97 protein-coding genes, 1 other RNA gene, 3 riboswitches and 1 other annotated feature (1 of these 102 running past the window's edge) are annotated in these 108,784 nt (G+C 35.8%); of the genes, 6 read left to right on the forward strand and 92 right to left on the reverse strand.

Features of this window, described 5'->3' with window-relative positions:
* The 39 genes from EZV73_RS08965 to EZV73_RS09155 all read right to left on the reverse strand — a co-directional run.
* Positions 1-857 carry the 5' end (the start) of a hypothetical protein gene (locus tag EZV73_RS08965; protein WP_240839955.1) on the reverse strand. The gene continues 1,168 nt to the left of window position 1, outside the view, so the window shows 857 of its 2,025 coding nt (coding positions 1-857); the start codon lies at positions 855-857; the stop codon falls past the left edge of the window.
* 14 nt (positions 858-871) lie between these two features.
* Positions 872-1,960 carry a glycoside hydrolase family 172 protein gene (locus EZV73_RS08970; RefSeq protein ID WP_240839956.1) on the reverse strand — a complete coding sequence of 363 codons (1,089 nt, stop codon included), beginning with the start codon at positions 1,958-1,960 and terminating at the stop codon, positions 872-874.
* Between the two features lies 1 nt (position 1,961).
* The gene (locus tag EZV73_RS08975; protein WP_240839957.1) at positions 1,962-3,173 is read right to left on the reverse strand and encodes a response regulator; all 1,212 of its coding nucleotides are present in this window, start codon (positions 3,171-3,173) and stop codon (positions 1,962-1,964) included.
* The gene (locus EZV73_RS08980) at positions 3,174-4,916 is read right to left on the reverse strand and encodes a sensor histidine kinase (RefSeq protein ID WP_240839958.1); all 1,743 of its coding nucleotides are present in this window, start codon (positions 4,914-4,916) and stop codon (positions 3,174-3,176) included.
* 103 nt (positions 4,917-5,019) lie between these two features.
* Complete coding sequence (locus EZV73_RS08985) at positions 5,020-5,844, reverse strand: carbohydrate ABC transporter permease (RefSeq protein ID WP_240839959.1); 825 nt, start codon at positions 5,842-5,844, stop codon at positions 5,020-5,022.
* 8 nt (positions 5,845-5,852) lie between these two features.
* A complete protein-coding gene (locus EZV73_RS08990) occupies positions 5,853-6,797 on the reverse strand; it encodes a carbohydrate ABC transporter permease (protein ID WP_240839960.1) in 945 nt (314 codons plus the stop codon).
* A gap of 126 nt (positions 6,798-6,923) precedes the next feature.
* On the reverse strand, positions 6,924-8,207 hold the full coding sequence (locus EZV73_RS08995) for an ABC transporter substrate-binding protein (RefSeq protein ID WP_240839961.1): 1,284 nt from the start codon (positions 8,205-8,207) through the stop codon (positions 6,924-6,926).
* A gap of 314 nt (positions 8,208-8,521) precedes the next feature.
* An RNA gene (rnpB, locus tag EZV73_RS09000) (RNase P RNA component class A) lies at positions 8,522-8,862 on the reverse strand.
* A 26-nt stretch (positions 8,863-8,888) separates the two neighbouring features.
* The gene (locus EZV73_RS09005; RefSeq protein ID WP_240839962.1) at positions 8,889-9,998 is read right to left on the reverse strand and encodes a Nif3-like dinuclear metal center hexameric protein; all 1,110 of its coding nucleotides are present in this window, start codon (positions 9,996-9,998) and stop codon (positions 8,889-8,891) included.
* Positions 9,983-10,696: a class I SAM-dependent methyltransferase gene (locus tag EZV73_RS09010; RefSeq protein WP_240839963.1), complete on the reverse strand. Its 714-nt coding sequence runs from the start codon at positions 10,694-10,696 to the stop codon at positions 9,983-9,985. Before EZV73_RS09010 ends, EZV73_RS09005 begins: the two co-directional genes overlap by 16 nt.
* A 43-nt stretch (positions 10,697-10,739) precedes the next feature.
* Entirely contained in the window at positions 10,740-11,825 is a 1,086-nt protein-coding gene (rpoD, locus tag EZV73_RS09015) for an RNA polymerase sigma factor RpoD (RefSeq protein ID WP_255813082.1), read from the reverse strand.
* Positions 11,826-11,838: 13 nt separating this feature from the next.
* Entirely contained in the window at positions 11,839-13,653 is a 1,815-nt protein-coding gene (dnaG, locus tag EZV73_RS09020; RefSeq protein ID WP_240839964.1) for a DNA primase, read from the reverse strand.
* 211 nt (positions 13,654-13,864) lie between these two features.
* Positions 13,865-14,869, reverse strand: coding sequence for a deoxyguanosinetriphosphate triphosphohydrolase (locus EZV73_RS09025; protein WP_240839965.1), 1,005 nt, complete (start codon positions 14,867-14,869; stop codon positions 13,865-13,867).
* A gap of 93 nt (positions 14,870-14,962) precedes the next feature.
* A complete protein-coding gene (locus EZV73_RS09030) occupies positions 14,963-15,778 on the reverse strand; it encodes a GNAT family N-acetyltransferase (protein WP_240839966.1) in 816 nt (271 codons plus the stop codon).
* 117 nt (positions 15,779-15,895) lie between these two features.
* Positions 15,896-18,475: a pyruvate, phosphate dikinase gene (gene ppdK, locus EZV73_RS09035; protein WP_240839967.1), complete on the reverse strand. Its 2,580-nt coding sequence runs from the start codon at positions 18,473-18,475 to the stop codon at positions 15,896-15,898.
* A gap of 36 nt (positions 18,476-18,511) precedes the next feature.
* Complete coding sequence (locus tag EZV73_RS09040; RefSeq protein ID WP_240839968.1) at positions 18,512-19,321, reverse strand: pyruvate, water dikinase regulatory protein; 810 nt, start codon at positions 19,319-19,321, stop codon at positions 18,512-18,514.
* A gap of 8 nt (positions 19,322-19,329) precedes the next feature.
* Positions 19,330-19,950: a helix-turn-helix transcriptional regulator gene (locus EZV73_RS09045; protein WP_240839969.1), complete on the reverse strand. Its 621-nt coding sequence runs from the start codon at positions 19,948-19,950 to the stop codon at positions 19,330-19,332.
* A gap of 314 nt (positions 19,951-20,264) precedes the next feature.
* Positions 20,265-21,647, reverse strand: a complete 1,383-nt coding sequence (locus EZV73_RS09050) for a glycine--tRNA ligase (RefSeq protein ID WP_240839970.1) — start codon at positions 21,645-21,647, stop codon at positions 20,265-20,267.
* 61 nt (positions 21,648-21,708) lie between these two features.
* Positions 21,709-21,875: a binding site (T-box leader), on the reverse strand.
* An 86-nt stretch (positions 21,876-21,961) separates the two neighbouring features.
* On the reverse strand, positions 21,962-22,579 hold the full coding sequence (locus tag EZV73_RS09055) for a DUF4342 domain-containing protein (protein WP_240839971.1): 618 nt from the start codon (positions 22,577-22,579) through the stop codon (positions 21,962-21,964).
* 56 nt (positions 22,580-22,635) lie between these two features.
* Positions 22,636-23,391, reverse strand: a complete 756-nt coding sequence (recO, locus tag EZV73_RS09060) for a DNA repair protein RecO (protein ID WP_240839972.1) — start codon at positions 23,389-23,391, stop codon at positions 22,636-22,638.
* 7 nt (positions 23,392-23,398) lie between these two features.
* Entirely contained in the window at positions 23,399-24,784 is a 1,386-nt protein-coding gene (mgtE, locus tag EZV73_RS09065; protein ID WP_240839973.1) for a magnesium transporter, read from the reverse strand.
* A gap of 44 nt (positions 24,785-24,828) precedes the next feature.
* Positions 24,829-25,728 (reverse strand): GTPase Era, encoded by a 900-nt coding sequence (gene era, locus EZV73_RS09070; RefSeq protein WP_240839974.1) that lies wholly within the window; start codon positions 25,726-25,728, stop codon positions 24,829-24,831.
* Between the two features lie 12 nt (positions 25,729-25,740).
* Entirely contained in the window at positions 25,741-26,130 is a 390-nt protein-coding gene (locus EZV73_RS09075) for a cytidine deaminase (protein WP_240839975.1), read from the reverse strand.
* A gap of 9 nt (positions 26,131-26,139) precedes the next feature.
* The gene (locus EZV73_RS09080; protein ID WP_240839976.1) at positions 26,140-27,300 is read right to left on the reverse strand and encodes a DUF3048 domain-containing protein; all 1,161 of its coding nucleotides are present in this window, start codon (positions 27,298-27,300) and stop codon (positions 26,140-26,142) included.
* 4 nt (positions 27,301-27,304) lie between these two features.
* Positions 27,305-27,766 (reverse strand): rRNA maturation RNase YbeY, encoded by a 462-nt coding sequence (gene ybeY / locus EZV73_RS09085; RefSeq protein ID WP_240839977.1) that lies wholly within the window; start codon positions 27,764-27,766, stop codon positions 27,305-27,307.
* A gap of 9 nt (positions 27,767-27,775) precedes the next feature.
* Positions 27,776-29,860 carry an HD family phosphohydrolase gene (locus EZV73_RS09090; protein WP_240839978.1) on the reverse strand — a complete coding sequence of 695 codons (2,085 nt, stop codon included), beginning with the start codon at positions 29,858-29,860 and terminating at the stop codon, positions 27,776-27,778.
* Positions 29,861-29,868: 8 nt separating this feature from the next.
* The gene (locus EZV73_RS09095) at positions 29,869-30,810 is read right to left on the reverse strand and encodes a PhoH family protein (RefSeq protein ID WP_240839979.1); all 942 of its coding nucleotides are present in this window, start codon (positions 30,808-30,810) and stop codon (positions 29,869-29,871) included.
* 125 nt (positions 30,811-30,935) lie between these two features.
* Positions 30,936-31,379, reverse strand: a complete 444-nt coding sequence (locus EZV73_RS09100; protein WP_240839980.1) for a GatB/YqeY domain-containing protein — start codon at positions 31,377-31,379, stop codon at positions 30,936-30,938.
* 11 nt (positions 31,380-31,390) lie between these two features.
* Positions 31,391-31,573: a 30S ribosomal protein S21 gene (gene rpsU, locus EZV73_RS09105; protein ID WP_240839981.1), complete on the reverse strand. Its 183-nt coding sequence runs from the start codon at positions 31,571-31,573 to the stop codon at positions 31,391-31,393.
* A gap of 140 nt (positions 31,574-31,713) precedes the next feature.
* A complete protein-coding gene (locus tag EZV73_RS09110) occupies positions 31,714-32,055 on the reverse strand; it encodes a histidine triad nucleotide-binding protein (RefSeq protein ID WP_240839982.1) in 342 nt (113 codons plus the stop codon).
* A gap of 66 nt (positions 32,056-32,121) precedes the next feature.
* On the reverse strand, positions 32,122-33,414 hold the full coding sequence (mtaB, locus tag EZV73_RS09115; protein ID WP_240839983.1) for a tRNA (N(6)-L-threonylcarbamoyladenosine(37)-C(2))-methylthiotransferase MtaB: 1,293 nt from the start codon (positions 33,412-33,414) through the stop codon (positions 32,122-32,124).
* 104 nt (positions 33,415-33,518) lie between these two features.
* Positions 33,519-34,331 carry a nitroreductase family protein gene (locus EZV73_RS09120; RefSeq protein WP_240839984.1) on the reverse strand — a complete coding sequence of 271 codons (813 nt, stop codon included), beginning with the start codon at positions 34,329-34,331 and terminating at the stop codon, positions 33,519-33,521.
* 10 nt (positions 34,332-34,341) lie between these two features.
* Complete coding sequence (locus tag EZV73_RS09125) at positions 34,342-34,971, reverse strand: TetR/AcrR family transcriptional regulator (protein ID WP_240839985.1); 630 nt, start codon at positions 34,969-34,971, stop codon at positions 34,342-34,344.
* A gap of 8 nt (positions 34,972-34,979) precedes the next feature.
* A complete protein-coding gene (locus tag EZV73_RS09130) occupies positions 34,980-35,777 on the reverse strand; it encodes an ABC transporter permease subunit (RefSeq protein WP_240839986.1) in 798 nt (265 codons plus the stop codon).
* A 10-nt stretch (positions 35,778-35,787) separates the two neighbouring features.
* Positions 35,788-36,660 (reverse strand): ABC transporter ATP-binding protein, encoded by an 873-nt coding sequence (locus EZV73_RS09135; RefSeq protein ID WP_240839987.1) that lies wholly within the window; start codon positions 36,658-36,660, stop codon positions 35,788-35,790.
* Between the two features lie 99 nt (positions 36,661-36,759).
* Entirely contained in the window at positions 36,760-37,542 is a 783-nt protein-coding gene (locus EZV73_RS09140) for a hypothetical protein (protein WP_240839988.1), read from the reverse strand.
* A gap of 21 nt (positions 37,543-37,563) precedes the next feature.
* Positions 37,564-38,298 carry a 16S rRNA (uracil(1498)-N(3))-methyltransferase gene (locus EZV73_RS09145; protein WP_240839989.1) on the reverse strand — a complete coding sequence of 245 codons (735 nt, stop codon included), beginning with the start codon at positions 38,296-38,298 and terminating at the stop codon, positions 37,564-37,566.
* Positions 38,299-38,300: 2 nt separating this feature from the next.
* Entirely contained in the window at positions 38,301-39,233 is a 933-nt protein-coding gene (gene prmA / locus EZV73_RS09150) for a 50S ribosomal protein L11 methyltransferase (protein ID WP_240839990.1), read from the reverse strand.
* Positions 39,234-39,334: 101 nt separating this feature from the next.
* Positions 39,335-40,093 (reverse strand): transglutaminase family protein, encoded by a 759-nt coding sequence (locus tag EZV73_RS09155; protein WP_240839991.1) that lies wholly within the window; start codon positions 40,091-40,093, stop codon positions 39,335-39,337.
* Between the two features lie 35 nt (positions 40,094-40,128).
* A riboswitch (cyclic di-GMP riboswitch) is annotated at positions 40,129-40,206 on the reverse strand.
* Between the two features lie 27 nt (positions 40,207-40,233).
* Positions 40,234-40,318: riboswitch (cyclic di-GMP riboswitch) on the reverse strand.
* Between the two features lie 31 nt (positions 40,319-40,349).
* A riboswitch (cyclic di-GMP riboswitch) is annotated at positions 40,350-40,432 on the reverse strand.
* 194 nt (positions 40,433-40,626) lie between these two features.
* Between EZV73_RS09155 and EZV73_RS09160 the strand changes: the two genes are divergently transcribed.
* Positions 40,627-41,277: a TetR/AcrR family transcriptional regulator gene (locus EZV73_RS09160; RefSeq protein ID WP_240839992.1), complete on the forward strand. Its 651-nt coding sequence runs from the start codon at positions 40,627-40,629 to the stop codon at positions 41,275-41,277.
* A gap of 16 nt (positions 41,278-41,293) precedes the next feature.
* Here the strand turns inward: EZV73_RS09160 and EZV73_RS09165 are convergent, their stop codons facing one another.
* The 10 genes from EZV73_RS09165 to lepA form a co-directional block, all read right to left on the reverse strand.
* A complete protein-coding gene (locus EZV73_RS09165) occupies positions 41,294-46,498 on the reverse strand; it encodes an S-layer homology domain-containing protein (RefSeq protein WP_240840050.1) in 5,205 nt (1,734 codons plus the stop codon).
* 455 nt (positions 46,499-46,953) lie between these two features.
* Positions 46,954-51,882, reverse strand: coding sequence for an S-layer homology domain-containing protein (locus EZV73_RS09170; protein WP_240839993.1), 4,929 nt, complete (start codon positions 51,880-51,882; stop codon positions 46,954-46,956).
* A 400-nt stretch (positions 51,883-52,282) separates the two neighbouring features.
* The gene (locus tag EZV73_RS09175) at positions 52,283-55,075 is read right to left on the reverse strand and encodes an S-layer homology domain-containing protein (RefSeq protein WP_240839994.1); all 2,793 of its coding nucleotides are present in this window, start codon (positions 55,073-55,075) and stop codon (positions 52,283-52,285) included.
* Positions 55,076-55,385: 310 nt separating this feature from the next.
* Positions 55,386-56,525 carry a molecular chaperone DnaJ gene (gene dnaJ / locus EZV73_RS09180; protein ID WP_240839995.1) on the reverse strand — a complete coding sequence of 380 codons (1,140 nt, stop codon included), beginning with the start codon at positions 56,523-56,525 and terminating at the stop codon, positions 55,386-55,388.
* Positions 56,526-56,590: 65 nt separating this feature from the next.
* Entirely contained in the window at positions 56,591-58,417 is a 1,827-nt protein-coding gene (dnaK, locus tag EZV73_RS09185) for a molecular chaperone DnaK (protein WP_240839996.1), read from the reverse strand.
* Positions 58,418-58,430: 13 nt separating this feature from the next.
* Positions 58,431-58,970: a nucleotide exchange factor GrpE gene (gene grpE / locus EZV73_RS09190; protein WP_240839997.1), complete on the reverse strand. Its 540-nt coding sequence runs from the start codon at positions 58,968-58,970 to the stop codon at positions 58,431-58,433.
* Between the two features lie 13 nt (positions 58,971-58,983).
* On the reverse strand, positions 58,984-60,009 hold the full coding sequence (hrcA, locus tag EZV73_RS09195) for a heat-inducible transcriptional repressor HrcA (protein ID WP_240839998.1): 1,026 nt from the start codon (positions 60,007-60,009) through the stop codon (positions 58,984-58,986).
* 141 nt (positions 60,010-60,150) lie between these two features.
* Positions 60,151-60,516, reverse strand: a complete 366-nt coding sequence (locus EZV73_RS09200; protein WP_240839999.1) for a zinc-ribbon domain-containing protein — start codon at positions 60,514-60,516, stop codon at positions 60,151-60,153.
* 50 nt (positions 60,517-60,566) lie between these two features.
* On the reverse strand, positions 60,567-61,685 hold the full coding sequence (gene hemW / locus EZV73_RS09205) for a radical SAM family heme chaperone HemW (RefSeq protein ID WP_240840000.1): 1,119 nt from the start codon (positions 61,683-61,685) through the stop codon (positions 60,567-60,569).
* A 33-nt stretch (positions 61,686-61,718) separates the two neighbouring features.
* On the reverse strand, positions 61,719-63,530 hold the full coding sequence (gene lepA, locus EZV73_RS09210) for a translation elongation factor 4 (protein ID WP_240840001.1): 1,812 nt from the start codon (positions 63,528-63,530) through the stop codon (positions 61,719-61,721).
* A 175-nt stretch (positions 63,531-63,705) separates the two neighbouring features.
* Here lepA and rpsT point away from each other — a divergent pair, with 175 nt between their 5' ends.
* Positions 63,706-63,963, forward strand: a complete 258-nt coding sequence (rpsT, locus tag EZV73_RS09215) for a 30S ribosomal protein S20 (RefSeq protein WP_240840002.1) — start codon at positions 63,706-63,708, stop codon at positions 63,961-63,963.
* 97 nt (positions 63,964-64,060) lie between these two features.
* On the opposite strand, the gene holA is transcribed toward rpsT, so the two are convergent.
* The 8 genes from holA to EZV73_RS09255 all read right to left on the reverse strand — a co-directional run bounded on the left by holA (position 64,061) and on the right by EZV73_RS09255 (position 73,725).
* Entirely contained in the window at positions 64,061-65,098 is a 1,038-nt protein-coding gene (gene holA / locus EZV73_RS09220; RefSeq protein ID WP_240840003.1) for a DNA polymerase III subunit delta, read from the reverse strand.
* A gap of 42 nt (positions 65,099-65,140) precedes the next feature.
* Entirely contained in the window at positions 65,141-67,180 is a 2,040-nt protein-coding gene (locus EZV73_RS09225; RefSeq protein ID WP_240840004.1) for a DNA internalization-related competence protein ComEC/Rec2, read from the reverse strand.
* A 63-nt stretch (positions 67,181-67,243) separates the two neighbouring features.
* A complete protein-coding gene (locus tag EZV73_RS09230; RefSeq protein ID WP_240840005.1) occupies positions 67,244-68,335 on the reverse strand; it encodes a YibE/F family protein in 1,092 nt (363 codons plus the stop codon).
* 67 nt (positions 68,336-68,402) lie between these two features.
* Positions 68,403-68,945 carry an ECF transporter S component gene (locus tag EZV73_RS09235; protein ID WP_240840006.1) on the reverse strand — a complete coding sequence of 181 codons (543 nt, stop codon included), beginning with the start codon at positions 68,943-68,945 and terminating at the stop codon, positions 68,403-68,405.
* Between the two features lie 112 nt (positions 68,946-69,057).
* A complete protein-coding gene (locus EZV73_RS09240) occupies positions 69,058-70,455 on the reverse strand; it encodes a hypothetical protein (RefSeq protein ID WP_240840007.1) in 1,398 nt (465 codons plus the stop codon).
* Positions 70,456-72,315 (reverse strand): N-6 DNA methylase, encoded by a 1,860-nt coding sequence (locus EZV73_RS09245; RefSeq protein ID WP_240840008.1) that lies wholly within the window; start codon positions 72,313-72,315, stop codon positions 70,456-70,458.
* Positions 72,316-72,348: 33 nt separating this feature from the next.
* Complete coding sequence (locus EZV73_RS09250; protein ID WP_240840009.1) at positions 72,349-72,777, reverse strand: hypothetical protein; 429 nt, start codon at positions 72,775-72,777, stop codon at positions 72,349-72,351.
* Positions 72,778-72,840: 63 nt separating this feature from the next.
* A complete protein-coding gene (locus EZV73_RS09255) occupies positions 72,841-73,725 on the reverse strand; it encodes a hypothetical protein (protein WP_240840010.1) in 885 nt (294 codons plus the stop codon).
* A gap of 192 nt (positions 73,726-73,917) precedes the next feature.
* On the opposite strand from EZV73_RS09255, the gene EZV73_RS09260 reads away from it, so the two are divergent.
* Both EZV73_RS09260 and EZV73_RS09265 read left to right on the forward strand, forming a co-directional pair.
* Complete coding sequence (locus EZV73_RS09260) at positions 73,918-75,906, forward strand: M3 family oligoendopeptidase (RefSeq protein ID WP_240840011.1); 1,989 nt, start codon at positions 73,918-73,920, stop codon at positions 75,904-75,906.
* 76 nt (positions 75,907-75,982) lie between these two features.
* On the forward strand, positions 75,983-76,468 hold the full coding sequence (locus EZV73_RS09265) for a flavodoxin domain-containing protein (RefSeq protein WP_240840012.1): 486 nt from the start codon (positions 75,983-75,985) through the stop codon (positions 76,466-76,468).
* Between the two features lie 69 nt (positions 76,469-76,537).
* Here EZV73_RS09265 and gdhA read toward each other — a convergent pair whose 3' ends face one another.
* Positions 76,538-77,872: an NADP-specific glutamate dehydrogenase gene (gene gdhA / locus EZV73_RS09270; protein ID WP_240840013.1), complete on the reverse strand. Its 1,335-nt coding sequence runs from the start codon at positions 77,870-77,872 to the stop codon at positions 76,538-76,540.
* Positions 77,873-78,227: 355 nt separating this feature from the next.
* Here gdhA and EZV73_RS28985 point away from each other — a divergent pair, with 355 nt between their 5' ends.
* Positions 78,228-78,512 carry a DUF1294 domain-containing protein gene (locus EZV73_RS28985; protein WP_240840014.1) on the forward strand — a complete coding sequence of 95 codons (285 nt, stop codon included), beginning with the start codon at positions 78,228-78,230 and terminating at the stop codon, positions 78,510-78,512.
* Between the two features lie 37 nt (positions 78,513-78,549).
* Positions 78,550-79,011: a hypothetical protein gene (locus tag EZV73_RS09280; RefSeq protein WP_240840015.1), complete on the forward strand. Its 462-nt coding sequence runs from the start codon at positions 78,550-78,552 to the stop codon at positions 79,009-79,011.
* 21 nt (positions 79,012-79,032) lie between these two features.
* Here EZV73_RS09280 and EZV73_RS09285 read toward each other — a convergent pair whose 3' ends face one another.
* The 34 genes from EZV73_RS09285 to EZV73_RS09445 all read right to left on the reverse strand — a co-directional run bounded on the left by EZV73_RS09285 (position 79,033) and on the right by EZV73_RS09445 (position 108,636).
* Positions 79,033-80,244, reverse strand: coding sequence for a DUF2812 domain-containing protein (locus EZV73_RS09285; RefSeq protein WP_240840016.1), 1,212 nt, complete (start codon positions 80,242-80,244; stop codon positions 79,033-79,035).
* Positions 80,245-80,313: 69 nt separating this feature from the next.
* A complete protein-coding gene (locus EZV73_RS09290) occupies positions 80,314-80,535 on the reverse strand; it encodes a hypothetical protein (protein ID WP_240840017.1) in 222 nt (73 codons plus the stop codon).
* Positions 80,523-81,338 carry a PHP domain-containing protein gene (locus tag EZV73_RS09295; RefSeq protein WP_240840018.1) on the reverse strand — a complete coding sequence of 272 codons (816 nt, stop codon included), beginning with the start codon at positions 81,336-81,338 and terminating at the stop codon, positions 80,523-80,525. The genes EZV73_RS09290 and EZV73_RS09295 overlap by 13 nt, the downstream gene beginning before the upstream one ends.
* Positions 81,338-81,619 (reverse strand): hypothetical protein, encoded by a 282-nt coding sequence (locus EZV73_RS09300; RefSeq protein WP_240840019.1) that lies wholly within the window; start codon positions 81,617-81,619, stop codon positions 81,338-81,340. Before EZV73_RS09300 ends, EZV73_RS09295 begins: the two co-directional genes overlap by 1 nt.
* Before the next feature lies 1 nt (position 81,620).
* On the reverse strand, positions 81,621-81,875 hold the full coding sequence (locus EZV73_RS09305) for a glutaredoxin domain-containing protein (RefSeq protein ID WP_240840020.1): 255 nt from the start codon (positions 81,873-81,875) through the stop codon (positions 81,621-81,623).
* The gene (locus tag EZV73_RS09310; protein WP_240840021.1) at positions 81,875-82,204 is read right to left on the reverse strand and encodes a hypothetical protein; all 330 of its coding nucleotides are present in this window, start codon (positions 82,202-82,204) and stop codon (positions 81,875-81,877) included. The genes EZV73_RS09305 and EZV73_RS09310 overlap by 1 nt, the downstream gene beginning before the upstream one ends.
* A gap of 257 nt (positions 82,205-82,461) precedes the next feature.
* Positions 82,462-83,673: an acyl-CoA thioester hydrolase/BAAT C-terminal domain-containing protein gene (locus EZV73_RS09315; RefSeq protein WP_240840022.1), complete on the reverse strand. Its 1,212-nt coding sequence runs from the start codon at positions 83,671-83,673 to the stop codon at positions 82,462-82,464.
* A 3-nt stretch (positions 83,674-83,676) separates the two neighbouring features.
* On the reverse strand, positions 83,677-84,684 hold the full coding sequence (locus EZV73_RS09320) for an adenylyltransferase/cytidyltransferase family protein (protein WP_240840023.1): 1,008 nt from the start codon (positions 84,682-84,684) through the stop codon (positions 83,677-83,679).
* An 82-nt stretch (positions 84,685-84,766) separates the two neighbouring features.
* On the reverse strand, positions 84,767-85,003 hold the full coding sequence (locus EZV73_RS09325) for a DUF3795 domain-containing protein (protein WP_240840024.1): 237 nt from the start codon (positions 85,001-85,003) through the stop codon (positions 84,767-84,769).
* Between the two features lie 63 nt (positions 85,004-85,066).
* Positions 85,067-85,984, reverse strand: coding sequence for an FHA domain-containing protein (locus tag EZV73_RS09330; protein WP_240840025.1), 918 nt, complete (start codon positions 85,982-85,984; stop codon positions 85,067-85,069).
* Positions 85,971-86,138 carry a Flp1 family type IVb pilin gene (locus EZV73_RS09335; protein WP_240840026.1) on the reverse strand — a complete coding sequence of 56 codons (168 nt, stop codon included), beginning with the start codon at positions 86,136-86,138 and terminating at the stop codon, positions 85,971-85,973. The genes EZV73_RS09330 and EZV73_RS09335 overlap by 14 nt, the downstream gene beginning before the upstream one ends.
* Positions 86,139-86,146: 8 nt before the next feature.
* The gene (locus tag EZV73_RS09340; RefSeq protein WP_240840027.1) at positions 86,147-86,872 is read right to left on the reverse strand and encodes a type II secretion system F family protein; all 726 of its coding nucleotides are present in this window, start codon (positions 86,870-86,872) and stop codon (positions 86,147-86,149) included.
* A complete protein-coding gene (locus EZV73_RS09345) occupies positions 86,869-87,543 on the reverse strand; it encodes a type II secretion system F family protein (RefSeq protein ID WP_240840028.1) in 675 nt (224 codons plus the stop codon). Before EZV73_RS09345 ends, EZV73_RS09340 begins: the two co-directional genes overlap by 4 nt.
* On the reverse strand, positions 87,533-88,651 hold the full coding sequence (locus EZV73_RS09350; protein WP_240840029.1) for a CpaF family protein: 1,119 nt from the start codon (positions 88,649-88,651) through the stop codon (positions 87,533-87,535). Before EZV73_RS09350 ends, EZV73_RS09345 begins: the two co-directional genes overlap by 11 nt.
* Complete coding sequence (locus tag EZV73_RS09355; protein ID WP_240840030.1) at positions 88,597-89,532, reverse strand: hypothetical protein; 936 nt, start codon at positions 89,530-89,532, stop codon at positions 88,597-88,599. The genes EZV73_RS09350 and EZV73_RS09355 overlap by 55 nt, the downstream gene beginning before the upstream one ends.
* 90 nt (positions 89,533-89,622) lie before the next feature.
* The gene (locus EZV73_RS09360) at positions 89,623-90,552 is read right to left on the reverse strand and encodes an ROK family protein (RefSeq protein ID WP_240840031.1); all 930 of its coding nucleotides are present in this window, start codon (positions 90,550-90,552) and stop codon (positions 89,623-89,625) included.
* Between the two features lie 8 nt (positions 90,553-90,560).
* On the reverse strand, positions 90,561-91,895 hold the full coding sequence (locus EZV73_RS09365) for a glucose-6-phosphate isomerase (protein WP_330637018.1): 1,335 nt from the start codon (positions 91,893-91,895) through the stop codon (positions 90,561-90,563).
* A 194-nt stretch (positions 91,896-92,089) separates the two neighbouring features.
* A complete protein-coding gene (locus EZV73_RS09370; protein ID WP_240840033.1) occupies positions 92,090-93,886 on the reverse strand; it encodes an MBL fold metallo-hydrolase in 1,797 nt (598 codons plus the stop codon).
* Positions 93,887-93,935: 49 nt separating this feature from the next.
* The gene (locus EZV73_RS09375; RefSeq protein WP_240840034.1) at positions 93,936-94,490 is read right to left on the reverse strand and encodes a PadR family transcriptional regulator; all 555 of its coding nucleotides are present in this window, start codon (positions 94,488-94,490) and stop codon (positions 93,936-93,938) included.
* Between the two features lie 86 nt (positions 94,491-94,576).
* Positions 94,577-95,572, reverse strand: a complete 996-nt coding sequence (locus EZV73_RS09380; RefSeq protein WP_240840035.1) for a zinc-ribbon domain-containing protein — start codon at positions 95,570-95,572, stop codon at positions 94,577-94,579.
* Positions 95,573-95,614: 42 nt separating this feature from the next.
* Positions 95,615-96,349, reverse strand: coding sequence for an AraC family transcriptional regulator (locus EZV73_RS09385; RefSeq protein ID WP_240840036.1), 735 nt, complete (start codon positions 96,347-96,349; stop codon positions 95,615-95,617).
* An 11-nt stretch (positions 96,350-96,360) separates the two neighbouring features.
* On the reverse strand, positions 96,361-96,822 hold the full coding sequence (locus EZV73_RS09390) for a pyridoxamine 5'-phosphate oxidase family protein (protein ID WP_240840037.1): 462 nt from the start codon (positions 96,820-96,822) through the stop codon (positions 96,361-96,363).
* 1 nt (position 96,823) lies between these two features.
* The gene (locus tag EZV73_RS09395) at positions 96,824-97,165 is read right to left on the reverse strand and encodes a tRNA-binding protein (RefSeq protein ID WP_240840038.1); all 342 of its coding nucleotides are present in this window, start codon (positions 97,163-97,165) and stop codon (positions 96,824-96,826) included.
* Between the two features lies 1 nt (position 97,166).
* Positions 97,167-97,757: a TetR/AcrR family transcriptional regulator gene (locus EZV73_RS09400; RefSeq protein ID WP_240840039.1), complete on the reverse strand. Its 591-nt coding sequence runs from the start codon at positions 97,755-97,757 to the stop codon at positions 97,167-97,169.
* 104 nt (positions 97,758-97,861) lie between these two features.
* The gene (locus tag EZV73_RS09405) at positions 97,862-98,869 is read right to left on the reverse strand and encodes a fatty acid desaturase (RefSeq protein WP_240840040.1); all 1,008 of its coding nucleotides are present in this window, start codon (positions 98,867-98,869) and stop codon (positions 97,862-97,864) included.
* A 304-nt stretch (positions 98,870-99,173) separates the two neighbouring features.
* Complete coding sequence (locus EZV73_RS09410) at positions 99,174-99,638, reverse strand: hypothetical protein (protein WP_240840041.1); 465 nt, start codon at positions 99,636-99,638, stop codon at positions 99,174-99,176.
* Between the two features lie 99 nt (positions 99,639-99,737).
* The gene (locus tag EZV73_RS09415; protein WP_240840042.1) at positions 99,738-100,199 is read right to left on the reverse strand and encodes an HD domain-containing protein; all 462 of its coding nucleotides are present in this window, start codon (positions 100,197-100,199) and stop codon (positions 99,738-99,740) included.
* A gap of 17 nt (positions 100,200-100,216) precedes the next feature.
* Entirely contained in the window at positions 100,217-101,596 is a 1,380-nt protein-coding gene (locus EZV73_RS09420; protein WP_240840043.1) for a radical SAM protein, read from the reverse strand.
* Between the two features lie 77 nt (positions 101,597-101,673).
* The gene (locus tag EZV73_RS09425; protein ID WP_255813108.1) at positions 101,674-102,810 is read right to left on the reverse strand and encodes an AarF/ABC1/UbiB kinase family protein; all 1,137 of its coding nucleotides are present in this window, start codon (positions 102,808-102,810) and stop codon (positions 101,674-101,676) included.
* A complete protein-coding gene (locus tag EZV73_RS28640; RefSeq protein WP_255813110.1) occupies positions 102,788-103,261 on the reverse strand; it encodes an AarF/UbiB family protein in 474 nt (157 codons plus the stop codon). The genes EZV73_RS09425 and EZV73_RS28640 overlap by 23 nt, the downstream gene beginning before the upstream one ends.
* Positions 103,248-103,559, reverse strand: a complete 312-nt coding sequence (locus EZV73_RS09430; protein ID WP_240840044.1) for a phasin family protein — start codon at positions 103,557-103,559, stop codon at positions 103,248-103,250. The genes EZV73_RS28640 and EZV73_RS09430 overlap by 14 nt, the downstream gene beginning before the upstream one ends.
* Before the next feature lie 316 nt (positions 103,560-103,875).
* Positions 103,876-104,049 (reverse strand): hypothetical protein, encoded by a 174-nt coding sequence (locus tag EZV73_RS09435; protein ID WP_240840045.1) that lies wholly within the window; start codon positions 104,047-104,049, stop codon positions 103,876-103,878.
* A 66-nt stretch (positions 104,050-104,115) separates the two neighbouring features.
* The gene (locus EZV73_RS09440) at positions 104,116-105,864 is read right to left on the reverse strand and encodes a cache domain-containing protein (protein WP_240840046.1); all 1,749 of its coding nucleotides are present in this window, start codon (positions 105,862-105,864) and stop codon (positions 104,116-104,118) included.
* A gap of 117 nt (positions 105,865-105,981) precedes the next feature.
* Positions 105,982-108,636, reverse strand: coding sequence for a cation-transporting P-type ATPase (locus tag EZV73_RS09445; RefSeq protein WP_240840047.1), 2,655 nt, complete (start codon positions 108,634-108,636; stop codon positions 105,982-105,984).
* Positions 108,637-108,784 lie beyond the last annotated feature (148 nt).

A 108,784-nucleotide genomic window follows, 5' to 3' on the forward strand; every position in this document is an offset into this window, starting at 1 on the left:
AGAAGTTCCTCATCATCAGTTTTAACGGCATACTTGTACATGCCTATAGCCGATCTCAAAGAACTGAACCAGGCTTGATTCCATATGGATTTATCTTCACGTTCAAAATAAACCCCATCATAATTAGGGCTCTGTGAGTAATTAACGATAAATGTAGGCGCTCCAACAGAAACATTATTCAAAGTAAACTCCTGCCATACTGCATCCTTCCATTTATCAAAAGCCCAATCATAGGTGTAACGAATAAAGTGGTCCATTTCACCCTTTATAGGCTGCTCAGCTGCATATAACTTACTACCATGATTTTCCCAAAGAAAAGCCAAAATAAGCCTAAAAGGGTTTTTAATCTTTTCAGGATCATCCGTAACTATTAAATAACATCCAAACTGATGATTACCTTTTTCATATTTAGTGTCTAATTTTTTCTCAAAAAAAACATGCCCCTTGACTTGAGTTTCTGCAGTTCCAAGTATCAGCTGATTATTTTCTGCATCAGAGTCCATATACCATCTGTAGGCTTTACTTGGATCTATTAACTCAATCTTCGGTATCATGATTAGCATTTTATTATCATCACTGGCAATAAGTCCAGGTGATTTAAAACTGTGCTGGTCAGCTACCATACCTTCTTTAGGTGTTAAATGGGGTGCCCAGTTAAAACTGGGCTTAAATGAAGGATGGATTATTAACTGCCACTCATCTTGAAAGATGGTTTTATCAAGATTGAAGGCTACATGAAGCTCATATATTTCCGAACTTATCTTTGTAAGCTCTAGCTCTGCTTTATTACCACCAATATTTGATATGTTAATTTTATCTAGATAATGACTCAATTCCTGTAGTTTAAGTTCTTCCATCATCTCTCCTATACTTAATCTGCTTGTATATCATCATGCGATGGTAATGGCACAATTAACTTATTAACAGTATCCTGATAATAATAGGCCACCGTGATATAATCATCTTCTCGGTATAAGAAATCCTTGTTGTTCTTACCATCATCACTTATTTTCCATCCAAGACATTGTACACTTACTTTTAAATTTTCATGATAACGAATCGGATCCATTACATGCCATCTGTACAAACAGAACCTTTGTTGAATCTGATATAAGCCATCAGGTTTATAAACATAAGGCATGCCCATATAAGGTGTTTGATAACATTTATATTCACCTTGTATATCCCAGTTAAAAGCGCCACCAAAATAATCTTCCAAACCTGTGGTGCAAATGGTAGGATAGGTTTCATCATTGTCCATGAAAAACTTAAACTCGCCTTCTCCCCACCAGTTTCTATTACGGTTAAGTCCTACGTACATTGCACAACCAATGTACTGACCATTACCATCTGTCTCAAGTAGAACATGGTCTTGACCTTTTATTACAGGCTTAGAACTTCTATACTGTGCGTGAAAATAACCAATCTTTTCTTTGTGTTCTTTAAGATGATAATTGATCTGATAATAGATGCCTTTTTTCATACTGCTTCTATTTTCCAGTGTAATCTTTGCATGTTTATAAAAGGGCATTGGAATGAAACAGTTTAAGCCTCTATTGGGATTAACACACATTAGAGATGAGTTAACGGTATAATCAGGTCCTGCATTCCAATTATCCTCTTGTATATTATGTGCAGGGTGAAAACCATACAAGAAGAAATCTGTTAATGGTACTTCTACACTCGGAATTTCTTCATTATCCCAGTTCATTCGAAGTATCAAACCTCTATCCACTTCTCCTGTTATCCAGATACTCGTAATGACACCTGAGTCTGATATTTCACCTAATGTAACCCTTGAATGCGCTTCTATTTCAATAAAGGGTGCACACTTAGATCCTACGCCTAAATTTCTTGCAGGCCACTTAGGATTGGGTTCTGCTTGAGCTGCCATACCTTTGCCACCCGTTGGATTTTCAGGGCAAATGCTCCTACTATGATATTCTTCAATTTTATACATTTTATTCTCCATTATTAATTTTTTTTCGCATGCCTTTTGGCGTCATACCAAAGTATTTTTTAAACACTTTAGAAAAATATCCCGGATCAGAATAGCCACACTTTAGTGCTAATTCAGTGGTTTTAATTTCTTCTTTTATCAAAAGCTTATGAGCTTCTTCCATACGCACTTTTAAAATATAATCACCTAGACTGATACCGATATTCTTTTTAAAAATCCGACATGTATAGTCGTAACTGAAATTAAAATTTTCTGCGATGTCTGTAATGGCAAAGTCCGGATTAGACAGGTTCTCAATAACATATATCCTAATAAGATCCGATAAGTCTATTTTACCCAGTTCACCATGTCTAGATAATTTAACGCCCTCACCTTCTAAGTTGTTTAGTTTTGCAACTTGGAATTCTTTTGCAGTCAGTTCAATGCCTGTGTACATATCACTGATACCAATAGAGCAACTTCTAACTTGTGCCATAGTCATTATATCTTCATATGTCGATAAAAACATATGCTCAATTTTATCCTCAGCAAGACTTTCAGATTTCGAACTAGAAAGAACTAGGCCTATTAGATCATCCAAAAAACAATGTACCATATTTAAATCGCTCGATGCATTATCAATCCTTTCAGATACCATCTGCAGGAGATGTGGTTCGTTTACTGTATCTGATTTCAATGAAACACACACAACACGCATATACTTATCAAAAGCTTTTCTCAAGTTAGGCAGCATTGATTTTTCAATAGGTTCTTTTAATCTACCTGCAAGTAACTTCCTAAGACAATCTTTTTCCGCTATCTCCAGATACTTTGCATCCAACTCAAGGATCTTTCGTTCATCGTCTATGGCTTTGCCAATGCGTATCAACTCTTCTTGAAGCTCCTCTTCTACCAAAGGTTTTAGCAGATAAGCTTCTACACCATACTTGATAGCCTCTTTGGCATATTCAAACTCTGAATGACCAGACAAAAGAATATATCTGGTATGAAGTTTCTTTTCAGATACCTTTTTTAGAAGCTCTAAGCCATTTACAAAAGGCATATTGATGTCTAGAATCACGAGTTCTGGTGCTTCTTCCAAAATAACTTGATAAGCATCTTTCCCATTTTCTGCTTCAGCAACTACTTTGAAACCATATGATGCCCAATCAACTGACTTTATTAAAGCTAATCGCGCAAAATATTCATCATCAACGATTATCACTTTTTTCATTTAGCTCAACTCCTTAGCAGATATTCTCAGGGTCACTCTTGTAAACTGATTTTCTTGAGACTCAATTGTCAGTCCATATGGCTCACCATAACAAAGTTTAATCCTAGTATGTACGCTGTAAATACCAAAACTTTTATTTTTTTCAGACGATAATCTATCTCGTACATCTTTTAACTTTTCTGGACTCATGCCAACACCATTGTCATATATGACAATCACCACATCTTGATCTTCTACAGAAACACATATCTTAACAAAAGATTTCTTAGAGAGTTTAGGCTTGATACCATGATAAATGGCATTTTCTACAATTGGTTGTATCAGAAGTTTTGGTAATATAAAAGCTTTTGCGTTTTCATCAACTTCTATGACATAATCTAAGACATCTATATATCGATACTTCTGTATTATCAAATAATTTTTTGTCAACTGTATTTCTCGTTCAACAGTGATATACTCATTGCCTTCACTAAGAGATATTCTAAAGAAAGCTGCCAATGAGTTAATAGAACTGATGGCCTCTTCTTTCATATCGAGTTTGACAAAATTACTGATCATAGACAAAACGTTGTATAGAAAGTGAGGTTTGATTTGTGCTTGTATCAGCATGATTTCAAGTTCCCTGAGTTCTTCTTGCTTCTGATAGTTTTCTTCCATCAATCTGTCGTTGGTATCCATAAACTGATTAAAAGTATCATTTAAGACAGACATTTCATAAGAATTAGAATTGACAGCACGTAACTCTCTTTCACCTTTGTCTATACGTTTCATAACTTGAACCAATGACCTGATATTTTTGGTAATACTGTTGGATAAAATTCTGTTTGTTATCATAACAGTTATAAGCACAATCGCCATTAGAAGCATGGTCAATCTAAAAAATTCTCTGTAAGCTTTTTGAAGGTTATGCATTGGAATATCACTTACAATATGCCACTCTAAAAAAGATATTTCCTTTAAGCTTATATAGTGTAAAACATTGTCATCTCGGATCTCATAGTTCTTATCATTTGACGAGTTGATTGTCTCTACAGGAATATCAATTATCTCATCTATCGAATATTCCAAAATGCTCTCATCAGAGCTTAAAACCACTTTCCCATGATTGTTGATTAGAAATACCCTTGCATCAGAGTATTCCAAGGAATCTCTATAGATACCGGAAAAATTTTCCATATCAACATAAAGATAGATTCTTCCAAGAAGCTTTGTTGAATCCAAATCATAAACATTCTTGGTAATAACCATGACTGATGAGGTTAAGCCGTTATAGTGCTCAACACTGTAAGGACCATGCCATTTAAGTGAAAAGTTTTCATCATTTGGTATAACTTCATTTATTAATTCATGAACGTCGTCATCATCATAAGGACTGACATCAATAATTGTTCCATCTATAGAAACAACATCACATCCAGCAACTTTTTTTGTGATGCCCAAATTTTCTATGATGATATCTGACAGTTCTGATTTTGCTGTAGCGTAATCAATATTTCTATTATTGTAGTCTGATAGTGTTTTTCGAGTTCGATTGTCAATGATGATATCAATTGTCTTCTCATTGACACTTTCAACAAGTAAATCAATACTGTTTGTAATCAGTGTTAATTCTGAGTTGGCTAAATTTTGAGCATTTTCAATGCTGTAGTTCTTGTAAGAAAGTCCTGAAAACCACATAATAATGCTGCCACTTATGACTGCTATAATTGTACTGTATAGAAATATCTTGCTACTTAGTTTCATACTTACATCTCCGTTTAAGTTATTGAAAATCGTATTTAATCCTTAAGACTATTATAATTCAATATGAGTTCAACTAAAACATTAAAGAGCTTGTGGCTTGTATTTATTTCATGGCAGAACCTGCCGTAAGTGCTTCTTCGATTTTCTCACTACCCATCAAATAGATAATGACTGCTGGAATACTTGTAATAACAAGTGCTGCACACAGCATGCCCCATTCAGTACCACGTGATGTCGAGAAGTAGCCAATGGCAACAGCTATAGGCCGCATTTTGACATCATCTATGGTAATAAAGGCTGTAAAGTATTCATTCCAACTGTATTGCATAAATACGATGATAACAACTGTACTAATCGCCGATCTTACCATAGGTAATATAATTCTATAAAAGGCACCGAAAATGCCACAGCCATCTATATAAGCTGCTTCCTCTAATTCTCTTGGTAGCCCCCTCATAAAGGCATATAGAATCAACGAACTCATTGGCAAAGCACTGGCTGTGTAAACTAAAATTGTGCCAATGTAGGTATTCTTTAATCCCAAATCACCTAACAATACATACAGTGCCAATACAATGATCGACATAGGTACTACCAAACCTAACTGTATGAATCGGTAAAGAAAACCACTGCCTTTAAACTCTATACGTGAAGTCGCATAGGCAAACCAAGTAGAACAAATTAAAGTTAAAATAATGGTTCCCGCTGTATAGATGATACTGTTACCAAAGTATCTAACAAAATCAAATGCTTTTATGGCATTAATGTAATTGTCAAAATTCCAACTTGAAGGCAATCCAATTGGATTTGCAATGACTTCTTGAGCTGATTTGAAGGAGTTTAGTGCCATCCAAATAATTGGATACAGTGTTGACAGTCCAAATATCACAAGAAGTATTGTAACTATTTTTGAATTCTTATTTTTCATCTTCTCACCTACTTTAACTCAATTCTTTCTCTTGCTACAAAACGGTTCACAAGTAATACCATCAAGAATGTTTCAATTGCAAATATAACAGATATGGCACCTGCTAAACCAAAATCTTGAAGCTTAAATGCTGTATAGTACATTTGATAAACCAAGGATCTTGTTAAATCACCAGGTCCACCATTAGTCATTAATTGAATCTGGGTAAATATCTGCATGGTACCTGTTATTGAAATAATCAATACAAACTTGATCATTTCTTGAGTCAATGGAATTGATATCGACTTTGTTTTCTGCCAGAAGGATGCACCTGCAACTTCTGCGGCCTCATAATAAGAGTTTGGTATCGCTCTTAAACCAGCATAGAAATACAACATGTTAAAGCCGATATACTGCCACAAAACAACAAATCCAATAATCCATATTGCAAAATGTTTGTGTGTTAGCCAAGGGATAATAAAACGTTCTAATCCTATGCTTCTCAAAATAACATCTAATGTTCCCCATTCAGGTTGAAACATCATTTTCCACATCAATGCTATTACTGCAACATTCAAAACAGCTGGTAAGAAAACAGCTATTTTAAAGTATTTTCTAAATCGCTCTGGACGATTGTTGATTAAGACTGCAAGCATGTAAGATAACGGTCCACAAACCAGCAACTGAACTGCCAGCATTTTTAATGTATTGAAGTTTGTTCTCCAAAACACTTCATCAGTCAATGCTTTTACATAGTTGTCTATACCAATAAAGTTTCCTAATTGATAGCCATTAAATTCAAACCCACTTCGGATTACAGTCACAACCAGTGGATAGATGATGAATAATGAAAAGACTATCAACGAAGGTGAAATCATCAACAATATTGTAAGATTCTTTTTTAATTTTGTGGCTGATATTTTAGAGTTTCTTCTTTCTTGAAACTTTAAAGTTGATGCCTCTTGTATTGCCATAAGTTCCTCTTTCATTCTATTTTTATAAGATAGTTTGCATAAAAGTGAAATTGATTTCAAAATCTAAGCAATGACTGATTTGTCATTGCTTAGAATAAAGTTACAAACTATTTAATTTATCTTTTTCTAGTTGTACAAATCCTTCATAATCTCAACAAATTCTTCAGGTGTAATTTGATCCGTCACTAGTTTTTCTACACTTGTTTCATATTCAGCGATTGTAGCTGAGTCAAAGTAGTTTGTAGGGAAGTTCGCTAAAACATTAGACTCTTCACTTCTGATCTTGTCATAAAAGTATTGATTAACTTCTGGCGCACCTTCTGGCAATGCATCAAATCCTTTAATTGCAGTCGCATTACCTGCAACGTTAGTCCAATAATCAGCATCTTGCATAGATAACCATTCAGCTACTTCAACAGCTGCTTGCTGGTGTTTAGAATTTTTTGCAACCATGAAGCCACCTGCTGTAGCAGACCCCCACGCATTGACAGTTTTGTTACCAAATACTTCCGGTAAGTAACCGAAACCTATTTCAAAATCTGCAGCTTCAATTGCTGGGTATACCCAGATCGGATGATAAATCATAGCAGCCTTACCATCAATGAATAACTGCTCATGAACTTGTTGCTCGATCGATGTTAAATCAACCGGGAAAGCACCAAGAGCTGATAGTTCCTGTAATTTTCTTGCACCTTCTAAAACTGCTTCACTTTCAAAACTGATTTCTTTTGATTGTAATCTTGCCATAGTTAAACCATCATCTTCACTTGCTGATAATAAATCTGCAAACAAGAAGTTTTTAACAGCCCAACCTGTAGCTGAAATCGGTACATAACCTTTATCTTTTAGAGTTGTTACCAAAGTCTTTAACTCTTCATAAGATTCTGGCATTTCTAAACCTTCTTTTTCAAAGATTTCTTTGTTATAAAATATTGGTCCAGCAAAAAATGAATCTGTACCACTACTTAGACAGTATATTTCACCATCTGGTGCAGGAATTAATGCAGCTGGATTACTGTAGTTCGAAAGAAAACCATCTTCTTCAATGATTTTTGTCAAAGGTAAAGCATTGCCTGATTGATAAACAACATCGCCACCCCAGAATACATCTGGTAAAGTGCCTGAAGCATTATATACAGTCAACTTTGATGTATAGTTCTCTGCTGATCCTGGTAGTTCAAATTCCACTTCATAATCTGGAAACGCTTTCCCAATCTTCGCAGAATAATAGTCTTGATAAATTGCCTGACGGTTTGAATCCTCACTTAGAATCATAACCTTTAACTTAATTTTTTCTGTTCCGCCAGCTTCACTGACATTACTCTCAACACTCGCCTCTTGCGAATTGCTGCAACCTATTACTGAAAAACAAAGTACAAGTGCTAACAGTAATGAAATAAATTTCTTCATGTTCCCCTCCTATAATATGTTTGCTAGGACCTTTCATTAACGAAATGATAAATCCGTAGTTAAATAATACTATTTATAGTAATCAAAATATAGGAAATATCCATACTGAAAAATGGTAATATTCCTATCTCACTGTTTCGACAATTGCCCTTGTCCAGTTAACACCTCTCCAGTTTTTTACTTTGACCATCAACATTTCAATCACTCAAATCAATGAAACTTTGCTAGAAACTTATACAAAAATACAAAAAAAGTTTGTTAACTTCTATTTTTAGCAACAAAAAACACCTGCTGTGACCGCAAGTGTTCTTAAAGGTTCGAGTTTAACGATAAGCCGGGTTCTGTCGCGATTGATCATCTTTCTAGGCCCATCGTTACCGTATGGGCTCAAGCAACCTACCATACCGGACGGGAAACGAGCAGCCTCCCTCCAACTCCTATTTTGGTCTTGCTCCAGGTGGGGTTTACATAGCCACATAGTCGCCTATATGCTGGTGAGCTCTTACCTCACCGTTCCATCCTTACCTACAAAAGTAGGCGGTTTATTTCTGTTGCACTTTCCTTAAAGTCGCCTTCACTGGTAGTTAGCCAGCACCCTGCTCTATGGAGCCCGGACTTTCCTCATGCTTTCGCATGCGATCAACTGTTAAACTCGAACTCTATCATACAATAATTTTCACATTAAATCAACTGAAATGGGTTGATATTTGTTTCAGACACCATGACATTGATATCATAAGACTTCTTTTCAAAATTTATATCTAGCAAAGTTTTAAGTCTTGGCATATACACATTTTCAGTTTCGAAATGACCTGCATCAATGACATTTAGCTTCACTTGCTTAGCATAGTGAGCTTCATGGTACTTCATATCGCCTGTAATTAGGACATCTACCTTCTTAGATGCAGCTTTAATGTAATCACTTCCTGCACCTGTAACAATGGCTACAGAGGCTATTTTCTTGTTTACATCACCAATCACTTTTAGATGATCACATTCTAAAATATCTTTTAACTCTTTGCAAAGTTCTTTTATAGTTGTACTTGTGTAGCCATAGACACCAATACCCTTTTGATTGATCTTCTTTTCAGTTTTTATCACATCATAAGCAGGCTCTTCGTATGGATGGGCCTTTATCATGGCACTTAGGGCATTTGATAAATCATTTCGGTTGATAATAACTTCAAGTCGAACTTCTTCAGTTGTTTCAACTTGCCCTACTTCACCTACAAAAGGACTGGCACCTTCTAGTGGTCTAAATTGTCCTTGTCCCTTAACTTCATAAGCGCATGAATCATAGTTTTCATACTGACCAGCACCTGATTTAAACAAGGCTTCTTTTACAATGTATAAATGACTTTCCGGTACATAGCAGTTGATCTTATATAAGTTATCTTCATGACTCGTAGTTAGATAATCTACCCTATCTAACTCTAATAAATCAGCCAGGTAATGACAGGTACCTACTTCGGATATATCCAAATTGGTATGAGCAGAAAATAAGTTGATGTTATTTTGAATCATCTTCAAAACCATCTTAGAGATTGGATCATTCGTATTGATCTGTTTCAGTGGTTTGAAAATCAAAGGGTGATGGGTAATGATTAGATCAATGTTCTTATTTATAGCTTCTTCAACAACTTCATCCGTTACTTCTAAAGCCACTAAGATGTTTTCTACCATCTTATTTTCATCACCAACAAGTAGACCAACATTGTCCCATGACTCAGCTAAGTGTCTGGGTGCAATCTGGTCCATGATCTTTATAACCTTTTTTATATTTGTATGCATTTTTTCACCTCATACAATTTATCTAAGTTATGTTTCACTTGATCTAGTTTATCAGAAACCTTGCTATGTTTTTCAATGTTTGATTTGATGACTTCATACTTCTTGATTTTCTTGTCAATAAAACCTTTATAGTCATCTGACATCATCATTTTAAAGCCAATCTCATATATTAAATCATCATCCATATCAATATCAATCATCCAGTCTGACATGGTCTTATCTTGCTTGCCATGCTTGACCACTAATATCTCATAGTATCTGTCTTGTTCATTTGCAATGACTTCTTTTATGATGTTGTAGTTGTTTTCAACCAACCATCTTCTAAGAACATCCTGGCCTGTCATTGGCTGTAAGATAAAAGTATCCACAGTCTTTGCAACTTTAGATTCAAGAATGATATCTCTTATAAGTTGACCACCCATACCTGCTATAACAGCCGTATGGATTTCGTTTTTCTTGTATGGTAAAAGACCACCACCTAAACGGACATCAATTTGATCTGTAAAACCATGACTTTTGACAGTTTCCTCACAGTTTCTTACTGGTCCTTCATTGATATCAGAGGCAATCCCCTTTTTAATGATATTTTTTTCTATTAAGTAGGCCATTAAATAGCCGTGATCCGAACCGATGTCACCTACAACAACATCCTTATCAATCAGTTCTGCAATCGCCTGTAATCTATTGGTTAATTTCATAATACTCCTTAAAAAGAAAGGCAGACTATGTCTGCCGTAATGATTACTCTAAGAAATCCTTTAACTTTTTACTTCTACTAGGGTGCTTAAGCTTTCTTAATGCTTTAGCTTCAATCTGACGAATTCTCTCACGAGTTACTTCAAATCTTCTACCAACTTCCTCAAGCGTTCTAGCCTTACCATCTTCAAGACCAAATCTTAATTTAAGAACCTTTTGCTCTCTAGGTGTTAAAGTATCAAGTACTTCTATTAACTGCTCTTTTAACATTGAGAATGCCGCTGCATCAGCAGGTGCTGGTGCATCACTATCTGGAATGAAATCACCAAGATGTGAATCTTCCTCTTCACCAATAGGTGTTTCTAACGAAACCGGCTCTTGAGCAATCTTTAAGATCTCTCTTACCTTCTCTACAGGCATATCCATTTCCTGAGCAATTTCCTCTGGCGCTGGATCTCTACCTAACTCCTGAATCAATTGTCTCTTTACTCTGATTAACTTGTTAATTGTTTCAACCATATGTACTGGGATACGAATGGTTCTAGCTTGGTCAGCAATAGCTCTAGTAATAGCCTGTCTGATCCACCAAGTTGCATAAGTCGAGAACTTGTAACCTTTTCTCCAGTCAAACTTCTCAACAGCCTTGATAAGACCTAAGTTACCTTCTTGGATAAGGTCTAGAAACAACATACCTCTACCAACATATCTTTTGGCAATACTTACTACCAGTCTTAAGTTTGCTTCACAGAGCTTTTGTCTAGCATACTCAGAGCCATTTTCCATCTCTTGAGCAAGCTTGATTTCTTCATCACCAGAAAGAAGTGGTACTTTACCAATTTCTTTAAGGTACATCCTTACAGGGTCATCTAAGCTAACACCTTTAGGAACAGAAAGGTCTTCTGCAACTTCTTTGCTATCTTCTTCAGTATTTTCTCTCTTAGCCTTCTCCTTGTCAGAGATGACTTCAATCCCCTTTTCTTCTAACGCTTCATACACCACGTCAATACTCGTTAGGTTTACTTTCACGTTTTCTAATAGGTCATTGATTTCAGTGTAAGAGATATAGTTCTTTACTGCACCAACTTTCGCAATACGTTCTATCATTTCCTCTTGCGATACAGCCTTACTCATGAAACCCTCCTTTCTATCTTCCCAAAGCCTTCATAAGCTTCTTTTGTTCTTCCTTTAAATTTACTAAAAGTACATTTAAACGTTTCAACTGTTTGTCCTTTTCATCTTTAGAAATTTCATCGGACTCTTTGATCTTCATCATCTTATTCATGACCATGATGATCTTGTGATTGATAACTTCGCTTTCGAAGTTCTTTGCATTGACCTGAATTTCTCTTTCAATATCAACAGGCTCCACGGATTTTTCTAATACCAATTGTATGTACTTTATATCATCTATACCCAGATGATCGATACATGATTCAATTTCAAACTTATCCATGACCTGATAATAACCTTTTAGGAAATTCAGCACTTTTTTTGCAATCGGATCTTGCAAATTTTCAAATTGCACTAACTTAAAAATTTTATCAAAATTTTTCTTACTTAGCAAGGATAAATACATGAGTCTTGTCTCAATTGTCTTTATTTTTGTTCTTTTTCCAGATACTTTAGGTTTCGGAGCAAAGTTTTGCTCTTGAGGAGCAGTTTGTGGTCTCTTCATCAAACTAGATTTCATATAGTCTAAGTCCGTATGTGTCCACTTGGCTACTTCTTCAATAAGCCTTAGCTTCTTTTGCGATTCAGGCATAGGCCCAATAAGCTTTGAAGCATCCTCATAAAAACGCCTTCTGTCATCTTCGTAATCTAAATTGTACTTATCTCTTAAAAGCTTTATTTGATAATCCACATATGAAAGCGCCTTGTTGATTTTGCTCTTTAATGCCTCTACACCATAAGTTTTGATGTATTCGTCTGGATCAAGACCATCTGTTAACATTAAAACCCTAACCTTTAAATCAGCTTGTTCTAAAATGTCTACACTTCGCTGAGTCGCCTTTTGACCTGCTTCATCAGAATCATAAGCGATAACAATCTCATCAGCATATCTTTTTAGAAGTCTACCATGATTAGACGTCAAGGCCGTTCCTAATGTTGCTACTACATTTCTTATACCATTTTGGTAAAGAGCAATAACATCCATGTAGCCTTCTACAACAATTAGGATTTTTTCATTTGATAACTCATTTTTTGCTAAGTTTAAGTTGTATAATGTATTAGATTTATTGAAAATTGGTGTTTCTGGTGAGTTTAAGTATTTGGGTTGTCCATCCCCCATAATACGACCACCAAAACCAACAACTTTACCTTGCACATCGATAATAGGAAACATAACGCGATCTCTAAAACGATCGTAATAATCATTCTTCTTATCTTTTTTTATAACAAGTCCAACCTTTTCAAGCTCTTCTGCCTTATAGGGTGGTCTTGCCAGATAATCTAAGATGTCACGCCATTCGTCCCTGGCATAGCCCAGTCCAAACTTCTTCTGGATGTCTTCTGAAATACCTCTATTCTTAAAATAAGTAAGTGCCTTTTCATCCTTACGTAAGTTAGAATAAAAAAACCTAGCGGCATGTCCTGTAATCTCAAAATATTTTTTCTTCAAATCTTTATTTTGAGGTTTATAATTGCTTTGTCCTTTTTCTCTGTATTGGTCTAAATCCAGGTGGGCTTTTTCTGCTAAAAATTCAATGGCATCTAGAAAGTCCATGTTTTCTATGGCCATGACAAAGCCTATGGCATTGCCTGAAGCACCACAACCAAAACAGTGATAATACTGCTTGTCCTTTGACACAACAAAAGAAGGTGTTTTCTCATTATGGAAAGGACATAAACCTTTTACATTCGATCCTGCACGTTTTAAAGTAACATATTCTGATATCAATGCCTCTAGATCAATGGCATCTAGAATGATTTCAGATATGTTATTAACATAACGTCCCATTTAACCACCTTTTTCTCTAAATATTATGTGCGTCTTTTATTTTATATTCTGCACAAAGTCCAAAAACCCTTTTTTCTTTTCGAAAAAATATCGAATTATCCACTATATATTGTATGACTGCTGGAAAATACTACAATATATATTAACATCTAGATAACCCGATTGAGCTTTGAATTTATTAAATTCGCCATAAAAACTAAAAACCCTTTTTTTATCTCCAAAATTTCGGAATAAATATTTCAGAGTATTTATTGATGATGTATCTGTCTGACATACCAGCAATATAATCCTTAACGCAGACAATAAACTCATCTCCTGAGCTGCATCTGTCGTACTCCTCTTTAAGGTACTGTGGATTGTCAATCAAATATTGATACAAAGTTTTTACAATGACTTTAGCCTTCTTTTCTTCACCCTTGGCAATTTCATTTAAATAAACATTGTCAAACATAAAGTTTCTCAGTCTTAACATGAGTTCATAAACGTCTGGTGACATTTGAATTTCATGTTTATCTGTTGAGTTTTCTATAACGTTCATAATCATGCTGTTGATTCTCTTAGAAGAAGTATCACCAAAGGCCTCGATGTAAGCCGAGGGAATTTGATCCAAGGTCATGACACCAGCCCTAATAGCATCATCAATATCATGATTGATATAGGCAATTCTGTCACTTAATCTAACGATTTGTCCCTCAAGTGTATAAGGCACATTAGGTCCGCTGTGATTTAAAATCCCATCACGCACTTCATCTGTTAAGTTAAGGCCCTCTCTTTGCCCTCTTTTTTCTATAATATCTACAACCCTTAAGGATTGTACATTGTGTCTAAAACCATACTTATGAATGTCGTTTAAAGCCATTTCACCACAGTGACCAAAAGGTGTATGACCAAGATCATGTCCAAGCGCGATGGCCTCAGTTAAGTCTTCATTTAAACTGAGTGCTCTAGCAATGGTTCTTGAAATTTGAGATACCTCTAGTGTATGGGTTAGACGTGTTCTGTAATGATCACCTTCTGGTGATAAAAAAACTTGTGTCTTATGCATCAAACGTCTAAAAGCCTTTGAATGTGTGATACGGTCTCTGTCCCTTTGAAAGACAGTTCTAACGTCACATTGTTCTTCTTCAATACTACGACCTTTACTTTGAGTAGATAAACATGCATGTTCTGATAAATGTACGAGCTCAAATGCTTCTGCGCGTTCTCTTAAATTCATTGGTCACCTCCTTATAGTATTTATACCACAAATGTAGACAAATACCCTTTTTTCTTATATTAAAATTCCATAAAGTAAAGAGCAGTCAAAGGACTACTCTAGTGTATATAGTGCAGAATCAACAATCGGTCTGTAACCAATTTTCTGATAGATGCTGTTTGAAGTTGGATTTGAAAGGTCTGTGTATAAAGAACAGTACTTATGACTTTTTAGAGCATAGAGACTGACTTCTGCAACTAAAGCAGTGGCATAGCCCTTTCTTCTCTCGTGATCTGGTGTATAAACCATGCTTACAGTGACACCATCACCTACTGAACGTCTAAGAGCAGTCATGGAAACCGCACCATTATCATCCCAAATAAACATGGTCTTGTTTTCTATATCAGCTTTTCTATTTTTTCTAATTACCTCTCGATCGATTGTGCCTTCAAAGGCAAACTCAATCGTCCAGTCAATTAATAAGTCTAAATCTTCCATTCTAGCAAATCTCATATAACCACTAGGCTTATTAATCTCATCTACCTTATCTAGTCTGTAAATTCTCTGTGACATCATCAGAGATAAGCTTTTAGAGTCCACTTGATTAAGCGCTTCTACAAACTGATCTACAAAAGGTCTCGGTCCAATAACACCTGGATATTTCAAATCAGCCTTAGCCACAAAATCAGCAGCCGATTTTAAAGAGGAAGCATCCTCTGTTGCAATTATAATATGCAGTCCACTAATAACCATGACTATCTTAATTTCCTTGTCATGACCTAAACAGTAAAAGTCTTGACTGTAATCTCTTTCTTTATTGGCATTCTTTAAAATGCCAATCATCAAAGAATTGGTCACTTCATTTTTGTATAAGAACGATTGAACTTCTGGATAGAAGTCAAATGGTGTTTTGTAAACTTCAAATTTCATAATTGCCTCCTTTGTATTTCTAAATAGTTTAACAGATATTGAAAGCAGAAGTTATGTATAAAACTAATTGAAACAATCTCCACCTAAAAGTAAGGTAGCACGGCTACCTTACTGATATTATTTTAACGCCGCTTGTGCAGCTGCTAATTTAGCAATTGGAATCCTGTATGGTGAACAAGAAACATAATTAAGACCAATCTTATGACAGAAATGGATAGAGTTTGGCTCACCACCGTGCTCACCACAGATACCCATCTTCATATCAGCCTTAAAAGAACGACCAGAGTTGACAGCAATCTCCATCAATCTACCGACACCTGTTTGATCCACACTTTCAAATGGATCCACATCAAATACCTTATGGTTGACATACTCATGGATAAACTTAGAAGAGTCATCTCTAGAGAAACCTAAAGTCATCTGAGTTAAGTCATTGGTACCAAATGAGAAGAATTCTGCTTCTTTTGCAATTTCATCTGCTGTTAAAGCTGCTCTTGGCACTTCAATCATAGTGCCCACTGTAAATGTACAAGTGTGATTTCTTTCTTCAAGTACCTTATGAGCTGTTTCGATAACAAGGGTCTTCATAAGAGACAATTCTTTTGTAAAACCTACTAGAGGAATCATGATTTCAGGCTCAATGGTCATACCTTCATCCTGTAAGTCACATACCGCATTAAAGATAGCCTTAACTTGCATCTCATAGATTTCAGGATAAGTTATGCCAAGTCTACAACCTCTATGGCCAAGCATAGGATTGACTTCTTCTAAATTCTTGATACGCTCTTTAATGGCTCCCATAGGCTTTTTCACCATGTCTGCAAGAACTGATATTTCCTCATCTGTATGTGGTAAAAACTCATGTAACGGTGGATCTAGAAGCCTGATGGTAATCGGTAGATTTTTCATCAGCTTAAATAAACCATAGAAGTCTTTTTGCTGATAAGGCATCAACTTATCTAAAGCCTTGAGTCTATCTTCTTTATACTCAGCCAAGATCATACGTCTCATGTCCATGATTCTACTTGGGTCAAAGAACATATGCTCAGTTCTACACAAACCAATACCTTCAGCACCAAACTTAAGTGCAATGGATGCATCATGTACAGTATCTGCATTGGCACGTACTCTTAATATTCTCTTTTCATCTGCCCAAGCCATTAAGGTATTAAACTCTTCTGAAAGTGACGCGTCAGCAGTTTCAATGATACCGTCATAAACAATACCAGCTGTACCGTCTAATGAGATTTCATCGCCTTCTACAAAAGTTCTGTCATCGATGATCATTTGAGTATGGTCACTTGATACAACCACATCATGACAACCTGCTATACAGCATTTACCCATACCTCTTGCAACAACGGCCGCATGTGAAGTCATACCACCACGTGACGTTAAAATACCTTCTGCATGAATCATACCTTCAATATCTTCTGGTGATGTTTCTGTTCTGACTAAGATGGCCTTTTCACCACTTAAAACCGCTTCTTTTACCCTGTTGGCGTCAAAGTAGATTTTACCTGATGCAGCACCTGGAGATGCTGGTAGACCTTCAGCCAATGCTTTTGCTTTTCCTTTAGACTCTTCTGAAAATGTTGGGTGTAAGAGTTGGTGAATCTGATTAGGTTCAACACGCATAATAGCTGTTGTTTTATCAATAACACCCTCTTTTACCATATCTACAGCAATTCTTATTGCAGCCTGAGCTGTACGTTTACCCGTTCTAGTTTGTAATAAGAAGAGCTTGCCATTTTCAATTGTAAACTCAATATCTTGCATGTCTTTGTAGTGTGCTTCTAAGACATCTGTTACATCTATAAACTGCTTGAATACTTCCGGCAAAGATTCTTCTAGTGTAGAAATATGTTTTGGTGTTCGTATACCCGCCACAACATCTTCACCTTGGGCGTTTAATAGGTATTCACCGTAAACACCATTTTCACCTGTCGATGGGTTTCTTGTAAATGCAACACCTGTACCTGAACGTTCCCCCGTATTACCAAAGACCATCTCTTGAATGTTGACAGCAGTACCTAAGTCATCAGGGATCTGATTGATCTTTCTGTAAACTATGGCTCTATGATTGTTCCATGATTCAAATACAGCATTGATAGCTTGGTACATCTGCTCTTTTGCATCTTGCGGGAATGGGGATCTTGTTTCTTTTAATACAACCCCCTTAAACTCTTCTACAATCTTTCTAAGATTGACAACATTCTTTTCTTTAAATCTTTGGTAGATTTTATCAAACTTGTACTTTTCAATGCCTAGTACAACATCTGCAAACATCTGTATCAAACGTCTGTATGCATCAAATGCAAAAACAGGGTCACTATTTTCAGCAAGAATCTCCACGGTTTCGTCATTTAAACCTAAATTAAGTATGGTATCCATCATACCAGGCATAGAAATAACCGCACCTGATCTAACAGAAACCAACAAGGGATTCTTACCACCCAATGTTTTGCCTGTTTTCGTTTCAAGATCACTTAGATAGGATTCGATTTGCTCTTTCATATCCTCTGAGATCTTCTTATTATTCTCGTAGTAATTCATACACGCTTTGGTCGAGATTGTAAATCCATCCGGTACAGGTAGGCCGATTTTTTTCATTTCAGCCAAACCAGCGCCCTTACCGCCTAATTCAGATTTCATCTCTTTGTTACCTTCTTCAAAAGCATAAACAAACTTAACCATTTCTACCTCCCTAATGAAGTCCAAAGCGCCCTTATTTTACTCGCTATGGTTTTCCTTCATTATTTCAATAATAATATTGGCTGTTTCTTCAACTGCTTTTGTCGCAACATCAATGATCGGACAGTCTATTTCCTTCATTATTCTATCTGCATAATCGAGTTCTTCCAATATACGATCAAGATTTGCGTACGTGGCAGTATCACTTAAGCCAAGTGCCTTTAAACGTTCTTGTCTTATCTCGTTAAGTTTAATAGGATTTGTTGTCAGTCCAATGATTCTCTCTTTAGGTATTTGATACACTTCTTTTGGGACCGGCACTTCAGGTACCAACGGTACATTCGCGCATTTTAGGTTTTTATTAGCGAGATACATACTAAGTGGCGTCTTTGACGTTCTTGATACACCTAGTAAAACAACATCTGCTTTCTTTATACCCCGAGGATCCTTACCATCATCATATTTTACTGCAAATTCTATTGCTTCTACTTTTTTAAAGTACTTTTCGTCTAATCTACGAATAATGCCTGGTTCATGTTTAGGTTCTAATCCTAAAAAGCTTTGGAATGCATGCATGGCTGTACTCATCACATCGATACAAGGAATATCTAATGCCTTACAACGCGTCGTTAATAATTCTCTAAACTCATCTATAACTGTAGTATAAAGAATAATTGACTTGTGAGCCTCTGCTTCTTCTACGACTTCTTCGATTTGAGACTTTTCTCTTACAAAAGGAAACTTAACAATTTCATACTCTCTGTCAAACTGAGCCGCAGTCGCGCGAGCAACATACTCTGCAGTTTCACCAATAGAGTCTGATACAATATAAATCACATACTTACCCATATTACCTCCTACTGATTAAATATATCAACAAAAAATTCTGTTATGTTGGTCTTTGATATCCTGCCAATCACTTCACATGCTTGATCATCTGTCTTTTTTACAACTGGCATACAGTCAATTTCATGGTCCATAAGTCTTTTGGCTACATGAACAACAGATTCATCTTCAAGTGCGACATGGATATTAGGCATCCTCGTCATGATTATACCCACTGGCATGGACTTCATATCAGCTCCGCCAATAGATGACTTAATAAAATCCTTTCTAGAAATAACGCCTGCAAGACATTTGTCTGATAAAACAAATATGGTACCGACATCTTCTAAAAACATGGTTACTATAGCATCATAAATCGAGACCTTTTCATCAACTGCAACAGATCTAGACATAATGTCTTGGACCTTCGTTTTTGTGACTTCATTCACCACTTGACTCTCAAGGGTATCACCAACAAAGCAATAACCCACCTTAGGTCTTGCCTCTAGAATATTCATCTTTGTTAATATCGATAAATCAGTTCTTAGCGTTGAACGTGTCACATTTAAAAGCGTTGCAATCTTCTCACTGGTTATTGGTTCATATTTCTGAACAATATCAATGATATGCCTTTGCCTTTCATTAAACTCCATACTCCCTCCTTAAAAGCTGATGTGTGTCCAACGAATAAGTATATGTGATGCACTATTCGAAGTATATCATCATACATACTGTATATAGTGCATCATATTTGTTGATTAATTCATTATGTCACATCATTTATAATTTGTACAGACTTTTTTTGATAAAAATATCACGATTTTTTCAATATACCATATTATATCATAGCTTTTAAGGAAATGGTGCATCATATTTCAGAATAATTTAAGGTATCTAGCCTTTCCTTATTCACGAAAACAAGTTTTCTAACCAAAGAAAAACTCTGTGAAAAACACAGAGTTTAAACTTAAAATGCTACTTTATCACCTATATACTTCACAAGGTCTTCAATCTTTACTCTTGTTTGTTCCATAGTATCTCGATCTCTAATTGTAACAGACTTATCTTCTAAAGATTCAAAGTCAAAAGTGATACAGAATGGCGTACCAATCTCATCATGTCTTCTATAACGCTTACCAATAGAACCAGACTCATCGTATTCTACATTAAAGTGCGCTGCCAACATTTCATAAACCTCTAAAGATTCATCTTTTAGCTTCTTAGATAATGGGAATACAGCAGCCTTAAATGGTGCAAGTGCTGGATGGAACTTAAGTACAGATCTTGTAGACTCATCTTCTAATACTTCTTCTTCATAAGCATTGATTAAGAATGCTAAAGCAATTCTGTCAGCACCTACAGATGGTTCAATACAGTAAGGGATGTACTTTTCATTTGTTACTGGATCTACATAGTTGAGTTCAGTACCTGAATGCTCAGAATGACGCTTTAAGTCGAAGTCCGTTCTGTCAGCAATACCCCAAACTTCACCCCAACCAAATGGGAACAAGAACTCAATATCACTTGTTGCATTAGAGTAGTGAGATAGTTCATCTTCACCATGGTCTCTAAATCTTAAAGCTTCTGGCTTCATACCTAAATCTGTTAACCAGTTCATACAGAAATCTTTCCAGTATGCAAACCACTCTAAGTCATCACCTGGCTTACAGAAGAATTCAAGCTCCATTTGTTCGAACTCTCTCGTTCTGAAAGTAAAATTACCTGGTGTGATTTCATTTCTAAAAGATTTACCAATTTGACCAATACCGAATGGTACTTTCTTTCTAGACGTTCTTTGGATAGCCTTGAAGTTGACAAAGATACCTTGTGCAGTCTCTGGTCTTAAATATATTTCAGTTGAGCTGTCATCTGTTACACCTTGATGTGTTTTAAACATTAAGTTGAACTGACGAATGCCAGTGTAGTCTCTTTTACCACAGTTTGGACAGTTGATTTCATTTTCTTCAATATAATCAACCATCTGCTCATTTGTCCAACCTTCTACAACCTGAACACAGTCTTTTCTTACCATGTACTCTTCGATTAATTGGTCGGCTCTGTAACGTGTTTTACAAGCTTTACAATCCATTAATGGATCATTGAAACCACCAACGTGACCTGAAGCCACCCATGTTTGTGTGTTCATTAAAATCGCTGCATCCATACCAACGTTATATGGCGACTGTTGGATAAACTTCTTCCACCATAACTGCTTAACATTGTTTTTAAGCTCAACGCCTAATGGACCATAATCCCACGCATTTGCCAGACCACCGTAAATGTCTGAACCTGGGAATACAAAACCTCTAGATTTTGCTAATGATACGATTTTCTCCATAGTTACACTCATATTTTTCCTCCTTCTTTTTCCTGAGGCAAAAAATATAAAAATCTCCCGCCTCTACTATAAAAGTAGGGACGAAAGATATCTTCCGCGGTTCCACCCTAATTGATGCTAAGCACCCTCTCAGTTGAATATGCTCAAAAGCGCCCTTCACTCTCCCTCGATATCTGTTTACACCAACCACAGACTCTCTACCATCTCAGAATCGCTACTCCTCTTTCTCATAGCATTATTAATATATAAGCATTTTAGCACACTGGGCTAAATACTGCAATGCTTATTTAAAAAAAAGAAAACCTGTGATAAATCACAGGCAAGTTTTATTCTTCATCGTTTTCTTTTAATTCTTCTTCGAATGCTTCATCGTACTCTTCAGTCACTTCTTCTGTTACCTCAATAGTTACTTCACCATTCTCTTCAGTCACATCTACGTTGACATTTCTTTCACGCTTAACATGAGGATCTTGAACATGTTGTTTTGTCGTCTCATAAACTTCTTTAGCTTTGTCTTTTGTCTGCTTCATCACCTCTGAAGCTTTTTCATTGACATTGATGATTTCACCATCTTCTTTATGGATCTTAATCACACAACCTGTTGCTAATGATGCAATTAAACCAACAACTGTTGCTGAAGTTAAGAATACTGCACCTAAAGCACCAACTGTTACAGGAATGTTCATGATTTTTTCATCATCTTTTTCTACAACAATTCTGTTCACATTGCCTTGCTTTAAAATGTCTTTCATCGTCTTAATAACTTCATTACCAAAATCAGAAGCGTTTTGCGTAAATTTATCCATCTGTGGTTTTTCATTATCTAAAAGAATGATAGCTTCTAAGACATCACCATCTGTCTTTTCTAGTGCTTCTTTAGCCTTTTGGTACGATACGTGTGTTCTCTCTCTAACTTGATCTACTTGTTCTAATGTAATTGACATAGTAACCTTCCTTTCTTCTACCATCTTTATTTTACAACATACATTATAATAATACATTAGGAATGGCTTGTAATTTCATTAAAATGTTTTAATGTTCTAAAACCTTTCCTCTCTAAATGGTATAAAAGAAACTCATTTAGAATGAAATCTATCTTCTTTACCAGCACAGGATCTATATCTGTTTCAAGGATTCTTTCTAAATCAGATGCAAGTATAAACTTCATCAGCTTTGGAATCACATGACCAATACGGTAGTTGTCCGGGTAAAGATGATAACACTCTTTACATATTACCCCGCCTTCTTCAACTGTAAACTTTGGATCATCAGTTTCCTTACCACAGTTAACACATGAGTTCAGTTCAGGGCGCAAGCCAATAACATCTAAGAGTTTTAGCTCAAAGGCTATCTTAATCAGATGTTGAACCTTTAAATCATTCGACCCTTCTAAGACCTGTAAAAAAACAAGGAGTAAGTCAAACAAGCTATTATTGATAATATTTTCTACTGTTACTATATGTGCAAGCTCTAAAAAATATGATGCAATGGTTAATTTGTCAAGATCTTCTCTGAGATGATAAAAAGCATTTTTTACATCTATGGAAGTCACACTAGAAAGTCTGCCTGACTTTGAAATGGAAAACTCACCATAAACAAAGGGATGAGCACCAGAAGCCAATTTTGATTTGGGATTTTGAGACCCCTTGACAGCAGCACTCACCTTACCTGCTTTTCTTGTAAAAATGGTTAAGATCTTATCGTAATCAGATACCTTTACACGTTTAAGTACAATACCATCCGTTACTATATACATAAGCCCTCTATAACATATTGTTTAAAAGTGTGATAACAAGTGAAAAGTAAATCGTTAATCCTGTTATATCCACGGTCATAGTGATAAATGGTGCAGAAGCCACCGCCGGGTCGACACCAACTTTTTTAAATATAAGAGGTACAACCGTACCGATTGTAGAAGCTGCAAGCATATTTGCCCACATAGAAAGCCCCACAACAACCGCTAATAGTGGTGACACATCATAAATAAGATAAGATGCTACTAAGGCAATACCAGAGCAAAAGAGTCCTACCAAAAGACCAACAGACATCTCATGGAAAATAGTCTTCCAAACTTCTATACCTGAAATATTACCAATGGCAATGTTTCTTACAGTAATGGTAGATGACTGAGTCCCAATATTACCACCCATACCAGCAAGAATTGGTATAAAGATAGCAAGTACAGCATTAGAATCCAATGTGCTTTGATAGTTCTTAATGATCGATGCAGATAACATACCTCCGAAAAGGGTTACAATTAACCAAGGCAGTCTAGACCTTAATGAGTTTAAGATTCTTATATGCATCTTTTCTTCGTAGTTTTCTACTTCCAGTTCACTGGCACCGGCGATCTTTAAGATATCTTCTGTTGCCTCTTCTTCTAAGACATCGACGATATCATCGACTGTGATGATACCCTTCATATGGTCAAAATCATCAATAACAGGCACTGCTAAGAAGTCATATTTCGATACGACTCTAGCAACTTCTTCCTGGTCATCAGATACATTTACACTGATAACACGTGTATTCATGATATCTTTAACCTTATCTTTAGGATCCGCAACAATCAGGTCCCTAAGCGAAACTACCCCTGATAACTTTTCGTACTCATCGATGACAAACAGGTAGTAAATGGTCTCTGCATCCGGTGCATGATCTCTTAGATATTCTATGGCGTATTCTATACTATACTCTTCTTCTAATGAGATAAACTCGGTAGTCATTCTACCACCGGCTGTATCCTCATCATAAATCATCAGTTCACGAATATCGTCCTGATCTTCATCGTCAAGAAATCCAATAATTTCTTCACTTCTTTTATCATCTAACTCACCAAGGTGATCGGCAATATCATCTAGGGACATTTCATCAAGAATTTCTCTCTTGTCTCTTAATGTTAAGGCCTTTAAGATTTCAGAGAAAAGTTCTGAATCAATGTCTTCTAATACCTCGGCTGCTTCTTCTGTATCTAAAGCCTTGATCAGGATATTTCTTTGTGTCTCGTCTAGTTCTTCGATGATCTCCGTTAAGTCGGCGGAGTGAATGTTATCTACAATGGACTGAAGGGCGGGTATATCGCCTTGATCTATATAGTGCGATACACGTTCTAGTAATACTTTTAATTCTTCTTCAAATAAGCCTTGCATGTTTTCACTCCTTTCTTGACGGACAAAAACTAGCAAATTACTTGCTAGTATTTATTATGTCGATATCCAAGATTCTTTAATTGCATATCATTGTCTCTCCAGCCTGGTCTAACCTTCACCCATAGCTGTAAAAACACCTTCATGTCTAAAAATCTTTCTATATCTTCTCTGGCAGACTTGCCTATGCCTTTGAGTTTTCTACCACCTTTACCAATCAGGATACCCTTATGAGAGTTCTTCTCACAGATAATAGTGGCTTCTATGTCATAAATCTCACTGTTTTCACGTTTTCTCATCTTTTCAACTTCTACAGCTACACCATGAGGAATTTCATCTCTGATGTAATGTAAAATCTTCTCACGAATGATTTCACCAACAATGACTTTTTCAGGTTGATCTGTAATCATATCATCAGGATAATACATTGGGCCTTCTGGTAAGGCATCGATGATCTTATCCATTAAGACATCTACATTCTTATTGTTGATAGCAGATAAGCCGATGATTTCTTCAATAAAGTCATACGCCTTGTAGTTTTCTACTATTTGAGCATAGTCTTCAATGGCAAGTAAATCCATCTTGTTAATGATCAAGTAAACTTTAACCTTAGCCTCTTTAAGGGTATCTAAGATCCATTGATCACCAGGACCAATCTTTTTAGAATCGTCTACCATAAATAAAACTAAATCCACTTCTTTCAAAGTTTCAGTTGCAGCCTTCATCATGTACTCACCCAGCTTATGCTTAGGCTTGTGCATGCCTGGTGTATCCATAAAGATAACCTGCGACTCTTCCCTTTGATGAATAGCCATAATCTTATTTCTAGTTGTCTGAGGCTTGTCAGACATAATAGCTATTTTTTCCCCTAAAATATGATTCAACAAAGTAGACTTACCTACGTTAGGTCTACCGACAATGGTTACAAAACCTGATTTAAAACTCAAAATTTTTCCTCCCTACCTTAAATCACTCGGACCGAATGAATAAGGCAACATTTCCTTTAAGTTGATGACTTTCACATCTCCGTGATCGTCAAGTACAATATCTATATCTGGTGCAAATTCATTTAACACCTGTCTACAAATGCCACATGGGTAAGTGAAGATTTCACCTGCACTTACAACAGCAATTTTAACGAACTTGTTATAACCTTCTGAAATAGCCTTAAAAATAGCTGTTCTTTCTGCACAGTTTGTACCACCAAATGAAGCACATTCGATATTACAACCTGTAAATACTTTGCCCTCTTCTGTTAAGAGTGCTGCACCTACTTTAAACTTCGAATATGGTGCATATGATCTTTCAGTTGCTTCATAAGCCATTTTTAATAGTGTTTCATTGTTCATAGTTAACTCCTATTCAATAGATGGTTCCATACTTGTGGTGATCACTTGTACCCAAGTAACACCTGGGTTTAGAATCAACTCAGAACCATCTTCATAATAGTACTTCGTCTGATCATAGATCCCCGTCTTTTTCCAAGTAATTTTAATGTATGTGCCCTTGTTGATGTAGTAGCCATCGCCACTACCTACCATAGACACTTGTCTTCTGCCTGCACTATCAATCGTCTTATGGAATACTTTTTGAACAATGATATTATCTGCACTTAAATGGATGTCCGTCTCTTCATCCTTATGAGGACTTGAGTTGACATAACGCAGGTAGTTTTCATTTGCTTCATCGTATTCAAAACTCACTGAATAGCCAGTAGAGTCACTGCCAGAAGGTTTTTTATACCAAATTGTTACTTCATTTGCCTGATTGCCATCTAAATCATACTTTTCATATGAAATAGGCATACCTGCAAACTCGACTTCTGTAAAGTAGTTTTTACGGTTTGCTTCTTTTCTGATACCATCATGTGATGAATAAGCATTATGGGGCATTTTCTTGTGAGATGTTCTATAAAACACACCTGCGCCAACACTTAAACCATCTACATCTGCCATCTTATAGTTTATTATATCCGTTAAAGCTTGAGTTGAACCACCAACATGTACATAGAGCGGATTAAATTCTAAAGCCCTTTCTATATAATATGGTCTTGATGAACGGACTGGTCCAATCACTTCTGGCTCGTTTTTTTGGAACACAGCCATGTATCTTGTGATTAGGCCTTCAGCCAAAACTTCATAAACGACTTCTGCATCGGATAAACCAGCTTGTGGTCTTGCCTTGTAATGGTTATCAAGCATAACCACATAAGGTCTCTTTAAGCTTTCTTCTTCAGTAAGCTCTAAACCTGTTAACTGAGAAAAAATCTTACCTGTCGGGTCAATAACTGCTTCATCTGATGTTTCTTCCTCAGGTGCTTGTTCTTCCCCACCAGCTGCTTCTTCTGTCTCTGTAACAACTTCTTCAGTTTCTTCTACAACACCATTATCTACATCTGGTATGTTTGTTTCAATGTTTTCTATTGCATTTATTGTTGTATTTGTAGAGTTTTTATCATTGCCGCAGCCTACAAGTATAAGTGTAAGGATTAAAAGCAATGCTATTAGTGTCTTTTTCATATATTTACCTCGTCAAATTGTATGAAGAGAGGACTTTTTCTTCTTTCTCTCTCATCTCTTTAGTATTTTCTTCTGTGTCATGATCATAACCAAATAAGTGGAACATGCTGTGTACTACTAGAAAGCCAATCTCTCTCATCAAAGAATGGCCAAATGAGTCAGCCTGTCTCATAGCTGTTTCTGTCGATATGACCACATCCCCCAGTATGATATAAGGATCTACTTCCTCAGCATCCTTTATAGATTCATATTGAGGAAATGATAAAACATCTGTAGGTGAATCCTTGTCTCTATGCATCTTGTTGAGCTGATGAATCTCTTCATCATCTACAAACATAATAGATACTTCACCTTCATAGTCTAAATCTTCTTCAACAATCGCCATTTGAATCAAATCTTCTAAGACTTTTTCAAGTTTATCATCAATGTCTAGTACAGATTGATGATTTAAAATAGATATATCCATTTGCCCTCCTTATTTGATGACATTAATATGTGTCTTCTCTTGTGGGTATTCAATTCTTTCGTGAAAAGCACTAGAAAGATTGGAATAAAATGATTGTTTGATGACTTCTACATCACCAAAAGTTAAACCACTATTATCAAGTTGATGGCTCTTTATCTTATCATCTATTATTTTAGAAATCAACGCTTTTACATCACCTTGTTTGAGACTTCTTACAGCAGCTTCCACACTATCAGCTAGCATAACTACAGCCGTTTCCTTAGAAGTCGGTGAAGGGCCATCATAAGTATAAGCACCCGGATCAATTTCTACACCCTCTTCTAGGTTTTCACTGGCCTTATGATAGAAGTATTTAATCATGGTGGTGCCATGGTGTTCTTCTATAAAAGCAAGTATTTCATTTGGCAGTTTGTACTTTCTTCCAAGCTCCAAACCCTTCTCCACATGCTCCTTAATAATTTTAGCGCTTACCATGGGTACCAGTTGATCATGAGGATTGTTGTCAAACTGATTTTCCACGTAGAAAAATGGTCTTTCAATCTTACCAACGTCATGGAAATAAGCACCCACTCTTGCCATAATGGCATTACCGCCGATGTCATGTACAGCAGCTTCACTAAGGTTAGCTACCATAATAGAATGGTGGTAAGTCCCCGGCGCTTCTAATAAAAGCTTCTTCATCAAAGGATGATTAGGATTTGATAGCTCTAAAAGTCTCAGTGGTGTTAGAACCCTAAATACCGTTTCCCAAATCGGAAGTGATCCAATGGTTAAGACCGAACATAAAACACCTGACAACATACCTAGAAGCATAGATTCAATGATATAACCACTTTGCGATCCGCTTATTAAAAGATAAGTTACAATCATAATGGCATTTATCACAGACACCGTAAGTCCCGCCAAAAAGATGCGGCCCCTTTGATGAACACCACTTACCATAATGGCGGATATCATACAACCTAAAATCACCATTGCTGCCAAGCTTACTGGCACAGAAAAGATGACTGAAAAAATGACTGTAGCAAAGAAGGAATAAATGATACCACTTGAAAAGTCATCCACGATTGCTATAAGCATGCCAATGCTAGCAAGGGGCATGATGTATACGGACAAACTTTTTAATCCAAAGGATAGCAGGTAGACCAATATTAAAATGGAAAAGTTCAAATAAACCTGCATGATGGATTTCTTGTACCTGTGAGAATAAAAACGTACAACAAAATACATCAAGAAAAGCATAAGTATGACTAAAACATCCATACTTAAAAGTGGAATGTTTTGTTCAAATGTATGCAGGTCATTGAGACCGAGCTCGTTGATAATCCTATAGTTCTTTTCATCTAAGGCCTGTCCACTGGAAACCAAAATCGTACCAGCTGGAATAACCACACCTTCAACTAAATTTTGAGCATTTTCTATGGCAGCCTGCGTTGCTGCTTCATCTAAGTGGCTGTTATGTACGACATGAAATTGTACAATCTTTTCGATGATGGGTTTAACGGCTTCATCAATCTGTTCTATAGCATTAAAATAATCCGTCACTTCCTGCTTTTTCGAGATAATATTTTCATCTGTTACTTCAGATCTTAAGATGTTCTTTAAAATGTCATAGGAATAATTTTCAGTCAGTCTTAGATCCACATCCTCCATAGAAGATAGCGCCTTAAGTTCTTCCTCATTAAGACCAAAAGAGCCTCTTAGCAAGTAAGAAAAAACACGTTCTCTAATTTCTACTTCCTCAGTGTATTCTGCTCTTATATCATAAGCCTTATTATAAAATTCGCCGATGCTTGTTTTCGCATCCGAGTAAACCTTTGGATCAATTGTAAAAATCTCATCCACTTCATACTTAACATTTTCCTTTAAAGCACTTGTGGCCTCAAGATCATGATAATCTTCAGAAAGCACAATATCCTCACTTACAATATCGCCTACCTTATAATCATAAGGATAAGAAAATATGGTCAGGGCATATGTCGTATGTAAGATGATAAATAATAAAAGACATCCAATCAAAATATGTACATTGATTTCTTTAAACTTTACTGCAAACGCTGAATCTTTAAAAAACTTACTTAAAATAGCTTTCATCGTAACTCCTAATCGTTTTCGAACAGTTCATATTGTTTAATTATCTTCTTTACCAAACCATGACGCATGACATCTCTATCTGTAAATGTCATGACGCCAATTTCATCTAAATCTCTTAACACATGTAAAGCATGACTAAGCCCTGATGTCTTTCTTTCTAAATCTACCTGAGTCACATCACCGTTTATAACCACTTTGGAACCAAAACCAAACCTGGTTAAAAACATCTTCATTTGGGCTGTTGTTGTATTTTGCGCCTCATCTAAAATGATAAAGGCATGATCAAGGGTACGACCTCTCATATAAGCAAGCGGTGCAATTTCTACAAGGCCTCTTTCTCTGTATGCATTAAAAGACTCGTATCCTAATATTTCTTCCATGGCATCATAGATAGGTCTTAAATATGGGTCAACCTTTGACTGTAAATCACCTGGCAAGAAACCTAAGTTTTCTCCAGCTTCTATGGCAGGTCTTGTGACAATAATCCTTTTGACTTTTCCACTCTTAAAGGCCTTGATAGCCATAGCAACTGCCACATAAGTCTTACCTGTACCAGCAGGTCCAATACCAAATATCAAGTCTTTGTTGTCAATAATATCTAAATACTGTTTCTGACCAAGTGTTCTTGGATAAACAGGCTTGCCTTCTTTCGTGACACAGATGGTCGTCTTATAAAAATCTGTTATATCCGCTTCGGCATCATCTTCAATGAGCTCAAGGGCATACTCTATCTTTTGAAGGTCTAAATCATCACCTACTTCTATAATGGCAATGAGTTTTTCCAGTAGCTTTTTAGCCTTTGATGCCTGATGGCCTTCTATAACAATCTCATCTCTGACAAGGCTTAAGCTGATGTCTAATATCTTTTCTATATAATTAAAATGTTCATCTAAGTTACCAGCCAATTGCATGATAACATCTACATGATGAATCTGAATTGTTTCTCTCATGTTTCCTCCAATACTCCTGTTAATTTTACCATATTTCACTCTAACATCCTAGTTGAGACAATTGTAAAACAAAATAACTGCTTCAACATAGAGTTGAAACAGTTATAAACGTTTAAACAGTCATATTAATTTAAGAAACCTTTAACGATTTGAGACACAGTCTTACCATCAGCACGGCCTTTTACTTGAGGATTAACAATCCCCATAACCTTGCCCATGTCTTTCATAGAAGTAGCGTTCACTTCCGAAATTACACCAGATATAAGAGTTTTCAATTCATCTTCAGATAATTGTTCCGGCAAATATTTTTCAAGTACAGAAATCTCTGCTCTTGCTTCATCTGCCAAGTCTTCTCGACCGCCCTTAAGGAACTCATCAATAACACTTCGTTTTTGCTTAACTTGAGTTGCGACAATATCAATAACTTCGTCATCAGAAAGTTCAACTCTCTTATCTACTTCTACTTGCTTAATAGCAGCTCGAAGCATCGTAATTACTGATTTCTCCAACTTTTGTTTTTGCTTCATGGCTTCTTTTAAATCCGCCATCAATTGATCTTTAATGCTCATAAGTCATCTCCTTAGAAAGATTTTCTCTTCTTTCTACGAGCAGCTTCTGATTTCTTTTTTCTCTTAACACTTGGCTTTTCGTAGTGTCTTCTTTTTCTTAGCTCTGCTAATGTACCTGCTTTAGCAGTTTCTCTCTTAAATCTCTTAAGAGCGCTATCTATGTTCTCGTTTTTTCTTACTTCAACGCCAGCCATTTAACTTACACCCCCTTATTTCAAATATCATATTCTGATAAACAGGTTGTACTGTGCCAACCTATAAGGGAACACAGAATACTAAAGTATTATACCCTATTTTAAAAGACATTTCAATACATATTTCGTATTTTTTTAGTCTAACCCGGTGGCCACTTCATAAAACGTCCACCAAGCAGGTGATAATGTAAGTGATGTACCGTTTGGCCACCTTCATCACCTGTATTTGCAACAAGCCTAAAACCAGACTCTGCTATACCTAGACTCCCAGCAATCTCAGCTATCTTAAGCTGAATGTAACCTAAAAGCTCTAGATGAGATTCATTTGCCTCTTTTAAAGAAGCAATGTGTTCTTTAGGAATTACAAGTATATGTTCTGGTGCTTCAGGGTTTAGATCTCTGAAGGCAAGTATTTTATCGTCTTCATAAACTTTATTACTCGGTATATCACCAGATACAATTTTGCAAAAAATGCAGTCCATTAATTTCGCCTCCCTTCAGATTTATTTTCATTATAATTATATAATGAAATCTAAAGGATTGCTACATTATTGTAACAAGTCACCAATCAATTTACCATCAATGACCTCTTTAATCTTAACAGTCCTAATGGTATTCACAAGGTTATCGAGGCTTCTAACAGAAACTCTTAAGTAACCTTCTGTTAAACCTTCAAAGGCACCCTCTACAACTTCTTCAAACAAGACTTTCATTTCTCTTTTTAAAAATTGATTTAAGTAATCCTCTTCTACCTGTTTACAGCGATCTTGAAGCTTGTGAGACCTGTCGCTCTTAACTTCACCGTGTACTTGATTTTTCATGACTGCAGCCTTTGTACCTTCTCTAGGTGAATACTTGAATATATGCACCTTAGAAAAACCTACTTTTTTGACAAAGTCACACGTCTCTTCAAATTCCTGGTCACTTTCTCCTGGAAAACCAACAATAATATCGGTTGTAAAAGAAGCATCCTTTAAATGAGCATTAATTAGACTGACAGCCTCATAGTATTCATTTGTATCATACTTCCTGTTCATTCTTTCTAAAACGGTGTCAGAACCACTTTGTAAAGATAAGTGGAAGTGATTACAGAACTTATCAAGTTTGCTTAATCTTTTCACAAAATCCTCAGTGATGATCTTAGGTTCTAAAGATCCTAATCGGATACGCTCTAAACCCGTAATGTCATTGAGGGATTCAATGACTTCTATTAAAGAAGTATTTTCTATATCTTTACCATAAGAGGATAAGTGAATCCCAGTCAATACAACTTCCTTAAAACCCTTTGAAGATAAGATCTTTGCTTCTGAAACCACATTTTTAGGATCTCTAGACCTAATAGGCCCTCTGGCATAAGGAATGATGCAGTAGGAACAGAACTGATTACACCCGTCTTGTATTTTCATAAATACACGTGTCTTATCAACAGTATCCTCTATAGACATTTCATCATAAGTCTTGGTTTTCATGATTTCGCCAACTTGTACAATTTTACTTGTAGGTGTTGCTGACTCTAAATATTTAAGTATATCTTTTTTTTCATTGGTACCCAGTACAACATTGACTTCACTGATGGCTTCTACTTGCTCAGGTGATACCTGTGAGTAGCAACCGACTACAGCAATAACTGCATCTGGATTGGCTTTTCGAGCACGTCTCATAAACTGACGAGACTTTCTATCACTGATAGATGTTACTGTACATGTATTGATAACATAGTAATCAGCATAGTCACCATCCACCAAATTGTAGCCAGCTGATTGGAACTGCTCTATCATTGCTTCAGATTCATATTGATTAACTTTGCAGCCTAGTGTTAAGACTGCTACAGATTTCTTCATATTGCCTCCACTCTTTTCATTAAAGCATTATATCAGCATATTTAGTGTGATGCAAATTAAATTTTCACCATTATAGTCTAAATTAAAAGCACCTCTAGGAGATGCTATAGTCTAAAGTACCATACGGCACATCCTTCTTCTTCTTTTATATCTACTGAAAAATCTATACCTCTTTCCTTTAAACCTAAAAAAATGTGACTGGCGGCAATACCAATGTCTACATTGGGGTGCTCCCATTTAGGATGTTTATAACCTACTGGCATGGCAACTCTTACAAGCTTTTCATCTTCCGAAACATCAAAGCGCCAGAACTGTAGATTACCAGCAGATGGAGCCAATCTAGCAAGATCCAAGGCAAAATAGATGTCCTCTGAAAGGTCTTTTTTACCAACAAGAAGTTCATCCAAAGCTTTTCTCTTATGACTCATCATTGAAGACTGTAACCTATCAATAATCCTAAGTCCCTTTTCCTTATGATAAGCCAGTGGGCTAATGGCAATTACCCGCGTCCCATCTACTGGTCCTTTACCATATGACCATCTTGGATCATTTTCAGATGGCGTCATATGAGGCATTAAATCGTTGAGTGTTCTTAAATGATAATGGCCAAACCAACAAGTTGATATACCAAGATCCGTTGCATATAGGAGGACTAGTTCTCCTATAAAACCAGCCTTTGAAATCGAAACCATATCGGTCTCAGACATAATAGCAAAGTTATCTTTAGGTGCAGTAAACATGGTGTATAGTTTTTTTCCACCAGAAGCTTCAAATAGCTTAACTTGGACACTATGCTCAAAGGGTACTTCCAGGTTGTTTATAAAGTTCAGAAGTTGACTTTTCTTTTCAGATTGAATAGGATCTGTTAAAAAACTTCTGACCGACCTTCTATTAAATACCGCATCTATTAAACTCATATTTGACTCCTTATTTAAAAAACTGTTTTCTTAAGAGACAGAAGTAGCCATTCAGTTCTTCTGTCATATGCTCTAAAACATCAGCTAATTCACCCTCTGTCAGTTTACTTCTCTTACTCAGAAAATTAGCGGAGTATCCGGCAATCAGATGATGGACAAGTTCTACCAGCTTGTCTCTATCTTCTGGATCCTTGAGAACTTTCTCATCCAGCCTATCTTTACCACTCTGCATAGACAAGGCTGCAAAGGCCTGATACTTTTCAGCCATAAAAGCTTTCACTTCAGGTGCCTCTTCCATATAGGCATCGAACATCAATTTATACTCAAGAGGATACTCTAAACTCATCCTAATCTTCATATTTGATCTAAACAAAAGTTTATCAAAATAATCTTCTGGTACTTGAGCACTTTCCATATAAGTCTGTAATCGATCTTTAAAAAAATCTAATATATATGAAATCAAATAGAAATACTGAGCTTCTTTGTTACCGATATAGTTGAACAAAGAGCCCTTAGAAATTCCAGCTTCTTTTACAATCGTATTGGTTGATGCACCTGCATAACCTTTTTGAGCATACTCTTTAATTAAGGCATCTCTAATTTTTTTTCTTTTTTCCTCAGCTAATTCTTCTATTTTCATGCTATCTCCTAGTTTGTAAAGTCCTTTTTATTATACATGAATAAAGATAAAGTAGACAATACAATCAGTAGAAAGAGACTACCACCGAGCGCTAGAAAATCATATTGAGATGCATTCAGAACCGCTCTTACATTAAAAATACCAAATGGCGTTAAATACTTAAGCCATTCAAAGTCAGTAAAGATACCTTGAATCATGGCTATAAAGTACATGATAAATACCAGTCCTAAAGCAACAGGCATAGCCACTCTTGATTTAACAATAACAGTTGAAAGACACAAACCGATTCCAGAAAAAATAACTTGCGTTAATAAAGTAGATGAAAATACTGTTATAAAAAAGTCAGTACTAATTTCTGCACCTGCAATAAAATAAAGAAGTACAATGGATATAAGGGACATAAACAACGAAAAGCATATAATTGAAAGTAGTATATGAAGTCCCTTTTGAACAAGCATATCAGATCTTGAAATTGGCTTGGCTGCAAGAAATTCAATTGTTTTATCATTCTCTTCTTTTCCCAAACTGTGAATCCCCAACAAGATAGCCATAGCGCCTGCACCTAAGAGGACATACTGATAAATATAGGAAAAGTAATCTATCGGATTCGAGAAATCTATGTTATTGGCGTTAATAGCTTGAAGCATCTCCTGCGGAAAACTTGCCATAACTTCAGATAAGTAATCACTCTGTTCTGCAAATGATGGAAACATAGATATGGACATGGTCATAATCAGACCACATGCAAGTAACCATATGACTAGTGATTTAAGACCAGACTGCCATTCTCTTTTTAACAAATACATACGCGCCTCCTTATTGATAGTGGTGTAAAAATATTTCTTCTAGGGATGGATCTTCAATCCATATGTTTTCAATCTGATTTTTTAAAAGTTCAACTAAAAAATTCTCTAGTCCTCCTATACACAAACATGTCACCATCTTATCCTTGATGATTAGGTCTTTTATATTTTCTTTTGGTGATACAAATGTAGAAGGCTCTTTTAAAAGAACTTTGATTTTCTTGTACTTAACCCTACTCAGTTCTTCAAGGGTTTCTACTTTGATTAACCGCCCTTCCTTTATAATGCCTACACGGTCACAAAGCTTTTGTACTTCTCCCAAGATATGTGAAGAAAAAAATATAGTCGTCCCTTTTTCTTTTTCTTTGATTAATAGATCAAAAAACTTATTTTGCATAATGGGATCAAGCCCTCCAGTTGGCTCGTCAAGTATTAGAAGTTTCGGTTCATGAGCCAGAGCTTGAATAATGCCAATCTTTTTCTTGTTGCCATAAGATAGATCTTCAATTTTTTTACTGGTGTCCAGTTCAAAGTAATCACATAGATATTTTAGTCTTTCTGTAAAATCGCCCCTATAATACTTGATTGAGTAATTTAACAGTTGTCCTCCCGTCATATCATCATAGTATGAAACTTCTGAAGGTAGATAGCCAATCATATGTTTTATCTCATGCAGTTTTCCTGAAACAGGTTCGCCGAATAAAGAACACATACCTCCACTTGACTTAATAAAGCCCATCATGGTCCTAATCGTTGTAGATTTTCCAGCACCGTTAGGTCCAATAAAACCAAATACTTCTCCAGATTCGATTTCAAGATTAAGATTTTCAACGCCAAGAGTCTTTCCATAATACTTCGTCATATTCTCTAATTTAATAATCGTCATATTTGCCTCCTTTGACCATGTGGTCAATTATAATATAACACACCTTGACCAAGTGGTCAAGGAAAGAAATAAGAAAAGCCACCTTATAGGTGACTTGCATTAGTAATAACTATATGTTCTAGTAAGTTTATAAGTAAGATCATCAATGGTTACTGTCGCTTCAGTCCAATTGCCTTTTTCATCAAATGCCACATACTCAAAATTAGCTTTTGATTCAAAGTTGGCATTTAAATGAGTATAAGAAAGCAATTGATTGTCTTCATTGTAGGTCATGGTCATTTGATCTAAAACACCTACTTCTTCACTAGCAACCGTTTCTAAAATATAACCTGCATCTGTGTAGGCGTATGTTACACCATATACCATATAGGCTTCTAAGTTAAAATCTTTTGTTTCAATGAGTTTATCTTTGTCATAAATTCTATCATGAACCGTAAGCGGTGTTCTCTCTTCACCAGCAACACCATACATAACACCTTTGACTGTGTTATTTTCCATTTCTTCTGTTTTAAAGATCTGTTCATAATCCATTTTAGAGATATTCTCATCAAAATCAATGGCAAACACATTCATCATATTCTTGTTGTCATAAGAATACATCCAGGTTACAATGGTATCACCTTCAGTACTTCTATCTGTTTGAGCAGTCAAATTGCCTTTTTTATCATATTCAAAGCTTGCAAGGCTATTCATATAATAACCCATATCAATAAAATCAAAGCTTGTGATTTCACCTGCATCATTGTAGCCAGTTTGTACAAAAGACTCAACTTGACCTTTCAGATTCATCATGTCCAAACTCATTTCATTGTAGTTTCTAGATGAATCACCGCTACAGCCTACCAGTAAAAAAATCATTACAACTATAAGTATTTTCTTCATAATATCCTCTTTCATTAGTGTCTACTTTGATATGTCTCCTATAGCATATTGTATAATAGAAAGCATGGTAATACCAGCAGTCTCTGTTCTTAAAATTCTCGGTCCCAAACTGACAGAGTGTCCTCCAGCATCTACAAGTGCATCCACTTCCTCAGCTTCAAAACCACCTTCAGGTCCTATGACTATGGCAACCTTCTTTTTATCATCAGTCAGATGATTTTTTAAAGAACGACTAGATTCAAGCTCATAGGCAATTAAAACCAAGTCGTAGTCTGATACCAATCCTGCCAAGTCCTTTATGGCAAGCATAGGTTTGACTTCAGGTATATGTGAACGTTTAGACTGTTTAGCAGCTTCATCAGCAATTTTTTGCCATCTCTCAATTTTCTTTTTTTGACCTTTAGCATCTAGTTTGACAATAACACGCTTTGTACTTAGAGGATAAATATTGTGTACCCCCAGTTCAACGGATTTTTGTACAATTGTCTCCATTTTACTACCTTTGGCCAATCCTTGATAAAGATCTACCAAGACATGACTTTCTCTAGAGACTTCTCTTTTTTCAAGCACCTTACATACAATCTGGTCATCCATGGCTTCAACGGTTACAACATATTCCTGGCTTGCAGCATCACAAATCTCTAGTTTTTCATTAATTTGGACTCTTAATGCCCTTTTGATATGATTGACATCATTGATATTATCAATAATGACTTGGTCAGACTCTATAACATAACCAACAAAAAATCTATGCATAATTATCCTCTATACTTGGCAAGAATGGCATGCCATTCACCTTCATTTATATGTTCTATTACTTCAAACTTACTTGAAATAACTTCTAAGACATCTTTTTCTCTACCGTTGACTATACCAGATGTGATGTAGTAACCATCTTTTTTTACAAAGTTCTCAATAGTCTCTGTCATCATGATGATGATATCAGCCATAATATTAGCCACTACAATGTCTGCTTTGTCTTCTAAGACATCCGTCAAATTACCGAGTCTTGCATCTACAACATGATTCAGTCCATTATGGGCCGCATTTTCCTTTGTAGCTATAATAGCATCTTCTGCTATGTCTACACCTACAACTGATTTAGCACCTAGCTTAGCTGCAGCAAGGCCAATGATGCCAGTCCCGCAACCGATATCATAAACTGTATCGGAATCTTTTAAGACCTTTTCAACAAGCTTGACACACATACTGGTGGTTTCGTGTGTACCAGATCCAAATGCAGAACCTGGATCCATCTCTATGACAATATCGCCTTCTTCAGACTGATAGTCTTCCCATGTCGGTTTTATGACGATATGACTTCCTATTTTAAAGGGTTTGAAGTACTCTTTCCACTTGTCCTTCCAATCCTCATCATCAACAATCTCATATTTGATTTGACCTGTACCGATGTTCAAGCCATTAGACTCAATGTTTTTTAAAGTCTCTTCAATAAAAGCTACTGTCTTTTCAATTTCTTCACTGACAAAGATTTTAACGACTACATCTTCATGATTAAACTGTCTAGCAGTTTCTTCACTGTAATCCCAGTCCCCCTTGTAGCTGTCACTAAACATTTCATCATTAGGATCTTCAATAACAGCACCTTCAATGCCATTTTCTTCAAGCAAGTAGGTTAAGACATCTACCGCTTCCGTCTCTGTATGTATTTCTATCTTATACCACTTCATATTTCCTCTTTTCTATAATCAATGCATTATAACATATTCCTGCAAAAAAATAAAAATCTAGCGAACTAGATAAAAGATTGAGAGGATAAACTTTTCTAATTTTAATATACTTTACTACCAACATAGGCTGAATCTGCTTTTACTAATGTATAAGCAACATTGTAGTCTACGTAAATAGAGTCAGTACTAGCATCAACAACAACCCATTCGCCATCGATAAGAACTTCATTCCACGCATGATAGACTGGTGTATAAGAACTATAACCTTTCACAAGTTTAGCAGGTACATCAACCGATCTTAACATCGATGCCATCATTGCTGCGAAATCGTAGCAAATTCCAGTCCCTTCAGCCAATGTATCATCAGCTAGAGGAATGTATCCTTTTGGAAGGCTAGCAGCTTTTTGATAATCATATCTTACATTAGTAATAACGTATTCATGAATGATCTCAAGCTTTTCCTGATCTGTCACAGCGTCTTTAGTCAATTCTTTGGCTAGGATCGCTACTTGCGATTCTTCGTTCCAGTTTACTGTTTGAGTAGCATTTAAAAATACAACTTCCTCATCAATAGTAACATTGATTGTCTTATCAGATAACAGTTTATATCTACGACCATCATTACTACCTAATACTGAGATTTTATATTTTCCACTACCCATTTGTAAAGGAAGTGTCTCGTTCGCTGATACTAAATTGTAGATATATTCTACATCATCTTTCTCAACGATTGCCTTAAAACTAGAATAACCAGCTGAAGATACTTTGATCTCAACTGTTGCATCAGCAGTGTTAACCTTTACTGTATTTGTATCTGCATAAACAGATGTTGCGCTAGAAACTAGCAGCAGCATAACCATAAAAATTAACATTATTCTTTTCATAAGATCTCTCCCTTGGCACCTGGCTATCTTCTTTCGAAGACCCTATAGTTTTGCGTCCCCACCTCACAGTAGGTTTGCCGTTTACATTTTGGGAAAGAAAAGTAATAAACTTTCCTTTCGATAACTGGCTGTCATATCATTTCTGACTTAGACCCTATAGTTTTGCGTCCCTAACTTTCATTAGGTTTGCCATGTCGTGAAAAGCTTTTGATTACATGGTAATCAAAGTCTTCTCGGTAGCTGGCGATCTTAGGTTTCCCCTTAGACCCTTGAGCTTTGCGTCCCTGACTTTCATCAGGTTTGCCTTTTCTCGGCTAACTCTGCCGACTTGATTACCCTCTCACCTATATTATACCACATATTGAGAAATATGAAACCAACTTAGGTGATAATCACATTACCAGAAGTTTACGATTCCATAACAGTTGATTGGTCATAAAAGTCATTTAGTAACACGGTGTTATTTATAAATACACTAAATTATGTTAGAATAAAAATGAGGTGAAAGTATGACATTCGAAAGAGCAAGAAGCGATCAAAACAAGGAAATTCGCTTAAATGAAATAAAAACTGCTGCCATAAAACTCTTTTACGAAAAATCATTTTCTGAAATTTCTATGGCAGGTATTGCAAAAGAACTGAACTTTACAAGAGGCAATCTCTATAAATATTATCAAACTAAAGAAGCCATCTATCTAGATATCATCTTAGACGACATCAAAAAATGGGTTTTCGACTTAAAAGAAAGAAGTCACAATAACCCCGCTAAGTCTATTGAGGAATTCGTAGATTTATGGACAGATGTCACCATTAAAAACAAACAACTTATCCAGCTGCTTTCTATCATGTTTACAATTTTAGAAAGAAACGCACCACTTGAAAACCTGATATCATTTAAGAAGTCTATGATGTTAGAATCTGCTCAATTGATAGAAATCATTCAAAGTCAAATAAACTTAAGTCCTGAAGATACATTTAAGTTTGTTAACTACCATGTTTCAACTTCTATTGGCTTGTATCCAGTTTGTCATCCGTCAGAGGTACAAAGAGAAGCTGCTAAACTTTCAGGTACCAACTATGAGTTTATGGATTTCAGAACACAGTTCTCTGATTATTTAACTATTTATTTAAAACACCTAACAAAAAACCCCTCAAATTGAATTGAGGGGATTTCTTTTACTCTGGTAATGGGATATTTGTTTGGAAAATGAAGTTCTGCGATGCAGCTTCAATGTTACCATATGCCCAATGTTTATTTGTTATGTCTGTAAACTTAGTTACAGGTGCAAAATATTCCGGTCTAGCGATTAGGGTATTGATCATACCAACAACCTGCTCACGAAGTGTTGGGTCGTTTGGTCTGAACGTACCATCTTCAAAACCAGTTACAATACCAGCATTGTACATCATATTGATGTATTGATTAGCCCAGTGACCTTCAACATCAGAGATACCAGCAGAAGTGCTGTTTACATAGATGTTTTGGAATTGCCAGAACTTCGCAAACACTGCAGACATTTCTGCTCTTGTAATTGGTTCATTCGGGTTAAACTTACCATCTGGTGTACCAACAAATATATTCGTTCTAGCTATTGCCTGAACATAAGTGTAATACCACTGGTCAGCATTAACATCACTAAACTTTTGATCACCTGGGAAATCCAAGTTAAGCTTAAGAATCTTAGCAAACATCGTTGCAACTTCAGCTCTTGTTACTGAGTTTTGAGGTCTAAACGATTGATCTGGATAACCAAAGATGTATGGCTCATAAAACTCAATAGCACCTAATGGTGTTTTCTCTTCAATGATCACTCTAGCAGTAGCTGTTTTACCACCATCTTCAGTAGTAACAGTAACTGTAGCAGAGAAATCTTCTACACCTGTAGGTGGTTCTTCTTTAAATGAAACCACACCATTTTGATCGATTTCTAAATAATCATTATTGGAGATTGACCAGGTAACATCTTTATTATCTGTACCTGTTACAGTCTCATCAAAATCAAATGTTGTAAAGTCAGGATCAGCACTTGCTCCATACTCTAAAGGCACTAAGTCTGCATTTAATCTAACTCTTATTGTTGGTGTTGAACTAGTAGAAACACTACTACCTGAACTTGGTGGATTTCCTCCAGAATTTGAACCTGATCCAGAATCATTACCAGAACCAGAATCGTCTCCAGACTCATTGTCGTCACCTTCATCTTCAGGTGTTGGAACAAAGTCAACAATCACTTTAACATCTACAGATTTTTTCTTGCTATCAAGACCATCTTGATAAGTCATCTCTAATGTAATATAACCTTCAGCATCGGTCTCAACATTCTTATATGTTACCGTATTATTCATAAGTGATATATATTCATCACCCGATTTTACTTTCCAGTCAAAATCAGCACCAGCTAAGTTATTTTCAGCGCTTGGCTTTGGATTTGTCATAAATCCGAGCTGTTTAGTTCCTTCTGAAGAAGAAACATTATAACCGTATCTTAAAGTTACAGTTTCAACAACTACTTCGCTACCAACTGCTTCAGTCACTTTTAATTCTGGTGTGAAGTTAAAGGTCTTTTCAATGATGCTTGATTCATTGCCAGCTGCATTTATCGCAATAGCCTTTACTAGCTTTGTAGTATGAATCAACTCAACATCATCAGCATTATATACTGGTGACTCTGCATCAGGTTCTGCATCACTACCTAAATCTACAATAATGTAATGAATTGTGTCACCTGTTGAAGATTCAATATCAACTTTGAATGCTTCTTTAAACTCAGTTGGTTGATCACCGAAGTTAACATTTGGAATCGTTGGATCATGTGTATAAACTTTCGATGTAGTTGATACATTACCAGCTGAATCAGCGACTTCCACATATAGCGTAGTATCAGTTATGACTGCTGAATCAACAAGTGTTGAGAAGTCAGCACTCTTTAAAGCATCATCCTCTACATCTACTAACGTCCATGTCCCATTATCAAACTTGTATCTTATAGAAATAACATCGCTATCAGGACTCGAAATTGTACCCGTTAGGTTTCTGTTGAACATACGCTCTTCAGGATTAATAACGATTGCTGGGCCTACATTATCATAAATAAAATCCTTCGTCACCACTTCTGATTCATTACCATAAACATCAGTAGCCTTAGCATAAACAGTTACATTAGGCGACTCTAGGCTAGCAGTAAATTCAGCTGCAGTCGATAATACATTCGACATATTTGATGTATCAGCATCTACCTTTGTGAAGTTTTCACCGTCTAAAGAATATTCTACAAATGCTATATTACTATCTTCATCAGTAGCTGTAACTGTAGCAGCATGACTCGTTGTATTAAATCTTTCTTTTCCAGTTATCTCGACACTTGGTGCTTTATATTCAGCTTCTACACCAATAACCATGATACCAACTTGTTCGTCCATTAAAACATCATCATGTTGAGCGAACAACTCAACAGTATTGTATAAAGCGTTCTGTTGTCTCATCCAAACCTGCTTATCGCTAAATGTTTGAACTTGACTCATCACAATAGGCTTCTCTACAAACTTCGTTTCAGTCTTACCAGTTTCAAACGAAGGATATTCAGTCTTTTCAAACACGAACTCTTCTTCTTTCGCAGTTTTATCAGAAAAACCATTATCTTCATAAACAATAATCGTTCTCTTGACTTTTTCACTACCATCCATGATATAAACTTCATGTTTACCTGGTTTGATTGCTAAATAAGAAACGAGCTCATGATTATGATGATTAGTCGGTCTATCATCTTTCCACTCTTCAAGGAATATCTTGAAACCATTTGCAGATACATCACTAATTCTAGCATGTGTTTTATTGCTACCTGTGTATGATGCAATTTGTGCAAAAACAACTGGTTTACCAATACTAGAAGTCAAACTAACATCTTTCCATTCGGGATCAGCATCCTTTAACTCTCTATCTTCAGGATTATTGTATGAACCATCTTCATTGGTTAAGTCATCGTTATAGTCAACAACCACTGTATCAGCTTCACCAATAATTTCACCTTCTGTATTCAATAACACACCAGATTCTAGTGCCAAATAGCCAATATCTTCTTTTAAGACATCTCCAGATGCAACTTCAACAAAAGTTTTAAACTTATCATCAAAGATATCATAGTCACCATTTCTAACTGATGTTAAGTTCGTCTTAAGAATGTTATTTCTCAAGTTAGCAGTAACATCAATATTATTAGCGGTTTGCATTTGAGCTAGAAGTACCAATCTCTTATAGTCATCTAAGTCAATCTTATAATTCTTATTATCAGTCGCTTCATTTTTTCCAATCTCAATAACATCACTCGAATGCTTTGTAATAACGACATCAAACTCATCTGAACTACTTTGGTTATTTGAATCCGTTACAATTACTTTCAATTTACCACTCGCAAACTGATTTGTATTCAATTCATCACCATCTAACAATAAATCACCCGAAACAACTTCAAACATAATATCTAAATTGTCATCTAAATCATCATTAGCTGTAATATAATCTAACAAATCAACATCAGCATGCTGCACCACTTCTACATCATCCGCACTTACTGTAGGTGGATTATCTACATTAAGTACATTTCTAAAGTATACTGGCGAAGTGAATCTTGTGATTGGGTCACCTTCTACTTCATTTTGATTTACCTTGTAAATAGGTGACCAAATCCAATTAGAATCGTTCGTAAACTTATTGGAAGTATTTGTCCAACCATTTGCAAACTGATCAATTAGAGTCGCTTTATCCCAAGAAGCTCTGTAGTCGTCTTCAAACCACTCTACAGAATCCTTGTACTTAGGCGGAACAACACCAGTGTTTAAATCATTTTTATTGATATCTTTTTCAGCATGGTATTCATACCAGTCTGAGTTATTTGACATTAAATCGCCGTCAACACCATAGTATTCAAATCTAAAACCAGAAATTGTTGCAGTACCATCATCTTTATCCCAAGCCTTAATTGCAAAACTTGGCGTTTCTTGATAGTCATCACCCGGAAGAAAATATGCATCTACTGTTTGCCAGTATTGATCTACAACCCCTATGGGTTCTTCATTGATGTAAAATTCGTGTTTGTCATCTACAGTAATATATAAGTTATTTACTCGAACAAATGGAGAAGTTTCAGTAGCCATTGTAACACCATTGTATTTCACATTGGCTCTAACAAAAATCATACCACCCTTAACTTGTGGAATTACTTCTTCTGAGTCATCAAGTGATAACTCATTTTCAATCCATTCGTCATTTTCTAAATCATATACTTTTTCAAACCACTTGTAGTCTATAGACCATTTATCATCAGATATTGAAGCATGCTCTACTGACAACTTGTCTCCTGCATTAGCAAAGTATTCACCACTATCAGAAAGAGATGTAATCGCTTCTACAGGTTGAGCAGTTTCACTTAGTCTATATGTCTTTAGTTTAAAAGTAATATCAAAATCAGGCATCTCAATCGTTACAGGAACCTTATTACTGACTTCCTTAGATTCAGGTACTTCAGTGTCATTATAGCTAAGCACTGATTCAACGTAAATCTCGCTACCTAGATCATCATCTTCAGCTACGTACTCATCCCCAGAGACAGTAAGCTCTTCAATAGTATCACCTGTTTTTTTGAACCATTTAAAAGATTTTGTCCATCTATTATTTGGTAAATCATCACTTGAAAGTTCAATTGTCTCTCCGACTTTAACCTCACTCGGATCAAGCGTTGGATCAATTTCCGGTATCGTTCTAGTTAAATAGAAAATACCTGAATCAACCGGTGTCCAAGAAGTAGTATCAGTAGAGATATTAAAAATAAGTTTACCATCTCCACCCCAGTTAAAGTAATCTAATATAAACTCATAGTCTCCAGCAGTAATTTTATCAGTAACAACTTCATTATTTGCACTAACATACCATCCTGAACCATTGTATGGCTTTGAATAACTACTTTCACCAACTTCACGAATAAACAGCTCTACACCATCATCACTTAGTAACTGGAAATGTGAATCAGTGTCTAAAGAAAATTTACCTGTCATTCTCTGAGCATTTTTAGTAGTTGGCTGACCAGAAGTTTTCCTTAAGAAAGCTTTTTTATCATCACCTTCTTGCCAATTGTCATCACCTAAAGTAGGTGTCCTTTCAAAATCCCAACCAGTAAGTTTATCTTCTGTCTCTAGATTTAACCCTACCCACTTTTCTCCTTCTTTCATTTCCTTAATATCTGTTACATCGTAAAATTGAACATCTATTTTGGAAGGAATTATTATTTCGTTGTCATCATTTACAACATAGTCTGCAAATGCAGCATATGGCAAGCTCATTGTCGCAACCATAAAACTCAATGTTATTGCCAAGATTCTTTTCATCATTTTTTTCAAAGTATACCTCCGTTCTATTTCTACTGCGGGTAGTTATAGAATTTTTCAACCTCCTTTTTCTACTTCATTTTGAACCACGAAAAGATGATGCTCACTACTTCATCATTGAATCCTCTCATTGCACAAAAGATATAGTATTAATATACCACTAAATTAGTGAATAAAACAGCAATTTTAAATGATTTTACATACAATCACGATTAAATAAACATATGTATTTCGTTGTTCATTTATTTTCACATTATATTTTATTACACTTGAATCTACAAAGCTGTTTAGCAACTTGTAAAAAACACTTCAATAAGTGCAAATATCCGGAATTACTTAGCCTGCATCATAATTGTAGTTCTCAGATTTCATTCTAAAATAACATGACTATTCTCTTCCTTAAAAGCTTATTTAATATTATACACAATAAAAGACCCAGTTTTCACTGGGTCTAAACATTATTGGTCAGTTGGACCATCTGCTTGTCTTATAAAAGGTTGTGCAGCTGCTTCAATGTTTCCATAATTATGAGTTTCTTTCTCAACATCTAGGAATTTAGAAGCAATAGCTTGATTCTCTGGTCTTTCAATAAGCTTGTTGATCATAGCAACTACATCTCTTCTGAGAGTGTCCATTTCTGGAGCATATGATCCGTTATCTAATGTAGACACGATACCGGCATTATACATCATATAAATGTATTGACTTGCCCAGTGATTTTCAGCTACATCACTTAACATAACCTTTTGTTTATTTACATCAACATTCTTATACTGCCAGAACTTAGCAAACACTGTAGAAAGCTCCGCTCTCGTAATTGGAGCATCAGGATTAAAGTTTCCTAAATCATCTCCAACGAAGATATTTGTTCTTGCAATAGCTTGGATGTAATTGTAGTACCATTCACCCTCCACTACATCATTAAACTTAGGAGTTCCTGGATAATCTAAGTTCATCTCTAAAATAGTTGCAAACATAGTAGCCACTTCAGCTCTAGTTACAGCATTTTCAGGTCTGAAAGTATTGTCAGGATATCCATAAACGTATGGATTGAAGAATGATATTGCAGCTTCCGGTACTAATTCATTAAGAAGTACTCTAGCAGTTGCAGATACATTACCAGCCAAAGATGTTGCTGTTACTGTTGCAGAAAAATCTTCTATTCCTTCTGGCGGAGTTGATTTGAATGTGATTGTACCATCACCATCAATCTCTAAATAAGGATTATTTGAAATCTCCCAACGAGTTCTCTTATCTCTTGTGTTTCTAATGATTGCATTTAAGTCTACAGACTCATCACTATCTTCACCAGGAGTAAAGTCTAAAGTAACAACATCTGCATCTAATTCAATCGTAATTTCTGGTTGCGGAGAAGATGGTTCCACATCGTCATCGTCATCATCACTAGGATCATAATAAGATGAATACGAAACATTGACATCAACATCATCACTAAGGACAACATATTCAGGCATGCTTACTGATGTAAGTTTAACTTCTTCATCTGGTACAGTTACAGACATCCCATCCTTATGCAGTAAGAATACATCTACATAAACTTTTGAATCTCCTACCTCCATACCGTAAACCATACTTCCATCAAGGCTTACTGTATCATTGCTAGTATAATATCTATAGCCCTCAAACTCAATATAGTCATTTTCATCCGTTACGGCTTGATTTATTTGGTCGTAATTTGGTTCTTCGTATTCAATCATTTCTTTATGAGTGTACCATATCACTCTATTAACTGAATATGGCAAAGAAATCCTTGTAGCTGCCGTTTCAACTAGCTCTGTTAATCTTAATTGATAGTCTAAGTCCATTTCTCTCAAGTCAGCGTCTAGTGGAGTTGTTCCGCTATAGCCATATCTCAAGTCGACTTTTTCTAACTCAACATCCCTAACTTCCGGATCAATAATCATAACATCATTGATTTCAGTATAAGTTGCTTTCACTACTGGACTTTGATATGGTCTACCAGTTTCATCAGTAACTGGTCTAATCGCTTTAGCCCATAATGTAGTCGTTTTCGTTAGCGACAAGGTACTTCCATCCAACACTTGCCATGCTTCTTCATTTTCTTCAGGATCTATATAACTTATCAAGATGGAAGCATCTTCATACGTTGATGTTAAGGTAACAAGTAGTTCGCTAATAAAATATGACGTACCTGGTGTTACTGTTAAATCAGGCACTTCCCTATCTAACTCATACATTTGCTCCTCTGTAATATTATTACCTAATTCATCTTCAGCATATGCATAAACTGTAGTAGTTGCTATTAAATCTATTTCAGTCGCATCAGTATAATCTTCCCATTCCTCATCAAGGCTTGTTCTATATTTCTTAACCTCTGCATCTTCTCCAAAAAGGATATCCACTGATTGAGTCCCACTAAATTTAACTGGCATACCTTCTACACCTTTAGGATCAAACTCAATAGATGGCGCTTCATTGTCTGCTGTATAAACTTTACTTAAACTTGATTCATTACCGTATCTATCTACTGCAGTAATAGTAACTGTACGTGAATCAGTAAATTTCACCGATTTCGGAGCATCATCGTTATTCGGATCCTCATCATTCATAGGATCTTCAAAAGATTTGATATCCATTTTCAAATCACCTTCAACAGGTTCTCCTTCATCAATTCTAAAGCTTCTTATTCCAGAATCGTCAGAAATCTCAAAGTTTAAAGTGAACTCGCCTCTAAACGATGTTGATTCAGGCATCGTAATTTCAGGGCCTTGCATTTCAGACAACTTACCAATGACCACCATGCCAATATCACTTAGAACATGACTTCCATCAAACTCCTCTTGTGCAAATAAGTCAACACTCTCAAAAGTTTTATTTGATTGCCTAACCCAAACTTGGTCTTGATCATTATAGTTTTGAACTTGACTAAAAACTACATAGTCATCATACGTAAATTCCAAATCTCTTGAACTACCTTCACCAAGATCAATTGTGCCATTATATATCTGAGTACCGTTATCTAAACCTTTCTTTGCATAAATAGCTTGATTATCATCTAATATGTGTAAGCCTTCTTCAAACACTACATACGAAATTAACTCTGGATAATGTGAGTTCGTGTCTCGATGTTGGTCCCATTCCTCTAGCCATACATAATAGTCGCCATTCTCTTCTTTCAGTCTAGCATGTGTATACTGACCACCATTGACAGAAGCAAGATGTGCTATCACAACAGGATTATTAAAAGATTTCTGAATATCAATCTCATACCATTCCGGATCTGAAGTCCCAGGATCAACACCTTGATTATAGTCAATAATAAATGTGCCTGATTCAGCAATTAACTTTGGTCCATTATATAAATAACCTGATTCCATTGCAAAGAATCCTACGCTCTCATCGCTGTTTTTTGTACCGTCCGCCTCTTCTACATAGGTCGTAAAGTGTGTTTTTTCTATTTGGTAGTTTTGATTTCTTAAGTCGTCAACTTGATCTCTTCCGTTTCTATCAACTTGAATACTATTTCTTAGATTAGCAGCAGAATTATTTTTAGTAGTTTGCATTTGCGCTAGCAAAACTAAATAATCATATGACTCACCAATTTTGTGTCTTCCTACTGAGTTCGTAACACTGTCTATCAAACCATAATCAAAATCATCAGTACCCGACTTAATTACTTCGATTGTCCTAGTATCAGTAAAAGGTCTTCCCTTATACTCAGTAGAATAAACTACTACATATTCACCTGGCAGTCTGATATCCAAATAATTTGTCTTCAGTTCATCTCCGATTTGAATTGCAACAGAAAACTCCTGATTAACATTCGCATTTAAAACAGTTACATCTGATTTTAGATTAAAACCCTTGTAAGTATGTTCTTTAGCTAACTCACCAGTATAATCTGTATATTCAAAAGTTGGAGCGACAATCGCATCGAAACTCTTAGTTACAGTTGCACTATCTTTACCACTGTCTGTTACTGTATATCTAACTTGATAAACACCTGCTTTTAGAACTTTATAGGCATCAGGAGTCACTATTTTTTCTTCATCTTCATCCGGAGCTGTAACATAAACTTCAATATTTCCTATAATATTTCCATCTTCTTCGTCCATCGCTGATGCACCATCTAATAAGTTAATGATGTCATATTGAACTACTTCTAAAAAATCAGTTTTACTAATCTCAGGCGGAACATTTTTGTTCATAATATTTCTGAAGTATACTGTTTCAGTGAAGGGCTCCTCATAATAATCAGAATGCCAGATCCATTTAATTTCATCGCTGAGCGATTCGACCCAGTTGTTATCAGGACTGGTAATCTCATGTGCATTTGACCAAGAACCTTTATAATAAGGATCAGTCCAAGCTCGACCTTCACTGTCAGGACTTGGTTCTTGACCAATAAAGATATACCAATCACCATCAGTACCTGTCATATTCCCAGAAAACGAATCCGGATATTGCATATACATACCTGCAATCGTCGCATTTCCGTTATCTCTATCCCAAGCTTTCACAGCAAATACAGAATTACTGTTCACATCAGTGGGAAGGTCTTTGGGATACCCATAAACATTACCTGTCAACACACTCAGATTAGGTTTAATCTCATCATCATCTATCAATCCGCCATCGATGTACAATTCAAAAAAGTCATCTACAGCAATTTGTGCTTTAGAAGGATCTACTTCACCTTTAGTAGCTGCACTTTCAATAGGTAAGTCCATTGACTGCAACGCAAAATCTGGTGTTTCAGAAATAAAAGGTAAATTTAGAGTATCTTCATCCTGTTCACTTACAGGTGGTACTCCTTCTGGTACTTCACCACTTAGTGGAACCTCTTCTGGTTTTTCTTCTATTGGTGGAACCACTTCTAGTTTTTCTTCCACAGGTGGAACCTCTTCTGGTTTTTTTTCTACTGGTGGAACCTCTTCTGGTTTTTCTTCTACTGGTGGAACCACTTCTGGTTTTTCTTCTACTGGTGGAACCACTTCTGGTTTTTCTTCTACTGGTGGAACCACTGCTGGTTTTTCTTCCACTGGCGGAACCACTTCTGGTTTTTCTTCTAMTGGTGGAACCACTTCTGGTTTTTCTTCTAATGGTGGAACCACTTCTGGTTTTTCTTCTAATGGTGGAACCACTTCTGGTTTTTCTTCTAATGGTGGAACCACTTCTGGTTTTTCTTCCACTGGCGGAACCACTTCTGGTTTTTCTTCTAATGGTGGAACCACTTCTGTTACTTTTAAATCTCTTGTAAGATTTTCAAGGTTCTCTTGAGTTTGCAAATTAACACTTATTGTAGGCACACTCTCAATGGCCATCGCATTAATAGGCATTCCAACGAACGCAACTAGGAATGCTAGTGTTAAAGCCAGAACTCTCTTCAACATTTCTTTTTTCATTTTACCTCCAATATCATTTGTAATATTCCTATTACGGGTAAAATATAGCCTCCTTTCTGGTGTGATTTCTCATGTCACACAGTTCTAAAACTAAAAGAAATGGAGACCACTACCTCTCCATTTCTTCCACAACTCGACTTCTTGTCTACATCTATTATAACATATCCATACGAAATTTTGCAGCAATACATGAATTTTTATAGTAGAACTTTTATTAAATAAACAAATGAGACCTTCTGATTACTGATACTTCAAATAATGTGTTGTACACTTATACATACTGCACTTTTTGTGTTATGACCTTTTACACTCTATTACTGGTCATATATACTAAAATACGACCAATTATTATCAAATGACACACTTCCACGAAAAAAAGCCCTTCGAAAAGGGCTTAATTTTATTCTGGTAACGGAATATTTTGCTGAATAAACGGTTGAGATGCTGCTTCAATATTGCCATATGCCCAGTGAGTAGGTGTGATATCACCAAACTTTGAATCCGGAGCAATATTTTCAGGTCTTGCAATTAAAGTATTAATCATACCAACAACTTGTTCTCTTAAAGTAGGTTCATTAGGTTTATATGAACCATCAGGGAATCCAGTTACAATACCTGCATTGTACATCATATAAATGTATTCAGAAGCCCAATGTTGTCCATCTAAATCACTTATGGTCACCTTAGAACTATCCACATTTGTATCTAAGAACTTCCAGAACTTCGCAAATACTGTTGCCATTTCAGCTCTTGTAATCGGATCATTTGGTCTAAACCTACCATCTGCTTCACCAATAAAGATATTCGTTCTTGCCAAGGCTTGAATATAATTGTAATACCATTGGTCATTATCAACATCACTAAACTTTTGCGTTCCAGGATAATCAAGATTTAGTTTTAAAATTTTTGCAAACATAGTTGCAACTTCCGCTCTAGTAACTGAGTTCTTTGGTCTAAATGTATTATCTGGATATCCAAATACATAAGGATCATAAAACTCGATAGCACCCAAAGGTGTTTTTTCAACCAATGTTACAGTTGCTGTAGCTTTCTTATTACCATCTACAGTCCTGACGGTAACTGTCACTGAAAAGTCCTCTAGTCCAGGAGGAACATCAACGTCATCTATAAAGGTAACTTCACCTTTGTCATCAATCTCGAGATAATCATTACTACTTATTGACCATCTTACTCTTTTATCATCTGTGCCTCTTACTGTTTCAGTAAAGTCAAATGACCTAAGTTCTGGGTCAGCACTAGCACCGTATTCCAACTCAATAAAGTCAGCGTCTAATGAAACTCTTATATTTGGGGTAGAGCTACTCGGTGTTGAAGGTGTTGAAGGTTCATTTGGTTCATTTGGTTCTTCTGGTTCTTCTGGTTCTTCTGGTTCTTCCGGCTCTTCTGGTTCTTCCGGTTCTTCTTTTTCAGTGAAATTGACACTGATGTTAATTGAATCAGTAAGTTCTATCGGATCAAAACTAAATACAGCAGTATCAGTCACTTGGTTTTTCATCTCATAGATAACCAGTGTTACAGTCGCAACAATCGATTCACTTGCTTGCGCACCTATAATCTTACCAGACGCTTCGTCGATGCTAGAAACCGCTTCATCATCAAGTTGCCATTCTATACTGTAGTTGACCATCTCATTTTCCATATAATTTTGTAAGGCGGTTTGTAGAGTTGTTTCTACATCCAGCTCCTCAATTATATCTAAAACAAAGTCTAAATCCAGCATTCCATCGATTGCAGTTGCACCGTTATAACCTGTCTGTAAAACTATATCTGATTCATATACTTGTCCACCATATTCAAAATAAACAGGGTCGCCATTGTTGCCTGCATCTGAAATTTGTATACTCGGGTCAAAACTTGAATTTGTCTTTTGCTTAATCCTAACTTCTTTTTCAATAGGCGTTAAATCACCTGATTTCGCAACAACAGTAAACATTGTATTATGTGGTACAGTCTTGTCGATTTCAACGCTACCACTTGAGCTACAAGTTATACCAGGAACAGCTGTTTTTAGTTCATATGTCACTTCATCTTCTAAAACTTCATCAAGTTGGTCATATACACCAGCTACATAATCTTCTGTCACGACTAGTTCAGTATCAGACATTGATGCAGCTTCAATTATGATCTCATCTTTTCCAGATATCCACATCAGATTTTTGATTGGATCTTCCCGTACAATAGTTACAGAGTAAACTGCATAAGCACCATATTGTCCATGGAATTTATAATAACCAGTGCTTGTAAAATCATGTGATATCTTTGTTCCAAATGCATCATTGCCATACAATTCAACAGGATTGCCATTTGATTCAAATATAGGATCTAAGTTTAAGTCAGTAACACCAGTTTTGTAATCTAAGATAATATTAATTTCATTCTTATCATTATCTATAGAAATTTCTTTAAAAGTTTCGCCACTTATAGAAACAGAATCGACTGTTGGTGCTGGATGTTTTGTAAGAGTTTCATCCGTAAAGAAACAAAGTTTCGGAATTACTTTCCACGTATCACCATCTTTATACATAGGTGTTAATTCACCATTACCACCCCAATTAAAATAGTCCATTTCAACTTCATAAATAAGGCTTGTAGATAGTTCCGCAATAGGTGTTTTGTTACCTGTGTTTACATCCCATTCTTCAATCTGCATAAAAGATGCGTCTGAATCTTTTTCTCTGTACTTAAACTTAACACCATCATCTGAATAGACTCTAACTTTAAGTTGGCTTTCACTGCTACCAATTTGACTTAAATCCAAAAATCCAGTCAGTCTTTGAGCATTGTCAGAAACTAAATCATCTAGATTAGGACTAGTCTCATCACTAAACTCCGTCTTATTCAAAAAGGCCTTCATAAAATCCTCTTGATAAATATTAATCACCTGACCATTTGGATTGACTTGATCGCTCCAGTTGTTTCTCCCAGGTTCAGCATCTTTTGTATAAAAGTTTGTTTTGGTTAGGTTGTCAAGGTCAAGTGCATTCCATTGAGATGCATTCTTCATCTTGGTTAAACCATGATTGTAATACTGAACATCAATTTTTCCATCATTTCTATCAATCTCAAGGCCTTCCACATCCCCAATTGTTGGTTCTGCAAATGCAAATATGCTACTTGTCACTACTAGTACAAGTACCAAGACTAAAATCATACTTTTCTTTATCATTTTCATCTTTGTTACCTCCATCATTTAGATATATTGATTACGGGTAAAATATAAGCTCCTTTCTTATCATGTGATTTCTCAAGTCACAATTTCAAAAACGAAAAGAAATGGAGTTCACTACTTCTCCATTTCCGCAACAAATTTATAAGTAGATATTATCATAATATTCAGACAATTAATAGCCTTTATCTAAAACTTCTTCCATATTATGATTTAAATGAATACAAGGCTATCAGCGTTTACTAATCAGCACTTTAAACTCTGCGAAACAGTTTATATCAAAACAAAAAATACCAACTCAGGGTTGGTATTCTATCTATGATAATGCATCTTTTACTTTATTGAAAAAACCTTTTGGTTTTGAAGAAAAATCTGTATCTTCTCCCATACTTGTAGCATACTCTACTAACTTAGACTTTTGCTCATCATTCATCTTAGTTGGTACGTCTACAATCACTTTTACATACTGATCGCCTTTACCATAACCGTTAAGTACTGGTATACCTTTGCCTTTTAATCTGAACATAGTACCGCTTTGAGTACCTGGTGCAATCTTATACTTAACCTTACCTTCAAGTGTTGGTACCACAACTTCTGCACCTAATGCTGCTTGAGCAAAAGTAATATGAAGTTCATACATAACATGGTTGCCGTCACGAACGAAAAGTTTATGATCTCTCACACGCATCACAACTTTTACATCGCCTCTAGGGCCACCCTTAGTACCAAGTTGACCTTCTCCTCGAAGTGTTAAAACAGAACCATTGTCTACACCTGCTGGTATATCCACTGAAATCTTTTTCTTCTTACGGATTTTGCCATGGCCTTTACATGTATGGCAAGGTGTATCGTAAATCTTACCTTTACCCTTACATCTATCACACTCTCTTACCTGAATGGTTTCACCAAACAAAGATCTTTGAGCGTATCTAACCTGACCTTGCCCATTACAGTCAGGACATGTAGATGTGTTTGTTCCAGGTTCAGCACCTTCACCATGACAAGTATGACATTCTTCGGTTCTCAAGAACTCAATGTCCTTTTTAACACCAAATGCCGCTTCTTCAAAAGAAAGTGTAATATCTACACGAATATCCTGTCCACGTCTTGGACCATTTGATCTTCTACCTGATGAAAAGCCACCACCAAATAAATCACCAAAGATATCTTCAAAGCCACCAAAACCTTCGAAACCACCGCCGAAGCCACCTGCTCCGCCTGCATTTTGATTAACGCCAGCATGACCAAACTGATCATAAAGGTTTCTTTTCTCTGGATCACTAAGCACTTCGTATGCTTCATTCACTTCTTTAAACTTTTCTTCAGCTTCTTTGTCTTCGGCGTTTCTATCAGGGTGATACTTCATCGCCATCTTTCGGTAAGCTCTTTTAAGATCCTGTTCTGAAACCCCTTTTTCTACACCAAGGACTTCATAATAATCCCTTTTGTCACTCACTGTTTAACCGCCTTTCTTCTATCGTCATAAAGACCACAAGGTGTCCTAGGACACCTGTGATTTTTTTATTCTTCGTCTACTACTTCGTAGTCTGCATCAACAACTTCTTCACCAGCTGCTTGCTCAGGACCAGCTTGTGCTGCACCTTGCTCAGCTTGTGCTTGTTGATACATCTTTTGTGCGATAGGTTGGAAAGCAGTTGTTAATTCTTCAGTTGCTGACTTAATTCTATCTAAATCATCAGTTTTAAGAGCTTCTTTTAATGCTTCAATCTTAGGCTCTACAGCTGCTTTTTCATCATCTGTAATTTGCTCTTTTTGCTCTTCTAATGTCTTTTCTAATTCGTAAACCATAGAATCACCTTGATTCTTAGCTTCGATTAATTCTTTTTTCTTCTTATCTTCTTCTGCAAACTTCTCAGCTTCAGCTACCTTAGCTTCGATTTCTTCATCAGAAAGGTTAGTAGAAGCAGTTAATGTGATGTGTTGCTCTTTACCAGTACCTAAATCTTTAGCAGATACATGAACAATACCGTTTGCATCAATATCAAATGTTACTTCAATTTGTGGCACACCTCTTCTTGCTGGTGGGATACCATCTAATTGGAATCTACCAAGAGTTGTGTTATCAGCAGCCATTTGTCTTTCACCTTGAAGTACATGTACATCAACAGCAGGTTGGTTATCAGCAGCAGTTGAGAATACTTGAGACTTCTTAGTTGGAATAGTTGTATTTCTTTCGATTAACTTAGTGAATACTGAACCTAATGTTTCAATACCTAATGATAATGGTGTTACATCAAGAAGTAATAAGTCTTTAACTTCACCAGATAATACACCCGCTTGAATTGCAGCACCTACAGCTACACACTCATCTGGGTTGATACCCTTATGAGCATCTTTACCAGTGATCTTCTTAACAGCTTCTTGTACAGCTGGAATTCTAGTAGAACCACCAACTAAGATGATTTGAGATAACTCGCTTGCATTGATACCAGCATCTTTGATTGCCTTAGAAGTAGGACCTTCAGTCTTTCTTACTAACTCAGCAGCTAATTGCTCAAACTTCGCTCTAGTGATATCCATATCTAAGTGAAGTGGACCTGCAGCAGAAGCAGTGATGAATGGTAAGTTTACATTTGTTGTTTGAGTTGAAGATAACTCTTTCTTAGCCTTTTCAGCAGCTTCTTTTAATCTTTGCTTAGACATTTTGTCATCTCTTAAGTCAATGCCATGCTCAGATTTGAACTGGTCTGCCATAAAGTCCATAACAACTTTATCAAAGTCGTCACCACCTAAGTGGTTGTCACCGTTAGTTGCAAGTACTTCGAATACACCATCACCAATCTCTAATACAGAAACGTCGAATGTACCACCACCAAGGTCAAATACTAAAATCTTTTGTTGATCTTCAGTTTTATCTAAACCATATGCAAGTGAAGCAGCAGTTGGCTCGTTTACAATTCTCTTAACTTCTAAACCAGCGATCTTACCAGCATCTTTAGTTGCTTGTCTTTGAGCATCTGTAAAGTATGCAGGAACAGTGATAACTGCTTCAGTAACTTTCTCACCTAAGTAAGCTTCAGCATCAGCTTTTAATTTACCTAATACCATCGCTGAAATTTCTTGAGGTGTGTAGTTTCTACCATCAATATCTACGTGGAAGTTGTGGCCCATTTCTCTCTTAATAGAAGCAATTGTTCTATCTGGATTTGTGATTGCCTGACGCTTTGCAGTCTCACCAACTAATCTTTCACCATTCTTAGTAAATGCTACGATTGATGGTGTTGTTCTATTACCTTCTGCGTTTGGAATAATAGTCGGCTCGCCACCTTCTAATACCGATACACATGAGTTTGTTGTTCCTAAGTCAATACCTATAACTTTAGCCATTTTTAAGTCCTCCTTATTTCGACACTTTAACCATTGAATGTCTTATTACTTTTTCGTTTAATTTATATCCCTTTTGAAATTCTTCAATTACATGTTCAGCTTCGTGATCATCACTTTCATCACTCATAACTGCATGGTGCAGTTCTGGATCAAATGGTTGTCCAATAGATTCTATTGCAACAACACCATTTTTTGAAAACAAGTCATCTAAGCTTTTCTTTATCATTTTCAAACCATCTACAATACCATCTGAACCACTTTCAGTAGAAGCTAAGGCTCTTTCCATATTGTCCATCAGTGGTAATAAGTCTTCAAATAATTTTTCATTTGCAAACTTGTAAAGGTTTGATTTTTCCTTTTCTGTTCTTTTCTTAAAGTTTAAGAACTCAGCCTGCAGTCTTACATACTTATCGTTGATATCTGCACATTCATTCTTAAGCTTATCTACTTCTGAAAACTCAGGTGTTTCTTCAGGCGCTGCTTCTTCTACTTCTACCTCTTCCACAACTTCCTCTTCTTTGATTTCTTCAGAAATCTCTTTTTCCTTTTCCATTTAAAAACCTCACTTATAAATATATACCTGAGAAAATGCCTTCTAAGGTCTCCTTTATATATCCCATAACAGAAACAGCCAGTGAATAGTCCATTCTTGTTGGACCTATAAAACAAAGCGTTCCTGCTTGTTTACCATTAAAGTTGTAACTTGTTGAAACGATACTACAATCACTTAAGTCACTCATACGATTATTCTGTCCAATACCTATGGACACATCATCTGTCATGGGTCTTGAGTTGATAATCTTACTTTGGAACTCCTTGTCAGTAATCTTTTCATAAAGTTCTCTTACTTTGTGTACATCTTGATACTCTGCGTAGTTGAAAATGTTGTTTACACCATTTAAGCTGACATCCACATCATCTATTTCACGAAGTGTATCTCTTAGAAGTGGCACCAAATACTCTATAAGTTCTGAGTACTCAACCAGTTCTTTCTTTATATTATGAATGGCCTTAGGTGTGATTTCTTCAATTGGTGTCCCATATAACTTTTGTAACAAAGTATCTGAGATCATATCCAGTACCCTTTGACTGATATCACTCATGGCCAGTGTAAGATTTTTTACAATACCCGAGTTCGATACCAAGATAAGAAGTACCTTTGATTCTGTCACACGAATCAGCTTCATATTCTCTAGTTTTGACTTTTTAAATTGTGGTAAAGATACCAGTGCAACCAAACCTGTCATCTCTGACATAATGGATGAGGTTTGTTCTATTACATCATCTATTTCAATTACTCGATGCAGCAAAAGCTTTCTAATCAAATCTTTTTGTTGAATGTCTAGCTTTCTATTTTGCATAAGGCTGTCTACATAGAGACGGTAGCCATCTTCACTTGGTACACGTCCTGCTGAGGTATGAGGTTGAGTTAAAAGTCCCAAATCCTCAAGGTCTGCCATTTCATTTCTAATGGTAGCAGATGAAATACCCAATCCATATTTCTTAGCCAACGTTCTTGAACCAACAGGTTGTGCTGTTCGAATGAAGTCATCTATGATCACTTGTAAAATCTTGAGTTTTCTATCATCCATAGCAGACCTCCTTCGCTATTAGCACTCATTAATTTCGAGTGCTAAAATCAATTTCTACAACAAATATACACCGCTAAAGGCCTAGTGTCAAGGAATTTTATAAAATTTAAATAAAAAATTAGCACTCTATAATCCAGAGTGCTAATGTGTATGAGAAGTTTCAAATTTAAGTACATTGATCATTCTAATATATTCGTTTCTAGAAATCTCACCTCGGTCAAGTTTTTCTTTAATTGACTTGATAATTGATTCCTTATCCGGTCCTTCTTTAACAGGACCAATCTTGTGGTATGAAACACCATCTAGATCTTCTACACCAGCGCCACATACACCGCATATCATAAGATTGCGTGTCTTATATGGAAACAATGGTATAAAGAGTAGTGAGAAATAACGCTTCTCTTCTACATATTTAAATGGTCTTTCATGAGAACAAGACTTGCATTTACGAGGCTCAGTTTCACCGAGTACTTTATAATCACGTCTTCCAAATCCTAAAATAAACATAAAACCTCCAACTGCTTATATAATAGCACAGAATTTATCATTTACAACATCTAATCTAAAAACTGTAAAAACACTTGATTGGATAGATCTCTCCCAAGAGAAGTTAATTTCAATCTTTTATCCGACCACTCAAGAAGTGCCTGGGCCATGAGTTTATGGATTTCATCTTTATATCTTGTCTCAAAGTCTAAGTCATATCTTTTATTTAATGCATCTATGTCAAGTCCTTTGTTGAGTCTTAAGCCCAGCATGATGTATTCAAACAAGTCTTCTTGAGGATCAATCTTGTCAGACCCTTTTACACCATGTCCTCTGGAACTTACTGACTGGTGGTAGTCTTCAAAATTAGAAAAGTTATAAAATCTTTCATTGTTCAAACAAGAATGTGCTCCTAAACCTAAGCCGATGTAATCCTTCTTCTCCCAATATACAAGATTGTGTTTACATTCAAAACCGACTTTAGAGAAATTTGATATTTCATATTGGTAATAATTATGATCAAGGAGTATCTTTTCTATTAAATGATACATGTCTCTATCAAGATCGTCATCTATTTCTGTAAGCTCGCCTGCTTCTAACTTTTTATAAAAGGCCGTGCCTTCTTCAAACTTCAAGCTGTAGGCAGATATATGACTTGGTTCTAATCTGACCATCTTCTCTACTGTCTTTGAAAGCATCTCTCTTGTTTGACCTGGCAGACCAAACATCAAGTCCATATTGAAGTTATCAAAGCCAGCTTCCTTTATAAGTTTTACTGAATGATAAACGTCTCCTACATCGTGAATTCTATCCAATGTTTTTAAAGTATCATTATTAAGGGTTTGAACACCCATACTGATACGGTTGATGCCAGCTTTTTTATAATCAAGCAGATTCTCCAGTGTTAAAGTGCCCGGATTAGACTCCATAGAAATTTCTTGGCATGCTGACATATCAAAATGATCATAAACGAGGGCCATCAGATCTATCATCTCTTGTCCAGATAATAAACTTGGTGTTCCGCCACCTATGAAAATTGAATGCACCTTTTTTCCACCATAATAAACAATCTCTTTTTTTAAGTCTTCCAAATAGGATTTCAACTGGTCTCTATCATATTCAAAAGAAACAAAATCACAGTAGCCACATTTTTTAACACAAAATGGGATGTGTATATACAAACTAATCATTTTTCACCTATGGCAAAAGCCGCTAATGCGGCTTTATTTATCATCAAACTTAAGAACAGCTAAGAACGCCTCTTGAGGTACATCAACTGAACCTAACGATCTCATCTTCTTCTTACCTTCCTTTTGTTTCTCTAATAACTTCTTCTTACGAGAAATATCACCACCGTAACACTTGGCAAGTACGTCTTTACGCATAGCCTTAATGGTTTCTCTGGCAATAACCTTGTTACCAATCGCTGCCTGAACAGGAATGGCAAACATGTGTCTAGGAATAACATCTTTTAATTTGTCACAAATCTGACGTCCTCTTGATTCTGCTTTTGTCTTATGAACAATCAATGAGAAGGCATCAATCAATTCCTTATTAAGAAGAATATCCATCTTAACAAGATCACTTGGTACATACTCCTTGAACTCATAATCTAAGGATCCATAACCTTTTGTCTTAGACTTTAAGGCATCAAAGAAATCATAGATTACTTCGTTTAGTGGTAAATCATAGTGTAAGATGACACGTCTTGAATCAATGTAATCCATTGTCAGCATCACACCACGTCTATCTTGACAAAGTTCCATAACATTACCAACAAACTCGTTTGGTACTATGATGTCGGCCTTTACAATCGGCTCTTCCATAACCTTGATTTCAGTTTGCTCAGGTAAGTTGGCTGGATTTTGAATATAAACAACCTCATCACTTGTTTTAGTTACCTTGTAGATAACACCTGGTGCTGTTGTAATGATATCTAAATCGAACTCTCTTAAAAGTCTTTGCTGGATGATTTCCATGTGTAAAAGACCTAAGAAACCACATCTAAAACCATAACCTAAAGCTAGTGAGGTTTCTGGCTCAAATGATAAAGCAGCATCGTTTAGCCTTAACTTGTCTAGCGCGTCTCTTATAAGCTCAAAGCTCTCACCTTCTGCTGGATAAACACCACAGTAAACCATTGAAGTGGCTTCCTTATAACCCGGCATTGGCTCTTTTGTAGGATTTTTAGCACTTGTAATTGTATCACCAACTTGGCAGTCACGAACATTTTTAATACTTGCCGTTACGTAACCAACATCACCAGCTTTTAATTCTTTTACTGGTACTTGGTTAGGTGCACAAATACCAACTTCAACAACTTCTAGCTTGTTGCCCGTTGACATCATGATAATTTCATCACCTTTTTTAACTGAACCATCTACAACACGTACATAAGCAATAGCACCCTTGTATTGGTCATAGATCGAGTCAAAGATCAAAGCCTTTAAAGGTGCTTTCTCATCACCATTTGGGGCTGGCAGCTCCGTTACAATCTGTTCTAGCACTTCTCCAATATTCACATTGTTCTTAGCTGAGATTCTTGGCGCATGGTCAGCTGGAATACCAACAATGTCTTCTATTTCCTCAATAATCTCTTCTGGTCTTGCTGCCGGTAAATCGATTTTGTTAAGAACCGGTAGCATTTCTAAGCCCTGCTCATCTGCTAAGTATACATTAGCTAAAGTCTGTGCTTCTACACCTTGAGCTGCATCTACAACCAGTACAGCCCCTTCACAGGCAGCAAGCGATCTCGAAACTTCATATGTGAAGTCGACATGGCCCGGCGTATCAATTAGATTTAAAGTATAAGTTTCGCCATCTTTCGCTGTATAGTTCAAACGTGTTGTTTGAAGCTTAATTGTGATACCTCTTTCTCTTTCAAGTTCCATGGTATCAAGTATCTGCTCTTTCATCTCCCTTTCGGTTAATGCACCTGTGTTTTGAATCAGTCTATCTGCTAAAGTAGATTTACCGTGATCAATATGAGCAATGATACAAAAGTTCCTTATTTTACTCTGTCTTTCTGACGACATTTTTCCTCCTACATATCTAAAATACAACTATTTAACCCATTAGTTATACTTAACTTCATTCAGTACCTATCAATAATATAATAATTCTAAAAAAAAATCAATTATTATGCTTGCATTAGAATCGAAAAAGTGATATTATACTTTTGTTAATCACGTATAGAGGGGGTGAATCACTGTGGCAAATATTAAGTCAGCAAAAAAGAGAACTAAAGTAATCGCTAAGAAAACTGCTAACAACAGAATTAGAAAGTCTATCATCAAGACAGCTGAAAGAAGATTCTTCGAAGCTATCGAAGCTGGTGACAAAGAATTAGCATTAGAAAGATTTAAGGTTGCTGAAAAGGCAATCGATAAAGCAGCTTCAAAGAACGTACTTCATAAGAACGCTGCTGCTAGAAAAGTTTCTAGATTAGCAAAACAATTAAACGCGTAAACCGTCAGATTCCCCAAACCGTGTTTAATTATAACGAAAGTTGAGCGTACCCTATCTAGGTACGCTTTTTTGCTGCAAAAAAATCCGATTGCTCGGATTATATTTGGTAAGAACATTCTATAATTAAGGTTTCTACAGCTAAAACAGAATCAATGGCTGTGGACTTCATCTTGTAGTCTAAGTCAGAGCATTTAGTTAAAATCTTAGTAAGGGTCTTAGAGTCAAAGCGATGAATCTGTCTCATGATCGATTTAACAGCATAGGGGTGGGCACCTAATAGTTTGGCAATGGTGGCCTGATTATAGCCCTCATCTGCCAACATCTTTATCTTCTTTAACATACGAAACTGTCTGCACACCATAGAAAAAATAACTTGTATAGGCTCACCTTTTCTAAGGATCTCATGCATAATCGAAATGGCTGTTTCAGCTTTTTTTTGCCCTACTGCATCGACCATATGGAATATATCAGAATCTAGAGGTTTTTTAACGTACTTGTCAATGTCATCTGTTTCTACGTTTTTTCTATCAATCATAGATGAGCAAATCATTCTAATTTCATTGTCTACATCTAATAGGGTCTTAGAAGACTGTTTATCCAAATAAGCCATTCTATCTACTAAATAGGCTAAATTTCTTCTGTCTATATCCTTCTTGTATGACTTGATCTTTTTATGCATCCATTTAGAGAAAATACCGGCATCTAACTTGCCATACTCAACCACACGACCATTTTTGCCGATATCTTTGGTAATCTTTTTTCTCTTGTCGATGGCTTGATTAGAAATAAAGAAAAGTTTAGTTGACTCTAATGGTGTCGAAAAATACTCCAAAAGTCTTTTCTCATGCGCATCTGACAGGTTGGCTTTTTTACTCCTGAAGAAGGTCGCATTTTTAACAATCACTATCTTCACTTCATTGAAAAAAGGAACTGTCTCACATGCATCTAAAATCTCATCCACATCTGATTTATCACCATCAAATACAACGAGGTTAAAATCCCTATAAGCATCCGGCACATATTTATCAATCATCTTATCTACGAACTGGTCGATTAAGTAACGTTCCTGTCCATAAAATAGATAGAGCGGTTTTAATCCATTTTTTATATCATTATCAAATACTTCAAATCCCATAATTGTCCTTTCTGTACTTCATTATCTTACACCAATTACGGTCTAATTTAAAGTCTTTATAAAGTAAATGTTAAAAGGTAGAATCCAAACTTTGACACAACCATCAAGGGTCTTATAAATGGGGATATTTCTTGATTCGTAGCGATTTAAGACAGTCTGTGATGGATGACCATAATTATTCTTTCCAACGCATATAAGGGCATTATCTGGTGATAAAGCATCTATAAAGTCAGGTGTTGATGATGAAGTCGATCCATGATGAGGGACCTTTAAAATATCTACTGGTTTAAGATTCAGCCTTTCTTCAACTTCCGCTTCTATATCTCCTGTTAAAAAGACAGTGGTATCATAGACTGTCAAGTAACCGATCAATGAGGCGTTGTTGTATGTATCACCTATAGGATAATCTAGGCATTCAAATTGACAGAAGGAAAAGTCAAAGACTTGATCTCTACAGGGGATTTTTTCTGAAACAAGTAAGTCATAAAAGTCTTCTTTTTCTTCATTGGGTCTTTTATATAGAAGCTTGCTTTTATAAGTCATTTCAGGAATTTGTGTCAAACCGCCTAAATGGTCCATATCACTATGCGACAGCATCACAAGGTCAACAGAGCTAATCCCCTGCTTTAAAAGAACATCCCTAATCAAGACATTTTCAGTTTTGCGACCTCCATCTATTAAGAGTGTGTCAAAGCCTTTTCTAACAAGCATACAGTCTCCTTGACCTATATCAAAGAAATAGATTTCTACAACAAGGCTATAATAGATGATCATGCAAATCATAAGACATACAATCATATAGACCATAGGCCTTCTAAACTTCTTTTCTCGATATAGCATGAGGACCATATAGAAGCTTATAACCCATATCATATGAAAGGAAGGCAAGGTCAGTTGAAAACCCGACATTCCAGAAAAGAAAATGTTAATTTTATCAATAAAACCATAGATAAAATCTGCAAAATAGAGAAGCATCTCCAAAGGACAAAGTACATATAAAAGTAAGGCATACAAAACCCATGTAATTAAAAACACTGAAAACACATTGCAAACAAAGCTCAATAAATGAATGGTATTCTGATGATAGATTGTAAGTGGCAACATGCCTAGCTGAATAACCATAGGTAAAAGTATAAGCGCAAAATATTTCGGGGTATGCTTAAATAGAGGTTTATAAATAACTTCTATGACCAAGACCGCACAGAAAGAATACTGAAAACCTGTATGGTAAATCACATAAGGATTTAAGATCATCATAATGAGTGATAAAAGACCTATGGACTGAAGGAGGTCGTACTTGCGGTCGGATAGATAAGCTACATATCCCAAAACAAGCATGATAAAAGCCCTAAGACCCGATATAGGATAATTGATCATAGCCACATATAAAAATACCATGATCAGAGACAACCACCTGCCTCTTGTCTTATTAAAGAAACTTATAAGGCCATATAAAAGACCATAGATCAAACCGATGTGAAGACCAGAAATCGCCAGTATATGGCTGGTTCCATTCTTATGATAAATCTTTTGATCCAGATCAGATTTATCTGCATAAACAAGGGCCTTATAGACACCTTGATAAGGTGAACTTGCAAAGTCTCTTCTAGGTAGCTTTAAGGTTTTATGAGATTCTATCAACTCTAAGTGACAATTATCAGACTCAAGTACATCTACAAAACCTAAAGACCTCAAATACTTCTTATATGAAAATGTATTTGGATTCTGATAAAAAAATTGATATTTGTCATAGGTCACCCTGTACTCGCCTGCAAGCAAGTCCATGTCAGATTTAAGTAGCACGCGGTAGCCGTCAAACTCTAGTTGATAGTCAGCCCCATAAGCCTTCAAAGCAACTTCTTTATCTTTTGTCTCTAAGATTTGATAAGAATCATATCTAAAGTCCTGATACATCAAAGATACAATGATAAGAAGCATCAAAATTGAACCTAATAATCTGAACGACTTCTTTAAATAAACAAAGCACAAAATGATGGGTATAAACATCAAAATAAAATGAAGTTTGAATAAAAGGATGGTTAATAAACCCATGGCAGCTGTAAAAGTGAATGTTCTTTTCATAATTTAACCTCTACCATATTTTACCATATTGTTGATAAAAAAAGAAATGGTAATTACCATTTCCTAGGATTGTCTAAATCGTTTGTCCTTAATCAGAAATACAGAAACCAGAGCAGTCAGTGGAATTGTAGCCACTAGACCAATGGATCCTGATAAGGAACGAATAATCTCTGTTGCTACAACATCTAAGTTGACCAGTCTAGACAGATTATCACTGGCTGCTGTAAATAGCAACATAAGGGCAAGTGATGAACCTGCATAGGCAAGTATCAAGGTGTTGGCCATGGTGCCCATAATGTCTCTACCGACTCTCATACCAGATGAAAAAAGTTCTCTAGCAGACAAGTTAGGATTGACATTATGAAGTTCATCTATAGAGGATGCTATAGACATGGCAACGTCCATAACAGCACCTAGTGTACCTAATAGAATAGCTGCAAAGAGTAGCTGTCTAAAGTCTATTTTATCTCCTAAAAGGGTTAAAAGCATGATGGCTTCTTCCATAGCCATCCCTGTTAGATGTGCTTGATTACTAACTACAATGGCAATACCACCTGATAAAACAACACCAAATGTTGTACCAATGATGGCAGCAAGTGTCTTTTTAGTCAAACCTGAAATAACAGTCACTGTTATCACAGTGATAAACATGGCTACAACAACTGTCACCCATATAGCGTTATGACCTCTGACCAATAATGGTAACTCAACGAAAAATATAAAGAAAACTGTCACACCTAGAGTGAAAATGGTCTTTATACCATGCAGTTTCCCAACAATTAAAAGAGCTGCAATGAACACTAACAACAAGAAGATAATATGACGGTCTCTTTCATGACTTGTAATATAAGCGATCTTAGAACCATCTGAGTACTTATCTATTTGTAATAGGACTCTTTGTCCTACTTCTACTTCAATATCTGTTACATAGGAATCTGATAAGCCATTCTCTATTTGTACAACTTCATCTTTATATTCACCGGATAAAATCTTCACATCGACATATTGTATTTTAGTGATGTAAGAATTATCGGATTCGACTTCTTCAACTGCTAGTACCTCTCCTTTTTCAAAAATGCTTTCAAAGGTATCTTCAGCATAAACACATGTTAAGGTCATCATCATCATGACCAGGATTAGTAATATTTTTTTCATAGGCCTCCTTGTCTACCCCTCACTTATTTTATCATGAATGGAAAAAAAAATCGCCTTTCGGCGATGATTATTCGTACATATTTTCGAACGGTTCCTTTAAAGGTACGTAGAGTAAAATCGATACTACAGCACCAAATAAAGCTTGTAATGCATTCCAAGGTAAACCAAATGCTGCGTATGCCATTGGTGTTGCACCTTCTGCATCTACGATTAAGAGATTAGCAAGTAGTAAATCTGTTACAAAGTAACCGCCTGCTACTATGACAACTGCTGCAATCACATGATAGATAATTCTAAATACGCCACCTGACTTTACTTGACCAGCAAAATTTTTGTAGACCATACCAATAAAAAATGCTAAAGCAGCTTTTACTAATAACGTTGGTATCATATAGTGAGCATAACCACCTGCAAAGTCAGCCAAGGCTGAACCCGCGCCACCTGCTATTGCCCCAAATACTGGCCCCAATAACATACCAGCCAACATGACTACTGAATCACCTAAATGTACATATCCCCAACCTACAGAGATTGGAATTTTTATCATTGATGTTGCTACAAAACACAAAGCAATAAAAATTGCTGTAAATACAATATTCTTTATTTTCATAAGCCCCTCCTAAATTCTGAAATCAGAATATCACGCAAGGCATTGTATGTAAATAAAATCATGACAATATAAGAAAAACCATACAATTTCTCAAAAATTGTATGGTTACAATTTATTCTACATTTAAAATCTTGATCTCGTTTAAATGGGTAAACCAAACGCCAACTCTAGATAAATCATCATTTGGCAGTACCATATAAGACTTGTCATCTAATAAGATAAAACCCTGAGACATACCATTTGATACCGTTATCTGTACTTGGTCTGCCATTATGAATCGGTCATTAACCTGATAGAAGTAGAGGTTTTGATCCTCTTTTGTATCGAAGGCCTTAACATCTTCATAAAGCTGTACTTGACCTGTTTCTTTAATCAATCGAATCATTTGCGTGTTTGTACTTGTTTGTATTTCTAAGAGCATGGCTTCAAAATCATTTAATAGGTCTACAGAAGTATCTAAAGGATAAGGCTCTAAATCTAGCTGCCAATCACTGTAAGACTCAGTATCAAAATCATAAGCCAGTACCGACTGAATCTCTATATTCTCTGTAACTTCACCTACTAAAGTAGTTGCTGTATGATCTGACCAATATATCTGAGAGATGATTTTCTCATCTTCTACCACATCAATATAATCAATGGTCTTATGCTCAACATCATAATAACCGATACGTCTACCGATATAGTTCATATCTTCAAATACTGGCTTATCAAGAGCTTGTAGTTCCTTAGAGTAAAAATAACACACATAGGTATCATCTGGCGCCCATGACATATTTACACCGAATACATCTTCAGCATACAACTTGCCTGAGTCAGCACCATAAATCCTAAAGTAGGATTCTTCTATTAGGTCAGTATGGTATTCTACAGACACATACCCACCAAGAGGCGATATCTGAGCACGCTTCTGAAAATGTTCTAATAGTTCCTCATCTACTGGTGCTTTAATGGTTCTATAAAAAGACTTCTCAAAATTGTAAGTCACAAGCGTGTTCTTTTCTGCATGATAGACAAGCAGCTTAGACATGTCGTCAGAAAGCTTATAATTCAGCTTATCATTATATGAAATATCTTCAAGAATTTCTGTATACGCCAAATCATTGATCAGACCGATGGACTTATCTTTAGTAGCCAAAAGTCCATAGCCAGGTATCTCTTTTACAATTTCGTAATCCTCAAAGTTTTCAGGTACATAGTCGGCTTCATCATAAAGCATCAACTCATAAGAAGTCATATCAAATAGATAGGAATCAAACTTTCCATCTATATCTCCTTCAATTACAAGCTTGTCGACACTTAACCAAGTCACATTTGTAATATCATCAAAACTCTTAATGATGATTTCTTTACCAGAACTGATGATATCCTCTTGAGAAACCTCAAAGTGTTTGACCAACTTATCTGTCACATTGGCTGATTCTTTAAAGGCAAGTGATGTGAGTCTAATAAGTAATAAGATGACTATGACGACAAATATTGATTTTTTTATTAACGATTTTCTTTCCAATTAATTACCCCTACTGTAGAGTTCTTCCACAATTTCTATTTCTTCATTAGAGAGTTCAAAGAACTCATACAAACATGCATCAATCTCATCAGGACTGCCCCCTAATAAGACCTTTTCCACATGCTCTTCAATTATAGCATAATTTATCATAGGAATCGGCATTCTTTGTAATGGATTTGCATATAATTCTAAAGCCTTGCCTTTTCTCTTGCCCCTGTTATAAAGCCAGAAATAGCTTATCTTGCTATTTAGGTAGCCCAGTAAAAACTTTAGGGGTCCCTCCGTAAGATAATAAACATCTGCACTTGAGTAAAAGGGCTGGTCTGTATAGGCAAAATAATTGAGATTTGCCCTTTGAGGGACAACAATCTTTTCGCCATCAAATATGGATTGATCGCGCCCCCACTGTAATGCATACCACTCTCTTCTACCCGTTTTAACTTCTCTTCTATTTGAAAGCAGTTCTTTAAAAGGCAGGAGATGTTCATATTCTTTCATGCCCTCTTCTAAGTCACCATCCTTGACATAAAGGATATAACGCTTATCCTGGTCTAAAATTTTATAGGACCTTATCTGGCTGTTCTTATAAAAAGGCTTCATAAAAGAAGAATCCATGGGGTCATCAAAGACATAAATCGGATCCCCTTCTTTTATACCATACTGATCTATAAGTGATGGGTCCATTTTCTTTTTTATCACAGCTTTTGTAACTTTATCAGCCCCACTCACAATTCCTTGATTGATTTTTACAACCTGACCAAGCGTTGTTAAGGACTTGGATAATATTTTATTTATAATGTCATAGTAGACCTTGTTTTCATATAAGAGAATGTGGTCAGTTTCAGAAAAAATCTTATTCTGCAAAACCATGTACTGGGTCTCAGTCAACCGGTTTAAAGACTTAAGTTTGGTCTGCGCGATGACATTGATCGAAACTTCCTCTACATGGACCTTTGTAAAAGAGAATATGAGATTATGCATGCCTTTGGCTTCAGAAAACATTTTGCATTCATCTAGGTTAATGAGTCTGACAAAAGACACATTTTCCTTAAGAAAAGCTCTTAACTTATTAGCACCATCTGCTGTAATGAAATAATTGGTCGTAATGTAAAATAAGAGACCATCTTCTTTTAAGTATTTATAACCCTTGTAAATAAAGAAGTAAAATAAGTCCATTCTACCTTCATAGCCATCTAAGTGCTTATAACCATCAAAGAGTGCCTTATGGCCCTTCTCACCCACATAAGGGGGATTGCCGATAATCAGATCAAACTGATAATCTTCCCTAGAAAGCAAGGTATCTCCTAGTATGATATTAACTTGATTCAGTTGACCACCTTCATTTAAAGCCATGTCTAAAAGCAGTAAGTGATAGATTTCTAGCGGTTCTTCTTGTAAGTCAAAGCCGTAAACCCGGTCTATAATCTGGTCTATCTCATATGGGTGGTTAAGTGATTTATAATAAGAAATCATCATCTTTATTGCCGCTACTAAAAAAACACCACTACCACATGCTATATCTGCAAGCTTAATCTTATCTAGACTCAAAGCCAGTTCTTCATTGGAAAGTGCATAGGGCTCTATAAAAAAGCGCTTGTCAATATTATAGTCTCTATAGTAGTCCTGAAAAGCCATTGAAACCATTTTTTCAGCAAGTGCATAAGGCGTGTAGTAAGAACCTGTTAAGATTCTCTGTTCATTTTCGATATAACGGTCATAATAATGCATGAGATCTTCATCATAAATCTCAACATCACAAAAAACGTAAGACTTGTTCAAGCAATGATTCACTTGTTCAAGATTTATAGAGTGTTTTTTTGATATATAGGTTGCCAGTACATCATGGATATTGTCTGTCATATTTACCTCTAAAAAAAGCCTGACAATGTCAGGCTATTTGCTCTTTTTCTTATATTTACCATCAGCGACCTTGGTGACGCCATCTATTGTTTGTATAATCTCATCTACCAATAAATCAAAATCTGGAATTGATATGTCGACTTGTTTCTTCTTTAAGTACTTCATAATCGTAATCATACGGATATGATAAGAGTTAGGATTCTTAAAGTATGGATGCTTCTCTATCAGCTTTTTAATAGCATCCCTATCTACATTTTGTAGGTCCAGTTTGTTTTGTGACTCGATTTGTTTTTCAATAGTTGTTAAGTATGTCGATAACTTCTCCTTATGATTCGCATCATCTTCAATCATTTCTTTAATATCTTTGATGAGCTCATCCACACCAATGGTCAGTACTTCTGAGTTATTGGCGGAGGGTGCATCATCAGCATTTTCAGGTAAATCTGAAAAAACCATTTTCATTGCATTTCTCCTTTCATAAAACGATAACATTTTCATTTTACTATCATTTCTTATAACTGTCAATTATTCTAGTAAGTCATCCAGTCCTAATTCCAAATCCTTAATAAATACTGCTGAATCACCAGCATACTTATGGATAAGAGACTTCCCAATATCAAGTATGGTTTGCGACTTAGCTTCTAACTCTATTTTGTGAGAAGTCACCAAAGCTTCTCCAATTTGAACACCATCATCTAAAACAACTAAAGTCATTTCATCTTCATATGTTTCTAAGATTTGAAAGTGATCTGTATTTAAAAGCATATCCAATACAAGTTCTCTTTCTTTAATGGCATATTCTGCTACATAAACAACCATATCATCATCTTCCATCATTTCATTTTCGTAGTAATGGATGATATTTGTCAGATGGTAAATCAACTGAGAGTTATCTTTGATAAAGTCTTCTATGCCCATCGGTGCATTTGAAGAACAGTATTCATTGTATTTGTTCATAATCGATTGTCTAATGGTCATTTCAAGTTCTGCACCATAAAACTCTGGATTATCTACAACAAGATACTTGCCTTCTACAGGATAAATCCTTACACTTACCAGGTCATTGTTCTCAAAAGTCTCTGATGATTCTATGACATAGTCTACTGCAGTAAACAAATCTTTAAATACAATTTTGTTCTTTTCAAAGATGACTTTAAAGACAGAATGAATTGAGTTCATCAAAACATCTTTCATTTCATCTTCTAATATAAGTTCTGCCATGGTCTCGCCTTTAGCGTTTCTATAATCATGAATCAACCACTGATTAAAACCATGTTCTATATCTAAATCCATATCATATGAGTTAAAGGGTCTCTTATAAATTTCAAAAGCAGCCTTGACATCTAACTGATAGTTTTCCGATACTTCCGTTAAAACTTTATCGACTGCTTGACTAATTCTGTTTAACATAATTGCCTCCTAATATTGTTCTTGACTTCAATTTAACACGATATTGAAAAAAACACTACTTATTTAATAGTTTTTTCATGAAAATGTCTTTTATTGGGGTATCATTATATAAAAGATTCCTTAATTTAGAAGCGAAAGTCTTTAGAGACTTATAAAAATATCTTATAATGACCATATAACAAGGAGGACATAATGAAAAGCAATTCAAAATTATTCGTTCTAGTACTTTCATTATTATTAGTTTTTACAGCTATAGGATGTGAAGATAATACTGGAAACGAACCGGTAGAAAATGCGCTTGCTACAGAAAATCAAGTAGAAAATCAGACACCTGAAGCAACTGCAGAGGAAACGGAAACAGAAGCTGTTGAAGATACAGAGACAGATCTTGTTGAAGATACGGAAACAGACCAAGAGGTAGAAGATCCTGGCTTCAAACGATCTGATGTACCAGATGAATACAAGTGGGACTTAGAAAAAGTTTATACAAACACAGATGCATTTATGGCTGATGTGGAAAATGTAAGAAAATCATTTAAACTCTTTTCTAAAAATCAAAACACATTCACTTCAAACTACAAGACATTTTCTGAAACATTGATGGCTTATGAGGATACCAAAAGAATCAATGACAAACTCTATGTGTTTGCAACCCTGCAGGCTCATACAGATACTTCAAACACAGATTTTTCTGATTTAGAAGATATCGCAGCTGAACTAGATACTGATTTAAGTGAAGCGACATCATACTTCTATCCTGAAATCGCAAACATGGATAGCACCCTTCTTAATTCTTACATGGCCAATGAAGAAATGAAAGAATTACAGCCATACGTGGATAGGATTTTAAGATCAAAGCCATATATCTTATCAGTAGAAGAGGAAGCTTTACTCGCTCAAGCACAGATTCTTTATGAAGTACCTGAATCAATCTATGATGCATACAACTACAATACTGATTTAAGTGACTACCTACCCGAGCCTGACTTCACATTATTCTGGACAGGTACAAGAGAAGACAGAAAAGACATCTTAACAGACTACTATGCTAAAACTACTTTAGGTAACGATCTATTAGCTGAGATTTATGAATCTGAAATCAAGAAGAACACTTTCTTTGCAAAGGCTTCTAACTTCGATTCAGCATTAGATGCAGCCTTATTCAACGATGGTATCACTAGAAATGAATATGATAAAGTTTTTGAAATCACTCATGACAACCTAGACATACTACACAAGTGGATTTCAATTAAGAAAGAACTTTTAGATGTAGATAAGGTTTATTACTACGACCAATACTCACCACTTATTGAAACTGAGCAGAGAGTGGTTTACTTTGATGAAGCCAAAGAAATCATTTATGCAGCCTTAGCACCACTTGGCGATAAGTACATCAGTGATTTAAGAGAAGGTTTTGGTTCTCGTTGGGCAGATGTTTTTGCTACAGATGACAAGTATGAAGGTGGTTATCAATGGGGAACTTTTGACACAGATCCATTTGTTTTACTTAACTACTATGGACAAATTACAGATGTGTCTACAGCAGCTCACGAGATGGGCCATGCTTTAAACTTTAAGTATACCAATGAAACACAAGATTACTTCTCAGCTATAGTGCCTATCTTCAATGCAGAAATCGCATCAACAACAAACGAGGTGATGGTCTTTGAATATAGAATCGCCAATGCTCAAACAAAAATGGAGAAACAGGAAGCCCTTTTAAACTACATTGAACTTATAGAAAACACCATCTTTACACAGATGATCTATGCCGACTTCGAAAAACGCGCCTATGAAGCTTATGAAGCTGGTGAGCCAATCAGTGCTGAACTATTTAACAACCTGATGGGACAAGTTTTAGTAGAGTATTATGGACCGGATTACGGTTTAGATGAAGTTGCAACTTACCAGTGGTCTGAAATTCCACATTTCTACAATGCTTATTATGTGTATAAGTACGCAACAGGTTTATCAGCAGGACTCAACTTCTCTGATAACATCTTAAATGGTGATCAAGAAGACGTTGATAAGTACTTAACTTATTTATCAGCAGGTTCATCAGAATTGCCACTGCCACTGCTAAAAAAAGCTGGCGTAGATTTCTCTACAGGTGAGCCACTTCAAAAAGCATTTGATAAGTTCGAATCGCTCGTTGATGAGTTTTACGAAACTTTAAAATAAGTCTTAAGAAATAAGTCGAAAGACTTATTTTTTTTAGTAATTAGGCGTATACTGAATGTGTAAAGAGGTGACCCATATGAAAAGAATTCTAATCTGTTACTATTCTAGAACACACTCAACAAAAGAAGTTTGTGAAAATATAAAAGAAACGCTTGATGAGTCATTCGAAGTTACACTAAGACCCATTAGTTCTGTTCATGACATCAAGGATTATGAAACCGTTATTATAGCCGCCCCTGTTCATGGGATGAATTGGCATCAAACGGCCTATGACTTTGTCACTACTAATCAGGCTATTTTAAAGAAGAAAGAAGTCATCTATATCGCCCTTGCTTCACTTGCTTATCAAGGACGTAATTTCTGGCAAAAGAAAGTATTTAAATCGCTTGAAAGACCAAGTAAGATTGTCAATCCTATGGAAACTGCAATCTTTGGAGGACTTGTCAGCGACACGCCTAAAATTGTTGGTGGCATCCTCGGTATACCGAAAAATGCTAAAAGAGACCAAAGAGACTGGAACATGATTGAAGCATGGAAGAAAAACTTAATCAAACATTTGTAAGGAACTTCATCACGAAGTTCCTTTATTGTAAAAAAAAAGAACTGACATAAAGTCAGTTCTTAGTTATTATTAGTAGTTACCTTGAGCGATCATTGCTTCAGCAACCTTCTTGAAACCAGCGATATTAGCACCAGCAACTAGGTTGTAACCGAAACCATACTCTTCACCAGCTTTAGCAGCGTTAGTGTGAATGTTGATCATGATGTTCTTTAACTTAGCATCAACTTCTTCGAAAGTCCATGAGTATCTCATAGAGTTTTGAGACATTTCAAGAGCAGAAGTAGCAACACCTCCAGCGTTTGCAGCTTTAGCAGGAGCTAATAAGATCTTGTTCTCTAAGAAGTACTTGATAGCTTCGTTAGTAGTAGGCATGTTTGCACCTTCACCAACAGCCATAACACCGTTTTCAACTAATTGCTTAGCTTCAGCCATATCGATATCATTTTGAGTAGCACATGGTAATGCGATGTCACACTTAATGCTCCAGATACCTCTACCTTCAGTGTAAGTAGCGTTTGGATGGTAGTTAACGTACTCTTTAATTCTCTTTCTTTCTACTTCTTTGATCTGCTTAACAGTATCAACTTTGATACCTTCTGGATCGTAGATGTAACCAGTTGAATCAGATAATGCAACAACTTTTGCACCTAATTCTTGAGCTTTTTGAGTAGCGTAGATAGCAACGTTACCAGAACCTGAGATAACACAAATCTTGTCTTTCATCTCAATCTTGTTGTACTTTAACATTTCTTCAACGAAGTACATTAAACCGTAACCAGTTGCTTCAGTTCTAGCTAATGAACCACCGTAAGTTAAACCTTTACCAGTTAAAACGCCATTCTCGAATGCGCCTCTAACTCTTCTATATTGACCATACATGAATCCGATTTCTCTTCCGCCAACACCGATGTCGCCAGCTGGAACGTCTACGTCAGGACCAATGTGTCTTTGTAATTCAGTCATGAAAGACTGACAGAATCTCATTACTTCGCCGTCTGACTTGCCCTTTGGATCGAAGTCAGAACCACCCTTACCACCACCGATTGGTAAGCCAGTTAAAGAGTTCTTGAATATTTGCTCGAAACCTAAGAATTTAACGATACCAACATAAACAGATGGATGGAATCTTAAACCACCTTTGTAAGGTCCAATAGCTCCGTTAAATTGAACTCTGAAACCTCTGTTTACTTGTAAGTTACCTGCATCATCTACCCATGGTACTCTGAAGATAATTTGTCTTTCAGGCTCAGCGATTCTTTCTAAGATGTTTGCTTCAACATACTCAGGATGACGCTCTACAACAGGACCAAGAGACTCAAATACCTCTTCTACTGCTTGTAGGAATTCTGGATCGCTAGAGTTTCTAGCTTGAACTCTTTCTAATACACTTTGTACATACGACATGTTAACAACTCCTCTTTCTAAAAATTTTGGGATTATCCCACTTGAAAGGTAAGTACCTTCCAAACCTATTTCGCGATAAAATCGCTGCGAAATTAAGAGCCAAACGTAATAAATCATATTATGTAAACAAAACTAGAAAACGTTTGCCACTCACATTTCAATACAATATTATCATACATTTTTGCATATTGAAACCTCATTTAATAAATTATTAACAAGCAAATAAAGAACATCAATTCAAAGCAATTAAAATTTTCAGAAAATTGCATAATGCGACTTATTTTATTCAAATTTCAATACCCTTTGACTTTCTATAGACTTTTATTTATACTGAATCTACAGGTCAGGAGGTAGTATGTCCTATCAATATATTATCCCTATTTTTATAGGTGTGAACATTTTTTCTCTTATACTTGTGGGTGTTGATAAACTGAAAGCTATACGCCAATCTTATCGCATCTCTGAAAAGGCACTTTTTCTAAGTGCTCTGCCATTTTCAAGCTATGGCTTCTATCTGGGTATGAAGTTGTTTCACCATAAGACTAAGAAGCGTTATTTCAAGTTGGGTAGTTATTTTCTCATGATTTTACACACCCTATTGATCCTATATAGTTTGAAGTCACAACTATCATTTGCTTGAATATTTAGTTAATTAAAGATTTAAGGAGGAAAACTCATTGAAAGTAAAATATAAGAACATTTTAACGTGGAAAATAATGGCCGTTGTATGGTTTGCCCTTGCTGGCTTTGTTTATATCAGATGGATTGCCAATGCACCAGAAGAGTTCTTAATTCAAAGAGCTGTATTTGTACTTGGTCTAGTCATCCTTATTGGTATTTACTATTTATTAATGCCACGCATCAATTACATCATCATGGATGATGAGAAAATCAGTATTCACAAGTCTAGTGTTATCATCAGACAAAAGATAAAAAAAGCAGACTTAGAATGCTGTCGAGTAAAAGAAAGAGATTTAGAATTCCATTTAAAAAATGGTAAATCATATGCCATTCATTTAGACTGGTGTGACAAGGAACAAGTTATTTCATTCATCAGAAAGCTACAAGCTAATATCAATGTTTATGAAGGTGAAACACATACAAGCATCAACTTAAGCAATATAGAAACACTAAAATAAAACTGCAGAAATGCAGTTTTTTTATAGTTCCAGCTTCTTTTTTATGATCTCTTGATGGTTTTTATCTTCAAGATCTATATCTCCAGAAAGAAAATATACCCTATTTTCTTTAACGAGTATGATATAATTGCCATCATAATAGGAGATGAAATCGGTCAAATCCCCCGCTTTAACATATATATGATTAGAAAGTTCGTACTCATCTTTAATATCAGATACAAGCATATCAACCACAAAGTCATTGATACATTGAGCCTTAAGTGTCATCAACTCTTCTTGACTGCCTTTACAAAAATAATAGTCATAAGACACAAGCATGGACCGGTCCTTTTTTTCCCATTCATAATCGTCGCCCTTATAAGAAAAGTCCTCTAACTCTAAAAGATGACTTTTATCAAGGGTTTCTTTAACTGTTGGTATGTCAGATATAAACTCAAGGCTAGATATTACGGCAACTACAACAGCAACTAATAAGATAAGATTCATTTTTTTGCTTAAATTAAATCTATTGCTTACATACTTAAAAGCTAAGGTCAAAACCATTAATATACTCATACCTAAAAGCACTTTCCATTCATTGTAGAAGAGCAGAGATGCAAATAAAAATATGCAAATCACTAGTGCTAGATAAATCATTGTATTAAAAGTTTTTACAAAGAAGACTGGTAGAAACCAAAGTTTCTCTTTTCTGATCAGATTGACGATTAGCCATGTTAGGTCCACTATAATTTGTAGGGTAATCAATCCATAAAAGAGAACTCTAATGAAATAAAAAGACATATCAGCCTGATCTAATATATGTAAGTTTATCAATGAAGGAAAATCAAAATTTCTTGCTGAAAACAGCATATATAAAGCCATGATAACAAGAAATAAATCTGACTTGACTGTTGCCACTAATGTATCATGACCGATTACTTCTTCGTCAAGGGGATGTTTTGAATCCTCATTATCCGAAACATAAATCTGAAAGAGTGAATTGCTGGCCACATACTTATAACCACTTGATTCCATCTCATTTTTTATTCTCATATTTGGCGTCGTTTTGGGTGCTTGAAAAGCTTTATGTGAATAAAAAGGATAAGCAAAGTAATGAACTTTTCTCTCTGTTTTTTTAAATCTATAGATCATATTGCCAGCTGACTCTAGTATATAACCTTTTTCTGCTTCTTTATTTAAAAACAACTCCAAATCCAACTTAGACAGTGGATGGAAACTTCTTATCTTAATCAATTTTATCACCTCACATATAGGTTATCATAAAACTAAATCAAATGTAAAAAAAAGCATACTCCCGCATGCTTAGTCTCTTGCCATATAGCCATTCGGCATAAAGTTTTCTTCAGGCCATTCTCCATTCTCTCTTAGATATTGCCTTCTTTTACACTCATTATGTCTCCCGCCTCTGCAGTAAATTCTTATAAATCCTTTGCATTGGATATTTTGATCACTTTCATATTTCTTTTTAAACATGCATTCATCACTAACTGGGCATAACATAATCTCATCTCCTATTCTTTCCAAACAAACTCTTTTAAATAATCATATGATATTTGATCACTTGTCACATGAGGAAATCCTAATTGTCTACCAACAAAGCCACCATGATAGTCCGAGCCACCTGATATCTTAAGATCATACTTCTTGCAATAGTCCAGGTAATAGTCCACTTCACGATCAGATTCAGTATAAGGGGAATAGCATTCTAAACCATCTAAGCCTTGTAGTCTAAAATAATCCAGTATTTCTACTGGAAGACCGCCTTTTCCATTAGAAGAAGGATGGGCCATAAAGACGCCTGCACCAGCAGCATGAGCAGCCTCGATGACTTCCTTAGGTTCAGGAAACACCATTCTAGCAGGACACTTATCGCTGATTTCAAAGTAGTCATATATATCTTTGACCAAGCCTTTTTTCTTAAAGAAGTTCAAAGATGGCCAGCCACCAATAAAGGGATCATCTTCATAGTCTAAGAACTCTTCTAAAGATACCTTTGGCTCCATAAATTTCACAATTGCCTTATCATAGTCGCTACGAATCTTGATGCTAGCATCTATCAATGACTTAAAAGTTTCATCAGATGCATCATAACCATAGACTGTTAAATGATACTCTTTTCCTTGATAGGCAGTTGCAATTTCTACTCCTGGAATAAATGAAAGGTTCTGACCTTTTACAGCTTCTTTCATTTCCTCAAGACCATTTATCGTATCGTGGTCGGTCAATGAAAACAAGCCAATGCCAGCATCCATGACTTCTTCTACCAGCGCCTTACATGTCAGCTTACCATCTGAGTGATAAGAATGCATGTGCAAATCTACTTTCATTATACCAACTCCTTAAAGCCAGCATATGGCTCCATAACATAAATTTCAAAGGTTGATTTACCACCTCTAACCAAAGGTAATTTAGCCAAGTAGTTTTCTGCTTCACGTTTTGATACACATTCCATAATCAAAATCATTTCATTTGAATTTTCTTTTTGATTCATCTCTCGTATGTAACCATGTAGATAAAGAGCATACATGGCCTTGCGCTGTTCAGCAAGTAAAACCTCTTCACCCAACATTAAAGGACACAACTCATTTTCTATTGCTAAAATCTTCATTTTACCCCTCTATCATTGGCATCAACAAGCCTTGATCATTTAACTCATGGATTTTAGAACAATCACCAATAAAGTCACCTTCAACAAAAATCTGTGGTAGAGTTGTGCACCCTGTTTCTTTGGCTAATTCATTTAATCTGTCGTCGCCGAAAGGAATCATAATTTCTTCATATTCAACATTTAACTCATCTAATAGTTTCTTTGCTTTAATACAGAAAGGACAAGTCTTAAAAGTCCAAATCTTTACTGCTTTCATTAATTCACCTCAAACTTTCTTCCTGACATTCTTAATCTTATTACATAATTCAAATTCAAAATAATATATAATACAAGTGCTATACTTACAAAATCAACAGTTTTAATCAGCAGAGCCAATATCAACATAACAATACACATAACCCCTGTTGCTATAGCTGTAAAATACATAAGTTTTTTTACATAAAGCGCAAAAGCAGCCTTATCATAAGTTTTCTTTTCATCGTAGCTTTTTAAAACATCTACGTACTGTGTCATACCAATATATCTTCCAAGAAAGAAAATAATTACACTTGGTATCAATCCTAATAAAATAATAAAAGGGCTCATCTTTCCTCCTAACTTCTTATATTATCTCTAAAATAATGGCCTAATGCAAGTCTAAAAGCCATTATCATGGTCAATCTAACGCTTGAAAATCCTAAACATGCTAGAGATATAGTTTCTAGAATCTTTTTAACTTTACTTATCAAGAAACTCTGTATTGACAAAAAGGTGCCAAACAAGTCCTCAGGACATAAAGTCTTCTCTTTCTTATGAAAACAGGTTTTCATACCAAAAAAGTATTCTCGAAAGAATACTTTTTACTATAGATTATCTCTAATAAAATCGATGATGTCATGCCAGCTGGCATTCTGAGAAATACCATTACCTTCTGGGGTACCACCTAAACTAAATGATAATTGTTGAAAAGATGTGGTTGGTAGACAGCCAGGACCACCTAATATCTGACCAGCCTCATATGTCTTTACGGTACAGTCTAAACCCTGTTTGATTCTACCTGCCATCATGACACTATCCCAGCGTTCGTCATGTTTCCCGGCTAAGAGAAGTGTTTTAGCACGAATTTTTGAAGTATCAATCATGGCATTCTCATGATTATAACATGGCTTCATGGCATAAGTCTTTTGGAATAAAATCCTTCCAGCATACAACTTCATCAGTTCCAACTTGTTAACCTTAGAAAAAGATACTGGCTTTCCTTCATAAGTCCAAGAGGATTTAGAAGTCGTAATCTGCTTAACCACACTCTGATTGATTACATCACACGGATTGGCAGCAATTAAGACTTTCAAATCACTTCTCATGCTGGCAATCTTTAGCGCTAGCTCTGCCCCTCTTGTGCCACCCATGATACCAATTCTGTTTTCATCAACAATAGGTATCTTTTTCATATAATCAATACTTCTTAAGATATTTTCTAAAGGCAACTCTTTAAATTCTCCTGGGAGATTACCATAGCCACAGATGGGAAGTGCAAGTGTTGCAATCCCCTTTGAAGCTAAAAGTCTAGCATTGACCTCAACACCTTCAATACCTTCTTCACCTGCTACATGAATCATCACAGGCAGAGGCTCGTCACTTGGTATATAAAAAAACTTGGCCGAAATGTCATCTAAGGCTTTGACTTTGACTTCTGGTAGATTTCTAATCACCTTAAATCGATAGACTTCATGAAGATCGTTTTGAAAAATATCTATGATATAGTAGCCCATATCTTCTTCACTGAGTTTATCTAAATGGCTTAAGTCTAAATCGTAGTCCATGGTAGCTGATTCCATAGACCAAAAGAGTCCTGACACATCAGCCTTTGAGTACATACCACCTATTGGCTTTGACTTATGTGTATCAACAACACCGTTAACCGGCTCATAGACACCATAAGAGTAATCAATGTCACCATCATGATAAAAACGTCGTAGATAGATCTGTACATCTTCTAAGGCTTCTGTTTCAATTCTTATGTATATAGGGTCACCTAACAATACTTGTTCCTTTTGATTAATCTGTATTTTCATCATTTACTCCAATAAATATTTCTTAGTCATTGTAAGGCCAACACCCTCTTTGCCTCTAGATTGAATGTCTCTAATCAGACTTGAGCTGATATGTTCATACTCCTTATCACAGAAGTAATAAACAAATTCCTGGTCTGGTAGGAAGTCTTTAATAACATTTCTTAAGCCCTCTTCATGTTGGAGGTCATAAGCATTTCTAAGACCACGTACAACAAAGACTTCACCATGTTGGCTAAGATTTTGAATCTCAGTTGTAATCAATCCATTGTAATATATGATCTCTCGATTTTTGATTGTATCTGGAATAGCCACTTTCTCAATGTCTCTTTTATCGTAGTTGATACCTACACCAATAACCACCTTATCAAATGACTTCTCAGATTTCTTTAAAATGTTATAGTGACCAATATGAAATGGATTAAAAGAACCTGGATAAAAGCCAATTTTATAAACTTTTTCTGAGACAATATCTCTAAGTTCTAACAAAGTAGCATTACCCGTTTCCTCATAGGCTCTATTAAGAAATGCAACTCTGCCTTTCTTATATTCCTTTACAGGCAGATACTGATGTTCAGAAAAAATATTCTTTTCCCAAGTTAACAAAGAGTTGATATCTGTCTTATGTAAAATCAGACGGTCTACTCTCATAATCTCCTTGGTTAAGGCATCGCCAGCAGCATGAATATTTTCTGTAGCCATAATCAAATCATAGACCTTGTCTTTAAACTCGTGTTCACCAAAGCAATGCTCATAAAAAAATTCAGCTGAAGCCTTTTCATGATTTTCACTTCTTACATCAAACATAATGTCGTGAAATAAGATGGCAATAATCAACTGATCATCATCAATTTCTATGATACTGAGTAAGTGTTCTATATGATCAAAGTTGTGATAATATTTGCTGTGATGGTTATATATCTTCTTAATCTGTTTAAGTTCAACATCTATTTTATGTTTGCTTAAAAGCGCTTCTAAATCTATCTTTTTATTTAAATACTTATTTGTAATCATAATCGTCCTCCACACCTAACTATACCACATTTTGAATCCTATACCTATTTACAAAGTATAAAAAAATAGATAATACAAAGTATTATCCATTTACAACTTTTTTGAGATGATGAACTTGTCTAATTTTACAGCTTTGGCAGTTCTTAAACTTAATACCTTCTGACTGACATCCCGAGCAGTTAATCTCTCTTGGCAAGACGGTCATATTGAACATTCTCGACCACTTAATAGCCGTATCCAGACGCATTCTATCATCATCATTTTCACTTGCTATATAAGCAGCGCAAGTCTTACAATTGATACCACAATATCCTTCCATAAAATCATCCCTTTCATAGAACAAGAATACCACAATTTTTCAACAAAATCAAACATATGTTCGTCATTTGAATATGGCCTCTTCTTTGCCGAACTTGATGGCATCACCACTATTTAGCTTATACTTTTTTTGACTTTCCAAACGTTCACCATTCACAAAAGTACCATTCTTGGTGTTTATATCTACTATGTAGTAGTCATCCGATTCTTTAACAAGTTCAGCATGAACGCGCCCTATCGTTAAGGCTTCAGGCAAAGCATAATCTACTAAAGATTTGGATCTACCGATAAGAAAAGATGCCTTGTTAATAGGAATAGAACCATGTTCAAAGTCAAGTATTCTCTGTTTCTCCTCCTGAGGCATGATCACAGTTTGACTATAATCCACAAGTTTTTCTTTTTCTTTTTTAAAGAGACTTTTAATCCAGTCCTTTTTTCCCTTCTTTTCTTGCTTTAGGCTTGTCAACATGGCATCAAAGACCATGACATCAAATGAAGTATCTTGAAGGTAGGCAATCATTTTTTTTACCCTAGTATCTCCCTCTATGATACTTAAATCTATGGTAAATAATAAGCTCAGAAAAAGCTCTCTCATCGACTTATGTAAAACCACATTATAAGAATGAAGAGGAATATAAAGGAGTCTTACACAAATACTTTGAACATCTATAAAAACATAGGTTTTATCCAGGACTATTTTAGATGAGTCCAGTAAGTACCGATCTGCCGTCCATAAGCTATCTATCAGTTTCTTCATGATGTGTTTCTGTTTTTCAAAAGACTTGCAATGATTCTTAAAATAAACCTCAATTGGAATCAAAGAAGTCACATCATACTTAAGCCTTCCGTCTAACTTACCTTGTATAAAAACACTTTGGTCACTATAAAGAATCATTTCATGTTGATAAGAAATTAAATCCTCTTCTTGATAAGTCAGACCTAAAATCGTATAGGGGCCATTCATCTCTTTAAAAAGGTGCATACATGCTCCAAAATGAAAAATCGTGTTTTAAGGTATCTTCTAAAATACCTTCTACAAACTCTGTTATTTGCTCCTTAAATATCAGTGCTATACCAACAAGAATTGCAAGTAGTATGACTACCTCAATTGTTCCAAAACCATCTTCTTTTCTCATAAGCCTCCTTATATTACTGTAAATAGTTGAGACAAAGCCGGTACCATCATGGCTATGAGAATTGATATCAAGGCCATCATCATTGGTAAAAGAAGTTTTGTACTGGCTTCCTCTCCTTTTTTTAGATAAGAACTCCTTCTTTCTTTCCATAAGTCATCTAGGAGTTTATCTAATAAAACAACGGTTTCTTTTGAGCCATGTTTTTCGTCTTGGGCAACAATCCTACAAAATCTAGTCATACTCGTCATTTGCATTTGATTGGCCAAATAAATATAGGATTTAACAAAACTCGAGCCATTAATCACCCTTTGATTTATAGCACCTACACAGACAAACAAGACGCCATTTCTTGTAGAAACTTCTATGGCTTTTACCATTGGCATACCAGCTGTAATCAACAGCTTTATTGACATGATCATCACAGGCATTTCATTATGTATATCAGAAACAACCTGCTTGTTCCATTCCTTTAACTTCAAATCATGGTAAAAGATAAGACCTAAGGAACAAGCCATACCATAGAAAATTGCAAGCCCCTTAAGAAAAGTCAAACTCACTAGTAATGTGGTAACTCCCAATATAAGACTCTTGACCTTTTTTCTTATGAAACTAATCTCAGCATCTTCAATAAAGAGCCCTTGCCTCTTTAAATAGATACTGTATTTAGCTATTAGGTGATTCATGACTTGATACTTTACAAGTCTTTTTATCAGACAATCTACAAGCTTATTCATCTTATATTTATAATCCTTTTTCCAATTATATATGCCGCAAGGTTGCCTAATAGGATAAGTGTCATCATAAGCCTTCCAACTAATGTCTCATATAAGATGCTGACATAATCGTATTGGGTCAACATCATAATGCCTAAGAGAGCAATTGGTGCACACATCATAGCCATAAATTCAAATCTTTTGGCAGCAATCATAACCTCAATTTCTAAAGTCAAGTCAATGGCATCAGATATTTCTATGATGGTTTGTTTGATCACGTAAGTAATATGACCGCTATAAAGGTAAACGGCTTCAAGGGTTTGTACAAAACGATCTATATAGGCTTCATCAAGGGTTTCTGAAAAGGTGACCCACGCCTCTACATCTGAAACACCACTTTGTAAATGTCTGTTCAAGGTAGCGTAAGCCTCCTTTAGTTTCTTATGATTAAAATCATGAAGCTTAGAAGTTTCATGGACTGCGTTTCTAAAAGATTGTCCAACCATCAACTCTCCGTAAATACCATTAAGAAGCTCCTTAAACTCGATTTGCAAGACTTTGCCTTTATCGTTTTTCTTATAAGCACTCAGAGAAAAGCCAAGTACAGATAAAAATATCATGGCTATGTAATGTCTGTAAAAAACATAGCCTAAGACAAGTCCCGTCATAGCGCCTATGACCTTAGTCCTCATACTTAAACCTCGACTTTAAGACATACTTTCCATCAAAAGAAAGTTCATCTACAGAAACAACCCTTCTCTTGCCATCTCTCTGTCTCTCTAGATGAATGAGTAAATCTATAGAGTTTCCAATCATATGTTTAACAGCTACTAAAGGGATATCAAGATGAGATATAATCATCAGCTCCAAGCGACTTAACATATCCTTTGAAGAATTAGCGTGACCTGTAGACATGGAGCCGTCATGCCCCGTATTCATTGCCTGAATCATTTCTATGGCTTCTGATCCTCTTACCTCACCAACTATGATCCTATCTGGTCGCATCCTAAGAGAGCATTTAACCAAAGAAGACATATCTACGCCACCCTCACCATCGTAATTTGGTGTTTTGGTTTCAAGTGTGACCAAGTTCTTGATGTTGTTGATTTGAAGTTCAGCAGAATCTTCTATGGTAATAATCCGCTCATCTTCTTCCAAATAGGTGGACAAGGCATTTAAAAATGTCGTTTTCCCAGAAGAGGTTCCACCAGAAACAAAGATATTTTTTCTAGCTCGAACACTTTCAATCAGATAGGACTTAACATGGTCATCTATCAGTCCCATAGTGACGTAGTCTTCAAGTGTAAAAGTCCTCTTAAAAAACTTACGAATGGTCACAATGGGGCCATTAACTGCAACAGGTTTCATGACGATATTGACTCTAGCACCACTTGGAAGCCTTGCATCTACGATTGGAGAAGAGGCATTGACCCGTCTGTTAACCTTTGAAACAATTCTTTGAATCACATTGTTTAAATCCTCATAAGAATCAAAGCATGTAGAGGTTGTAAGCATCCGTCCTGACCTTTCTATAATAATGGGTTCTAATCCATTGACCATGATTTCATTGATATTAGGATCATCTAGTAGCTTTTGAAGACGACCCAATCTGTATAAATCATTGTAGACGGTTTCTGCTAGATGCTGACATTCATTTAGGGGCATTTCTTGTGGTTTACGGCTATAAATAAAGTTCATCAGCTCTTTATATGACAACTTATCAGATAAAGACAGAACCTGTCTCTTTATTTCAAGTTCAAATGTTTGGCCATTATATGTTGTAACATTTTCGACTGCCATTTCTTCTCCATAACTTCCTGATCTTCTTCTAAATAATATAAGTGATTAACCATCTTTAGTATGTTTTCATGGGCCGTTCCTTTACTTGAGGCCCTATTAATAAATACACAGTAATCATCTGTACTCTTATGTTTGTAGTAAAACTGAAATCTATAATAATGATTCAAATTTTGTAGGATACACATAATCTTCTTGTGGATTTTAAGTTCTTCAAGCCAGGCAGTCTTATAACCAAAATCAATGACAACACTAGAAAAACCAACTTGCTCCAGTATATCAATGAAATTTCTTAAACTGTCTAATGACACTTGTTTTAAATCATAGATGGTCTCAACCTGGTCTAAAGTCGAAAATGAATCTTTCATAAACTCTGATAACCTATTCTTAAGTTTGTCTGGGTCATTGTGTAGATAAAACAGAACATCCGTTAAAGACAAACCACTTTTTTTCTCTAAATAATACTGACTACTGGGCGCATGTTCCAATGAAAACCAGAGCGTTCTGCCCTTTTGACTAAGATATTCTGCCAAGTTTAAACTCAGACTTGTAGAACCTGCTGAAGAAACCACATTTGAAAATCCATAAACTCTAAAAGGAGAATGTCCTGATAAGTCAGCCTCATGTATGGATGTTAAAAACTCCATGAAATCTTTGCCAGATTGATACTTTCTAATCTTATGGGTCATGACTTGATTCTTATCACATAAAGTTAGGACGTGATTTTCATTATATGTCTCTTTCATATCTTGATCACAGATAATAACTGCATCCATTTCGATATCACCAAAGTACAAGTCCAACCTGTCACTATAGTGTTTTTCATAATATCTTTTTAGTGCTTGAACATACATTTTGTCTTTGCTTACAATCTTAAATTTCATAACCACCTCAAACATATAATACATTATTTACCATAAATTGTAAATAACAATTCAAAAAAAATCTCCTACATCAGTAGGAGACTCATTTATTTAATTATAGTGATCTTTGGCAACCAGTGCAGCACCAATGATGCCAGCATCATTGCCTAACTCTGATATAACAAGCTCTACATCAGAAAACTCTGATAAGAAATACTGCTTGTCTACTTCTTTTTTTAGTCTTTCAAGTAAGTAGTCACCAGCACCTGATACACCACCACCTAAGGCGATTCTTTCAGGATCTAAAAGTACCAGAACATTAACAATACCTCTAGCCAAGTACTTGATAAATCTCTCATATGTTTCACATGCAATTACATCTTCTTCTTTAGAAAGATCAATAACATCTTTTGCTGTGATCTTGTCAAGCTCTCTAAGTTTTGATGGTAACTCAGTAGTTTCAACTAAGTGTTCAGCATACTTGATAATAGCTGTTGCAGAAGCAAAAGTCTCAAAACAACCATTGGAACCGCAGTTACAGTCATAGAAATTATCACCGATAATCATATGTCCAAGCTCTGTACCAATACCATGACCACCTCTTACTTCGCGGTCGTCAATGATGATACCACCACCAACACCTGTACCAAGTGTCACCATAATACCATTTGCCACACCCTTTAATGAACCAATTTTATATTCTGCATAAGCAGCAACATTGGCATCATTATCAATTGCAATCGGTAAGCCTAGATTTTTAAGACCATCCATTAACCTCACATGGTTCCAGTGTAGATTTGCACAAGTCAAAACCACACTCATATCTTTATTAACCAGTCCTGGAATACCTATGCCAACTGCTTCAACCTCTTGGTCAGTAGAATTTCTTAATTCATCAATTAGCATATAGATATCTTTAATTAATTCTTCTGCTGGTCTATCAGCCATTGTAGGAATGCTTTTCTTAAAGATAAGCTCTCCCTCATCATTCACCAAACCAGCTGCAATATTTGTACCGCCTAAATCGATCCCAATTAACATATCTACTCCTATTTCTTAAGTAATTCTTCTCTTAATGCTTCAAAGCCTGGCTTGCCTAGAAGGGCAAACATATTTTTCTTGTAATCCTCTACGCCTGGCTGATTGAATGGATTAACACCTACCATGTAGCATGACATAGCGCATGACTTCATAAAGAAGTATAATAACTTACCATAGTTAAATGGTGTTAATGATTCAATGTTTAAAATAACATTTGGTACACCACCATCAACGTGAGCTAAGATAGTTCCTTTACATGCATTCTTGTTAACAAAGTCCATAGTCTCGCCAACTAGGTAGTTTAAGTTATCTAGGTTTTGTTCATCTTCTTCAATAGCGATATCACAAGCAACATTTTCAACATTTAAGATTGTCTCAAATAAGATTCTCTGACCATCTTGTACGTATTGACCTAATGAGTGAAGATCTGTTGAGTAATCAACTGCAGCTGGGAATAAGCCCTTGCCATCTTTACCTTCTGACTCACCAAATAACTGTTTCCACCATTCAGCAGTAAAATGTAACTGTGGTTCGTAATCTACGAAGATCTCAATGTCTTTACCATTGTTTAATTGGAAGTTTCTAAGTGAAGCATATTGGTAACAAGCATTCTTGTTTAAGTCTAACTCTTGATATTCTTCATAACCTGCAGCAGCACCAGCCATTAATGCATCTACATCAATACCCGAAACCGCGATAGGTAACATACCAACACTCGTAAGTACAGAGAATCTACCACCGATATCATCTTTGATACCGAAAGTTTCATACCCTTCTTGATCTGCTAATTGACGAAGTGCGCCTCTCTTGTAGTCTGTAGTCGCAATAATTCTTTCTTTAGCACCCTCTTTACCGTACTTTTCTTCCATGTATTTTCTGATGATTCTAAATGCTAAAGCAGGCTCTGTTGTTGTACCTGATTTTGAAATAACATTCACAGAAATGTCTTTACCTTCAATTGCCTCTAAGAAATGAGTCATATATACAGGACTGATGTTATTCCCCAAGAACATCACCTTTGGAAACTTTCTTTTTTCATCGCTTAAGTCATTGAAGAAAGAATGGTTTAGCGCTTCGATAACCGCTCTTGCACCTAAATAAGATCCACCGATACCTACAACTACTAGGATATCTGAATTACCTTGAATCTTTTTTGCACAATCTTTCATTCTGTCGAACTCTTCTTTGTCGTATGTAACAGGATAATCTAACCATCCTAAGAAGTCATTACCTGCACCTGTCTTTTCGTGAATAACTTTATGAAGTTCGTTCACTTGATCTTGATAGTTTAACAACTGATCTGTTGTTATGTTTGCCTTTGAATAATCAACTCTGATACTCATTGTTACCTCCATATATAAATTTTAGTTATTCCCCCAATTTCTTAATACCCACTGGTATTAAACACTATCACTTATTATACAATAAAATCGGTATCGTTTCCATGTCATTATGAGGAATAAGAAAAGATTCCATCATATGATGAAATCTTTACTAGTAAATTGTAATTATTCACAAAATAACGGTTTATTTAAGACTAAAACTCAAGGCCTTCTAGCCATTCTAAGTATCCATTACTCAATTGATCTTTTGTTAATCCTAAGACTGTCAAGATGACTTCATCAGCTGTTTTCTGATTGTTCGATTCAAAAGCCTCATTGAGAGTCGAATCATGGAAAGGCTTCTTACCGGCTTCATAAAACAGGTCCATCAGTTTTTCTCTACCGTATGTCTCTTCGATGTATCTGACATACATGTATGAAGTATTGTAAAAGCTTCTTATCTCTTCATTGCTTGTAGCAGTGTAATAATCATTTGCCTCTAAATCAGCTATGGTTCTTGTAACACTATCCCTACTTAAGTTACTGAGCAGACTGGAATTTTCAATCCCATGTGGTGCAGAACCATCAAACATGGCAATGCCTTCTAAAAGCCACACCGGCAGGTTGTTGTTGCACATCCTTATGGTAATATGATGAACCACTTCATGCTGCATCACACCAGGATAGCCTTTATACCTAGTCGGATGACCTGTATAAAGCTTCAAAGACTCATCCGGCTCTGACCAGCCTGTGAACAACCACTCGTTGGCCGGTATACACCTTTGTCTAAGCATTTCTTGGTCTGTAAAAAGTTTAAGTTCAAAGTAAGGATGTGGTTTTTCCTTGTAAACCTTATCAAGGTTATCAAAGGCCAAATCAAGCATGTCTACAAACTCTTCTAAACGCCCTTCATCTTTCATATACTTAACTTCAAATCTGTCCGTTTGAAGTGTTTCAAAGTGATAGCCATAATCCTTCCACATGTCATTTTCATACTTGAAAATAAGCGGATAAGTAAAGACATACTTCTTGTCCATAAAATGTGTTTGTTTAAGATGGACAACGGCTGTATGTTCATTGATTATTTCAGTGGACTCAATTTCTAGCGAAAGATTGCTGATGGAATCATCTATCATTTGTGTAAACCATCTTTCCTGTTCATTGTAGAAATAAGGATTTCTTTTGGTAACGGATGACATGTACAAGTCATAATCCTCATTTTCAATAGCCACAAGACGGTCTCTCATGATGGTTTCAATGGCCTGGTCTAAGGCTATGTCTGGTTTTGATAAATCCTCTAATACAATGGTTTCCCCTGGTTTAACAACTAAACTTCCATCGTAATCAAATTTGTTTGCCTGGTTGATATTAAAGCTACCGTCTGCAGAAGTATGTATTGGAATAACCACCTGAGCTTCTATATCACCAGCAACCATCTCAGCTTCTTCAGGTCCCATATTATAAAAGCCATCCATACAAAGCATGGCATAGTCGATGCTGTAATCCTTAAGCTCTATCATCTGGTCGGTCATTGACGTGTCACCTGAATGGTATATAACAAGATCACCAGATTCAATGATAAAGCCACAAGATGAAGTCTGACTGTGATTGCTGTTATAAGCATCTACAGCAGTAATCTTAAGACCTGCAACTTCAACTTGTCCCCCTGATTTGATGTCATATGGACACTGAACAATCTGACCATCCTCTTTCATGGTCACCTTAGTCGTTACATTGTGGTCTGTATGTTGATGGGTAACTAAAACAAGGTCAGCCTCTGCCTTATACTCATTATAAGAACCATATGCCGGATCGATATAAACCACTCTACCATCTGAAAAATCAAGCCTTACACTAGCCCTGCCAAGTACCGTCAAACTCACTTCAAGGTCACTAACAACTTCTTCAACAAGAGGTGTTTCTTCCACACTGGATTCGTTAGCCTGATCCTGACATGAAAATGTCAAGATAATTAGCATCATCAAGACAAGATACATCCACCGTTTTTTCATAACTCGCTCCCTTCGTCCAAATATTCAAACAATTCTTTTTAAAAGATTATCAGTCTTCTAAAGACTGATACCACTTAAGTGTTTCAATGCATTCTTCCTGCCATTTGATTCTAGCTTCATTTAGATAAATGCCATTTTTGGTTGCTAGATATGTATTGAGTTCATGCCTCGAAGGTCTTTTAACTGTCCTCATTTTTTCTGCATTTCCTGTATACTTGTCTCTTACAGACTTGTTATAGACTAGTGATGTTTCCATCATGTCAATAACACTTTCAATTGGCAGCATAGAAGTAAAGTAAAACTTTAAGAGGGCTTCATCCTTTGAGTTAAAATCTTCTACTGACTCATTAAGCCATTCGAGAAGCACCAATTCTCCCTCTTCTGTTAGACTATAAAGCTTACTTGCCGGTCCCTTATCATTTTCTAGCTTCTCAACTGTTACATAGCCTTTTTCAACAAACTTTGACATGGTCGGATAAATCTGACCATAAGATGTTTTCCAGAAATGAGACAGTGCATTTTCCACCCACTTTTTCATCTCATAACCTGTCATTGGCTTAATACTTAATAGACCTAATAATGCAAATGCATTGGAACTTTTCATACAACCTCCACTATATCAAAAAGATATATATCATATTTATATAGTATCAAAGCTTATCAAAAAAAGCAAATAAGCACCAAAGGTGCTTACGAAGTCACTTCATAATTTGGATGTCCCTTAATCTTCTTTCTGGAAATCAACTTCTTACACGATTTACAGAAATACGATTCTGACCCACAAGATATTTGTGCTTCCAATTCAGAGTCACAATCTGGACATTTATAAATCTTTTCCATTACCTCACTCCTACTTGGTCTTGATGATATTAATAAACCAATAATTAATAAAAGCATACCACTTAACTCTAGAGGACTCAATGATTCCTTTAAGACAAATACACCTAGAAGTGAAGCTGTCAATGGTTCAATCAAAGAAAGTGTAACGGCTTCTGGCGAAGAAACATGCTTAAGTCCCCTTACAAATAGGGTATAGGAAAGTCCAGTGGCTATTAAACCTAAATGAATCATAAGCATGATGTTACTAACTTTTGTCATCCACGACACATCCACCAGTAAAAGCAGTGGAAGCAATATAAGACCCCCTAAGAAAAATACCTTGCTTGTTGTATGTTTTGAACCAGCATCAATAAGTTTTCTAGAAAAGTAAACATACATAGCATAAGAAAGTCCTGCTCCCAAAGCTAGAAGAGCACCAAGAATTGAAATATCACCGATGATTCTTCCTGCAAATAAAGACAAGCAGCCAATAAGAGAAAGCAAGGTCCCTATCAGCCAACTTTTAGAGAGCGGTCTTTTACATAAGTATTCTATGACACCTGAAAAAATGGGTGCAGAACCAATGGCTAACACCGTAGCAAAGGCCACTCCAGCTAGCTTAACACCCATAAAAAACAAGGGTTGATAAATGGCTATGGCCAAAGATGTCAAAAACAAGTGAAACTTGTTAAAATCCTTAGTCCATCCATACTTGATGATGTCGTATATTAAAAGGCCACCGCCACCTATAAGTAACCTTATTGCACCAACACTTAAGGGATGTGCACCTGTTAAAAACGATTGTGAAGTCCCTGTTGTTCCCCATAATATAGCTGCCAGTATAATATAAAAATATGATTTTTTCATAACAAAACCTCCATACACCTATTGTATATGGAGGCTTAATTCTTATTTATCTAATATAATTTTCTTTTTATCCTTATTACGTACAATCTGTCTATACTTTGAAGGCGACATCAAGCCGTGATTTTTAAAGAGTCTTGTTAAAGACGATTGATGTTCATAGCCAACTAAATTAGATATCATCAACAAGTCGTAATCCGTTGACTTTAAGTACCTTTTTGCATGTTCTAATCTGACCTTTTGAATATAGATATTTGGGGTCATGCCCATTTTCTTAGAAAACCACTGAACATAATGATTCACATGATAGTTTTCAATCATGGCAAGCTCAGCTATGGTCAGATTTTCATCAAAGTGCTCATGTATATAGGCTACAGATGCAGGAACTTCTTCATTTCTTAAATAATCAAAGGCATAAGACAAGAGCTTTTCCAAAGCTTTTACATTGGATCTTTTGGCTTCCTCTGAAATCAAGTATTTAATGGCCTTCCATCTTTCATCAAGCCTCTTATACTGTTCCTGCCTTATGGTTTCTCCAATAAGGATATGACTGATATCATTTGGAATATCTACAACAAGAAATTTGTTGGATGTATTCGAATAAAAAGAATGACTGGTATCTGGCGGTAATAAAAACATATGGTTAGGATCCAAAGTTAACTGATTTTCATCTGTTTCAATAGATAAACGCCCCTTTATTGGCAGGATCAATTGACTGTAATTATGAAAATGTGTATCTGCTGTTGGTTGATAAGACCTAACTTCGCATAATAACCTCATGATGCCTCCATTTACTGCTGTGCTTTTCCTGTCATATGGTCGATATCTATTCTGAAAACTCTTGTTGTACCATGAGATTTCTCTACATATTTCTGACCTTTTACTAAATAATCAGGTGAATATTTTTCTATCAACAAGAGTAAAGCTTCCTTCTTGTTGTCGATTTCTTCATAGACTTTACCAAAGACTACTACACTTTCATAGTTTGTGTCAAATGAAGATGCTAAAAGTTCTACATGGTCTATAAGACAGAATGAAACTTTATTATCATTTTCAATGCAATCTATTTTATAACCATCTTTGGCACTGTGAAAATAAATGGCACCTTCCTTATAAACATAGTTAAGCGGGACAGTATAAGGATAACCATTGTCACCAAGTACAGATAGAACGCCTACTTCAGTTTCCTTTAAAAGCCTCATGCACTCCTCATTTGAAAGCATCTTATCTTTTCTTCTCATCTCTCTAAACATCTTAACCTGCTCTCACGCCGTTAGGCACTTCTTTTTCTGGGACAGCCAAAACTGGTGTAATACCATCTTCATATCCGATATCAAACAACATGCCCTCAGATATCTCACCAAACATTTTTCTGGGCGCTAAGTTGACAACAAACAAGGCCTGCATGCCTTCAATTTCCTTAGGATCTTCTCTTTCCTTTTTCATACCCACTAAAATGGTTCTATGAAAGTCTCCAAAATCTACAGATAGTTTTACCATCTTATCAGATTTTTCAATGTCATCTACAGACACTATCTGTCCAACTCTAATATCAAGCTTACTTAAATCATCTAAAGTAATCAAATCTTTTACCATCTTATCTCCTTTCAATACTCGACCAAAACATATCTGATACCACGAGTGATCTTTTCTTAAAATCTTCATTGTCATAATAACAGGATTCTACAAACAAACCATCCACCACGCAGTAAAAGAAAATAATCATTTCAGAAATTGGCTTGTCTCTTATTTCCCCCTTTTGTATACCCTCTCTTAATAGATTGGCTATTAGTGGTGTATAAGACATCTCTTTTTCTCTAAATATGACCTTGTTTTCTTCCATAAAAACTTTTGGCGGAAACATCATTGAACGTGTAGAAAATTTAACCTTCCTTCTTTTGTCTGTATCCATGTAAACATTACTGTACTCAGTTATTATTAGCTCAAACTTCTTTTTGACACTTAAATTGCTAGAAGCATCTAGAAGTTCTTCGAAATAGAGTTTATCCCATTCCAAAACTTCGGTCAGCAATTGCAGATACAGTGTCTCTTTACTTTTAAAATGAGAGTAAAAGGAAGATTTCTTTATACCAACACCATCCGTTATATGTCCAATGGATGTCCCTTCATATCCATTTACTGCAAATAGGTCTAAAGCGATTTCTTTTATTTTTAATTTTGTTTCCATACAATCTCCTACCGACCATTCGGTCGTATTTTTATATTACTATATAAAAAAGCTAAAGTCAAAAAAGACTATCAAATCAAGGTAGTCTCATTGTAGATGATATATTATTTCATACTGGCCTTAAGCCGTCTTAACTCCTTGTAAGAAATCAACTTTTTACTCTTCTCGTCATAGACTGACAACATGGCCATCTTAAAGGATTCAAATAAGGTAATGGTCCTGCCTTTTTTGAACTCATGCACTTGTCTATAACACTTTTTTAAATAGTAATTTGGAATTCTAGGATTCAAATGATGGATATTATGATAACCTATATGACCTGTAATCCAATCAAGTATCCATGGTAATTTGTAAAATGATGAGCCCTTTAGAGCCGCCTTGACGATGTCCCAGTCCTCATCTCTTTCCCAGTAAACATCTTCAAACTGATGTTGTATAAAGAACATCCATACACCTATGGCACTTGCAAAGAATAAGAGTGGTATTTGAATCAACAAATAGTATTTGATGCCGATGGTAAAGGTCACCAAAAGGAAAATCAAAAGCAAACCTAAGTTTGTAATCAAATGACTCATGTATAGTTTTTTACTTTCAAATCTTGCTTTCGGAAATCTATTGACAAAGGCAAACAAGAAAAATGGTGCAATCACAAATAAGAAGATCGGATTCCTATAGAGTCTATAAGTAAACTTCTTAAACCTACTGCTTGACAGATATTCTTCTACTGTCATTGTCCAGACATCACCCACACCACGTTCATCTAAATTACCAACTGTACCATGATGTTTGTTATGATGTTTTTGCCATATGGCATAGGGTGTAAAGGTAATGATACCCAGTATGGTTCCTAAAACTCTATTGGCCCTTCTTGATGTAAAAAAGGACATATGGGTACAATCATGGAAGATAATAAAAACCCTTACCATAAAAGCACCTGCAAGAAAAGTTACTAGAAAAGTAAAGATATAAGGTATCTCAAATCTAATCATCAATCCTGCTATAACCACCAATAATATATAGGGAACCAATGTATTTACGATCTGCATCCAAGACCTAAAGGTGCTTGCCTGTGTAAAGGGTGCGAGTCTTTCACGCCATTCACTTCTTTTCATACTTAACCCCTTTCTGTAATATATATATACACTTCAACTTACTGATTTATTCAGTACCTTGTATTCGATTTTTCTATAAAGAAAGATGTCATATTCATAAAAACTATGCAAAGAAAAAAACTACCTGTTGGTTAGGTAGTCTTTAGGGCTAGTTATTAGAGAGGCTTTTCTCTATTGAAGTATGAAGGGGTCATTTATAACTTGTATTCATCATAACATCATCAAGTATAAATTACTTAAAAATCTTCATTATTTTATATATTCTTGATGGATATTAAGAGAGTCTAAAGAAAGCTTGTACATCTTATGATTCTGTGTTTGCTCTCGTATGAATGAACTTTTCCCAATCATTTCTAAGTGAAAACTTATTTGGATCAATATCGATTTGACTCTTACCAGACAAGATCACATAGAATAAGAGGAGGCCTCCTATAAAAGTTGTAAAGGTACAAACAATTGCAGTAAAAAAACCTAAGAAAAATCCATTTTTTTTAGAAAAAACAATAAGCATAGCTATGGCAATCCCTGATATGGTTAAGCCATAATAAACGCCGAACTCACCACCTATAAAAAGTTCTTCGCCAGCATGTGTTAGTTCTAATATAGCAGTATCCCTTGATACATCATTTTCTTCCATATAAAGCATAATCATCTCCGTGGTTTCATTGATTCTATGTAGATTATAAAGATGCATGCCCACAAGTATGAGTGTAATGATCAAGTTAAATACTATAATTCTCTTTGCCATTTTGGTTAATTTAATATGCATATGTCCCCTCCCTTTTCTTTTCCTACTTTAATCATACCTCCATTTATTTACAAATATTCTATCAGGACATCAAAGTGTCTCTTATGGGCATAAAAATACCTAAAGCAAAACACTTACTTTCTTCTTTAACTCATTTAAGTAGATGATTTCACCAATTGCACAAACTTTATCAGAAAATGTAACAATCCAACTTTCAGTATAAAGAGGCGGCACGACTGTTAAGGGAAACATGTGCTTGAGAATGACATCCTTTGATACATCATCAAGTTCAAAATCTACTTTGGCATTTTCATAAGCTGTTTTGGGATGTGTAATGCCATGCAGTTTGCCATCATTTTCATGCCAATCATACAAGAAGTAATCATGAAGTAGCGCCCCGATGATTAAACTTCTTAAATTGACATTTAGACCAAGTATTAAGGCAATCTTATATGACATTTTTGCGACACTCAGTGTATGATCATAAACAGATGTATTCCCATGTTGTATATGTTCTTTTGACATATCTATTCTAGTATTCATAACAACTTCATCATGAATATCCTTAAATAACTGATCCATTTTTACCTCAAGTTCTATTAATTAATTTTTTCACTCACCTTTTGATGTTTCATTTTAAAGTTCGTGTAGGCATTATCTGCAACAGGTTTAAAGTCTTTAGATATTTCATCTAACTTTCTCATAAACTGAACATCTTCCACCATTTTTCTGGCACTTTCATGAGTTGGATAAGCATCATGTTTTTTGACAACTTCTCTTATAACATTTGTGTTGTCGATCATCATACATGGCATTAATAGGTTGTCATTATGAGGTTGTCGACTTCTAAGTTCTTTAAAGAAACCAGAATTGATGGCTTCAAAAAGTGTCTTATCTTTTAAATTATCTACTGCAAAGTGTGAAAATATACAAGGTTCTACATCTAGTTTTGAGTTGATATGAAGATATTCCCTACCTGCTATGCAACCATCTACATATGGGGCGTCATTAAAGAAGTCTATTGCAAAGTAAGGTTTAGTAGATCTTATCTTAGTAACTCTCTCTCCAAGCATAATTCTTTCATCAGGACTTAACATCAAATCAGTATCGGCCATTGGATTTTCACCGACTGGCATAAAACTGAAATACCAGCTCATCTTAGACCCTGATTCAATAAGCATATCTATAAACTCTTCAGATGTTACCGTCTCAATATTTTTATTGGTCACGGCAGAAGAAACACCAAAGAGAAGTCCTCTTTCTTTTAAAAGAGACATACCTTGCTTTACTTTATCGTAGACACCCTTACCGCGTCTTCCGTCTGTTTCAGCTTCATAACCTTCTAAAGAAGACATAGGCATAATATTGCCAAGTCTCTTAAGTTCATCTGCCAAGTTTTCATCAAATAAACTGCCATTGGTAAATGGTGTGAAATACATGTCATGATGTTTTTCGTATAATTTCATCATCTCATCTTTGAAGAATGGTTCGCCACCTAATATTATGACCCAGTATATACCTAAAGACTTCATTTCCTCAAAGAGACTGTCCACTTTTTCTATTGAGATATCATCACTCTTTTTATAATCTGCCGCATAACAGCCTTCACATCTTAAATTACATCTCATAGTTGGTGAAATCAAAGCAACATAAGGCAAATGGGTATCGTGCTTGTCATTAATGGCTACCCTTTCAACCTGACCAGACCAGTTATGGTTACCTACAAAATTCGTTAAGAATTTCTCCAAGGATTTCTTATCAGTTGTCTGCAAGGTTTCAGCTATAAATTTTCTGAGTTCAGGCTTTTCCTTATACATTTCATGAATGGCTTTTATCTGTACATTCAATGCGTAATTTTTTGTAAGTCCATCTGCTGTTTTTAAAAAATAGTCGATATTTTTTTCACTTTTATTATTAAGTACTTTAGATGTCAGGTTCATAAACATGCCTTTTAGTTTTTTATCCATTTGTTTTTTCATATATTACTCCTCAAAATTTCATTTATCGGACAAACGTCCGATTTCATGCAATAATAAACTGCCACCTCTGCGACAGTTCAAGATTTTTTTACTTTTCTTAAGTCCAAGATAATACCAAGCGAAAGGATAGCGGCAGCTAAATAGCCAACAGCTCCAAGTAAAGGCACATCTAGAACCTGCGGTTTCATTTCTGTTGTAGCGATTAAACTGGAACCTATCAAGAGGGCAGAAATAATCAAGCCCATGACCAAGTTGTTGATCAGTCTGGTCATAATAACTTCAAAATCATGTGATGACTGAAGTTCCATGCCTACCTTGGCCTGTCCCTTCATAACCATGCTCATAATATTATTCAGAAGTTTTGGTGTTTCTAGAACCTTGTCAAAGCTAGACCCTAGTCTAAAGAGTATGGACTCCATGGTCTTAATCAAGTTGACATCCCTAGTCAGACCACTTGTAATATGGTCACCAGCCACTTCTAAATAATTCATTTGTGGTGCTACTATTTCTATAACACCTTCAAGGTTGGTTAAACCTCTTCCAAGCATGGTATAAGAAGAAGGTACTTTTATTTGATGATTCATAGCAACTTCTAATACTTCATTTAAATACTTGGCAATATCCAAGCCACCAAAATCCATGGTTCCATAACGACTTAATATGGAGTCAATGTCACCATAAAGAAGACTATGATTGATGGCCTTTTCAGCAGACCCTAAACTTAAGACGACTTCTTTGATGCCATTGGCATCATTGTTGACAACTGAATCTGTAAACTTGAGCAGGAGTCCTCTTCCATGACCTGAAATGGTTCCCATCATACCAAAATCAAGCCAAATGATTTCTCCACCTCGAACGAGAATGTTACCTGGATGAGGATCAGCATGAAATAGACCGTCTTCCATGACTTGCTTTGAATAATTGGCAGCAAGCTTCCTGCCAAGTTCATCTAAATCATAGCCATATTCTTTAAGTTTTTCGATTTGATCTATAAAGATGCCTTCAATATACTCCATGACAAGCACCTTGTTACTTGTCAGTTTTCTATAGACTTTAGGACAGGAGACATACTTAACCTCTTTATTGGTTTCATAGAAGATTTCCAATCGTGAAGCCTCCAACATAAAGTCAAGTTCTTCTTGAGTGGTAAACCACAACTCCTCCAATATGGTGTTAAAATCAATAATTTCATTAACACCAGGCGCTATCTTCAAAACACCTGTAGCTCTTTTTTAAGAGCTTTATGTCCCTTTCCATGGTATGGCGGACACCCTGTCTTTGGACTTTCACAACCACCCATTCACCAGAGTGAAGTTTGGCCTTATGGACTTGGGCAATAGACGCTGAACCTAAAGGCTTGCCTTCAAAGTATGAAAACAAGTCTCCCATGCTTCTCCCCAGCGAACTTTCTATAACCTCTGTCACTTGGTCGTACTTCATGGGTTTAACTTCAGTCTGAAGCTTCTTTAACTCAGCACAAAAGTCAGCTGGAATCATGTCTGATCTTAAGGACATGATCTGACCGAACTTGATAAATGTAGGACCCAAATCCTCAATGATCGCTCTAAGCTTATAAGGATCCAAGCCCTTTATCAAGTCATGTTTTATCAGTATGCTAAGTACCTCTTTAAAACGACTACCTTCACTTATCTTATTTTTTTTCATCTTTTGAAGACTTCTTAGTCTCTACTTCTAATGCTGCTAATTTTTCTTTTAATGTTTCAAGTTGGTTTTGATCAAGTTGATCTAACTCGTCTAAGCTGATTAAATTAGATTCTTGATTAAATGTTCTTTTCATATTGTGCTTGAGTTCTTCATTCATTGACTTGCCTAACTCAACGGTTAACTCACCTTTTTCTACTAGGTCATCAATCAACTTAGATGATTTTTCAACAGTTAATGCTGTTGCGCCTATACCTGCTAAAACTACTTTTCTTAATTCTTCACCAAATACATTTGCCATTTTTATCTCCTTTCAACAACTAAATCGGACGTACGTCCTAATCAGATTCTATCTTAAAAATATGCGTCAAACAATCATATTTGCCTTAATTTATAATTTATTAATTCTTTGCAAAATGAAAAAAAAATCAAAAAAATAAAAAACTACCTGTTGGTTAGGTAGTCTTTGGGGCTAGTATTAGAGAGGCTTTCTCTTATACGAAGTATGAAGGGGTCATTCATAACTTGACTATATCATAACACCCTTTTTCAATTAAATCATAAATTGCCTGATTATTTTATTATTTCTTGAGACATATTAAGAAAGTCTAATGTCCTTAGTACTCATTCTCTAATTCTTCCAAATAAAATATCTCTCCACACCTTTTACATTTTGAAAATCTATCTGCCGCCTTGATTTTAACAATCAGTCCACAAGAAGGACATTTCATCTCAAAATCCTCTGGTGAAGAAATGTCATCATGCAGCATAATTTCTGAATATCTGTCCATTTTGTATCCCCTCTTTGCATCTATCTATCACTATTATAGGACATTTAAGATTTTTCTCAAGTAAAATTATGACTCCGTCCTGTTTCTCCCCATTTCTTTTGCCAGATAAAGCTTTTTATCAGCTTGCTTAAAGAGGTCTTCTTTCTTCCATACACTTGAATGGGCAACACCGCAAGAGATGGTTACATGTCCATCTATAGAAGGCATATGAAAGGCTTCAATGTTTTTTCTAATCCTTTCTGCGACTTCAGTGGTTTCCTGAAAAGAGACATCTTCAAGAACCGCTATAAACTCTTCACCGCCAAAACGGCCTACATGACCTAATCCTTGACTTGTGTCCTTCAAAAGACCGGCGATAATCATTAGGGTTTCATCCCCGATATCATGACCATACTTGTCATTGACTTTCTTAAAGTAGTCCACATCCATAATGATGATGCCAGTTCTGTCAGGAAATCTTTCGATGCTTTCATTGTATATTTCCTTGATATGTCTTCTATTATAGATGCCAGTTAACTCATCATAATTAAGGAGCCTGTTAATTCTTTTTGTCATAGAATTGGTCACATCAGCTAGCTCAGAAAAGTCAACATAATCCAAGCTTTCTATATCAATTGGCGCAAGCATCTTATTAGCAGATATCATATAGTCTCTAAAGACTGAGAAATTCTTTTTAACCTTCTTGGTAAACATTTTCACATGATACATGGTAACTGTAAGGATAACACCTAAGACAATAAGTATGACAATACCTCTAAAAATGATAGAATGTCTTAGTTCCGCTTCTTTCTCTTCTATTAATAGATCCAAAGAGGTAACATCTAAACCTGTGCCGATGATCCATTCCCACTTTGGAAGCGGTGCCACATATGTCAATTTTTTATGATGACCTGAATCCTCCACATTGGGCCAGAAGTGAGTCAAATAGCCGCCACCTTGTTCAAGGCAGATTTTAATCTGTTCTTGATAGACTTTAGCCCCGTTGATATCTTCTAAGTCATAGTTGTTCACACCAACCATTTCTGGATAAACACCATTTGCAAGCTCTACACCATTATAGTCATGAAGGAACACATATTGTCCATCATCTTCACCGTACTGGATGCTGTCTACATAATCAAGGACTTCAGACTGGATTTCTTTAGTAATTTCATCTAAATAGTCGCCACAGCCCAAATACCAACCATAAGGTTCAAAGGCTTTGACAAAAGATACCTTTTTGTAAGTTTTGTCATCATCTAAACTTGGATTTTTCCAGTAAGCTTCTATGAAACCTTCACCTTGTAACTTAACCAAGTTGATTTCATCTTGTAAGGTATAGTTGCCCATGTCATCTTTAAGGTTGATCAGGTTTTTTCCTTCATTTTCTGGAATAACAGGATAAAGTATCACATCACCTTCTAAAGTATCTATAAAATAATAGCCCCTACCTTCATTAAATCGAATTTCTCTAAGGGCGTCTTTGATCATTTTGGTGATTTCTTCTTTTGACTTGGTCTCTTTGTTGGATTCGTAAATGCTGTTCATCAAAGCATAAGCTTCATAAGTCCTTGAATGCAACTCTTCTCTGAGAACTTTTTCAGTTTCTTGACTTCTATAATCAGAATAATCAATGACAGATGCTACTCGCTCTTTTAGTTCTGCCTTAATAAAATCAGTTTGAATCTGATGTATGTCCTCAATATCTGATCTAAATATATATATGCTATCAACTATCCATATTATGCCTTGAATCAAAATAGCTGTCGTAACAATGGTAAAAATGATACGGTTAATGGATATTGTATTGGCAGTTTTCTCTAGTCTTTCTTTCATATAATCCTCTCAATGGTCATTAAGCTGTCACTTATTATATATACACTATAATAGTGGTAATTATTCAAAAATGACAATAAAAAGAATCCTTTTATAAAACAAAGGATTCCATTATAATTACTTAACTTTTTTAGCTATCTCACCAAATAAGAGTGGCACTATGCCTAAACCTACAGCAAGTCCAAGTTGATTTAGAGATAATGTAGCTGTTGAAAAGATTGGTTGTAAGAAAGGTAGATAAACAACTATAAGTAACAAGACGATTGCCCCGAACACTGAGTAGTTTAAGTACTTGTTATCAAATATCTTCATCTTAAAAACTGACACATATTCTGATTTAGCAGAAAAGGCTCTTAACATCTCTCCAATGATCAAGGTTGTAAATGAAAATGTTCTAGCAATGGTTAACTGAAGTTCAGAAGACACATCACCAGCCATAAGAAAACCCAGTCGGTAAGATGTTAAAACAGCTACTGTTAGACCAATACTCTGAAAAGCCAAAGCGATCTTCATGGTCTTATCAACAATTGGCTCAGAAGGATCTCTAGGTTTCTTATCCATTATATCCTTCTCACCCTTTTCTAGTCCAAGAGCAAAAGCTGGGAATGAATCTGTAATCAAGTTGATCCAAAGCAGTTGTATAGGTACAAGTGGTACTGGCCAACCTGCTAACATGGCAATAAATATGATTAAGATCTCACCTATGTTACATGAAAGAAGAAATCCAACAAACTTTCTGATGTTAGAATAAATAATTCTACCTTCTTCTACTGCATCTACGATAGATGCAAAGTTATCATCTGTTAGAATCATATCAGCAGCTTCTTTTGATACATCTGTTCCAGTAATGCCCATAGCAATCCCGATATCAGCACGCTTAAGGGCTGGTGCATCATTCACACCATCTCCAGTCATGGCTGCAACATCACCATTTGATTTAACCGTCTCTACAATTCTTACCTTATGTTCAGGTGATACTCTTGCAAAGACGCTTGTAGATTTAACTTTTTCCTTAAAGTCTTCATCATTGTAATCGTTTATTTTAGAGCCTTTAAGGGTTTCATCACTAGTTTGAATAATCCCTAATTGCTTAGCTATAGCACTTGCCGTTGTAATATGATCACCTGTTATCATCACCACGCGGATGCCAGCTTTTTTACAAAGCTTGACAGCCTCAATAGCTTCTTGTCTAGGTGGATCAATCATGCAAGTGAGTCCTAAGAAAATCAAATCATTTTCTTCATGGAATAAGTCTGAATGACTATCAACAGGCTTATATGTATAACCAAGCACCCTAAGTGCTTGTTCAGCATAAGCCTTGTTCTTATCTAATATTCTCTTCTTATCTTCATCTGTTATGTCTCTAACTTCATTACCAATGAGTATCTTAGTTGATCTGGCTAAAATTTCATCAGGCGCGCCCTTTGTGAACATGTAATATGATTCATCTATTTGATGCTTTGTAGACATTAGTTTTCTAACTGAATCAAATGGAAACTCTGAAAGTCTTGGATATGATTGATTCATACTTGCCTGATCAAAACCACCTTTGGCAGCCAGTACAACTAAAGCACCTTCTGTTGGGTCGCCAATCACCTGCTCGTCTTTTATTTTTGCATCATTGCATAGAACAGCTGTCTGTAAGAGTTTTTCTATATGAGACTTATCTTTATCTGATTCAGATGCAATCTCTCCATCAAAAGAGTAACCCGTTCCAGTCACCTGCCACTCTTCACTGCCGTCATAGACCTTTAAAACAGTCATCTTATTCTGTGTTAGGGTACCTGTTTTATCGGTACAAATAACTGTTGTCGACCCAAGTGTTTCTACCGCTGAAATGTTTTTCATAATAGCATGTCTTGAAACCATTCTAGTAACACCCATAGCCAGTACAACAGTGACCACAGCAGGTAGTCCTTCTGGTATAGCAGCTACAGCTAAAGAAATGGCAGTCATAAATACTTCAAGAAGTTCTTCACCTCTGTAAAGACCAAGTCCAAATATGATGATACAAACACCAATACAAATCATACCCAAAAGCTTACCAAATGAGGCCAATTTCTCTTGAAGGGGTGACTTTTCATCTTCAGTTTCATTAAGCATGGTTGCAATCTTACCAATTTCTGTCGACATGCCTGTAGAAACAACAATCCCCTTACCTCTACCATAAGTCACAATTGTAGACATAAAGGCAGAGTTGACCCTATCACCAATAGGTGCTTCATCCTCAACTTGTCCGACTTCCTTATCTACAGCAACTGATTCACCTGTTAAAGCAGATTCATCTATTTTCATATTTACAGATTCAAATAAGACTAAGTCAGCTGGTACATAGTCTCCTGACTCTAAAACAACCACATCGCCAGGCACTAGATCCTTGGAATCAACAAGATCTAAAATACCCTTTCTAATAACCTTGGCTTTAGGCGCTGCCATAGACTTAAGAGCAGCCAAGGCATCACTGGCCTTTCTTTCTTGGGTGATACCAAGAACGGCATTTAAAACAACGATGCCTAATATAACAGCACCATCTATAAATTCTCCTGCGATCATGGATAAGACTGCTGCCAGTATAAGAATGATAATCATAAAGTCAGACACCTGTTCAAGAATCATCTTCCAAATGGTCTTACCGGCTTTTTCCTCTAAAGCATTTTCACCGTATTTGTCACGCGCCTTAATTACATCTTCATGTTTTAAACCGTTATCTATATTGGTTTCTAAGATATTTTCTATTTCTTCAATAGCCTTGCTATAATATTTATCCTTCACAATACCTCTTTATGTCAAGTAAGTAATTCCAATACTTTGACATATCCTTTCTTTGATACAATTCCTATAGATTTAAGTCTTTGTACAGTAAATATACCTTTAAATCCATTTTTCCTCACAACAAATAACAGTAGTGTCATTTGATAGA

The sequence above is a fragment of the Acidaminobacter sp. JC074 genome, from assembly GCF_022496765.1.
In the GTDB taxonomy this organism is placed as follows: Bacteria; Bacillota; Clostridia; order Peptostreptococcales; family Acidaminobacteraceae; genus JABXKX01.

Bases quoted from the DNA above. Each gene is read 5' to 3' on its own strand.
- EZV73_RS08970 (WP_240839956.1), bottom strand. From the start codon at position 1,960: ATGTATAAAATTGAAGAATATCATAGTAGGAGCATTTGCCCTGAAAAT.
- EZV73_RS08975 (WP_240839957.1), bottom strand. From the start codon at position 3,173: ATGAAAAAAGTGATAATCGTTGATGATGAATATTTTGCGCGATTAGCT.
- EZV73_RS08980 (WP_240839958.1), bottom strand. From the start codon at position 4,916: ATGAAACTAAGTAGCAAGATATTTCTATACAGTACAATTATAGCAGTC.
- EZV73_RS08985 (WP_240839959.1), bottom strand. From the start codon at position 5,844: ATGAAAAATAAGAATTCAAAAATAGTTACAATACTTCTTGTGATATTT.
- EZV73_RS08990 (WP_240839960.1), bottom strand. From the start codon at position 6,797: ATGGCAATACAAGAGGCATCAACTTTAAAGTTTCAAGAAAGAAGAAAC.
- EZV73_RS08995 (WP_240839961.1), bottom strand. From the start codon at position 8,207: ATGAAGAAATTTATTTCATTACTGTTAGCACTTGTACTTTGTTTTTCA.
- EZV73_RS09005 (WP_240839962.1), bottom strand. From the start codon at position 9,998: ATGCATACAAATATAAAAAAGGTTATAAAGATCATGGACCAGATTGCA.
- EZV73_RS09010 (WP_240839963.1), bottom strand. From the start codon at position 10,696: ATGAAATTAACCAATAGATTACAGGCGATTGCAGAACTGATTGATAAG.
- rpoD (WP_255813082.1), bottom strand. From the start codon at position 11,825: ATGAGTAAGGCTGTATCGCAAGAGGAAATGATAGAACGTATTGCGAAA.
- dnaG (WP_240839964.1), bottom strand. From the start codon at position 13,653: ATGGGACGTTATGTTAATAACATATCTGAAATCATTCTAGATGCCATT.
- EZV73_RS09025 (WP_240839965.1), bottom strand. From the start codon at position 14,869: ATGAATTTAAGAGAACGCGCAGAAGCATTTGAGCTCGTACATTTATCA.
- EZV73_RS09030 (WP_240839966.1), bottom strand. From the start codon at position 15,778: ATGAAATTTGAAGTTTACAAAACACCATTTGACTTCTATCCAGAAGTT.
- ppdK (WP_240839967.1), bottom strand. From the start codon at position 18,475: ATGGTTAAGTTTGTTTATGCTTTTGAAGAAGGTAACAAAGAGATGAAA.
- EZV73_RS09040 (WP_240839968.1), bottom strand. From the start codon at position 19,321: ATGGGTAAGTATGTGATTTATATTGTATCAGACTCTATTGGTGAAACT.
- EZV73_RS09045 (WP_240839969.1), bottom strand. From the start codon at position 19,950: ATGGAGTTTAATGAAAGGCAAAGGCATATCATTGATATTGTTCAGAAA.
- EZV73_RS09050 (WP_240839970.1), bottom strand. From the start codon at position 21,647: ATGAGTGTAACTATGGAGAAAATCGTATCATTAGCAAAATCTAGAGGT.
- EZV73_RS09055 (WP_240839971.1), bottom strand. From the start codon at position 22,579: ATGTCAATTACATTAGAACAAGTAGATCAAGTTAGAGAGAGAACACAC.
- recO (WP_240839972.1), bottom strand. From the start codon at position 23,391: ATGTATATAGTAACGGATGGTATTGTACTTAAACGTGTAAAGGTATCT.
- mgtE (WP_240839973.1), bottom strand. From the start codon at position 24,784: ATGCAAGGCTTATTTGAAGAAGAATTAAAAGTATTACTAGAACGTGTA.
- EZV73_RS09075 (WP_240839975.1), bottom strand. From the start codon at position 26,130: ATGAACAATGAAACACTATTAAAAATGGCTTATGAAGCAACTGAAAGA.
- EZV73_RS09080 (WP_240839976.1), bottom strand. From the start codon at position 27,300: ATGAAAAAGACACTAATAGCATTGCTTTTAATCCTTACACTTATACTT.
- ybeY (WP_240839977.1), bottom strand. From the start codon at position 27,766: ATGGATATATCTATTTTAAATCATCAATCTGTACTAGACATTGATGAT.
- EZV73_RS09090 (WP_240839978.1), bottom strand. From the start codon at position 29,860: ATGAAAGCTATTTTAAGTAAGTTTTTTAAAGATTCAGCGTTTGCAGTA.
- EZV73_RS09095 (WP_240839979.1), bottom strand. From the start codon at position 30,810: ATGAGAGAAACAATTCAGATTCATCATGTAGATGTTATCATGCAATTG.
- EZV73_RS09100 (WP_240839980.1), bottom strand. From the start codon at position 31,379: ATGAGCATTAAAGATCAATTGATGGCGGATTTAAAAGAAGCCATGAAG.
- rpsU (WP_240839981.1), bottom strand. From the start codon at position 31,573: ATGGCTGGCGTTGAAGTAAGAAAAAACGAGAACATAGATAGCGCTCTT.
- EZV73_RS09110 (WP_240839982.1), bottom strand. From the start codon at position 32,055: ATGGACTGCATTTTTTGCAAAATTGTATCTGGTGATATACCGAGTAAT.
- mtaB (WP_240839983.1), bottom strand. From the start codon at position 33,414: ATGAAGAAATCTGTAGCAGTCTTAACACTAGGCTGCAAAGTTAATCAA.
- EZV73_RS09120 (WP_240839984.1), bottom strand. From the start codon at position 34,331: ATGAGTTTAATAGATGCGGTATTTAATAGAAGGTCGGTCAGAAGTTTT.
- EZV73_RS09125 (WP_240839985.1), bottom strand. From the start codon at position 34,971: ATGAAAATAGAAGAATTAGCTGAGGAAAAAAGAAAAAAAATTAGAGAT.
- EZV73_RS09130 (WP_240839986.1), bottom strand. From the start codon at position 35,777: ATGTATTTGTTAAAAAGAGAATGGCAGTCTGGTCTTAAATCACTAGTC.
- EZV73_RS09135 (WP_240839987.1), bottom strand. From the start codon at position 36,660: ATGACGATTATTAAATTAGAGAATATGACGAAGTATTATGGAAAGACT.
- EZV73_RS09140 (WP_240839988.1), bottom strand. From the start codon at position 37,542: ATGAAGAAAATACTTATAGTTGTAATGATTTTTTTACTGGTAGGCTGT.
- EZV73_RS09145 (WP_240839989.1), bottom strand. From the start codon at position 38,298: ATGCATAGATTTTTTGTTGGTTATGTTATAGAGTCTGACCAAGTCATT.
- prmA (WP_240839990.1), bottom strand. From the start codon at position 39,233: ATGAAGTGGTATAAGATAGAAATACATACAGAGACGGAAGCGGTAGAT.
- EZV73_RS09155 (WP_240839991.1), bottom strand. From the start codon at position 40,093: ATGGTTATGCTGCTGCTAGTTTCTAGCGCAACATCTGTTTATGCAGAT.
- EZV73_RS09160 (WP_240839992.1), top strand. From the start codon at position 40,627: ATGACATTCGAAAGAGCAAGAAGCGATCAAAACAAGGAAATTCGCTTA.
- EZV73_RS09165 (WP_240840050.1), bottom strand. From the start codon at position 46,498: ATGATGAAAAGAATCTTGGCAATAACATTGAGTTTTATGGTTGCGACA.
- EZV73_RS09175 (WP_240839994.1), bottom strand. From the start codon at position 55,075: ATGAAAATGATAAAGAAAAGTATGATTTTAGTCTTGGTACTTGTACTA.
- dnaK (WP_240839996.1), bottom strand. From the start codon at position 58,417: ATGGCTAAAGTTATAGGTATTGACTTAGGAACAACAAACTCATGTGTA.
- grpE (WP_240839997.1), bottom strand. From the start codon at position 58,970: ATGGAAAAGGAAAAAGAGATTTCTGAAGAAATCAAAGAAGAGGAAGTT.
- hrcA (WP_240839998.1), bottom strand. From the start codon at position 60,009: ATGGATGATAGAAAACTCAAGATTTTACAAGTGATCATAGATGACTTC.
- EZV73_RS09200 (WP_240839999.1), bottom strand. From the start codon at position 60,516: ATGTTTATTTTAGGATTTGGAAGACGTGATTATAAAGTACTCGGTGAA.
- hemW (WP_240840000.1), bottom strand. From the start codon at position 61,685: ATGATTAGTTTGTATATACACATCCCATTTTGTGTTAAAAAATGTGGC.
- lepA (WP_240840001.1), bottom strand. From the start codon at position 63,530: ATGTCGTCAGAAAGACAGAGTAAAATAAGGAACTTTTGTATCATTGCT.
- holA (WP_240840003.1), bottom strand. From the start codon at position 65,098: ATGGGATTTGAAGTATTTGATAATGATATAAAAAATGGATTAAAACCG.
- EZV73_RS09225 (WP_240840004.1), bottom strand. From the start codon at position 67,180: ATGAAAAGAACATTCACTTTTACAGCTGCCATGGGTTTATTAACCATC.
- EZV73_RS09230 (WP_240840005.1), bottom strand. From the start codon at position 68,335: ATGAAAAAAATATTACTAATCCTGGTCATGATGATGATGACCTTAACA.
- EZV73_RS09235 (WP_240840006.1), bottom strand. From the start codon at position 68,945: ATGAAAATAAAGAATATTGTATTTACAGCAATTTTTATTGCTTTGTGT.
- EZV73_RS09245 (WP_240840008.1), bottom strand. From the start codon at position 72,315: ATGACAGACAATATCCATGATGTACTGGCAACCTATATATCAAAAAAA.
- EZV73_RS09250 (WP_240840009.1), bottom strand. From the start codon at position 72,777: ATGAAAATGGTTTTTTCAGATTTACCTGAAAATGCTGATGATGCACCC.
- EZV73_RS09255 (WP_240840010.1), bottom strand. From the start codon at position 73,725: ATGTTAAACAGAATTAGTCAAGCAGTCGATAAAGTTTTAACGGAAGTA.
- EZV73_RS09260 (WP_240840011.1), top strand. From the start codon at position 73,918: ATGAAAAGCAATTCAAAATTATTCGTTCTAGTACTTTCATTATTATTA.
- EZV73_RS09265 (WP_240840012.1), top strand. From the start codon at position 75,983: ATGAAAAGAATTCTAATCTGTTACTATTCTAGAACACACTCAACAAAA.
- gdhA (WP_240840013.1), bottom strand. From the start codon at position 77,872: ATGTCGTATGTACAAAGTGTATTAGAAAGAGTTCAAGCTAGAAACTCT.
- EZV73_RS28985 (WP_240840014.1), top strand. From the start codon at position 78,228: ATGTCCTATCAATATATTATCCCTATTTTTATAGGTGTGAACATTTTT.
- EZV73_RS09295 (WP_240840018.1), bottom strand. From the start codon at position 81,338: ATGAAAGTAGATTTGCACATGCATTCTTATCACTCAGATGGTAAGCTG.
- EZV73_RS09300 (WP_240840019.1), bottom strand. From the start codon at position 81,619: ATGAAGATTTTAGCAATAGAAAATGAGTTGTGTCCTTTAATGTTGGGT.
- EZV73_RS09305 (WP_240840020.1), bottom strand. From the start codon at position 81,875: ATGAAAGCAGTAAAGATTTGGACTTTTAAGACTTGTCCTTTCTGTATT.
- EZV73_RS09310 (WP_240840021.1), bottom strand. From the start codon at position 82,204: ATGAGCCCTTTTATTATTTTATTAGGATTGATACCAAGTGTAATTATT.
- EZV73_RS09315 (WP_240840022.1), bottom strand. From the start codon at position 83,673: ATGAAAATACAGATTAATCAAAAGGAACAAGTATTGTTAGGTGACCCT.
- EZV73_RS09320 (WP_240840023.1), bottom strand. From the start codon at position 84,684: ATGATTACAAATAAGTATTTAAATAAAAAGATAGATTTAGAAGCGCTT.
- EZV73_RS09325 (WP_240840024.1), bottom strand. From the start codon at position 85,003: ATGGAAGGATATTGTGGTATCAATTGTAAGACTTGCGCTGCTTATATA.
- EZV73_RS09330 (WP_240840025.1), bottom strand. From the start codon at position 85,984: ATGCACCTTTTTAAAGAGATGAATGGCCCCTATACGATTTTAGGTCTG.
- EZV73_RS09335 (WP_240840026.1), bottom strand. From the start codon at position 86,138: ATGAGAAAAGAAGATGGTTTTGGAACAATTGAGGTAGTCATACTACTT.
- EZV73_RS09340 (WP_240840027.1), bottom strand. From the start codon at position 86,872: ATGAATAAGCTTGTAGATTGTCTGATAAAAAGACTTGTAAAGTATCAA.
- EZV73_RS09345 (WP_240840028.1), bottom strand. From the start codon at position 87,543: ATGAGGACTAAGGTCATAGGCGCTATGACGGGACTTGTCTTAGGCTAT.
- EZV73_RS09350 (WP_240840029.1), bottom strand. From the start codon at position 88,651: ATGGCAGTCGAAAATGTTACAACATATAATGGCCAAACATTTGAACTT.
- EZV73_RS09355 (WP_240840030.1), bottom strand. From the start codon at position 89,532: ATGAAATTTAAGATTGTAAGCAAAGACAAAATGTATGTTCAAGCACTA.
- EZV73_RS09360 (WP_240840031.1), bottom strand. From the start codon at position 90,552: ATGTTAATTGGGATCGATTTAGGCGGTACAAATATTGCAGCTGGTTTG.
- EZV73_RS09365 (WP_330637018.1), bottom strand. From the start codon at position 91,895: ATGAGTATCAGAGTTGATTATTCAAAGGCAAACATAACAACAGATCAG.
- EZV73_RS09370 (WP_240840033.1), bottom strand. From the start codon at position 93,886: ATGAAAAAACGGTGGATGTATCTTGTCTTGATGATGCTAATTATCTTG.
- EZV73_RS09375 (WP_240840034.1), bottom strand. From the start codon at position 94,490: ATGAAAAGTTCCAATGCATTTGCATTATTAGGTCTATTAAGTATTAAG.
- EZV73_RS09380 (WP_240840035.1), bottom strand. From the start codon at position 95,572: ATGAAAAAATCATATTTTTATATTATACTGGCAGCTATATTATGGGGA.
- EZV73_RS09385 (WP_240840036.1), bottom strand. From the start codon at position 96,349: ATGAGGTTATTATGCGAAGTTAGGTCTTATCAACCAACAGCAGATACA.
- EZV73_RS09390 (WP_240840037.1), bottom strand. From the start codon at position 96,822: ATGTTTAGAGAGATGAGAAGAAAAGATAAGATGCTTTCAAATGAGGAG.
- EZV73_RS09395 (WP_240840038.1), bottom strand. From the start codon at position 97,165: ATGGTAAAAGATTTGATTACTTTAGATGATTTAAGTAAGCTTGATATT.
- EZV73_RS09400 (WP_240840039.1), bottom strand. From the start codon at position 97,757: ATGGAAACAAAATTAAAAATAAAAGAAATCGCTTTAGACCTATTTGCA.
- EZV73_RS09405 (WP_240840040.1), bottom strand. From the start codon at position 98,869: ATGAAAAGAAGTGAATGGCGTGAAAGACTCGCACCCTTTACACAGGCA.
- EZV73_RS09410 (WP_240840041.1), bottom strand. From the start codon at position 99,638: ATGCATATTAAATTAACCAAAATGGCAAAGAGAATTATAGTATTTAAC.
- EZV73_RS09415 (WP_240840042.1), bottom strand. From the start codon at position 100,199: ATGGATCAGTTATTTAAGGATATTCATGATGAAGTTGTTATGAATACT.
- EZV73_RS09420 (WP_240840043.1), bottom strand. From the start codon at position 101,596: ATGAAAAAACAAATGGATAAAAAACTAAAAGGCATGTTTATGAACCTG.
- EZV73_RS28640 (WP_255813110.1), bottom strand. From the start codon at position 103,261: ATGAAAAAAAATAAGATAAGTGAAGGTAGTCGTTTTAAAGAGGTACTT.
- EZV73_RS09430 (WP_240840044.1), bottom strand. From the start codon at position 103,559: ATGGCAAATGTATTTGGTGAAGAATTAAGAAAAGTAGTTTTAGCAGGT.
- EZV73_RS09435 (WP_240840045.1), bottom strand. From the start codon at position 104,049: ATGGACAGATATTCAGAAATTATGCTGCATGATGACATTTCTTCACCA.
- EZV73_RS09440 (WP_240840046.1), bottom strand. From the start codon at position 105,864: ATGAAAGAAAGACTAGAGAAAACTGCCAATACAATATCCATTAACCGT.